The 115,343-nt window shown below is 34.1% G+C and carries 102 protein-coding genes, 1 tRNA gene, 1 rRNA gene and 2 other annotated features (1 of these 106 running past the window's edge); of the genes, 97 read left to right on the forward strand and 7 right to left on the reverse strand.

The window, feature by feature from the left end; translation table 11 throughout:
- The 11 genes from rrf to GVV10_RS02105 all read left to right on the forward strand — a co-directional run.
- Positions 1 to 89 (forward strand): 5S ribosomal RNA (gene rrf / locus GVV10_RS02055); the annotation flags it as partial.
- A gap of 206 nt (positions 90 to 295) precedes the next feature.
- The gene (locus GVV10_RS02060) at positions 296 to 1,804 is read left to right on the forward strand and encodes a BCCT family transporter (protein ID WP_159519088.1); all 1,509 of its coding nucleotides are present in this window, start codon (positions 296 to 298) and stop codon (positions 1,802 to 1,804) included.
- Positions 1,805 to 1,902: 98 nt separating this feature from the next.
- The gene (gene tsaE, locus GVV10_RS02065; RefSeq protein WP_159519090.1) at positions 1,903 to 2,322 is read left to right on the forward strand and encodes a tRNA (adenosine(37)-N6)-threonylcarbamoyltransferase complex ATPase subunit type 1 TsaE; all 420 of its coding nucleotides are present in this window, start codon (positions 1,903 to 1,905) and stop codon (positions 2,320 to 2,322) included.
- On the forward strand, positions 2,316 to 2,879 hold the full coding sequence (gene tsaB, locus GVV10_RS02070) for a tRNA (adenosine(37)-N6)-threonylcarbamoyltransferase complex dimerization subunit type 1 TsaB (RefSeq protein WP_159519092.1): 564 nt from the start codon (positions 2,316 to 2,318) through the stop codon (positions 2,877 to 2,879). Before tsaE ends, tsaB begins: the two co-directional genes overlap by 7 nt.
- Positions 2,876 to 3,325, forward strand: coding sequence for a ribosomal protein S18-alanine N-acetyltransferase (gene rimI / locus GVV10_RS02075; protein WP_159519094.1), 450 nt, complete (start codon positions 2,876 to 2,878; stop codon positions 3,323 to 3,325). Before tsaB ends, rimI begins: the two co-directional genes overlap by 4 nt.
- Entirely contained in the window at positions 3,306 to 4,307 is a 1,002-nt protein-coding gene (gene tsaD / locus GVV10_RS02080) for a tRNA (adenosine(37)-N6)-threonylcarbamoyltransferase complex transferase subunit TsaD (protein WP_159519096.1), read from the forward strand. The genes rimI and tsaD overlap by 20 nt, the downstream gene beginning before the upstream one ends.
- Positions 4,308 to 4,369: 62 nt before the next feature.
- Positions 4,370 to 4,990, forward strand: coding sequence for a redox-sensing transcriptional repressor Rex (locus GVV10_RS02085; RefSeq protein WP_159519098.1), 621 nt, complete (start codon positions 4,370 to 4,372; stop codon positions 4,988 to 4,990).
- A gap of 14 nt (positions 4,991 to 5,004) precedes the next feature.
- Entirely contained in the window at positions 5,005 to 6,387 is a 1,383-nt protein-coding gene (gene asnS, locus GVV10_RS02090; RefSeq protein ID WP_159519100.1) for an asparagine--tRNA ligase, read from the forward strand.
- A gap of 10 nt (positions 6,388 to 6,397) precedes the next feature.
- Positions 6,398 to 7,669 (forward strand): N-acetylmuramoyl-L-alanine amidase family protein, encoded by a 1,272-nt coding sequence (locus GVV10_RS02095; RefSeq protein WP_159519102.1) that lies wholly within the window; start codon positions 6,398 to 6,400, stop codon positions 7,667 to 7,669.
- A gap of 10 nt (positions 7,670 to 7,679) precedes the next feature.
- On the forward strand, positions 7,680 to 9,527 hold the full coding sequence (locus GVV10_RS02100) for an ABC-F family ATP-binding cassette domain-containing protein (RefSeq protein ID WP_159519104.1): 1,848 nt from the start codon (positions 7,680 to 7,682) through the stop codon (positions 9,525 to 9,527).
- Between the two features lie 63 nt (positions 9,528 to 9,590).
- Positions 9,591 to 10,805, forward strand: coding sequence for a diphosphate--fructose-6-phosphate 1-phosphotransferase (locus GVV10_RS02105; RefSeq protein WP_159519106.1), 1,215 nt, complete (start codon positions 9,591 to 9,593; stop codon positions 10,803 to 10,805).
- Positions 10,806 to 10,846: 41 nt separating this feature from the next.
- Here GVV10_RS02105 and GVV10_RS02110 read toward each other — a convergent pair whose 3' ends face one another.
- Together GVV10_RS02110 and GVV10_RS02115 are read right to left on the reverse strand one after the other, a co-directional pair.
- Positions 10,847 to 12,226, reverse strand: a complete 1,380-nt coding sequence (locus tag GVV10_RS02110; protein ID WP_159519108.1) for a helix-turn-helix domain-containing protein — start codon at positions 12,224 to 12,226, stop codon at positions 10,847 to 10,849.
- A 101-nt stretch (positions 12,227 to 12,327) separates the two neighbouring features.
- A tRNA-Ser gene (locus GVV10_RS02115) sits at positions 12,328 to 12,416 on the reverse strand.
- A gap of 112 nt (positions 12,417 to 12,528) precedes the next feature.
- On the opposite strand from GVV10_RS02115, the gene ptsP reads away from it, so the two are divergent.
- Both ptsP and GVV10_RS02125 read left to right on the forward strand, forming a co-directional pair.
- Positions 12,529 to 14,232 carry a phosphoenolpyruvate--protein phosphotransferase gene (gene ptsP, locus GVV10_RS02120; protein WP_159519110.1) on the forward strand — a complete coding sequence of 568 codons (1,704 nt, stop codon included), beginning with the start codon at positions 12,529 to 12,531 and terminating at the stop codon, positions 14,230 to 14,232.
- Positions 14,219 to 14,860, forward strand: coding sequence for an HD domain-containing protein (locus tag GVV10_RS02125; RefSeq protein WP_159519112.1), 642 nt, complete (start codon positions 14,219 to 14,221; stop codon positions 14,858 to 14,860). Before ptsP ends, GVV10_RS02125 begins: the two co-directional genes overlap by 14 nt.
- 37 nt (positions 14,861 to 14,897) lie before the next feature.
- Here the strand turns inward: GVV10_RS02125 and GVV10_RS02130 are convergent, their stop codons facing one another.
- The gene (locus GVV10_RS02130) at positions 14,898 to 15,590 is read right to left on the reverse strand and encodes a hypothetical protein (protein ID WP_159519114.1); all 693 of its coding nucleotides are present in this window, start codon (positions 15,588 to 15,590) and stop codon (positions 14,898 to 14,900) included.
- A gap of 210 nt (positions 15,591 to 15,800) precedes the next feature.
- Between GVV10_RS02130 and GVV10_RS02135 the strand changes: the two genes are divergently transcribed.
- From GVV10_RS02135 to GVV10_RS02175, 9 genes are all read left to right on the forward strand, one after another.
- The gene (locus GVV10_RS02135; protein ID WP_159519116.1) at positions 15,801 to 16,979 is read left to right on the forward strand and encodes a DNA recombination protein RmuC; all 1,179 of its coding nucleotides are present in this window, start codon (positions 15,801 to 15,803) and stop codon (positions 16,977 to 16,979) included.
- A gap of 128 nt (positions 16,980 to 17,107) precedes the next feature.
- Complete coding sequence (locus tag GVV10_RS02140; protein WP_268892245.1) at positions 17,108 to 18,526, forward strand: DUF1538 domain-containing protein; 1,419 nt, start codon at positions 17,108 to 17,110, stop codon at positions 18,524 to 18,526.
- Complete coding sequence (locus GVV10_RS02145) at positions 18,527 to 19,183, forward strand: P-II family nitrogen regulator (RefSeq protein ID WP_159519118.1); 657 nt, start codon at positions 18,527 to 18,529, stop codon at positions 19,181 to 19,183. It begins immediately after the preceding gene.
- Between the two features lie 247 nt (positions 19,184 to 19,430).
- Positions 19,431 to 22,595: a hypothetical protein gene (locus GVV10_RS02150; protein WP_159519120.1), complete on the forward strand. Its 3,165-nt coding sequence runs from the start codon at positions 19,431 to 19,433 to the stop codon at positions 22,593 to 22,595.
- A 235-nt stretch (positions 22,596 to 22,830) separates the two neighbouring features.
- The gene (locus tag GVV10_RS02155; RefSeq protein WP_159519122.1) at positions 22,831 to 23,565 is read left to right on the forward strand and encodes a metal ABC transporter ATP-binding protein; all 735 of its coding nucleotides are present in this window, start codon (positions 22,831 to 22,833) and stop codon (positions 23,563 to 23,565) included.
- Positions 23,562 to 24,416, forward strand: coding sequence for a metal ABC transporter permease (locus tag GVV10_RS02160; RefSeq protein WP_159519124.1), 855 nt, complete (start codon positions 23,562 to 23,564; stop codon positions 24,414 to 24,416). The genes GVV10_RS02155 and GVV10_RS02160 overlap by 4 nt, the downstream gene beginning before the upstream one ends.
- A 17-nt stretch (positions 24,417 to 24,433) precedes the next feature.
- Entirely contained in the window at positions 24,434 to 25,363 is a 930-nt protein-coding gene (locus tag GVV10_RS02165) for a metal ABC transporter substrate-binding protein (protein ID WP_159519126.1), read from the forward strand.
- 108 nt (positions 25,364 to 25,471) lie between these two features.
- Positions 25,472 to 26,614: a VanZ family protein gene (locus GVV10_RS02170; protein WP_159519128.1), complete on the forward strand. Its 1,143-nt coding sequence runs from the start codon at positions 25,472 to 25,474 to the stop codon at positions 26,612 to 26,614.
- Between the two features lie 86 nt (positions 26,615 to 26,700).
- Positions 26,701 to 28,161: an LCP family protein gene (locus GVV10_RS02175; RefSeq protein ID WP_159519130.1), complete on the forward strand. Its 1,461-nt coding sequence runs from the start codon at positions 26,701 to 26,703 to the stop codon at positions 28,159 to 28,161.
- Positions 28,162 to 28,219: 58 nt separating this feature from the next.
- On the opposite strand, the gene GVV10_RS02180 is transcribed toward GVV10_RS02175, so the two are convergent.
- Positions 28,220 to 28,435: a hypothetical protein gene (locus GVV10_RS02180; RefSeq protein WP_159519133.1), complete on the reverse strand. Its 216-nt coding sequence runs from the start codon at positions 28,433 to 28,435 to the stop codon at positions 28,220 to 28,222.
- 164 nt (positions 28,436 to 28,599) lie between these two features.
- Here GVV10_RS02180 and GVV10_RS02185 point away from each other — a divergent pair, with 164 nt between their 5' ends.
- The gene (locus GVV10_RS02185; protein ID WP_159519135.1) at positions 28,600 to 29,196 is read left to right on the forward strand and encodes a Rossmann-fold NAD(P)-binding domain-containing protein; all 597 of its coding nucleotides are present in this window, start codon (positions 28,600 to 28,602) and stop codon (positions 29,194 to 29,196) included.
- Positions 29,197 to 29,260: 64 nt separating this feature from the next.
- On the opposite strand, the gene GVV10_RS02190 is transcribed toward GVV10_RS02185, so the two are convergent.
- Together GVV10_RS02190 and GVV10_RS02195 are read right to left on the reverse strand one after the other, a co-directional pair.
- Positions 29,261 to 30,046: a TraX family protein gene (locus GVV10_RS02190; RefSeq protein ID WP_159519137.1), complete on the reverse strand. Its 786-nt coding sequence runs from the start codon at positions 30,044 to 30,046 to the stop codon at positions 29,261 to 29,263.
- A gap of 96 nt (positions 30,047 to 30,142) precedes the next feature.
- Entirely contained in the window at positions 30,143 to 31,531 is a 1,389-nt protein-coding gene (locus GVV10_RS02195; protein ID WP_159519139.1) for a helix-turn-helix domain-containing protein, read from the reverse strand.
- A 173-nt stretch (positions 31,532 to 31,704) separates the two neighbouring features.
- Between GVV10_RS02195 and GVV10_RS02200 the strand changes: the two genes are divergently transcribed.
- The 38 genes from GVV10_RS02200 to GVV10_RS02385 all read left to right on the forward strand — a co-directional run bounded on the left by GVV10_RS02200 (position 31,705) and on the right by GVV10_RS02385 (position 73,010).
- Entirely contained in the window at positions 31,705 to 31,881 is a 177-nt protein-coding gene (locus GVV10_RS02200) for a hypothetical protein (protein WP_159519141.1), read from the forward strand.
- A gap of 139 nt (positions 31,882 to 32,020) precedes the next feature.
- Positions 32,021 to 33,337, forward strand: coding sequence for an AAA family ATPase (locus GVV10_RS02205; protein ID WP_159519143.1), 1,317 nt, complete (start codon positions 32,021 to 32,023; stop codon positions 33,335 to 33,337).
- Positions 33,338 to 33,511: 174 nt separating this feature from the next.
- The gene (murJ, locus tag GVV10_RS02210; protein ID WP_159519146.1) at positions 33,512 to 35,035 is read left to right on the forward strand and encodes a murein biosynthesis integral membrane protein MurJ; all 1,524 of its coding nucleotides are present in this window, start codon (positions 33,512 to 33,514) and stop codon (positions 35,033 to 35,035) included.
- A gap of 200 nt (positions 35,036 to 35,235) precedes the next feature.
- Positions 35,236 to 35,931, forward strand: a complete 696-nt coding sequence (locus GVV10_RS02215) for a YveK family protein (protein ID WP_159519148.1) — start codon at positions 35,236 to 35,238, stop codon at positions 35,929 to 35,931.
- A gap of 1 nt (position 35,932) precedes the next feature.
- Complete coding sequence (locus GVV10_RS02220; protein ID WP_159519150.1) at positions 35,933 to 36,658, forward strand: CpsD/CapB family tyrosine-protein kinase; 726 nt, start codon at positions 35,933 to 35,935, stop codon at positions 36,656 to 36,658.
- Positions 36,648 to 37,388 carry a CpsB/CapC family capsule biosynthesis tyrosine phosphatase gene (locus GVV10_RS02225; RefSeq protein WP_159519152.1) on the forward strand — a complete coding sequence of 247 codons (741 nt, stop codon included), beginning with the start codon at positions 36,648 to 36,650 and terminating at the stop codon, positions 37,386 to 37,388. The genes GVV10_RS02220 and GVV10_RS02225 overlap by 11 nt, the downstream gene beginning before the upstream one ends.
- Before the next feature lie 49 nt (positions 37,389 to 37,437).
- On the forward strand, positions 37,438 to 39,309 hold the full coding sequence (locus GVV10_RS02230) for a polysaccharide biosynthesis protein (protein ID WP_159519154.1): 1,872 nt from the start codon (positions 37,438 to 37,440) through the stop codon (positions 39,307 to 39,309).
- A gap of 2 nt (positions 39,310 to 39,311) precedes the next feature.
- Positions 39,312 to 39,905: a sugar transferase gene (locus GVV10_RS02235; RefSeq protein WP_159519156.1), complete on the forward strand. Its 594-nt coding sequence runs from the start codon at positions 39,312 to 39,314 to the stop codon at positions 39,903 to 39,905.
- Position 39,906: 1 nt separating this feature from the next.
- Complete coding sequence (locus GVV10_RS02240) at positions 39,907 to 41,016, forward strand: glycosyltransferase family 4 protein (protein WP_159519158.1); 1,110 nt, start codon at positions 39,907 to 39,909, stop codon at positions 41,014 to 41,016.
- A complete protein-coding gene (locus tag GVV10_RS02245; protein WP_236261850.1) occupies positions 41,009 to 42,286 on the forward strand; it encodes a nucleotide sugar dehydrogenase in 1,278 nt (425 codons plus the stop codon). Before GVV10_RS02240 ends, GVV10_RS02245 begins: the two co-directional genes overlap by 8 nt.
- Positions 42,287 to 42,295: 9 nt before the next feature.
- A complete protein-coding gene (locus tag GVV10_RS02250) occupies positions 42,296 to 43,267 on the forward strand; it encodes an SDR family oxidoreductase (protein WP_159519163.1) in 972 nt (323 codons plus the stop codon).
- A 4-nt stretch (positions 43,268 to 43,271) separates the two neighbouring features.
- Positions 43,272 to 43,841 (forward strand): acyltransferase, encoded by a 570-nt coding sequence (locus tag GVV10_RS02255; RefSeq protein ID WP_159519166.1) that lies wholly within the window; start codon positions 43,272 to 43,274, stop codon positions 43,839 to 43,841.
- 4 nt (positions 43,842 to 43,845) lie between these two features.
- Positions 43,846 to 44,718: a glycosyltransferase family 2 protein gene (locus tag GVV10_RS02260; protein WP_159519168.1), complete on the forward strand. Its 873-nt coding sequence runs from the start codon at positions 43,846 to 43,848 to the stop codon at positions 44,716 to 44,718.
- 18 nt (positions 44,719 to 44,736) lie between these two features.
- Positions 44,737 to 46,014, forward strand: coding sequence for an O-antigen polymerase (locus GVV10_RS02265; protein ID WP_159519170.1), 1,278 nt, complete (start codon positions 44,737 to 44,739; stop codon positions 46,012 to 46,014).
- Between the two features lie 156 nt (positions 46,015 to 46,170).
- A complete protein-coding gene (gene murJ, locus GVV10_RS02270) occupies positions 46,171 to 47,700 on the forward strand; it encodes a murein biosynthesis integral membrane protein MurJ (protein ID WP_159519172.1) in 1,530 nt (509 codons plus the stop codon).
- A gap of 90 nt (positions 47,701 to 47,790) precedes the next feature.
- Entirely contained in the window at positions 47,791 to 49,134 is a 1,344-nt protein-coding gene (locus tag GVV10_RS02275; RefSeq protein ID WP_159519175.1) for a sugar transferase, read from the forward strand.
- Complete coding sequence (locus GVV10_RS02280) at positions 49,134 to 50,327, forward strand: glycosyltransferase family 4 protein (RefSeq protein ID WP_159519177.1); 1,194 nt, start codon at positions 49,134 to 49,136, stop codon at positions 50,325 to 50,327. Before GVV10_RS02275 ends, GVV10_RS02280 begins: the two co-directional genes overlap by 1 nt.
- Before the next feature lie 2 nt (positions 50,328 to 50,329).
- Positions 50,330 to 51,343: a polysaccharide biosynthesis protein gene (locus tag GVV10_RS02285; protein ID WP_159519179.1), complete on the forward strand. Its 1,014-nt coding sequence runs from the start codon at positions 50,330 to 50,332 to the stop codon at positions 51,341 to 51,343.
- A 19-nt stretch (positions 51,344 to 51,362) separates the two neighbouring features.
- Complete coding sequence (locus GVV10_RS02290) at positions 51,363 to 52,481, forward strand: polysaccharide biosynthesis C-terminal domain-containing protein (RefSeq protein ID WP_159519181.1); 1,119 nt, start codon at positions 51,363 to 51,365, stop codon at positions 52,479 to 52,481.
- Positions 52,478 to 52,864, forward strand: a complete 387-nt coding sequence (gene tagD / locus GVV10_RS02295) for a glycerol-3-phosphate cytidylyltransferase (protein ID WP_159519183.1) — start codon at positions 52,478 to 52,480, stop codon at positions 52,862 to 52,864. The genes GVV10_RS02290 and tagD overlap by 4 nt, the downstream gene beginning before the upstream one ends.
- Positions 52,865 to 52,876: 12 nt before the next feature.
- A complete protein-coding gene (gene wecB / locus GVV10_RS02300; protein WP_159519186.1) occupies positions 52,877 to 54,001 on the forward strand; it encodes a non-hydrolyzing UDP-N-acetylglucosamine 2-epimerase in 1,125 nt (374 codons plus the stop codon).
- A gap of 12 nt (positions 54,002 to 54,013) precedes the next feature.
- Positions 54,014 to 55,405, forward strand: coding sequence for an O-antigen ligase family protein (locus tag GVV10_RS02305; protein WP_159519188.1), 1,392 nt, complete (start codon positions 54,014 to 54,016; stop codon positions 55,403 to 55,405).
- Positions 55,406 to 55,417: 12 nt separating this feature from the next.
- On the forward strand, positions 55,418 to 56,650 hold the full coding sequence (locus GVV10_RS02310; RefSeq protein WP_159519190.1) for a glycosyltransferase: 1,233 nt from the start codon (positions 55,418 to 55,420) through the stop codon (positions 56,648 to 56,650).
- A complete protein-coding gene (locus GVV10_RS02315) occupies positions 56,651 to 57,646 on the forward strand; it encodes a stealth family protein (protein ID WP_159519729.1) in 996 nt (331 codons plus the stop codon). It begins immediately after the preceding gene.
- 10 nt (positions 57,647 to 57,656) lie between these two features.
- Entirely contained in the window at positions 57,657 to 58,478 is an 822-nt protein-coding gene (locus GVV10_RS02320) for a LicD family protein (protein ID WP_159519192.1), read from the forward strand.
- A gap of 2 nt (positions 58,479 to 58,480) precedes the next feature.
- On the forward strand, positions 58,481 to 60,340 hold the full coding sequence (locus tag GVV10_RS02325) for an LTA synthase family protein (RefSeq protein WP_159519194.1): 1,860 nt from the start codon (positions 58,481 to 58,483) through the stop codon (positions 60,338 to 60,340).
- Complete coding sequence (locus GVV10_RS02330; protein ID WP_159519197.1) at positions 60,337 to 61,218, forward strand: diacylglycerol/lipid kinase family protein; 882 nt, start codon at positions 60,337 to 60,339, stop codon at positions 61,216 to 61,218. The genes GVV10_RS02325 and GVV10_RS02330 overlap by 4 nt, the downstream gene beginning before the upstream one ends.
- Positions 61,219 to 61,292: 74 nt before the next feature.
- Positions 61,293 to 61,967, forward strand: a complete 675-nt coding sequence (gene yidC, locus GVV10_RS02335; protein WP_159519199.1) for a membrane protein insertase YidC — start codon at positions 61,293 to 61,295, stop codon at positions 61,965 to 61,967.
- Positions 61,964 to 65,020, forward strand: coding sequence for a CDP-glycerol glycerophosphotransferase family protein (locus tag GVV10_RS02340; RefSeq protein WP_159519201.1), 3,057 nt, complete (start codon positions 61,964 to 61,966; stop codon positions 65,018 to 65,020). The genes yidC and GVV10_RS02340 overlap by 4 nt, the downstream gene beginning before the upstream one ends.
- A 216-nt stretch (positions 65,021 to 65,236) precedes the next feature.
- On the forward strand, positions 65,237 to 66,217 hold the full coding sequence (locus tag GVV10_RS02345) for an extracellular solute-binding protein (protein WP_159519203.1): 981 nt from the start codon (positions 65,237 to 65,239) through the stop codon (positions 66,215 to 66,217).
- Positions 66,205 to 66,987 carry an ABC transporter ATP-binding protein gene (locus GVV10_RS02350; RefSeq protein ID WP_159519205.1) on the forward strand — a complete coding sequence of 261 codons (783 nt, stop codon included), beginning with the start codon at positions 66,205 to 66,207 and terminating at the stop codon, positions 66,985 to 66,987. Before GVV10_RS02345 ends, GVV10_RS02350 begins: the two co-directional genes overlap by 13 nt.
- Entirely contained in the window at positions 66,971 to 68,554 is a 1,584-nt protein-coding gene (locus GVV10_RS02355) for an ABC transporter permease subunit (protein ID WP_159519208.1), read from the forward strand. Before GVV10_RS02350 ends, GVV10_RS02355 begins: the two co-directional genes overlap by 17 nt.
- Positions 68,547 to 69,452, forward strand: coding sequence for a MarR family transcriptional regulator (locus tag GVV10_RS02360; protein ID WP_159519210.1), 906 nt, complete (start codon positions 68,547 to 68,549; stop codon positions 69,450 to 69,452). The genes GVV10_RS02355 and GVV10_RS02360 overlap by 8 nt, the downstream gene beginning before the upstream one ends.
- 276 nt (positions 69,453 to 69,728) lie before the next feature.
- Positions 69,729 to 70,013, forward strand: coding sequence for an ACT domain-containing protein (locus GVV10_RS02365; protein WP_159519212.1), 285 nt, complete (start codon positions 69,729 to 69,731; stop codon positions 70,011 to 70,013).
- Positions 70,010 to 71,368: a PFL family protein gene (locus tag GVV10_RS02370; protein WP_159519214.1), complete on the forward strand. Its 1,359-nt coding sequence runs from the start codon at positions 70,010 to 70,012 to the stop codon at positions 71,366 to 71,368. The genes GVV10_RS02365 and GVV10_RS02370 overlap by 4 nt, the downstream gene beginning before the upstream one ends.
- A 14-nt stretch (positions 71,369 to 71,382) precedes the next feature.
- On the forward strand, positions 71,383 to 71,733 hold the full coding sequence (locus tag GVV10_RS02375; RefSeq protein WP_159519216.1) for a PaaI family thioesterase: 351 nt from the start codon (positions 71,383 to 71,385) through the stop codon (positions 71,731 to 71,733).
- 65 nt (positions 71,734 to 71,798) lie between these two features.
- Positions 71,799 to 72,119 (forward strand): DsrE family protein, encoded by a 321-nt coding sequence (locus GVV10_RS02380; protein ID WP_159519218.1) that lies wholly within the window; start codon positions 71,799 to 71,801, stop codon positions 72,117 to 72,119.
- Between the two features lie 33 nt (positions 72,120 to 72,152).
- Positions 72,153 to 73,010 carry a CAP domain-containing protein gene (locus tag GVV10_RS02385; protein ID WP_159519220.1) on the forward strand — a complete coding sequence of 286 codons (858 nt, stop codon included), beginning with the start codon at positions 72,153 to 72,155 and terminating at the stop codon, positions 73,008 to 73,010.
- Between the two features lie 41 nt (positions 73,011 to 73,051).
- Here the strand turns inward: GVV10_RS02385 and GVV10_RS02390 are convergent, their stop codons facing one another.
- On the reverse strand, positions 73,052 to 74,398 hold the full coding sequence (locus tag GVV10_RS02390; RefSeq protein WP_159519222.1) for an FAD-dependent oxidoreductase: 1,347 nt from the start codon (positions 74,396 to 74,398) through the stop codon (positions 73,052 to 73,054).
- A gap of 201 nt (positions 74,399 to 74,599) precedes the next feature.
- Here GVV10_RS02390 and GVV10_RS02395 point away from each other — a divergent pair, with 201 nt between their 5' ends.
- The 36 genes from GVV10_RS02395 to GVV10_RS02565 all read left to right on the forward strand — a co-directional run.
- Positions 74,600 to 75,457, forward strand: coding sequence for a metal ABC transporter substrate-binding protein (locus GVV10_RS02395; RefSeq protein ID WP_159519224.1), 858 nt, complete (start codon positions 74,600 to 74,602; stop codon positions 75,455 to 75,457).
- A gap of 1 nt (position 75,458) precedes the next feature.
- The gene (locus tag GVV10_RS02400; RefSeq protein WP_159519226.1) at positions 75,459 to 76,091 is read left to right on the forward strand and encodes a metal ABC transporter ATP-binding protein; all 633 of its coding nucleotides are present in this window, start codon (positions 75,459 to 75,461) and stop codon (positions 76,089 to 76,091) included.
- A gap of 6 nt (positions 76,092 to 76,097) precedes the next feature.
- Positions 76,098 to 76,886, forward strand: a complete 789-nt coding sequence (locus GVV10_RS02405) for a metal ABC transporter permease (RefSeq protein ID WP_159519228.1) — start codon at positions 76,098 to 76,100, stop codon at positions 76,884 to 76,886.
- Between the two features lie 55 nt (positions 76,887 to 76,941).
- Positions 76,942 to 78,291, forward strand: coding sequence for a phospholipase D-like domain-containing protein (locus GVV10_RS02410; protein WP_159519230.1), 1,350 nt, complete (start codon positions 76,942 to 76,944; stop codon positions 78,289 to 78,291).
- A 231-nt stretch (positions 78,292 to 78,522) separates the two neighbouring features.
- Positions 78,523 to 79,800: a dicarboxylate/amino acid:cation symporter gene (locus GVV10_RS02415; protein ID WP_159519232.1), complete on the forward strand. Its 1,278-nt coding sequence runs from the start codon at positions 78,523 to 78,525 to the stop codon at positions 79,798 to 79,800.
- Between the two features lie 38 nt (positions 79,801 to 79,838).
- Positions 79,839 to 80,077 (forward strand) — a binding site (T-box leader).
- A 44-nt stretch (positions 80,078 to 80,121) separates the two neighbouring features.
- Positions 80,122 to 80,913, forward strand: a complete 792-nt coding sequence (locus tag GVV10_RS02420) for a MetQ/NlpA family ABC transporter substrate-binding protein (RefSeq protein WP_159519234.1) — start codon at positions 80,122 to 80,124, stop codon at positions 80,911 to 80,913.
- Positions 80,914 to 80,958: 45 nt separating this feature from the next.
- A complete protein-coding gene (locus tag GVV10_RS09535) occupies positions 80,959 to 81,081 on the forward strand; it encodes a hypothetical protein (protein ID WP_268892246.1) in 123 nt (40 codons plus the stop codon).
- The gene (radC, locus tag GVV10_RS02425) at positions 81,081 to 81,770 is read left to right on the forward strand and encodes a RadC family protein (RefSeq protein WP_159519236.1); all 690 of its coding nucleotides are present in this window, start codon (positions 81,081 to 81,083) and stop codon (positions 81,768 to 81,770) included. Before GVV10_RS09535 ends, radC begins: the two co-directional genes overlap by 1 nt.
- A gap of 149 nt (positions 81,771 to 81,919) precedes the next feature.
- The gene (mreC, locus tag GVV10_RS02430) at positions 81,920 to 82,759 is read left to right on the forward strand and encodes a rod shape-determining protein MreC (protein WP_159519238.1); all 840 of its coding nucleotides are present in this window, start codon (positions 81,920 to 81,922) and stop codon (positions 82,757 to 82,759) included.
- Positions 82,756 to 83,286, forward strand: a complete 531-nt coding sequence (locus GVV10_RS02435; protein WP_159519240.1) for a hypothetical protein — start codon at positions 82,756 to 82,758, stop codon at positions 83,284 to 83,286. Before mreC ends, GVV10_RS02435 begins: the two co-directional genes overlap by 4 nt.
- A 36-nt stretch (positions 83,287 to 83,322) precedes the next feature.
- A complete protein-coding gene (locus tag GVV10_RS02440) occupies positions 83,323 to 84,429 on the forward strand; it encodes an AI-2E family transporter (protein WP_159519242.1) in 1,107 nt (368 codons plus the stop codon).
- Complete coding sequence (locus GVV10_RS02445; protein ID WP_159519244.1) at positions 84,426 to 85,394, forward strand: metal ABC transporter substrate-binding protein; 969 nt, start codon at positions 84,426 to 84,428, stop codon at positions 85,392 to 85,394. Before GVV10_RS02440 ends, GVV10_RS02445 begins: the two co-directional genes overlap by 4 nt.
- Positions 85,395 to 85,430: 36 nt before the next feature.
- Positions 85,431 to 87,944: a DNA polymerase I gene (gene polA / locus GVV10_RS02450; protein WP_159519246.1), complete on the forward strand. Its 2,514-nt coding sequence runs from the start codon at positions 85,431 to 85,433 to the stop codon at positions 87,942 to 87,944.
- Complete coding sequence (mutM, locus tag GVV10_RS02455; protein WP_159519248.1) at positions 87,937 to 88,749, forward strand: bifunctional DNA-formamidopyrimidine glycosylase/DNA-(apurinic or apyrimidinic site) lyase; 813 nt, start codon at positions 87,937 to 87,939, stop codon at positions 88,747 to 88,749. The genes polA and mutM overlap by 8 nt, the downstream gene beginning before the upstream one ends.
- Positions 88,746 to 89,348, forward strand: a complete 603-nt coding sequence (coaE, locus tag GVV10_RS02460) for a dephospho-CoA kinase (protein WP_159519251.1) — start codon at positions 88,746 to 88,748, stop codon at positions 89,346 to 89,348. Before mutM ends, coaE begins: the two co-directional genes overlap by 4 nt.
- Entirely contained in the window at positions 89,330 to 90,472 is a 1,143-nt protein-coding gene (locus tag GVV10_RS02465) for a DnaD domain protein (protein WP_159519253.1), read from the forward strand. Before coaE ends, GVV10_RS02465 begins: the two co-directional genes overlap by 19 nt.
- 5 nt (positions 90,473 to 90,477) lie before the next feature.
- The gene (gene zapE, locus GVV10_RS02470) at positions 90,478 to 91,404 is read left to right on the forward strand and encodes an AFG1/ZapE family ATPase (protein WP_159519255.1); all 927 of its coding nucleotides are present in this window, start codon (positions 90,478 to 90,480) and stop codon (positions 91,402 to 91,404) included.
- A gap of 63 nt (positions 91,405 to 91,467) precedes the next feature.
- Positions 91,468 to 92,427: a 6-phosphofructokinase gene (gene pfkA, locus GVV10_RS02475; protein ID WP_159519257.1), complete on the forward strand. Its 960-nt coding sequence runs from the start codon at positions 91,468 to 91,470 to the stop codon at positions 92,425 to 92,427.
- Between the two features lie 17 nt (positions 92,428 to 92,444).
- Complete coding sequence (gene pyk, locus GVV10_RS02480) at positions 92,445 to 93,872, forward strand: pyruvate kinase (RefSeq protein WP_159519259.1); 1,428 nt, start codon at positions 92,445 to 92,447, stop codon at positions 93,870 to 93,872.
- A 19-nt stretch (positions 93,873 to 93,891) separates the two neighbouring features.
- Positions 93,892 to 94,806: an ROK family protein gene (locus GVV10_RS02485; RefSeq protein ID WP_159519262.1), complete on the forward strand. Its 915-nt coding sequence runs from the start codon at positions 93,892 to 93,894 to the stop codon at positions 94,804 to 94,806.
- A 1-nt stretch (position 94,807) separates the two neighbouring features.
- Positions 94,808 to 96,034: an aminopeptidase gene (locus GVV10_RS02490; RefSeq protein ID WP_159519264.1), complete on the forward strand. Its 1,227-nt coding sequence runs from the start codon at positions 94,808 to 94,810 to the stop codon at positions 96,032 to 96,034.
- A 36-nt stretch (positions 96,035 to 96,070) separates the two neighbouring features.
- Positions 96,071 to 96,266, forward strand: a binding site (T-box leader).
- Between the two features lie 42 nt (positions 96,267 to 96,308).
- Positions 96,309 to 98,069, forward strand: coding sequence for a threonine--tRNA ligase (gene thrS / locus GVV10_RS02495; protein ID WP_159519266.1), 1,761 nt, complete (start codon positions 96,309 to 96,311; stop codon positions 98,067 to 98,069).
- A 141-nt stretch (positions 98,070 to 98,210) separates the two neighbouring features.
- On the forward strand, positions 98,211 to 98,759 hold the full coding sequence (locus GVV10_RS02500; RefSeq protein ID WP_159519268.1) for a hypothetical protein: 549 nt from the start codon (positions 98,211 to 98,213) through the stop codon (positions 98,757 to 98,759).
- Positions 98,760 to 98,807: 48 nt separating this feature from the next.
- Positions 98,808 to 99,596 (forward strand): DUF624 domain-containing protein, encoded by a 789-nt coding sequence (locus GVV10_RS02505; protein ID WP_201289969.1) that lies wholly within the window; start codon positions 98,808 to 98,810, stop codon positions 99,594 to 99,596.
- Positions 99,589 to 100,194 carry an SGNH/GDSL hydrolase family protein gene (locus tag GVV10_RS02510; protein ID WP_159519272.1) on the forward strand — a complete coding sequence of 202 codons (606 nt, stop codon included), beginning with the start codon at positions 99,589 to 99,591 and terminating at the stop codon, positions 100,192 to 100,194. The genes GVV10_RS02505 and GVV10_RS02510 overlap by 8 nt, the downstream gene beginning before the upstream one ends.
- Entirely contained in the window at positions 100,191 to 102,062 is a 1,872-nt protein-coding gene (locus GVV10_RS02515) for a hypothetical protein (protein ID WP_159519274.1), read from the forward strand. Before GVV10_RS02510 ends, GVV10_RS02515 begins: the two co-directional genes overlap by 4 nt.
- Positions 102,059 to 103,624 carry an FAD-dependent oxidoreductase gene (locus GVV10_RS02520; RefSeq protein WP_159519276.1) on the forward strand — a complete coding sequence of 522 codons (1,566 nt, stop codon included), beginning with the start codon at positions 102,059 to 102,061 and terminating at the stop codon, positions 103,622 to 103,624. The genes GVV10_RS02515 and GVV10_RS02520 overlap by 4 nt, the downstream gene beginning before the upstream one ends.
- Positions 103,625 to 105,487, forward strand: a complete 1,863-nt coding sequence (locus tag GVV10_RS02525; RefSeq protein ID WP_159519278.1) for a beta-N-acetylhexosaminidase — start codon at positions 103,625 to 103,627, stop codon at positions 105,485 to 105,487. It abuts the gene before it with no gap.
- Positions 105,488 to 105,650: 163 nt separating this feature from the next.
- Positions 105,651 to 106,553 carry a carbohydrate ABC transporter permease gene (locus tag GVV10_RS02530; protein WP_201289970.1) on the forward strand — a complete coding sequence of 301 codons (903 nt, stop codon included), beginning with the start codon at positions 105,651 to 105,653 and terminating at the stop codon, positions 106,551 to 106,553.
- A gap of 11 nt (positions 106,554 to 106,564) precedes the next feature.
- Entirely contained in the window at positions 106,565 to 108,028 is a 1,464-nt protein-coding gene (locus GVV10_RS02535; protein WP_159519282.1) for an extracellular solute-binding protein, read from the forward strand.
- Between the two features lie 48 nt (positions 108,029 to 108,076).
- A complete protein-coding gene (locus GVV10_RS02540) occupies positions 108,077 to 109,021 on the forward strand; it encodes an ABC transporter permease (RefSeq protein ID WP_159519284.1) in 945 nt (314 codons plus the stop codon).
- Positions 109,022 to 109,084: 63 nt separating this feature from the next.
- Positions 109,085 to 110,296, forward strand: a complete 1,212-nt coding sequence (locus GVV10_RS02545; RefSeq protein WP_159519286.1) for a response regulator transcription factor — start codon at positions 109,085 to 109,087, stop codon at positions 110,294 to 110,296.
- A gap of 2 nt (positions 110,297 to 110,298) precedes the next feature.
- Positions 110,299 to 112,092: a sensor histidine kinase gene (locus GVV10_RS02550; RefSeq protein WP_159519288.1), complete on the forward strand. Its 1,794-nt coding sequence runs from the start codon at positions 110,299 to 110,301 to the stop codon at positions 112,090 to 112,092.
- Between the two features lie 112 nt (positions 112,093 to 112,204).
- Positions 112,205 to 113,290: a BMP family lipoprotein gene (locus tag GVV10_RS02555; RefSeq protein ID WP_159519290.1), complete on the forward strand. Its 1,086-nt coding sequence runs from the start codon at positions 112,205 to 112,207 to the stop codon at positions 113,288 to 113,290.
- A 73-nt stretch (positions 113,291 to 113,363) separates the two neighbouring features.
- The gene (locus GVV10_RS02560) at positions 113,364 to 114,893 is read left to right on the forward strand and encodes an ABC transporter ATP-binding protein (RefSeq protein ID WP_159519292.1); all 1,530 of its coding nucleotides are present in this window, start codon (positions 113,364 to 113,366) and stop codon (positions 114,891 to 114,893) included.
- Positions 114,886 to 115,343, forward strand: partial view of an ABC transporter permease gene (locus GVV10_RS02565; protein ID WP_201289971.1) — the start only. 637 nt of this gene lie beyond the right edge of the window; the window shows 458 of its 1,095 coding nt (coding positions 1-458); the start codon lies at positions 114,886 to 114,888; its stop codon lies beyond the right edge, outside the window. Before GVV10_RS02560 ends, GVV10_RS02565 begins: the two co-directional genes overlap by 8 nt.

Genomic DNA, 115,343 nt, shown 5'->3' on the forward strand with positions numbered 1-115,343 from the left:
CACCTGTTCCCATCCCGAACACAGAAGTTAAGCACTTTAGCGGCGAGTATAGCTATGCTAGCCATAGTGAAATTAGCTCATTGCCAGGTAAACTTAGGATAATCATTCACTTGATTATCCTTTTTTTATGTTGTTTGGTGTCATGACGCTTGTTAGTTGACTAACTTATTTGATAATAACTTCTTCATTTGTTATGGTATTAAAGTGACTATTTTTTTATATAGTATTGAAACAGTGCTTTATTTAATTTTTAGTGATGCGAGGATGAAAGGAAGATTTTATTTTTTATAAGGGAATGAAACGTTTTAAAAAGCTTACAGTTGTAAGTAAAATATCATTAGTGTTTATCTTGTTATTTGTAATGTGGGGGGCATTTGGGTCTTATTTACCTCATCAATATCGTTTGGGTCTTGTGGCTGAACAGTTGAATGCTTCACTCACTCGAAATTTTGATTGGCTTTATACATTAATTATGTTTTTAATTTTTGTATTAGCGGTCTATTTAATTGTATCAAAACATGGTACAAAGCGAATTGGTGGTGATGATGCTACACCTGATTACTCAACCTTTGCTTGGCTGTCGATGTTGTTTAGCGCTGGTATGGGGATTGGATTAGTCTTCTGGGGTGTTTCTGAGCCATTGTCTCATTATGAGACGTTCTTGGCGCTTGATGAATCTGTTAGGCCTAGTGTGGGTTCTACACTTGTTCAGTCGTATGTGCACTGGGGAGTCTTACCGTGGGCATTGTATGGAATTATGGCTTTGATCATTGCATACTTTACATTTAACAAAAATAGAAAATCACTTGTAAGTGCTTCGGTTGAAGATTTATTTGGGCAACGCTTTAAAACACCACTCATTATCATTGTGGATTCACTTGTCGTTGTTTCCACTGTGTTTGGGGTTGCGACGTCTTTGGGTCTTGGAGCGAAACAAATTGGTGGTGGGATTGAATTTATTAATCCAGCCATCGTGAATGATTTTAATTTACAATTGTTGATTATACTTGTTGTAACGGTCTTGTTTATTTTTTCAGCGATTTCCGGACTACAAAAAGGGGTTAAAATGCTGTCGACCAGTGCAATTGCTATTTCGATTTTTCTTTTACTCACTGTTCTCTTGCTTGGACCAAGTATTCAAATATTGAGTTTACTGGTCACAACATTTGGTAGTTATGTTAATAATTTTGTTGAACTGAGCCTTGAGTTGTCGCCTTTGAATGCACCCAAACAAGCTTGGCTTGATGCTTGGAAAATATTTTATTGGGCATGGTGGTTATCATGGTCACCTTATGTTGCATCATTCATTGCCAGAATTTCGAAAGGACGTTCATTTAGAGAGTTTTTACTCGGTGTTATTGCTGTTCCTTCTGTTTTCGCGATTATTTGGTTTAGTGTGTTTGGTGGATTAGCGATTCTTGAAACACACAATGGTAATATGACACTTCTTAATGTCATGAATCAACATGGTCCTGAATCTGCAATCTATGCTTTGTTTGAGTTATTTGGCATGATTGCGCCTGTTCTAATTGTGATTGGGATTGTATTGATAGGAATTTATTTTATAACATCTGCTGATTCCGCAACGTTTGTGCTTGCTATGTTTTCAGATGATGGTAATTTAGTACCATCGAAGGGATTACGAATATTTTGGGGCTTAGCTCAGTCAGCCGTTGCGATTATTCTCTTGATGTCTGGAAATTTAAAAACAATTCAGTCAGTAGCGGTGCTTGCTTCGTTTCCAGTCATATTCATCTTAATCCTGATGATTATTAATTTTATAAAGTCGATCAAACTTGATTAAGAATAATTGAAGGGTAGTCTTAAAAAACTACTCTTTTTTGTAGTTTAAATCAGTATAAATTAGGATGAACTATGCTATAATTAACAAATGGTGATAGAATGAATAGACAAAAATATAAAACAAAAAATGTTCAAGAAACAATTGAATTAGGAAAAAACTTTGCCCAAAGCTTAGAGCGAGGCGTTGTAATATTTTTACAAGGTGATTTAGGCGCTGGTAAAACTGCTTTTACTAAAGGGATTGCGAAAGGTTTAGAGATTGAGGATGTTGTGAATAGTCCGACATTTACCATCTTAAAAGAATACGATGGTCGTTTGAATTTAAAGCATATCGACGCTTATCGCTTAGAAGGGGTCGATTCTGATTCATTAGGTTTGTATGATTTAATGGATGATGAAAATGTTGTGGTTATTGAATGGGGAGAGTTCCTTAATGATTTAGACATTAGCTTTGATTATCATATTAAAATAGCTATTAATGACGAAGATGAAAGAGAAATTGAGGTTATAACATGTTAACATTAATCATAGACACATCACATAAATTTTTGGCTGTAGGCTTGGTTGATGGTGAAAAGATTAACGCAAATAAACAAGCGGTTGTTAGGAAACAACAATCGGAATTTTTGATTCCTTTTATTAATGATATTTTGACTCAAACCCAAACGTCAAAAAAATCGATTAAAAGCATTGTTGTGACCAATGGACCTGGCAGTTATACGGGAATGAGAATTGCACTAACATTTGTGAAAACACTCTGGTTAACACAGCCTGATTTGGAGGTTTTTACAGTGAATACATTATTAAGTTTAAGTGGATCTAAATCAGGGTTTTCAATGATTGATGCTCGTTCTAAGCGTGTCTTTGGAGCGTTTGTTTCTGAAGGACAGGTAATGGATGAGAAAATATATCAATTGGAAGACGTCAAAGAAATAGAGGGTAATATTTTTGGTGATATTGCGCTTCTTGATCTTGAGGAATCCAAAATAGATGTCGTTCAAAATATCCTTGATGTCAAGTCAAGTTGGCAACCGGTCGAAGTTGTGGATACATTGGTGCCACGTTATCTCAAATGATTCGTGAAATTGATGTTAATGAGCTTGATCAAGTGTTAAAGATTGATCGATTGGTCTTGGGAACAAATTGGGAAGATCATCATTATCATACAGAAATTTTCAATGAAGATTCTATTTTTTTAATTGATGTTTGTTCCAATGTTGTGAGAGGCTTTATCTTGATTTTGGTCTTAGGGCTGGATGCAGAAATTCTTCAAATTGCAACCCATCCTGATTATCAAAAAAAAGGGCTTGCGAGTCGATTGTTTGGAACAAGTGTAGAAATTCTACAAGACGTTGGCGTAGAATATTTATTTTTAGAGGTTAGGGAATCGAATTCCTGTGCAATTGAATTTTATCGAAAAAAAGGATTTATACAAACCGGTGTTCGTAAGAATTATTATGGTTTAAATAGACATGCAAATTTAATGAGAAAGAGGTTGAGTTATGATTGTATTAGCGATTGAGTCGAGTTGTGATGAGACATCATGTGCTATTGTGAAAGATGGGCACGAAGTATTGTCGAATGTTGTTTCCTCACAAATTGAAGTGCATAAAGAGTATGGCGGGGTATTTCCAGAAGTTGCCTCACGACTGCATATTCAAAACATTAATTTTGTGATCAAGGAAGCACTTGATAAAGCTGACATGACTTTCTCTGAAATTGAAGCCGTAGCAGTGACACAAGGTCCAGGGCTTGTTGGGTCGCTTCATGTTGGTGTCATGGCTGCGAAAACATTGGCTTGGTCATTGGATGTGCCTTTGATTCCCGTTCATCATATCGCAGGGCACATTTATGCTAATAAGTTATCGGGAGATTTAGCGTTTCCATTGCTTGCTTTAGTTGTTTCGGGAGGTCATACGGAATTGATTTTGATGGAGAAAGATTATTCATTCGAAATTCTAGGGAAGACCCAAGATGATGCAGTTGGTGAGGCGTTTGATAAAGTGGCTCGTCAAGCGGGTTTGTCCTATCCTGGAGGACCTATCATTGATAAATTAGCCCAACAAGGAAAAAAGAATTATCAATTACCGAAAGTTAAGACAGAGAATCCACTTGATTTTTCATTTAGTGGATTGAAATCAGCCGTTCGACAACTTATGTTACGAGAAGAAAGAAATGGTCGAGACATTATTATTGAAGATTTAGCGTTTGCGTTTCAAATGGCTGCCGTTGATGAATTGATGAAACGTCTTGAATTGGCGCTAACGAAGGTCGATGTTAAAACGGTTGTTTTAGCCGGTGGTGTTGCTGCGAATTCACAAGTTCGTGAACGTTCAGCGTCAATTAAGAAAAACAATCCTGAATTATCGGTCCTAATTCCACCGCTTTGGGCCTGTATGGATCAAGCGGCAATGATTGGATTAGCGGCTGAACATGCATATCAAGCAGGTTTTGTGGCAGATTGTGAAATATCGGCAAAATCTAACATAAAACTACCGCATTAATAAAAGATTCACATACAATCGCCGTTAACTTTGTGATATAGTTTATTAGTAGGTGGTGTATCATGAAAAAAATATCAAATGTGCCTAAAGCAACGATGCAACGGTATCCTGTTTATTTAAAGGCTTTAAGAAAATTATATGGTATGGGAGTTGAGCGTATTTTATCACGAGAACTCGCATTGTTTGTTGACATTGAACCAACAACAATTCGACGTGATTTTTCATTCATTGGTTCCCTTGGAAAACAGGGGTATGGTTATGATGTGAAAACTTTAATTGAAACATTCGATGATTTACTGGGTGTTTCCTTTGAGGAAAAACTGATTTTAGTCGGGGCAGGTAACTTAGGACGTGCAATTTTAAATTATAATCGTTGGAATCATGTTGTGGGAGAAATCTCATGTGCTTTTGATATTGATCCAAATCGTTTGGGACAAGTGTCAGATATTCCAATTTATCATATGAGTGAATTAGAAGAACACATTCCTGAAGGCTGTCGTATTGCGATTGTAACTGTTTCTAAAAATGTACAGGAAACAATCGATCGATTAGTGGATTTAGGAGTTGTTGGAATTGTTGACTTTTCAAGTGAACACATTCAAGTTCCCCAAAATGTTGTTGTGAAAACAGTCGATGTTGTATCGACAATTCAAGAGTTAATATTTGAAACAAATAATATATAAGTAGAGGTGTGAAGATGATTTCATATTTAACAGTAAGAGAATGTTATGATTTGTGTGCGTTAGCAAGTGATATGGAACAAGACTCAATGGAGTATGTTCAATTACAAGGCTGGATTCGTACGAATAGAAAAAGTAAAAATGTTGGTTTCATTGAATTAAATGATGGAACATATTTTAGAAGTGCGCAATTGGTTTATTCAAAAGACTTGGAAGATTTTGAAGAAATCGGTAAGTATGGAACAGGGACGGCAATTACAGTTACAGGTAAGTTTAAAGTGACTCCTGATGGGCGTCAACCATTTGAACTTGATGTTACTGAAGTTGTATTGGAAGGTGCATGTGATAGTGAATATCCTTTACAAAAGAAACGTCATAGTTATGAATATTTAAGAGAAATTTCTCATTTACGTGTCCGTACGAATTCATTTATGGCAGTTTTTAGAGTTCGTTCAGTCTTGTCGATGGCGATTCATGAGTTTTTCCAAAATCAAGGCTTTGTGTATGTTCATTCACCAATTATTACGGGGAATGATGCGGAAGGTGCAGGAGAGGCGTTTGTTGTCACAACACGTGAGGATGGACAATACGAAAAAGATTTCTTTGGTAAAAAAGCGAGTTTAACCGTATCAGGTCAACTCCATGCCGAAGCGTTTGCTTTAGCGTTTAGAGATGTTTACACATTTGGTCCAACATTTAGGGCTGAGAAGAGTAATACTCCACGTCATGCGTCCGAATTTTGGATGGTTGAACCTGAAATTGCATTTGCTGATTTAGACGATAATATGAATTTAATTGAGGATTTGGTTAAATATTCAATTGATTATGTCTTGCAAAATGCTCCAGAAGAAATGAAGTTCTTTAATGAGCGAATTGATAAAGGCTTAATGGATCGTTTGGAGTTAATTCTTAAGAGTGAGTTCAAACGTATGCCTTATACTCAGGCAGTTGAGTTGCTTCAAAAATCAGGAAAAGAATTTGAATTTGATGTTGAATGGGGTCATGATTTACAAACAGAACATGAGCGTTATTTAAGTGAAGAAGTTGTGGGTGGTCCTGTATTTATTACGGATTATCCTAAAGACATTAAATCGTTTTATATGCGTATGAATGAAGATGGAAAGACTGTGGCAGCTTGCGACTTGTTGGTTCCTTATGTTGGTGAACTTGTTGGTGGATCACAACGTGAAGAGCGTTTAGATTACCTTGAAAGTCGTATGGATGAATTAAACATTCCTCATGAAGGCTTAGAATGGTATGCAGATTTACGTCGCTATGGTGGCGTAAAACATGCAGGATTTGGAATCGGCTTTGAGCGTTTCCTAATGTACATTACTGGTATGACAAATATTCGTGATGTTATTCCATTCCCAAGAACTCCACGTCATTTAGATTACTAGGAGATGTGTTATGGAATTTAAACCAAATTATATTCCTAAAAACAAACGAAAAGTGAACTACAAAATTGTAGTTCCTTTTGTTGTTTTAGCGGCGGTATTATTCTATTTTGGAATTCAAAAGTTCATGCCCAAGCTTGATGAAGATCGTTCCTATGCCATTTGTAATTTGAATTCAAATGATTCTCGTAATTTGATAAAATCGCGTGAATACAGTGCTGATATTCTTATGAAGGATTATGGTGTTTATGGTGAATCGTTGGGCTTATATCATGAAGAAGTTAAAGCGGGTGTGAGTGATGAGTTTTCTGGAAAGACATTCTTTTTAAATAATTTATGTCATGAAGATGAACGGGCCTACATGATGGATGTGTCATTAGATCGTAAATTACCCATTGCTGAATTGGATGATGGTTTCTATGAATTAGAAGTTCTAGATGGTCTTGATCGTTTCTTTTTAATGAGTGAAGAAAAAGTTGATGAGACATTTTATGGTATTAATCGTAATGGCTTTAGAAAGCAAGTTAATGTAATTGCTGATAAATCGATATTTTATGAAAATGATGAAAGCATCCATGATAAAAACTATGTTTATTTAGAAGTTAAAACCGTTGAAAATAAAGAGATGGTTGATGTGGTCATTGATCCTGCTCGTCTGAATGAACTTTGGGAAGGTTACATTGACTATGGTTCAAGTAGAGATGGCGTGAGTGAATCGGAAATCACGTATCGTATAGCTGAAAAATTACAGAAGGAACTCGAAGCGACTGGATTAAGAACTGAAGTTTTAAGAGAAAAAGATGAGCCACGAGATTTTTTAGGTACGAATGGTCGTGCTCAAGAAGCTTATGATTTAAAAGCTAAGTATTATATTAACCTTGCATTTCCAAGTAGTGGAGCGACTCATGATCAAGGTGTTACGGTTATTTATTCTTCGTATAGTTCTAACAAGCTTGCTTCGGATGTGATGAACCATTTGCGAAAAGGAAGTAGTGTTGTTCCTTCGACTTGGACTGGAAGTAATGATATCGATGGAGTTTATCCAACGTATCGTGATGGCCACTATGATCGTAAATTAGAAATCAGAGAAGTGGGTGGAAAATTTACGCTGGCGGGTCAACTTGAGGAAAATAAGAGTGGTAAAGAAAATCGGAATGGCATGCAAGGGATAACGATTGAGCTTGGCTACATGTCAGATGAAAAAGATTATAAAACGGTTGTGAATGAAGAAGATAAGATTGTGGCAGCAATCGTAGAGGCAATGAAAAAGTACCTTAGAATATGAAGGTGATTGAATGATAGTACAATTAAGAAATATTGAAAAATCATTTGGACATAAAGAGTTATTTAAAGATTTAAATTTAGAGATTAAAAAAAATGATAAACTTGCGATTGTTGGGCCGAATGGTGTTGGTAAAACGACCTTGTTTAATATCCTTAGGGATGAAGAACCGTATGATGCTGGACAAATGTTTTGGAAGCGTAATATTCGTAAAGGGTTTTTAGAGCAAATTCATGTGAGTCAAGAAGATTTGCGTTTGGATGATTATTTTTCCAGTGCTTATCACGACTTGATTCAGATGGAACAAGATATGAAAGAACTTGAAGAAACGATGAAGCATGATCACAGTGATAAAATACTGAAGAGTTATGATTCGTTGCAAGAAGAGTTTCTAAGGCGTGGTGGTTACACAATTCAGTCCGAATTAATGACGTTATTAACGAAGTTTGGTTTTAATGAGCATGATTTGAAAAAAAATATCAAAGAGTTTTCAGGTGGGCAGGTGACGCGTTTGGCGTTTGTCCGATTGCTTTTACAAAAACCGGATGTTCTCTTTTTAGATGAACCAACAAACCATCTGGATATTGAAACAATTGAATGGCTTGAGAGCTATTTGATGTCTTATGATGGTACGGTTGTCCTCATTTCCCATGACCGTTTATTTTTAGACAGAATATGCAGCAGTATTGTTGATATAGATGATTATCAAGCGTATCGTTATGAAGGAAATTATACTTCTTTTGTTAAATTAAAAGAACAAGATATTCAACGGAAAGAAAAACAGTATATTCAACAACAAAAGGAAATTGTTCGACTTGAAACATTAATTGATAAGTTTAGAGCGAAGAGTTCAAAAGCAGCGTTTGCGAAATCTAAACAAAAATACTTAGATCGTATGGATAGAGTTGAGCGTCATGTTGATAAAAATTATGAGTTTAAAGCACAGTTTAAGTCAAGGCTTCGCGGTGGTGGTGATGTTTTAATCACTGATTCTTTGGAAGTAGGCTATGATAAACCTTTGTTTTCAATTGATTTAGATTTAAAACATGGAAGACGCTACGCTGTCTTAGGTGATAATGGAACTGGGAAGTCGACATTATTAAAAACAGTTGCGGGTCGTTTAGAACCTTTATCTGGTGAAATGATGTTGGGACATCAAATTGAATTAGGTTATTTTGATCAACAACTTCTTGATTTTTCTGACAAAGAAACAGTTTTGGAGGAAGTTTGGGATGATTTTCCTGAGCTTGATCACACAGAGGTTCGTCAAGCGTTGGCTCAATTTTTATTTAAAGCTGATGATGTATTTAAAGCTGTTTCCGTTTTGTCGGGTGGTGAGCGGGTTCGTTTATCATTGGTTAAGTTAATGTTGAAGCAAGCTAATTTTCTTGTTTTGGATGAACCGACCAATCACTTAGATATTTATGGAAAAGAGGCTTTGGAGAAATCTTTGAATAATTACGATGGAAGCATGTTGTTTGTTTCTCATGATCGATACTTTATAGAAAAAGTTGCGACCGATATTCTACTGATTAAAGATGGAAAAATATACCACAGTGAGAAGGAAATTTCGCAAGTTCTTCAAGATGAAGCGGATCAGGTTAATGAAGAGAAGGTTGAACGTAAATTAGAGTATAAGGACTTTAAACGATTACAAACACGTCAAAGAAATTTGGAACTTGAACTAGAAGATTTACATAAAGATTTAGACGTGCATCGTGAGTTTAGATTTGATCCGGATTATTATCATGATTATGAAAAAATGGCTGAACTTAATGATGTTATTGATGCAATTCATAATGATATAAAAAAACGTGAGATTGAGTGGGAAGAAGTATCTTTGCAATTAGAAGATAAATGATTTGGTAAAAGAGTAAATTTTGTGTATAATAAGAGTTGTAAAAAAAGGAGTAGATATAAGACTATGGCAAATTGTTTAGTGGCTCAATCAGGTGGGCCAACATCAGTTATTAACGCAACTGTTGCGGGTATCGTAAAAGCGAATCAATTGAATCCTATTTATGATACAGTTTACGGAGGATTACACGGAGTTGAAGGAATCTTAAGTGAAATGTTTGTTGATCTAACAGACATGAGTGACTTTGAGAACAAAGTATTACGTCAAACACCTTCAAGTGCTCTTGGATCATGCCGTTATAAATTGTTAAGAGAAAATGAAGAAGACTTCAAACGTTTATTTGAAATCTTTGCAAAATACGATATTCGTACTGTTTTCTATACAGGTGGTAATGACTCAATGGATACAGTCTATGCATTGACTCAATACGCAGAAAAAAATAACCTTGAAGGATTCCAATTTGTTGGTTGTCCTAAAACTGTTGATAATGACTTGATGGTCATGGATCATAGCCCAGGTTATGCTTCAGCTGCAAAATTCATTGCAACAACAGCTTACCAAACATGGTTAGATTCAACAGTCTATACACGTCAAGACGTGTTCATTTTAGAAGCTATGGGACGTGATGCTGGATGGTTAGCAGCAAGTGCATGTGCTTCAGGTATTGTTGATGTGCTTGTTTTACCAGAACAACCATTTGATAAAGAAAACTTCTTAAAAGTTGTTAAAAAACATGTTGATGAGAAAAATAAATGCTACATCGTTGTTAGTGAAGGTGTTCGCTACGAAGATGGAACATACTTGTCAGCACAAGAATCAAAAAATGATACATTTGGTCACGCAGTCTTGGGTGGATCAGGTGCAGCATTAAGAGATATGATTTTAGATGCAGGTATCTCAGAGCGTGCTAAAGTTCAAGACTTAAGCAATGCGCAAAGATCACATGCAACAGAACAATCAAAAGTTGATGTTGAAGAGTCATTTAACTTAGGAATGTCAGCACATATGCGTTCTGTGGATCCTTCATTCACAGGTAAGACAGTTATCTTAAATCGTGTTGAAGGTGATGATTATGATGTTGTGTATTCAGCAACTGATTCATCAAATATCGCTAACCATGTTAAACATTTCCCAACAGAATGGATTCTTCCAGACTATGCGGGAATTACAGATGAAGCATTAGCTTACATCGAACCATTGTTAGTCGGTATTCCAGAAATCATTTATGATGAAAAAGGATTACCAGTTCACGTAACACCATATTACATGCGTAATAAATAAATAAGTAAATAAAAACTAGAATCCTTAGGGTTCTAGTTTTTTTAATAGTTGATTGCTCGATAAATTTCAAGTAAGTCTGTTTCGTTTGGATAATCATTAATATGAACTGTAGTCCCTTGATGCAAAATGTCTAGGTATGTTGTAGAAATGATTATATCATACTGATTGGTTTCGATTTCGTTTTTAAGGTCAGGACTAATACCATTGAGAATTCCTTTGCTACAGATTGTATGTTGTGTAAAATGGTTTCTAACAAAGAGTTGTAAGTCATAGGCGTGATTATCACCAAAATCACTCAAAACTAGAATTTTTTTTGAAACAGGGATAATAAAATCAGGTATTTCCATTGATACCCAGAATATTATTTCATCGATATTGCGAGCAATGGTTTCTGTGAATTCGTATTGAGAATCAAAAACAGCTTGTCCAATTTTATCGGAGAGTAATTTGTTTTGCAGTCTGAATTTTTCTCCATACATTTTACTACGTCTTAAAAATGCTTTTGGGTGACCGTTGTAGTGTTTTTTAAGAATTAATAATTGATAGATTGATTCTGTTATGACTTTTTCGTTGTAGATATCTGTGTTAAATTTTTGTTCTGTTAAAAATATTTGTACTTCGTTTAAGATTTCATTTTTTAGTGCTTTGTTGTCAAGGTATGATTGACCAATGATTTTGATGGCTTCTAGACCTGCTTGGATTTGAGATTCTGTGAGGACATTACTGTGGATTGGAACTTTTCCAAAGAGCGTTTTTGAATTGAGTTCAAATCCTTGAGATTCTCTTAGAATACTGACATAGAAAAAGAGATTGAGATGGTTTAGATGGAGTTCATCTAAAAATAAATCGTACTGACTGATTTCGGTTTTGAGTCGTTGTAAAAGTTCTACCATTGTTTTTTGATCGGGAAATGACTGACGTAAGGAACGTACATCGACTAAAAAGTCTGTGAGTAAGAAGCGTAATGTTAATTCTGATTTAGCATTAATGTAATAATATCCTTTGTGTTTTGATAATGATGCAGAGTGTTCGTTTAGAAAAGCTTGGATATTACTGAGTGATCGTTGTGCGTGAGAGGCACTGATGTGTGCATTTTCTGCATGAAAATCAATGGATTGGTAAGGATTGAAAAAAATGGATAAAAGAATATTGACATGATTGGATTGGTTGAGGATTTGTTGATACACAAAACGAAGGTTTCCGATGCTTCGATGTTTTAACGAAACAGTGTCTCCGATGGTGTTAAATTCAAGTTTTGGGTCGTGAAAAGTCTCGATAAACTTTAAGTCGTTGAGGACAGTTCTGTCACTGCATTGATTCATTTCTTGAATTTCTTTAAGTGTCATAAAGTAACGATAAATTGTGAGTTCTTTAAGAATATTAATAATTCTATTTTCTTGGTAATTTAACAGTTGTTTCATATGAGTGCCCCTTTGATACTAAATATATCACAAAGTTTTCATGGTAGAGTTAAATATGCTCATAAAAAAAATACCGATTGACGGTATGTTATGTTTTTATATGGCGGAGAAGGAGGGATTTGAACCCTCGCAAGCTTTCACTCCTATCGGTTTTCGAGACCGACCCCTTCAGCCTCTTGGGTACTTCTCCAGGCTTTTAAAATTATAACATAAAAGCTGTATCAATTAAATAATTATTTTGATTATATTATAGAATAATGTTAAAATTAGCATTGTAGGATAAGGAAAAGGAGAATTAGTTTATGATTAAAGGGATTGCTGCTTCGGCAGGTGTTGCGGTATCGAAAGTCTTTAAGTTATCACATCCTGTTTTAGAGATTGAACAGAGAAGTGCTAATGCAGATGAGGAAATTACAAAGTTACATAATGCTGTAACTGAAGCTCAAAAAGATATTGAGCTAATTAAGCAAAATGCAGTGGGTCGTTTGGCTGATGAAGAACTTGCGATTTTTGATGCTCATTTGATGGTTACTCAAGATCCAGAATTTATTGGTCAAGTAGAAGCGAAGATTAACGATGAGTCTGTTAATGCTGAATTTGCTGTTAAAGAAATTTCTGATATGTTTATTGGAATGTTTGAATCGATGGATGATCCATATTTCCGTGAGCGTGCAGCAGACATTAAAGATGTTACATATCGTATTCAGTGTCATGTTATGGGTGTTCAGACAGCTGATTTATCAAGTATTTCAGAAGAGGTTGTTATTGTAGCTGAGGATTTAACACCATCAGATACGGCTCAATTAGATCGTCGTTATGTTCGTGGGTTTGCGACTGAAATTGGTGGTCGTACATCTCATTCAGCCATTATGGCACGTAGTTTAGAAATTCCAGCTGTTGTAGGAGCAGGGGCATTACTAGACAAGTGTGAGCATGGTGAAGCAATGATTCTTGATGCAATTGATGGAACGATTATATTTAGTCCTGATGCTGATCAAAAGAAAGAGTATTCTGCTAAAGCAGATAAGTTTGCAGCGCATAAAGAATCTCTTAAAGTCTTGAAAGATGCAGAAAGTGTTACAAAAGATGGTCGTGTGGTTGAGTTAGCTGGAAATATTGGAACACCTAACGATGTTGAGTCCGTCTTAACAAATGGTGGTGAAGCAGTGGGGCTTTACCGTACTGAATTCTTATATATGGATAACAGTGAGCTTCCTTCAGAAGAAGTTCAATATGAAGCGTATAAAAAAGTATTGGAAGCAATGGCACCTGGTCGTGTTGTTGTTCGTACATTAGACATTGGTGGCGATAAGGAACTTCCTTATTTACCATTGCCAGAAGAAATGAATCCATTCTTGGGGTATCGTGCAATTCGTCTTTGTCTTGATCAACCTGAAATCTTCCGTCCACAAATTCGTGCGTTATTAAGAGCAAGTGTTTTTGGAAAGTTAAGCATCATGTTCCCAATGATTGCAACGGTTCAAGAATTCAGAGATGCGAAAGCGATTGTTGAAGATGAGAAGAAAAATCTATCAAAAGAAGGAATTGCTTTCTCTGATGATATTGAACTAGGTATGATGGTTGAGATCCCAGCAGCGGCAATCCTTGCTGATCAATTTGCTAAAGAAGCGGATTTCTTTAGTATTGGAACAAATGACTTAATTCAATATTCAATGGCAGCAGACCGTATGAATGAACAAGTATCATACTTATACCAACCTTATAGTCCATCGATTTTACGTCTTGTTAAAATGACGATTGATGGTGCTCATAAAGAAGGAAAATGGTGTGGTATGTGTGGTGAGATGGCTGGAGATGAACGTGCAATTCCATTGCTCTTAGGACTTGGTCTTGATGAGTTTTCAATGTCAGCTTCATCAATCTTAGAAGCACGTCGTATTATCCGTGATCTAAGTTATGCAGAAATGCAAGAATTAACAGACAAAGCACTTAATTGTTCTACGACTGAAGAAGTTCTTGAGTTGTTGGATAATGTTAACGTCTAAAGAAAATAAATGTATCCAAATTGTTCGTCATTACGTTGAGTCAGTGTTTATTGATGATGAAACGGGTCATGATTATGAACATATAAAGCGTGTTGTTACTTTAACAACGCGCTTTATTACAAATGAGGATGCGTTTGTAGCAATCATGATCGCCTATATGCATGACTTATTTGATGATAAACTAAATAAAGTTGATTCCATTGAAGAGGCTTTTGCGTCAATGGTAAAAAAAGAAGGTTTAGACCTTCTTGGTAAGGATAAAGAAATTCTTAAGGGCATCATGTCAATTGGCTTTAGGGGTGGATTTAACACCGTTAAACAAAGTCCAGAAGCAGTTTTGGTGAGTGATGCTGATTATCTTGATGCAATGGGAGCAATTGGGATTGCACGGTGCTTTTATTATGCAGGCACGAAAGGGCATCCAATTTATGATGCACAGTTAGATTCTGTTGTCATAGACAATGAACAAGCGTATCGCAATGAAAAAAGAAATGCTATACGCCATTTTGATGAAAAATTGTTGAAGTTGAAAGACCGTATTCAAACACCCTCTGCTCAAGAGATGGCAAACGATCGTCATCAATTTTTATTAGAGTATTATCAAAGGTTTTGGGATGAAGTTTTATAATAAAAAAAGCGTACTTTTGAATGTTAAGTACGCTTTTCTATTGGAAATAGATTGTAAGATTTAAGCTAAAAGGGTCAACATATTCACGGATGTTTTTATCGATGCTGGGTTTAATTCTATAATTACCGCCACTTAATGTTGCCTTAATATTTTTTATCTGTTTGTATTGGCGATTAACATCATCAACATACATTTGGGGAACATAGCCTACATGAATCATTGAATTATGACGCATCCCAATTTTAACTTTAATAATACTCTTATTTTTATGGTCTTTGGAAAAAGAAACAAGTGGAATTGGATGGAATTGATATTTGTAATGTTCAATACCAACTAATCCAGATTCGATCAGTTTTTCATCGCTAAATCGATACTCTAATGATTCTAAAAACATATTTTCATCAATAGTATCTTTTATATAAAGCATTATTTTGTCATTGAAGCCATCATGAATTGGTAAAACAAAGTTTAATTGATCGATGAAATCGTCATGGGACTCAGTTTCATTTTGTATAGAAGACTCATCAACTTCAAAGGTTGTTTCAAGTTCGTTCTCATTTTCCTTGTCTTTTCTTGAGAATAAAAGAACGAGCATCATACTGAACAGTGCTAAGACAATCAGTGGAATTGCCAGAATATACTCCTTTTGAATGATAAGAAATAACGATATCAGTAAGATAATCAGAGATAATAAACTGATGGATCGATATAGAAATTTAGATTTATTCATTAAATTCACTCCTTGGTGACTATTATACGCTAAAAAATAAAAAAGTCTTATAAATAAGGCGTATTCCTTCATAGAATCTTTTGAATTTATTATAATACATAAATAAGGGGTGATTGTTATGTTACCAGAACTTTGTAATCCGTCATTTGGAATTTATATTGGAATTGTTCTTTTGTCTTTGGGAATGATATTGTATGTCAAAAATAGTTAATGAGCTATGATACAATGTTAAAAAAGGATGTGGTTATCATGTTTGAACAGATGGTATTGTTGGTGGTTTTATTTTTTCAAATACTTATTCTAATTAAATTAGTATTAACAAGTAAAAGATCCGATGATAAGTTAATGGATCGTGTGGTAGAACAGCTTGAAAAGTCGTATGAAAAACAAGATGTTAAATTAAGCATGTTGAATGAACAGACTGTTCGTTTAGAGCGTGAGAGAAGTCAATCTCTTTATGAATTTCAAGGAAAAATCGATGAGAAATTAATGGCTCTTTTTCGTCAACAAGAAGAAAGCATTGAACGTAAATTATTGTTGATTGATCATAAAGTTAATGAAAGTTTAGAACAAGGATTTGAGAAAACAAATCAAACATTCACAAATATAGTATCACGGCTAACTAAAATTGATGAAGCGCAGAAAAAGATTGATACCCTTTCAAATGAAATTGTTTCTTTACAAGATGTCTTAACGGATAAAAAAACACGAGGTGTTTTTGGTGAAGTGCAATTAAATCAAATTTTGACATCGGTATTTGGAGAAAAAAATGATGCGGTTTATCAACTGCAACATCAATTTAAGACTGGGACCCGATCAGATGCGGTACTCTTTGCACCTGATCCTTTAGGGACGGTTGCAATTGATTCTAAATTTCCACTTGAAAACTATCGTAAGATGACAGATACATCATTAGAAGCTGGCCTTAGAGAAGGGTATAGTAAAGCTTTTACAAATGATTGCATCAAGCATATTGATGATATTGCCAATCGATACATTATTCCCAATGAAACAGGGCACCAAGCGTTTATGTTTGTTCCAGCTGAGGCTGTGTTTGCAACCATCAATGCGTATTATCCTAAAATCATAGAATATTCACATCATAAAAACGTTTGGATTGTTTCACCGACAACATTAATGAGTACACTAACGACTGTCCAAGCAATTTTAATTAATATGCAACGTGATAAGTATGCTCAACAGATTCATGAGCACCTCAATCTTTTAGCAATTGAATTTGATCGATATAAAGTTCGATGGGATAAACTAAGTCGTAACATTGATTCTGTGAGTACAAGTGTGAAAGATATTCATATCACAACTGATAAAATAAGCAAAAAATTTGACGATATTTCACTTGCAGATAGTGGTTTGATTGATCAAGATTAATTTGTTAATTATTAACGTTAAATTAATGTATAATAATATGTATACTAAAAATTTAGAAAGGGGTATTTATTATTAATGTATTAGTAAAAAAGTTTAAGGAAGTTTCTTTTTCTGTCTTACCAATTACATTGCTTGTCATCATATTACATTTTACTTTAGTGCCGTTGGAGGGAGATGTCTTACTTCGTTTTATCATTGGAGCCATCTTTATCATCATTGGTCTTGGAATTTTCTTGCTAGGAGCTGATTTGGGTGTTGTTCCGATTGGTCATCAAATGGGTCGTTCCATTGCAAAGAGTAATAAGGTTTGGATTGTTGGGGTTCTTGGGTTTATTCTAGGCTTTCTCATAACTGTTGCTGAACCCGATTTACAAATTTTAGCTAAACAGGTTGAAACAGTTTCGAATGGTGCATTGTCGAGCTGGTTGATTGTCATCGTTGTTTCAATTGGTGTTGGAATAATGGTTGCTTTTGGATTATTAAGAATTCTATTCTCTAAAAAACTCAATCATTTTTTCTTAATTGCTTATTTATTTATATTCGTTTTAGCGTTTGGTGTTTCAGAGAGCTTTTTAGCCATCTCAGTTGATGCATCGGGTGCAACGACAGGAGCAATGACCACACCTTTCATTCTTGCGTTGGGTTATGGTGTTTCTCAATTAAAAGGGGGAGCACAATCGGAAGAAGATAGTTTTGGAATGGTTGGACTTGCCTCAGCAGGCCCTATTTTTATGGTTATGTTACTCAGTCGATTTGCACCAAATGCAGGGCAAGGTGGTGTGGAAATGGTATTTGAAACAGCGACAGGTATTTTAACGCCGTTCTTAGAAAATATTCCTCACATCATGAAAGAGTCGTTATGGTCACTTTTACCACTAACTCTTTTATTTCTCTTATTTAATCGCTTTGTCTTTAAGTTAAAAAAACGTAAAACAGCTCGTATCCTCAAAGGATTAGTCTATACCTATTTTGGTTTAAGTTTATTTCTAATTGGTGTTAATGCTGGGTTTATGGATGCAGGTCGTGTAATTGGTCAAGCACTTGCTTCGATGGAAAAAACCTGGATATTGCCGCTTGTTGGATTTTTATTAGGGATGGTTGTGGTCTTAGCAGAGCCAGCAGTTTATGTCTTAACAGAGCAAGTTGAAGAAGTGACATCGGGTCATATTAAAAAGAATATGATTTTAATTACACTATCTATTGGTATTGCCCTTGCAGTATTATTGTCAATGCTTCGAATTATGACACCATCACTTAAATTATGGCATATGTTATTACCAGGGTTTGCCTTGGCGATCTTCTTGTCCTTTAAAGTACCACCCTTGTTTGTAGGGATTGCGTTTGATTCAGGGGGTGTTGCATCAGGACCGATGACAGCAACCTTCGTGATGGCATTTGCTCAAGGAGCAGCCTTAGCGATACCAACTGCGGATGTTATGATTGATGGCTTTGGTGTTATTGCTATGATTGCAATGATGCCAATTGTTTCGATTCAAATTTTAGGGTATTTTTATCAAAGAAAACAAAATCGTTTGGAGGGAGAATAAGTGGAAGAAAATCATCAGTTTATACTGGTTTGTTCGATTGTTGAAGAGGACTATGGAAGTTCTGTTTTAAAAGTTGCAAGAGAGACAGGGATTAGTGGAGGAACGATTATAAAAGGAAAAGGAAGTGTCCGTTCATCGTTCTTAAATTTCTTAGGTTTATCTGATTCACGTAAAGAGATTTGCTTAAATATTTTAAGAGAAGATAAAGAAGAAACGTTCTATTCACAGTTAAATAATAAATTGAAAATAAATCAAGAAAATCATGGACTCGTATTCAGTGTACCGATTGAAGCGGTTTATGGCTTAAGATCACATAAAGAAATAACCATTAATAAAGGGAGGGATATCATGGGATTTGATGCGATTTTTACAATTACTGATATGGGTCAAGCAGAAGATGTTATTGCAAGTGCTAAAGAGGCAGGAGCAAGTGGTGGAACTGTTATGCACGCTCGTGGTAGTGGTATTCAAAAAAATGAAACATTATTTAACATTGAAATTGAACCTGAAAAAGATGTTGTCTTTATTTTAAGTTCAAAGGATAAAACAGAGGCAATCACCGAGAAACTTAATCAAGATTTTGAATTTGAAAATCCAGGACATGGCATTTTATTTGTCTTAGATGTAAGTAAGACAATGGGTCTTTATCAAAAATAATTCGATAAAGCATTTGTATTTTATAAATGATTAATAATACTAAGTTTTAGTTATCTAAGAACCTACCAATTAACTTTGGTAGGTTTTTATTTATAGAATTAAAAAAACGTGTAATTTAGATTATTAAGGTAGATTGAAGATTTATTTCACATATGAAGGATTATATTAATCAGATGATTTAGCTCATAGATACTATAAAAAAACTGTGCTACCATGAAGTAAAGCGCTTACACGAAAGGGGAGTTTTATGAAAAAATACCGCTTAATTTATACAGTTTTACTTTCGATATTTTTGATATTACCAAAGGGGAATACGTTGATTGAGGCTGAGAGTTCAAAAGAAGTAGATTTGGAAGTCTTAGTTGATGAAAAGGTTGATACACCTTTTTCTTCCGGGAAAGATGGTGGTCCTGTTACTATTTTTGATGTAAGTTTTGGAATAGAGAATAACCAACAGGTGGCATATACAGCATCAAAAGGTTCTGGTGACTACGGAGCTATTTTTAATGTCATCAACGTTGATACGGGTGAAAATTTGTTTAATGCAAAAATGGAGGGTGCAACTCAAGTTTGGTCTATTATAACTGTAGAAAAAGATGTATATATCGGAACTACGGGTAGACAAGCAGGACTGTGGAGATATAATTCAGTTACGAAAGAAGTAATGAATTTAGGTAATCCGCTTCCAGGACTTGTAACGTTATTCACATTAACAAGTGATGGAAAGAAAGTCTATGGTGGAGGTCATCCAACAGGTAAATTGTTTGCATATGATATTAAATCAAATAGTTTTGAAAATTTAGGCGTTGTAGATGTGGGAATAAGAGAAGAGGGAATTAGTAACCTTCCTCATCCAGAAGATTATGTTCGATCAAGTGCAATTTATAAAGATGAGTTATTTGTTGGGACGGGTTCACAAAATGGAAGGATTCTCAAGAAAAATATTTCAAATGATTCACAATGGGAATTGATTGAAATGCCTATTGCAAGAAATATAGAAGAATTCAAAAGTCTACAGTTTGCTTACGATTTAAAAATTGTTAGAAATTATTTATTTGCTTTTTTTAATGGAAACCGAACTGTATATATTTATGATTTGGAAAAGCAGGTATGGTTAGACACGAAGATTCCAAATATTAGAGGACAAGTGGGTGTTTCAAGTGAGTATAAGGAACACGTATATTTCTCATCGAATGATAAAAATATGTATCGTTTTAATTTAAATACGATGACGGTTGATGAAACACCTCTATTTGATTACGACGCCAATTTACGAAATAGTCAGATAATAACTAAAAACAATCGTGATGTTCTAATGAGTATTGAATTTGATGGTAAACTTCGTATTTTTGATTTTAATGATGGTTTTAAGAAAGATACGCTTCAAACAGACGTACATGGACAACCTCAAGCCATTCAATCAATGTTTTATGACAGAAATACGGATAATCTTTTTGCTTCAGCCTACCAAGGAGCGCAAGGCTATCGTAGAAAATTGTCTTCAGGTCATGTTGATAAATTTAAACTTGGACAAATTGAGAATATGGACGTTTTAGATGGAACGGTGTATTTTGGTGAATATCCTGCAGCACGAGTTTTTACCATGAAATCTGATGCACAAGATCTTCAAGTCAAAGAACAATTTAATTTAACTTCGGATAAGCAAGATCGACCGTTTAAGATGCATGCACACGATAAAAAAATGTATATTGGTACTATAGGAGATTATGGTGTTTTAGATGGAGCCTTAGGCATTTATGATCCATCAACGGATAACCTAAAGGTTCACAAAGGACTTATTCCAAATCAATCGATTGTTGGAATTGCTGTTAAAGATAACTTAGTTTATGGTTCTACATCGATCCATGGAGGATTAGGAATTGAACCCACTGAAACAACAGCTAAACTTTTTATTTTTGATACTATTACGGAAGAAATAGTTTTAGTTAGAGAAATTGAAGAACTTGCTCATCAAAAGGTTAGTATGATTAGTGGCTTAAGTTTTGATGAAACAGGAAAACTATGGGCAAGTGCGAATGGTAGTTTATTTGAACTTGATCCAGACGATTTGTCTGTTAAAAGAATGAAAACAATATACCCAAGCTTAGAGTCTTATGGTAAATGGCGTCCAATTGAGATAAATTTCATAGATGATAGAATTTATGCCAATGTGGGTGGAATTGTAAATCTATTTAATAGAGAAACATTAGAGAACGTTGAACTTGTTACAGCAGATAAATATATTGTTACAAATGATCACAAGGTCTACTACGCTGACCAGGTTGATATAAGATCAATGGAATTTAAATTACATGAAAAAGAATTTTTAAGCAAAGAATTATTTATCGAAAATCATTCATTCGAAAAACATCAAGATTTAATTCCAGTTGGATGGGAACCTTATTATTCGGTAGTAAAAGATAATACGAATTTTTCGATTAATACAGAGTATAAAACAGATGGAGAATCAAGCTTACATGTTTATGATCGTGATGGTTCGGGTTCTATGTTTGTTAGATCTAGTTTGGTTGAAGTAAAAGAAAATGCTGAATATAATGTTTCGGTAGATCATTATTTAATGAATGGTAAAGCTACAATGATGTTACGTTTCTATGATGATGATGGTGAACAAATCGGAAAAGACATTGGAAATAAATCAATTATTCATACATCAGGAGACTACAATAAATGGAATACGTATCAATTAAATGGAAATGCACCAAAGGGTGCGACGCATTTAAGGGTTTCCCTGGGAACTAATAATGCAGCTCAAACAGATGGAGCTTTATTTGACAATGTAAGAGTTTTTGAGAAAAGCGAGCAAATGAAAACAGAGTCTACAATCACAATTCGACATCAGTACTTGAATTTTGATGGGAAAGTTATTGATGAGGATGTCGAAACTATGACCCAAAACATTGGAGAAAAATTAGCTATAAGCTATAAAGAAAGAGAAAAATTTGCTTTTAATAAATCTAAGGAAGAAGACTTAAGTGATATTTATTTTGATGACAAAGACAAAGAAATTATTATTCAGTATAAACAGCAGTCGACGATTATTATCAATCACCATTATATAGATAAAAAAGATAAGATTGTCAAAACTGAATCTCAAGTTTATCACTCAGACAAACTTAATCTTCCTTTAAAACATAATTACACACCTGATGAAGGTTATGAAATAGCAAATTCGAATATAGATTTATCAACCATTACTTTCAAAGAAAAAGATCAGAGTTTCGAGTTATATTATAATGAAAAAGATCTAGAAAAGTCGGATAGTGACATTGATAAGGCAAAAGAAACATTACCCGAAACTGGAGTCGTTAATTTTATTCCTATCGCGATTCTATTTGTGGTGATTGGCGTAGGGATAAGAAAGGCTGAGTTTATAACAAGAAAAAAGAAATAGGTAGAGTTTTAAATCTATGAAGCCAATGGGGCTTTATCAAAAATAATTGAAACAATAATGAATGAATAAGTGTATAAAAAGACAAATCGACGATTTGTCTTTTTATTTTTTCATTAAATTAGTGTCTAAAGTGTTGACATCTTGTTAAGAGTTGGTATACTTAAGTTAGAAGTTAGGCACGCCTAATTCAATGAAGTGGCAAACCTAACGTCTTTAGAAACTGGAAGGTGATGGTATGATAAAGGTCGAGAATCTTCATGTATCTTATTATGGTAATGAGGTCGTGAAAGATGTAAGTTTTGAGTTTAATACAGGCTCGTTAATTGGGATCATTGGTCCTAACGGTGCAGGTAAGTCGACCATGATTAAGGCCATACTGGGTCTTATACCAAAAGATAAAGGAACAATTACAGTTGATCAACAATCAATTGATGAAGCAAGAAAGAAAATTGCTTATGTTCCACAACGAAATGATTTAGATTGGGATTTCCCAATTAATGTTTTTGATACCGTTCTGATGGGAACTTATCCAAAGTTAGGATTAATTAAAAGACCAAAAGAACGTGAAAAAGAATTAGCAAAAGAAAGTTTGAAACGTGTTGGCATGCTTGATTATGCAAATCAACAAATTGGTGAGTTGTCTGGTGGACAACAACAACGTGTATTCTTGGCAAGAGCTTTGGCACAGGAAGCGGATTTATTCTTCTTGGATGAGCCGTTTGTTGGAATCGATGTTGCATCAGAGAAAAAAATTGTGGATATTCTTAAAGAGTTAAAAGATGAAGGAAAAACGGTATTTGTAGTCCATCATGATCTTTCGAAGGTGGAGTCTTACTTTGATGAGTTAATCTTAATTAATAAAGAACTAGTTAAAGCGGGTAAAGTAAAAGATGTGTTCATTTATGAAACGATGAATAAAGCGTATGAATCAAGTTTCGCTTTTCCAAGAATAGAAGGTGCTAGAGCATGATTGTACATTTAACATTTCTAAATGATATCGTTCAATATGAATTTTTACAAAAAGCGTTATTCACAGCTGTTATGGTTGGAATTCTTGCAGGTGTCATGGGAAGTTTTATCATTCTTAGGGGCATGGCTTTAATGGGAGATGCAATTTCTCATGCGATTCTTCCTGGTGTTGCTCTTTCTTACATGTTAGGGATCAATTATTTTATTGGTGCTGTTGTTATGGGAGTCTTGAGCAGTGTTGGGATAGGATTTGTCAGTCAAAACAGTAAACTAAAGAATGATACAGCGATTGGAATTGTCTTCTCAGCCTTCTTTGCATTAGGGATATTACTCTTGATGAAGGCGCAAACTGCGGTTGACTTAACTCAAATTCTATTTGGGAATGTCTTAACTGTGCGTAGTTCTGATATGTGGTTGACCTTTGGTGTAGGTATCTTTGTTTTAGTCTGTATTTTTGTTTTTTACAAAGAATTTCTTATTACATCATTTGATGCAACGATGGCTAAATCATATGGGATGAACACCAATGCAATTCATTATTTTATGATGATTTTATTAACATTGGTAACAGTGGCTTCATTACAAACTGTTGGTGTTGTATTGGTGGTTGCGATGTTAATTACACCAGCCGCAACGGCTTATTTATTAACCAATAAAATGAGTAAAATGATTGGTTTATCAGCAATATTTGGAGCATTGTCAGCGGTCATCGGATTATATTTTAGTTTTAGATATAATCTGACATCAGGAGCAGTGATTGTTCTTGTCGCAACATCATTCTTTATTGTTGCATTTCTATTCGCTCCAAAACAAGGGGTTGTATGGAATAAATTGAAACAAAGTAAAGCTTAAATAAAAAGGAGAAAATTATGAAGAAATTATTATTAACAACAGTGTTAGCATTTACATTATTATTAACAGCTTGTGGTTCAAACACAGCTAAACCAGAGGATGATGGAAAGATCAAAGTTGTTTCATCATTCACAATTATTACAGATATGGCTCAACAAATTGGTGGTGATTTGGTTGATGTATACAATCTAGTTCCAACGGGAACAGATCCACACGAGTATGAACCAAAACCTGATGATATTAAAGCAGCAACGGATGCGGATGTTCTTTTCTTTAATGGGATGAATCTTGAAGGTGGAGAAACAGGCTGGTTTGCGAAAATGATTGATTCAGTGAATCAAAATAAAGATCATGTCTTTGACCTAAATGAAGGTGTAACACCTAAATATCTTGTCGGCGATACAGGCCGTGATGAAGAGGTAAACCCACATTCATTCTTAGATCCAAAAGTTGGGATTAAAATGGCAGAGAACTTAAAAGATGCTTTAATCAAAATTGATGGTGACAATAAAGAAGTGTATAAAAAAAATGCTGAAGCTTACCTAACACGTTTGAATGAAATTGATGCTAAGTATACAGATGTCATCAGCGCATTGCCAGAAGAACGTCGTATTCTAGTCACCAGTGAAAGAGCATTCCAATATATGACTGAAAGTTATGGATTGCGTGAAGCATATGTATGGGAAATTGATACAGAAGAACTTGGAACAACAGAACAAATCAAGACTTTAATTGATACATTGAAAAAAGAAAATCCTCCGGTCTTATTTATGGAATCGAATGTTGATCCTAAACCACTTGAAACAGTTTCGAATGAGTCAGGGATTAAAATCTTTGAAGAACATATTTATTCAGATGAAATTGGTAAAAAAGGTGATCAAGTGGATACCTATGTGAAATTACTTGAACATAACATTCGTATTATCGAAACAGGACTAAAATCATAAAACAATTGAAAACTTAATGACTCCTCTCATTAAGTTTTTTTATATGCGTACGTGATTAAAGTGATGACAGTATATGCTATAATAAACAAAGTAAAAGGGGTGTTATCAATGAGTGCATATCTTGAACCAATAAAAATTGCGTTGTTTTTATTTCCAGTTTTGTCTTTCTTTATTTCTTTACCCTATATGATCTATCAATATCATACGTATGGGTCGGTTAATCGTAAACGTACAGTTATTATCTATTCGTTTATCTTTTATTTGATGGTTGCTTACTTTCTTGTTATTTTACCGTTGCCTGATCGAGCGTCTGTTACGAGTAGCTATCAAGAGATGATGCAGCTTAGACCCTTTGCATTTGTACGTGATTTCTTTACGCATACCACGATTGTCATCAGTGATCCTAAAACCTATCTATCAGGTTTAACGCAAGGTGTTGTGACGCAGCCTGTTTTTAATGTCCTAATGACCATTCCATTTGGTATGATGCTTCGTTTTTATTTTAAAAAATCGTTGAAAGAAGTGTTTGTTTATTCTTTTCTCTTGTCTTTGTTTTTTGAATTAACACAATTAACAGGTTTATACGGAATTTATTCAGGCCCATATCGTTTATTTGATATTGATGATTTGATGTTAAATACAATGGGGGGCTCAATTGGTTATTTCTTATCACCCTTAATTGGTATCTTCTTTCCAAGTCGAGAAGCCATTGATGAGGAAAGTTATTTAAGTTCATCGTATGTATCATATGTCCGTCGGTTTGTTAGTTTTCTAGGTGATATGGTTTTTATCAAGATATTCATGCTTGGTTTTCAAATCATTCTGGCACTTTTTAAGGTTTACTTGGTTGAGGGTGAGTTTAGTACTAATTGTGTTGAATTTGTTTTGTTGATGCTTTATTTTGTGGTCTTTGTTTATAAAAATCAAGGTCAAACAGTCATGCAAAAATTCTTACACATCAAGCTTAGTTCTACGAAAGAAGAGCTTAAACTAAGTCAAATACTGAAGCGCTTTTTACTGATTTATGTATTTATGATTAAATTTTCTGAAATCTTTGCAATGATTCAATCGATTGTACTTGTTAATCAAGAGCCTAACATCATTGCTTTAATCATGTATTTAGGCGTTTTCTTTATCGTCCAGACTACGATTGTGTTTCATATTGTCTTTACAGCGATTAAAAAAACTCATGTTATGTTTTATGATCAATTAAGTGGTACTCGAATTATTAGTCAAGCAGTTAAAAAGTAAGATGAAAAATATGTGAGGTTTTGGGATAAACTATGAATGAGATAGCTAATAGTGTATTATATTAGAATGAATGGGATGGTAAAAAAATGAAAAAAAATAATAAAAAGACTTTTTTTCTGTTTAGAAATTCAGTCATTGTTGGAATATTTTTGGTAGCGAGTGCAGTCACTGCTTTTTCAATTATTAAATTAAACGTCTTGGTGACAAAGTATTTATTAATTGCCATGACTGTCTTGGCGTTGTTATTCTTAATCGTAAGTATGACTGTCTTTAAAACAGAAGAGGGCAGCAAAAAGAATTTATTTGCGAAGATTGTATCATTGCTGTTGAGTTTAGCGCTTCTATTTGGTACGTTCCATGTCTTTGGTATGGATGCTTTCTTATCAAAGGTAACGGGTGCTAAAAAGGATAGTTATGAGATGTCAGTGATTGTTCTTAAAGAAAAATCATATGAAAAAATTGAAGATGTGAAGGATTTGGAATTTGGTGTTAATAAGTTGATGGATAAAGAGAACATCGAAGAAACATTTACTTATATTAATAAAGAAAAATCATTCACGCCTCAAGCGAAAGAATATACAAACTATAAAGCACTTGTTGAGGACTTAGAAAATGGTGTGGTGGAAGTCATTGTCTTGAATGAAGGCCATCGTGATATTGTTTTAGAATATGACAAAAACTTCAATGATAAAACAAAAGTTATTCACACCGTTAACTTTGAAAAAGAAGTTCAATTAGCTGACTTAAATACAAAAGTTAAAGAAGATACATTTAGTATGTTTATTTCAGGAATCGATACTTATGGGCCTGTGTCCTCAGTTGCTCGATCAGATGTAAACCTTATTATGACCGTTAATCCTGTTGATAAACAAATTCTTTTAACCAGTATCCCGCGTGATTACCATGTCCCACTTGCAACATCAGGTCAACTTGATAAATTAACGCATTCTGGTATTTATGGTATTAATGAATCCGTTCAAACATTGGAAAACTTACTTGATATGGATATTGATTATTATGTTCGTGTTAACTTTACATCCGTTGAGAATATAGTTGATGCGATGGGTGGTGTTGAAGTTGAGTCTATGTATGACTTTAATGCTGGTGGATATAGTTATAATAAAGGTATGAATCATATGGATGGTAAAATGGCGTTAAGATTTGTTCGTGAGCGTTATACCTTACCAAATGGTGATATGGACCGTGGACGTCATCAACAAGCCCTAATGACAGGGATCATTAACAAGGCATTATCGCCATCGATTCTGATGAATTACAATTCAGTCTTAGCATCTGTTTCAGATAGCTTAGAAATGAGTATGCCCGAGTCTCACTTGAAAGATCTTGTGAAGATGCAACAAAAAGATAATGCAAGCTGGGATATCCAATCCTATCAATTACAAGGATATGGTGCTAAATCAACGACAACCTATTCAATGCCAGGCTGGAATTTATATGTCATGGAACCAGACAGAGATAGTGTTGAATACGGTAGTGAATTAATTAAACAAATGGAAAACCATGAAGTTATCCAAGTCAATCAATAATGAATTAAAAAACCCGAATGATTAATCACTCGGGTTTTATATTGGATGTTTTTTTAATTTATCCTGCAACAACTGAGAAGAATAGGGCAGTTGCATTAGGCATGTTTTTAATTTCTGTTTTTGCAATTTTAACTGCGGCTTCCAAGTCCTCACTCTCTGTTTCAAAATATAATCTTATTCCGTCCTTTTTAACAAATGTAAATGTTGGCGATTCGATGGCTTCGACCGCAGCTTTGATTTCATCTTGCATTAATGGACTATTTACAATAATCATAATAACCCCGCTTTCTATACCACCTAATGTTACCAAAAAGATAAACAATAAACAATGGTATATACCAATATAATTGCACAATTTTGTAATTGATAAAAGGAGTGAGGTGATTGCATTTACATTTGTGAAAATATACCCTACAATAATATAGAAAAGAGGTCATTATGTACAAAGAACTAAAGAATAATTTAATGAATCGAAATATTTCGTTTGTCAGTGATTTAGACGTCATGCTTGATTATGATGATATGATTAAAAACCTTGAAGGTGTTCAACGATTAGTTTTTGATGAAGTATCGATTGAGTATCGTGATTTAAATAAGCGGTTTGTTGATTGTGCTGTTGAAGTTGGTGTTGAGCACATTGTTGTTTTAGAAGCTTTCAATCAAGATGATGTTGAGTTGACTGAACTATCAGAACTTAAAAAATATCTAAAAATGTATCCTGATACTAAGCAAAGTTTTATTCGCTTACCTATGTTTATGGAAATGCTATACCAAACAATGATTGATGAATATGAATTATCAAAGAAAGATTTTACAGTCATGAGTAAAAAGAATGTTAATGAGGTCTTGACTGCATGGTTGAGTCAAGAAACACTAGCGTTAAATTTAGAATTAAAAGGAATAGCCTACGATTCGATTGAATCTTACTACCGTGTTTTTGATGGTCAAAAACCAAGTCATAAAAAATATCCTATTAAAAACTGTGATATTGAAATTATGACATGGCATGAATTTGTTCAATCAAAGAAAAATTAAATGTTAATTTAGGATGAAAAAAGAACTTTCCAATTGTCAGAGAAAGTTCTTTTTTCGTTCTAGGTTAAGCGATAATCAAGTAACGAAGAATCATAAGGATCCATAGATGAGCAGGATACACAATATAAAACAACCATTTTGAAAAACTGTCGTTACGACCTCTTTGATTCGAGTATAACAGTAATGGAACAACAACAAAGGCCATGGCCCATTCATTGTTAAATAATAGGGTATCGATCAGTGAAATACCTGAAGCACCGGTTGCGTATGTAATAATAGCTTTGATAAAAAACAAGAGGGACCAAGCGATGATGCCAGCTGATAAAGTTTGTTTATCGTTCATAAATGAATAACTCAAGAAAAGAATTGGATATAAATATAATCCTCCCTCACTAAAAGCAAGGGATACGAACGTGATTAGAATAAATGCCACAGCATAGATTAAACGATGTGCAGCATTAACACGTTTAAATCGTTCGATACAGCCTAAGAGAAGCAAGTGTAGTGATAAGGTAAAAAAGATATTGTTTCCCTGAAGTAAGGAATAAAGTGTCATTTGATTTGTCATTGGATCCACATTTTTAAAATAATAATTGATTGAGATATTGCCAATAAACATTAGGGTGGCAAAGATAGCTACGCGAGTAAAATATTTACGCCGATCTGAGGTGTAGTGAAAACCTTCGACGAGGAAGTAAACGAACAAGGGAGCAACAAAACGTGGCAAGAGTGCAATCCATGTTGGTCCAATTCCAAGATAGGTATGACAATGATCGAGAATCATAAAAAATAATGCGCCAATTTTTAATTGATAAGCAGTAAAACCTTTATTGTGTATAATTTGTTTCATAAAAAAACTCCTTCTATATGTGACCTATGTCATTATAGCAAGGAGTTTATTAAGATGTTTTGAGGACTTCTTAAGAATTGATTAAGAATCACTCACTTATTCAATACAACCACTGGTTACAGATTTTTGAATGAAATTATAGATATTTAATAAATCCTCTTTTAAGGGATAGTCTCGAATTATAATCGATGGAATGAGTGGATTGTCGATGTGAAAGTTTGAAATAATAAAATCAGGATCATCTTCAACATCATTTTCTAAAATAACAATATTTTCAAACATCTTTTGAATGACGCTCTCATAAAATAGTTTATGATCATGACCAATATCGGAATAGATTTTAGTGGTCACTGTTTTTTCAATTTGGTAGAGGTCAGGGCTAATTAAATGAAACCAAAAGAGTAATTGGTCAACCAAAGGATCTAAATCTAATTCAAGAATGTTTTTTGTGTTGTAGACTGTTTCGACAAAGCGATAATAATATCGTGGTCTTCGTCTTTTTAATTGATCAGTAAATATTTCTATCCGATCAAAAACAAGCGTATAGACATTGGGGTAGGTATTAAAACTAGCGTATATTACAATGCTAGAGAACATTAAGCGGTTATATGTATCAAGGTCATAATTGATTTTATTGAGATCAAACACTTCTTTAATCATGACATCAATCGACTCGATAATATCATATTTCTCTTGCTCATTGGACCATGGAATCAACTGATAATAAAGAGATTGACGGATTCTCAGTAAATGATTATGTTCAAGTTCTGGGAAAAATGGTTTAAGTTGGTCCATTTCTTTGTAAACGATATCAGTGGTATCATCGTTTAAATTAAACCCTTGGGTTTCTCTGAATAAAGAAATATAGGTAAAATAAGTATAATAAGAAAACTGAAGTTCAAATTTAAACGGTAAGTGCTCAAGTGTCATGGTATAGAGAATCGTATAAAGTGTCATAAAAGGCAAGTCAATAAATATTTCTTCAGGTGGCATTGATTCAGATATAATCGAGACCATGAACCGTCTTAATTGCAGTTCTTCTTTGGCTTCTATAAAATAGCCATGGTTTTTATGGACGATTTTAAAATCATACATTTGTAAAACATTATTGATTTCTGTGACCGTTCGATAAAAACTGGCTTCACTAATGCCCAATGATTCGCAGTAAAAAAGTCGGTTCTCAAAGGGGTTAAAGAAAAATAACGTTAAGGATTGAATGTTTGTTGAGTGTTTAAGTAAATCTTGAAGCACCATTTGCAAGATTGCTGGACTTTTCTTCGTAAACTCTAATGTATATCCTGTTTTTTTTATGTTAAATACATCACTGTAATCTTCAACTACACACATGATATCGTTGCGAGCAGTAGCAATTGAGGTATTATTTAGGTTTGCTACGTCAGTGTCATTCATTGTTTTCTCAGTTAATACCAGTGCTTTAATTATATTCATCTCGCGTCTAATCGGATTTTCGATTAAATTTTGCACAAAATCTCCTCCATCTTCTACATGGTATTCTTGGTATCTCTTATTATAGCGTGAAAACGCTTTAAATTATGAAAATAATCATATTTTTTGTAAAAAGAAAAAAAATGATGATGCATTATACTAAAAAGTCTATATAATTACTAGGGTATGAGTTAGGGAATGAGGATAAAAAAATGAAAAAGTTTAAAATCTTAATCATTGTCAATTTACTTGTTTTAGGTGTGTTGGCTTTTTCTTTATTAAGTGTTAATTCAAGAAAAAAAGATAATGAAACACCTTGGACAGCGTCTTCTGTTTCAAAGGATCCAGTGATGACTGCGAAAACGCAAGGTTCTTCGCGCACACCATAACAATATGATATCGTGTTTAATAGAAATAATCTTCGGTTTGAAGATTTTTTTATTTGTTTATGACAAAAACATGGTCTTTCGAACCGAATCATCCTAAAACATGTCGAATTGACTACAATAAGATTAGGTGGTGATAATCATGATAAAACGGTTACATTTAAAAAACTTTTCTTGTTTTGAGGATCAAGAAGTTGTTTTTACAGATGGACGAGGAACAATTAAACAAAAAGTATTTGTCGTTGGAGAAAACGGATCAGGTAAAACAGCGTTGTTAGAGTCGTTTGCTTTCATTAAGAAATTGACAATGGGTTTATTAATTAATGATCATCTTAATCATTATAATTTTAAACATGCTCATTCAATTGAAGCCTTCAATTTGGTTGAAGAAGTTAATGGTTTCAAGACGATAGGCTTTAATCATTCGATGTCTTTAGAATACGAATTTTTAATTAATGGTGATAGTTTGGTTTATAATTTAAAGTTTGATGATAATGGTGGCTTACTTCACGAGAGCCTTTATAAACGAACAAGTCGTAAAAAATTGATGTTTTATGAATATAATAAAAAAACACTTGAATTTGGTTATGGTATTATTCTGAATAAAAAAGAGGCTTGGGTGCGTAGTCTTATTGAAAAACATGATCATGAATACACACTCTTAGGGATTCTATCATTTGCTGTGTTGAAGAATAATATTCATGTTAAAGAAGATCTAAAGAATTTAATAAATTTTATTGCTGATTCATTTGTGAGTGTACCTGGTTATTTTTACGGTTTAGATTATTATAATTTCTTTTTAGATATAAAGTTAGATGGACCCAGTGGTATTGTTGATGAGTATACAAAGACAAGGTTGAAGACAGCGTTACCACTTTTAAATGGTTTGATTAATTATTTTTATCCTCATATTGAAGAAATAGAAATTGATACTTTTAAAGTAGATGAGGATCAATTTAAAATGGAAATTTGTCTGAAGAAGAAGTTTAGAAATGAAATTGTGAAAATCTGCTCTGATAATTTTTCGAATGGTTTTAAAAATATGATTTATCTTTCCTATGCATTGTTAAGTATGTATGAAGGTAAGTTTGTGATGGTTGATGATTTTACAGAAAATGTTCAATATAAAACATTGGAACACTTGATAAATTCAGTCATGATTGAATTTGAGCAACAAGTAATTGTTAGCCTTAATGGTCTTGATGCTCTGGAAATTGTTGATCCGAACTCTATTTACATCGTTCATTATCGAAATGGTAGTCACTACATTGATTCATTAAGTGATATAGCATCCATTAGAGCGAATCATAATATTAGAAAACGATACATTGAAGGTGTCTATACTGAAGTTCCCCAATATGGTAAATTACCATTTAGAGAGATTACGAACTACAGAAATGACATGGATAACCTTGATATCCACAATTTCACACAAAATAAATACGGTATAAAAGAGTAGTTTATATTTTTAAGAAACATTAAAAGAGCCTTTAACCAAGGCTTTTTTAATGTAAGATGTGGAAGTCTTGATGGAATATTTTAACGCCAGTATTTATAATTTCATTTAGATTTCATGTTTTATAATGATTAAGTGGTACTATTAAACGTAGCGTGAATCATCAAGGAGGAAGTTATGAGAAAGAATACGATACTGTTAACGATTTTTATGATGGTTTCAAAAGTCTTAGGGATTCTAAGAGAATCAGTTTTATCATATTTTTATGGGGCGGGAATTTATACTGATGCATACAATACAGCCAACTTAATTCCAACAGTAGCCTTTGGAATTGTTGCGACGGGACTAGTTTCTACCTTTATCCCAATCTATAGTCGCATCTATTTAGATGATGGTGAAAAAAGAGCAGATGAATATCTGAATAATATCATGAATATTATTTTTGTCTTAACCATAATTCTAACAGGTCTTGGTTTAATGTTTACTGAGGAGTTAGTGTGGATTTTTGCGAAGGGGTTTACAGGTAAGTCTTTAGAAGTTACGGTCATGTTTACTAGAGTTTCGCTCTTTGCTATCTTATTTACAGGGATATTTAATATTATGAATGGCTATCACCAGTATCATAATCGATTCTTAGTTTCGCCAATTTCAGGGTTCATTATGAACTTTGTAATTATTACTTCAATTATTATTAGTGGTAAAACATCACCATTGGCGCTTGCATACGGAATTACAATTGCGGCAGCGGCTCAAGCGTTGTTCTCATACCTTGTTGCTCGTAACAAAGCAGGCTATAAGTTTAAACTACAGTTTGATTTAAAGGATCCTTATCTAAAGCCGATGTTAGTCATGGCTGTACCGATAATCTTAGGTTCTTCCATTAATCATATCAATACGATCATTGATCGACGCATTGCATCAGATCTTATGACAGGTGCCATATCGATCTTAAACTATGGTTCAAAAATTAGTGATTCAATCTATGGTTTGTTTGTAACCACGATTACGACGGTCATGTATCCAACATTAACAAAACAAGCAGCATCGAATGATTTAGACTCCATGAAGAAAACAGTGATTAAAATTATGACCATGGTGTTTATTATCATTATTCCACTGGTCATTGGATTGATGACGTTAGCAGATCCGGTAACCAATCTATTTTATGGTCGAGGGGAATTTAAGAAAAACCCTGCTGCTTTAGTTTTAACGTCTCAAACCTTATTCTTCTATGCCATTGGAACCGTTGGTTATAGTTTACGAGATGTTTTAACTCGAACCTTCTATGCAATGCATGATTCATTTACCCCTGTTATCAGTGGTATTATTGCTGTTGCAGTTAATCTAGGGCTTAACTTATATTTCGCCCCACGTTATGGTGTTCCAGGTCTTGCTCTAGCGACAAGTCTTTCAGCCTTAGTATCTGTGGCCTTGCTTTATGTGAGTCTACATCGTAAATTACCAGGTATTGGTCTTAAACAATTTACAATTTCTGCGATGAAGACCTTATTTTCAGGACTCCTCATGGCGTTGCTTGTTTATCTTGTTTACTACAAAGCAGGATCAATTATCTCAAGTTCAACCATTCGTCTCTTTGTTTCAGTAGCTGTTGGTGCTGTAACATACATTGGTACGATGTACTTTATGAAAATACCGGAATTTGATGAAACACTGGATATTATCTTAAGTAAAATCAAATAATTTTCAAAAAGCATTCGATAATAAATTGAATGCTTTTTATTTTTTTTTACATATTTTAAACAAATTGAATTTATTATCTATATCGTTCGTATTGAAAGGCTTGATATTTGTCACTAATTGTCTATTAAATAAAAATATTTATGCTATAATTTTATGAGTGACAGAAGGGATGTTTAATTTTTATGACTAATATTAATGAAATGAAAAGCGTAGAAGAAGAGATAAACCTAGTTGAAATTTTCAATGTTTTAAAGCAAAAAGTACTTGTTATTCTTGGAGTAACTGCGGTATTTGTTGTGTTTGGTTTTTTGTACACAAAACTGATGGTGAAACCACTTTATACGAGTGAGGCAACTGTAATTGTTAATAATAAACGTGAAGAAGGAGCATACGTATCAGCTGATGAAATGAACTCAGCTCGTAATTTAGCCAATGTTTATTCAATTATTATTAAATCTGATAACGTTACAGGCCAAGTAATTGAAAATTTATCATTGAATATGAAATCTGAAGAACTTAGTAAAAAAATAACTGTTTCTCCTGTAGATAACAGTCAAGTTATTAAACTTGTTACAAAAGATACTTCTGCTGAACGAGCCTATAAAATAACTGGAGAGTTAGTTAAAGTATCCCCAAAAATAATTGAAGAGAAAGTTGAAGCAGGATCAGTAAAAGTAATTTCTGATGCTAAAATGAATTCAAACAAAGTTTCTCCAAGTTTGAGTAAAAATTTGATGCTTTCCGCAATCTTAGGGCTTGTATTATCAAGTGGATATTTTATTGTTTCTTATTTGTTGGATAATACTTTTAAGTCAGAAACAGAAATCGAGAAAATATTAGGACTTCCAACGATTGGAATTGTTCCTAATGTGGATTCAGTAAGAGGGGTACGTTAAGATGATTAAACGATTTAGAAAACCGAAAGAAAGCAATCGAAAAACAACTCAAGTTATTAATGAACGCTCTCCGTTTCCATTTGTAGAAGCGTTTAACTCATTAAGAACAAGTTTGAAATATGTATCGGGATCAACTGATTCCAAAGTATTTTTGATTACCTCTGCAATCCCATCTGAAGGCAAGTCTACAACTGCGATTAACCTTGCCATTACCTTAGCGAAAGATGATAATAAAGTCTTGTTGATTGATGCAGACTTAAGAAAACCTTCATTACAGCGGTATTTAAAGGTTCGACCTGGAACAATGCCTGGTTTAAGTGAAGTGGTCACAAAACAAGCAACGATCGCGGATGCAATTGGTAATTATGAGATTTTAAATATTGACTTAATGATGTCTGGGAAACGACCACCTAATCCGGCAGAACTCTTAGCATCGCCAAACATGCCAGATATGATTAACAATTTAAGAAGTGATTATGATTATATTATTATTGATACACCACCTGCAGGGGTGGTAACAGATGCATCAATTATGAGTGAATTTGTTGATGGCGTTATCTTAGTTGTCCGTCAAGCCTATTCAACTCAACAACAAGTACTTCATGCAAAGCATAATTTAGAACAAGTTAAAGCAAATATCCTTGGTGTTGTCTTGAATAATTATGATCTTTCGAAAAACGCAAAGGCAGGAAGTGCCACGCAGCACTACTACTATTATGGAGACTAATTTAGTAGATATACATTCACACATACTCTTTGGGATCGATGATGGGGCAAAGGACCTTAGCGAATCCTTAGAAATGGCGCGAGTGTATTTACAGCAAGGAGTAGGAACCGTTGTGGCTACTCCTCATTTTGACATAGTCAAGGATAATCTAGAAAATTTTCTTGGTGTTAGGGATAAGCATATTGAACTATTAAGAAACTCGTTAAGTAATGTTGATGTTAATTTGCAAGTTCTGCAATCTGCTGAGTTGTATTTCCGACATGAACTTTTAGAAATCGATCTAAGCCCATTTATTATTGAAGGGACTGACTATCTTCTAATCGAGTTACCTACACGAACTGTTCCTAATGGTATCTTGCCATTCTTTGAGGAATTAATTTATCAAGGGTACAATCCAATCTTAGCTCACATGGAACGGTATGCTATCTTAAGAGATGACACACAGTTGCTTCATGATTTAGCTGAAATTGGTGTTTTATTCCAAGTGAATAATGAAACGATCATCAATGGATTAGACTCGTTTATGAAAGCATGTTTTAAAAAGGGATATATCAGCTTTGTGGGTAGTGATGCACATGGGCTTGGTAAGCGTAAAATTAACTATCAAGATCTTGAAACTGATTTTAATATCACAAAGTATAATCAACACGCTCAGACACTAATTCATAATCAATGGGTTGAGCCAGGAACTAGAAAAAGAATTAATAAGATTTTAGGAAAATATATTTAAATTAATAAAAAAGTTTTTTATAAGTAATAGGGGAAGAAATGGGGATTTTATGAGAAGTTTTATATTATTAATCGTGGATGTTTTAATTGTTATTGTGTCGTATTTTTTCGCGACCGCCATCCGATTTGATTTGCAGGAAAGTTTTATCGAGTATTTCCAAACAATCAAGTCTTTTTTACCATATATTGCACTAATCCACGGCATATTATACAAAGTTTTTAAGACAGATAAAACAGTTTGGTCAAGAATTAGTGTTGATGAAGCGTTGAGTGTCATTGTAGCAAACTTTATTTCAATGATCATCATCATTGTTTTTAGATTGGCAAGACTTTTTCCAGGTATTTCAATAGGAATAATTTTAATTTCATTTGGTATTATGACACTCCTTCAAGAAATTATGCGGTTTTCATATCGAGTTTATCGAAGGAAGTCTCTGCGTAACAAACGAATACTAAATAAAAATGAACGAATAATTATTTATGGGGCAGGAAGTGCAGGTCATTTAATAGCTCGAGAATTTATTGAAAATCCTAATTTAACTGAATATATTGTTGGATTTATTGATGATAATCCAGAAATGAAAGGTAAAACAATCCTTGGTCTCACTGTTTTTGGTAATCGCAAAATTTTACCTAAAGTTATTCAGGAACAATCTGCTACTGAAGTTATTGTGGCTATGCCAAGCGCCGATTATAAGAAACGAAAACAGATTATGCAACACACATTAAATCTTGGTATAAAAGTTCGAACTGTTGGTTCCGTTCAAAACTTAATGAAAGATAACGGTGTTGAAAACTCACTGCGTAGTTTAGAAATATCTGATTTACTGGAGCGTCCTGAAATCCAAGTCGATTGTTCAGAAATCAATACAATTATTACGGATAAAACAATTTTAGTGACAGGTGCTGGAGGATCAATCGGAAGTGAATTAGTTCGTCAAATTGCAAGTTATGGACCCAAGGCTCTTGTATTAGTTGATATCTCTGAAACAGCACTTTATGATATTCAACAGGAACTTGAAATGAAATTTAGAAGTGGTGATCTTGACCGTTTTGACTGTGTTGCTCGAATTGCGTCGATACGAGAAGAAGATACCTTAGAACGTATTTTTTCAAAATATAGTTTTGATATGGTCTTTCATGCAGCAGCTCATAAACATGTTCCGTTAATGGAATATGCTCCCAAAGAAGCAATCAAAAATAATATCTTAGGTACTCGTAATCTTTTAAAATTATCGGATAAATATAATGTAAAACAATTTGTGAATGTTTCAACAGACAAAGCGGTTAACCCAACGAATGTCATGGGTGCTACGAAACGATTCAATGAAATGATGCTTCAATCAATTAATCAAACATCACAAACAAATTTTGTTGCTGTGAGGTTTGGAAATGTTTTGGGATCTAATGGATCTGTGGTTCCTTTATTTCAAAAACAAATTAAACAAGGTGGTCCAGTAACGGTGACACATCCTGATATTATTCGCTACTTTATGACAATTCCCGAAGCAGTCAGCTTAATTCTACAAGCTGCAACTTACGCGGATGGTGGAGAGATATTTGTTCTTGATATGGGGGAACCAGTCAAAATATTACAATTAGCAGAAAACGTCATAAAACTATCGGGTTATGAACCCTACGTTGATATCGAAATAGAATTTACTGGTTTAAGACCGGGTGAAAAACTATTTGAGGAATTATTAATGGCAGAAGAAGGATTACAAAAAACAGAAAATGATTTAATTTATATTGCGAATCCAATATATTTTAGCGAAGAAGAAATTAAAAAAAGCATAAAAACACTAGAGAAATCACTAACTGTTGGCCCAGATGCAGCGATTCAAGCACTTAAAAATGTTGTCCCAACATTTGTGGATGCCAATGTGGTTAATCAACCTAAGACTGAAAAGGAGGAACAATAATTATGTATTTAAAGATAGTGAAACCTTTCATTGATACTATTTTGTCCTTAATAGGTCTCATTGTATTATCACCAGTTTTTTTAGTATTAATTATCCTAATTAAGTTTGATTCGAGAGGTCCTGTCTTTTTCAAACAGAAAAGAATTGGAATTAATAAAACACATTTTAATATTCTAAAATTCAGAACAATGAGAATTGACACACCACAAAATATGCCGACGCATATGCTAGAAGACCCTGATTATTGGATTACGAAGGTCGGAAAATTTTTAAGAAAAACTAGTCTTGATGAACTACCTCAAATAATCAATATATTAAAAGGGGAAATGAGCATCATTGGTCCTCGACCAGCATTATGGAATCAATACGATTTAATTGATGCAAGAGACCTGTATAAAGCTAATGATATAAAGCCTGGTTTAACGGGTCTAGCGCAAATTAAAGGGCGAGATGAACTACCTATTGATGTGAAAGCAGCTTATGATGGTGAATATGTTGAAAATCTAGGATTTATTCTCGATGTGAAATGTTTTTTTGGAACAATTACCTCAGTTTTAAAATCAGATGGTGTAGTAGAGGGGAAAAAGGTTGAGTAATATGAAAAAAATCTTGATAATTACAAATGATGCTCGCTCAACTTATAACTTCAGAAAAGAAATTGTACACAGTTTACTTGAAGCAGGGTTTGCTTTAACAATGACGTGTCCACTTGATGACAATGTGGATTATTTTAAAAATATTGGTGTAGAATTTTTTCACAGTAATTTGGAGAGACATGGTATGAATCCATTGAATGAACTAAAACTATTGTCAGAATATAAGAAGATAATTGAACAAACAACTCCTGATTTGATATTGACGTTTACAGTAAAACCCAATACATATGGTGCTATTGCAGCATCAAAATTTGATATTCCAGTCATTGCTAATATCACAGGACTTGGGAATGGATTTCAAAAAGAGGATTTAAAAAGTAAGTTAATTACTAGTCTATATAAATATTCATTTCGAAATGTAAATCTTGTATTCTTTCAAAATACATCGAATTTTAATTATCTTAATTCTAGAATTAAGATTGAAGAGAAAAGTATTGTTCTACCAGGTTCTGGCGTTAATCTGAATAGTTTTAAACCCTTAAATTATCCCGATAATTCACCCAAAAAGATTTTATATTTTGGTAGATTGATGGAAAGCAAAGGAATCTATGAATATTTGGACGCAATTGAAATTGTTAATCAAGAGTCGTCAGAACTTGAATATCATTTCGTAGGGTATTTTGACGATGAGAATGTTGAACATAAGTTTAAGAAGATGTTACAGCAACATAAGAATATTATTTATCATGGATATTCAAAAGAAATTGAAACATTCATTGAAAAAAGTGATGCAGTAATTCTACCGTCTCATCATGAAGGTATGTCTAACTCACTTTTAGAAGCTGCGGCTTCTGCACGACCTTTACTTGCAAGTAATATCCCAGGATGCAAAGAAATAGTTGAACATGAAAAGAATGGATTTTTATTTGAAGCAAAGAACTCTACTGACATTGCGCAACAAATAACAAGCTTTTCGAAACTAGATTTCTTAACTCGAAAGAAAATGGGAGAGTACGGAAGAACTAAGGTCGAAAGTGAATTTGATCGAAAAATTGTAGTTAATCAATATATGGAAGAAATAAATAAAATAATTGGAGGGAATTATGAATAATTTAAAAATTAGTTTAGTTGGTTTAGGATATGTCGGGATGCCTATCGCCGTTGCCTTTGCAAAGAAAACAGATGTAATAGGGTTTGACATCAACTCTGAAAAAGTTAATCAATACATAAATGGATACGATCCAACAAAAGAAGTCGGTAATGATGTTATTAAGAATACCACAGTAAAATTCACATCAGATAAAAACGAGTTGAAAAATGCTAATTTTCATATTGTAGCTGTTCCTACACCATTGGACGCAAATAAATCTCCCAATCTTAAACCGTTAATTGGTGCAAGTAATACTGTAGGGAGTGTACTAAAAAAAGGTGATTATGTCGTTTATGAATCGACAGTTTATCCTGGTGTAACAGAAGACATTTGTGTTCCGATTTTAGAAGAACAGTCAGGTCTAAAATATGGTAAAGATTTTAAAGTTGGATACTCTCCAGAGAGAATAAATCCAGGCGACAAAGTCCATACTTTAGAAAATATTGTTAAAGTGGTTTCGGGATGTGATCAGGAATCATTAGATTATATTGCAAAGGTTTACGAACTCGTTGTTGAGGCTGGTGTCCATAAAGCCTCGAGTATAAAGGTTGCTGAAGCAGCTAAAGTCATTGAGAACTCTCAAAGGGATATTAACATTGCATTTATGAATGAATTAAGTAAAATATTTGATTTACTTGATATTGATACTAATGAAGTTTTGAATGCTGCACAAACTAAATGGAACTTCTTACCTTTCTCACCTGGTTTAGTAGGTGGCCATTGTATCGGTATAGACCCTTATTATTTAACTCATAAAGCACAAGAAGTTGGCTATCATCCGGAAATTATTTTATCTGGTCGAAAAATAAATGATAGTATGGGACGATATGTTGTTGAAACAGCTGTTAAAAAAATGGTTAAATCGCATATCGATATGAAAAATCCAAGAGTCGCTGTCCTAGGTTTAACATTTAAGGAAGATACTCCAGATATAAGAAATACTCGGGTTATAGATATCGTGAATGAATTCAAAGAATATGATATTGATGTTTTTGTATGTGACCCTCAAGCAGACCCGCTTGAAGTTAAAGAGGAGTATGGTTTCGAATTAACCGCTGTGGAAGATTTAAGTGATATTGATGTCGTTATCGCTGCTGTTTCACATCAAGAATATAAATCATTAAGTACTCAAAATTTATTGAAATTATACCGAAATAATACAAAAATATTGTTGGATGTAAAAGGTATGTATAGTGATATGAGAGCAGAGTTTGATTATTGGAGTTTATAGGAGGACAAAATGAAGTATACAGATTTAGAGTTTGAAAAAGATAGTATTTTCTTAGTTACTGGTGGTGCAGGTTTTATTGGATCACATCTTTGTGAAACTATATTAAAAATGGGATATAAGGTCCGCTGCTTAGATGATTTAAGTAATGGTTTTCTACATAATATTGAACCGTTTATGACTAATAATAATTTTGAATTTATAAAACAAGATATCATGGATTTAGATGGTTGTATAGCGGCCGCAAAAGATGTTGATTACATATTACACCAAGCCGCATGGGGAAGTGTACCTAGAAGTATTGAAATGCCTGTCTTTTATGAGCAAGTAAATATTGGTGGAACACTAAATATGCTTGAAGCTGCACGAAGAAACAATGTTAAAAAATTTGTTTACGCATCAAGTTCTTCAGTTTACGGTGATGAACCTAATCTTCCGAAAGTTGAAGGTAGAGAAGGAAATGTTTTATCTCCTTATGCACTAACAAAAAAAGTTAACGAACAATATGCAAAACTTTATTCAGAATTATATAATTTAGATACCTATGGATTAAGATATTTCAATGTTTTTGGACCTAGACAAAATCCTAACGGAGCTTATGCTGCCGTTATTCCTAAGTTTATTAATCAATTAAAAAATGACGAGCAACCTACAATTAATGGTGATGGTCAACAATCAAGAGATTTTACTTACATAGAAAATGTCATTGATGCTAATTTAAAGGCATGTAAAGCTGATTCAAAATATTCGGGTGAAGCATTTAATATTGCTAGTGGTGGTAGAGAGTATTTAATTGATGTTTATGATACGATAGCTAAGGAACTCAATAAAGAACATATTAAACCAATAATGGGGTCAGACAGAGTAGGTGACATTAAGCATAGTAATGCTGATGTTTCAAAAGCAGAAGAATATTTAAATTATGTTGTCTCAGTTTCGTTTAAAGAAGGTTTAAAATCAATGTTAACAAAAGAGAATAGGTAATGATATGAGTGGAAGAGATCAATTTCAACGGTTGAAAAAAATAATTAATTTCTTATCGATACTTATGAACATTTTCCCTAAAAAATTTCAAGTTTTTATGTTTAACCGATTTAGAAATATTAGAGGAAAAAAGGGTATGCTTTTAAGATACATTCTTCTAAAAAATATATCAAAAACATGCGGTGATAATGTATTGATTAATGAAGGTGTTATCATAAAAAACATTCAAAACATTTCGTTTGGCAATAATGTAAGTATACAAGAAAACTCATATTTCGAAGGGAAGGGTGGGATTGTGTTAGGTGATGACATTTCAATTGCTCATTCCTGCTCTGTTTTGTCAACAACACACACCTATAGTGATTTTAACACCCCGATCAAATATCAAGAAATTGAAGAAAAAATGGTAACAATCAATAACAATGTATGGATTGGTTGTAAAGTAACAATTTTATGCGGAGTTGAAATTAATACAGGTTCAATTATTGGAGCAAACTCTTTGGTAAATAAAAATGTAGATGAAAATGTAATTGTTGGCGGTGTCCCGATTAGATTCTTAAAGAAAAGAGGTTGAACAGATGAAGGTATGTGTAATCACTCCTACGTATAATAGGGCTGTACTTTTACAAAGGCTGTACGCTAGTTTACAGAAACAAACTAGACAAGATTTCACGTGGTTGATAGTGGATGATGGTAGTACTGACGAGACTGAAGATTTCATAAATAGTATTAAAGAAGAAGAGTTCAAAATTGAGTATATTAAACAAGTTAATGCTGGGAAATCTAAAGCATTGAATTTTGGTTTTGATTACGCTGAAGAAATGTTTGATTTCTTTTTAATAATTGATAGTGATGACTTTCTAAAAAGCGACGGCATTGAAAAGGTAATTAAGAGTACTGAGAAAATGAGCCTGTTAAAAAATGTGGGAGCGATATTTTTTCAGTATGATTTTCTTGAAAAGTCAAAACTTGTTGAAAAATCACCTACATATAAAAAAGAATTTGAAGTCCTAAGTCGTGTAGAGCATGATAAAATATATGGAAAGTATGATGGCGCAATTGGTTACTTTAGTCATGTCATAAAAAAATATCGTTTTCCAGAATTCGAAAACGAGAAGTATGTGGGACCTACTGTCTTACAAATGAAAATTGATCCGGAATATATGATTGCTTTTACAAATACATTAATAGGCACAGCAGAATATCAAGATAATGGATTAACAAAAAGCGGAAGAAAATTAAGATTTTCAAATCCACTTGGTATGATTGTATATTGTGGTTTGAGTCAAAATATTAGCTTTCCAAAATATATTCAATATTCAATTTTTGCTCAAATGTATCGATTTTTTTCTTCCAAATCCAAGAAGGATTTAGAAAGTCTAGGTTTGAAAAACGAACTGAAAATGTGGGCAACTATCCCAGGTTATTTACTATATTTATATTACAAATAATTAGAGAGGATGATATTTATGAATGATGTTTTTAAAAAAATATCATCTATATATTTAATAATCATAATTGGAATCTTAACATATTTGACATCAAGTCCCGTATTTCATGTGGTTTTGATTTTAGGGTTTCTCTTATACATTATGGTTATCTATGATTTTGAGATTACACATCCGTTAGTATGGTTTTCAGGTTTTTATATTATGTATTCATATGGCTATACAATGATTCATATTCTTGAACAAGATAGTTTGTATGGTTACACCAATGAAAACTCACTATATTCTTTAGCTGGTTTATTAGCTTATTTTTTATTTATTTCATATAAATCAGAAAAAAAGAGTTATTTAGCTGTAGATGACGATTCATATGGTGAAAATACAATTAAACAAAAATTATTAAAAATTATAATTATAATTGCTTCGTTGTTTATTATCATGGGTTCTCTATATGTATCTCGTTTTGACTTTAATCGTAAAGCAGAACTGGTTGGTGAAGCTAATCTTATTTTCCGTCTAACAACATATTTAACGAGATACGTCGCTTTATTTATTACATTATATATTTTGAAAGACAAAGAAAAAATGCATTTACCCTTGGTTCTTTTTTCAGGGTTTTCAGTGATATTGTTTTCATTTGTAACCGCAGAAAGAGATGCAATATTTAGGTTCGTTCTTTTAATTTTTATTGCATATTTTGTTTCTGGAAGACTAAATAAGAAAATGCTTCTTTTTTATTTTCTAATTGGCTTTTTGTTTATAATATTTATGTCAAACATGAAATATTTCTTTATAAGTGGTGAAATAAGTCAACATAGTGAAAAGTCTTTTTTAGTTAGATTATTATACGGAGACTTTTATGCACCTGGGGAAAATATGCAACTGCTAATAAATAATAGTTGGACTAAGTCATCTGTAGGTTATAGTCATATATTTCTAGAAGTAATTACGCCATTTATTATGATGAAAAATATGAATTTGTCACTTTGGTTTCACGATACGTTTTATGCGGGAAGTCACTGGTCAAGAGCCTTTACACTGATAGGGCAAGGTTATGTAGTGGGTGGCTATTTTGGTGTTATACTAATCTTCTCTATAGTTGGTGCTCTCGTTAATTATTTGTTTAAAAAAAGTAAGAAATCTTTATATTGGCTAGTTATTTATCTTTATAGCATTGCAAATATATCCTCATCATTTAGAGGAACACTCTACGGAATTATTGATAATACAATTAAAGTTCCACTAATTGGTATTGGTGCATTGATATTAATAGATCGCTTAAGTAGAAGAAGACTTTAAATAGTTTTCTTCTTGTTTTATGTTAAAATAGAAAAAGATACCTTTGTTTCAAAATTAGAATATTAAATTTTGATCATTTTTTTAAAAAAGTAACTAAAACCCCAAAAATATGGTACTATAAATTATGAAAATAAATTAAGAGAAAAGGGAATAATTATGAGAAAAAACGCAATTTTATTAACGGTTTTTATGATGATTTCGAAAGTGTTTGGAATTATAAGAGAGTCAGTTCTAGCATATTTTTATGGGCGAACGGCGTATGCTGACATTTACTTTACAGCAAGTTTAGTTCCAACCGTTTTGTTTGGTTTAGTCGCTGCAGGCTTGGTTTCTACATTCATCCCGATTTACAGTAGGGTGCTTCATAATGATGGAGAGAAAAAAGCAAATGAATTTTTAGATAATGTTCTTAGCATTGTTTTTGTCTTAACACTTTTATTTACTGCTGTTGGGTTAATATTCACAGAAGAACTTGTGTTTGTTTTTGCAAAAGGATTTAAAGGAGACGTTTTCACAACGACAGTTGCTTTTGTAAGGGTGTCGCTGTTCGCTATTTTATTCAATGGTGTCTTCAGTATTTTTAATGGTTATCAGCAGTATCATAATCGCTTTTTGGTTGCACCTGTTGCTGGATTTATACTAAACTTTTTTGTCATTACATCAATTATTATAAGTGCACATACGAATCCAATTGTTATGGCATATGGTCTTGTTTTTGCTGCCGCGGGTCAAGCGATTTTTACATACTGGATTGCACGTTCGAAAAGCGGGTATAAATTTAATCCTGGAATTAATCTACAGGATGAGTACTTGAAACCAATGTTGATTATGGCAGTGCCAATTATCCTGGGGTCATCCATTAATCAAGTCAATACGTTGATTGATCGAAACATTGCTTCTGGCTTAATGACGGGGGCTATTGCTACTTTGAATTATGCGTCGAAAATTAGTGATTCAATTTATGGATTGTTTGTGACGACGATCACAACAGTCATGTATCCTACCTTGACGAAGCAGTCAGCGAAGGGTGATTTTACCGCAATGAAGGAAACTGTAAATCGTATTATGAATACGGTTGTGATTATTGTGATGCCTTCGATGATTGGTTTAATGGTCTTAGCGGTTCCTGTGGTTGATTTATTTTATGGTCGTGGTGAGTTTGCGAAAGATCCGATGGCTTTATCGATTACATCGGCGACGATGTTCTTCTATGCGATTGGTATCATTGGCTATGGCTTGCGGGATGTGCTCACACGAACCTTCTATGCATTGCATGATTCAATGACACCGGTCATTAGTGGTTTTATCGCTGTTGTCATTAATTTAATATTAAACTTAATTTTAGCCCCTAGAATGGGTGTTCCAGGGCTTGCTTTAGCGACCAGTATTTCTGCGATTACCGCGGTGATTATTCTTTATATTAGTTTGTATCGAAAAATACCGGGTATCGGCTTACGTAAGTTTTTATGGTCTGCGATAAAAATTACATTTGCAGCAGTTGTAATGGGTGTTGTGGTTCATTTTGTTTATAAGTTACTTCTAACAACTGGCATTAACAGTAAAATTATTCTCTTTGCTTCAGCGGGCTTGGGTGCAATTGTTTATGCAGTTATTATGATGTTTATGAATGTACCTGAGTACGATGATACATTGTTGTTAATTAAGAAGAAATTGAAACTTGCTTAAGCGTTAATATTCTATGGTAAACTTCACATTTTTGTGAAGTTTTTCTATGTTTATAGTATAATGGGTAAAGGTTAGTAGGAGAGTGTATGTATGACTAAGAATATTAAGGAATTTATAGTGCTATTGGTGAAGGTAGCATTATACAGTTTGCTCTTTACAGTCTTTTTTGTCGTGTTTGCGACAAAGAACATTGGCTTAGCTCATTTATCAAGAACAATGGTCATTACGATGATGACGTTTGTTATTGTAGGGGTCTTGATGTTAATTGTTTATGGGAATTTTAGAATTGGGGAAGAAAAGTCTAAACCGATTATTTATTCAACAATGTTAGCTGTGTTGATTACGGATGTTATTACCTATCTGCAGTTGATGATTATGAATACAAATCCAAGTAATAATGTTTATTTTCAAATTGAACATGTTGATTTGTTTTTAATTGTTTTTATGATTCAGTTTGCCTTAATTGTTGTCTTTGCTTATTTAGGGAACCATATTTATTTTAAATTATTTAAACCAATGAAGACGGTTATTATTTATGATGAAGATGAAGAATCATTGCATAAAGTTAAGCATATGATTTCAAGGTATAAATTACAGTACGAATTAATTGGTGTCGTGGATTCATATGATGATTTGGCGTTTGAGATTATTCAAGATTGTGACTTTGTTGTCTTGCTTGATATGGATGCAAATCGTCGTGATTTGTTTGCGGAATTTTGCTATGAGTTTAACATTGACTTTACGTTTGAGTCCTCAATGGCAAGTATCATTGCTATGAGTGGTCATCATGTTGTGATTGACGATAAACCAATGGTGGATGTTTCTTTGAATGGTTTATCGATTGAACAGAAAATATTTAAGCGATTAATGGACCTTGTTGTTTCAGTTGTTGGTCTTGTTGTCTTGTCGCCATTCTTATTGATTACCGCAATTCTTATCAAAGCAGATGATGGTGGTCGTATTTTCTTTCTTCAAGAACGATACACCCAAAACGGACGAATTTTTAAAGTGATTAAATTTAGAACGATGAAAGAAAATGTTGCGAATTACTCAGCAACAGCAGATGATGATCGGATTACGAAGGCGGGTGCCTTTTTACGTAAAACTAGAATTGATGAATTGCCTCAGTTAATCAACGTTTTATTAGGGGATATGAGTCTTGTTGGACCACGTCCTGAAATGTTGGAAAACGTCCATAAATATGAAGGTGAACTACCTGAGTTTAGATATCGTTTAAAAGTTAAAGCAGGAGTAACCGGTGTTGCTCAAATCGAAGGTAAGTATAATACATCACCCATGGACAAATTGTTATTGGATATGGTGTATATTGAAAACTTTAGTGTTTGGAATGATATGAGATTAATTTTAAGAACATTGATTGTTGTTTTTAAGAAAGACAGCACTGAAGGTTTTGATGAGAAGGAGGGGAAATAATGGCTCGAATTAAAGTATTTACGAATCATTATTATCCTGAGAATTTTAGAATTAATGAGCTTGTTGAAGGAATGACAGATGACGATGTTGATGTTATCTGTCAGATTCCTAATTATCCTAAAGGACAATTTTTTGATGGCTATAGTTTGACGAAACGACGCAAAGACAAAGTGGGTCATGCCAATGTTAAACGTTTAGCGGTAATACCTCGTGGAAATAATTCAATCATGTTAATTTTAAATTATCTATCCTATATTGTGTCGTCTTTTTTTTATGGGGTTTTTACCAAAGATAAAGCAGATTATGTTCTTGTGTATATAACATCGCCAATTTTTGTGGCTTGGTCTGGTTTGCGTTTTGCCGAGCGGAACAAAGCGCGTAGCACGTTGTATCTTTTAGATTTATGGCCCGATTCACTGGAAACAATGCTGGGTATAAAGAATCAATTCATCATTAAAAGACTAGAAGCAATGTGTCTTCGAATTTATGATCGCTTTGATACCATTGCAGTTTCATCAATGGGTTTTATTAAAGCGTTAGAGGACTATGGTGTTGATTCTAATAAAATTGTTTACTTGCCGCAACATGCTGATAAAAACGATGAAAAATTAAGGTTTGATTTTAAATCGGAAGTGTTAAAAATCGTTTTTACAGGGAATATTGGTGAAGCACAAGGACTTGATGTTTTAGTTGATGCAGCATCAGCTCTGTCGAAACAAAATAATGAGTCCGTTCTCTTTGAAATTGTGGGCGATGGGCGTTATCGTAAAACCTTGGAACAAAAAATTAGTGATCAAGGTTTAAGTCATTACTTTAAGTTTAAAGGTCAAGTTGATAAAAAAGAAATACCGTCGATTTTATCAAACAATCATTTTGGGTTTGTGTCACTGGCGGATGAAGAGATATTTAGTAAAACGTTGCCAGCAAAAGTTCAATCGTATATGACCTATGGTATTCCTATTTTAGCGAGTGCCAATGGTGAGATACCTTATATCTTGGATAAAGCTAAATGTGGGTTTGCAAGTCCTGCTCAAGATGGTCTTGCTTTAGCAAACCTTATTACTGAACTACAAGGATTATCCGTGGAAAAACTAGAAGAATTGAGTCAAAACGGGTATAATTACAGTGTTGAGCATTTTAATCAAGATAAGTTAACGAAACAATTATTACAGATAATGAAAGAAGGAAAATAGATATGTTTAAAGATAAAGTATTATTGGTGACAGGTGGAACAGGTTCATTTGGTCATGCACTTGTGCGACGTTTTATTAAATCAGATATCAAAGAAATCCGTATTTTATCACGTGATGAAAAGAAACAAGATGATATGCGTAAAGAATTCAACGATGATCGTTTGAAATTCTATATTGGTGATGTAAGAGACCGTTCGACTTTAGTTCATGCTGTAAAGGGCAGTGACTATATTTTCCATGCTGCTGCTTTAAAACAAGTGCCGACGTGTGAATTTTTTCCAATTGAAGCGGTTAAGACAAATGTGATTGGAACAGATAATGTTTTAGAAGAAGCGATTAGTGCAGGTGTGAAACGCGTTGTTTGTTTATCGACGGACAAAGCAGCATACCCAATTAATGCAATGGGGATTTCTAAAGCAATGATGGAAAAAACATTTATTGCGAAAGCTCGCTTAGCGAAAGATAGCGGTACGGTTATTTGTGGAACACGATATGGTAACGTCATGGCTTCCCGTGGTTCTGTAATTCCTCTTTTCTTTAACCAAGTAAAAGAAGGAAAAGACTTAACAGTCACAAATCCTCATATGACACGCTTTTTAATGAGTTTGGATGAAGCGGTTGATTTAGTCTTGTTTGCCTTTAAAGAAGGACAGGCGGGAGATTTGTTTGTTCAAAAATCACCAGCAAGTACAATTGAAGATTTAGCACAAGCCATTGTGGAAATTACTAAGACAGATACCAAAACACGTGTCATTGGTACACGTCATGCAGAAAAACTGTATGAAACATTGCTGACAAAAGAGGAATATGTTCAATCTGAAGACTTGGGCGATTATTACCGAGTACCAATGGATGAACGTGATCTAAACTATGACAAATATTTCGTGGAGGGTGAGGAAGAAACATCTGAAGAAGAATATAACTCACACAATACGTATCAATTGAATGTTGAAGAAATTAAAGAAAAACTCTTTGGTTTATATGAAATTCAAGATGAATTAAAGAAATATATTTAGAGATTGAAAGAGGGATAATATGAAAGTATTAGTAACCGGATCATCGGGATTTGTGGGTAAGAACCTTGTCAGTACACTTGAAAACACAGATGGGTTTGAAGTCTTGACATTTGATCGTGAGAATAGTTTGGAAGATCTAGAGAACTATACGAAAGTGTGTGATTTTGTTGTCCATTTAGCAGGCATTAATCGTCCTGAAAATCCAGAAGACTTTTATAAGGGAAATGCTGGCTTAACCGAAAGCTTATGCGAATTATTGGAAGAAGCAAAGAATCATGTTCCAATTCTAATATCAAGCAGTATTCAAGCAGAACTTGATAATGATTATGGTCAAAGTAAAAAAGAAGGTGAAAATCATCTTTTAGCTTATGGCAACCGAACGGGTGCCCAAGTGATGATTTATCGCTTCCCAAATTTATTTGGAAAATGGACTCGACCATTTTACAACTCAGTTGTTGCCACATGGTCATATCAAATTGCTAGAGATGAAGAAATCCAAATTAATGATCCAAGTTATGAACTCAATCTTGTTTATATTGATGATTTAATTCTCGAGATTTTACGAGCAATGGAAGGTAAAGGTCATAAAGTTCATGATGTTTACTATTCAGTACCAGTATCTTATTTTATCTCCTTAGGTCAGCTTGCTGACACCTTAAAATCATTTAGAGACAGTCGAAATAATCGCTATATCGCAAACATGTCTGATGATTTAACACGGAAATTATACAGTACGTATTTAAACTATTTACCAACCGATGCTTTTTCGTATCCACTTGTGATGCATCAAGATGATCGTGGTAGCTTTACGGAGTTTGTGAAATCAGATTATGCAGGACAAGTCAGTGTGAATGTATCAAAACCTGGTGTGACAAAAGGCGAGCATTGGCATCATTCTAAAAATGAGAAGTTTTTAGTGGTTAAAGGAAAAGGTGTTATTAAGTTCAGGGATATCTACAGTGATGAAATTATAGAATATTTTGTTTCTGATGAAAGCCTTGAGGTGGTTGATATTCCAACGGGCTACACTCATAACATTATTAATTTAGGTGATAATGATATGGTTACAATCATGTGGGTCAATGAACCCTTTGATCCCAATACACCAGACACATTCTTTATGGAGGTGGAAAAGTGAAAAAAGTAATTACATACGGTACCTTTGACTTACTTCACAAAGGACATATTAATATTCTTAAACGTGCAGCAGACTACGGTGATTATTTAGTTGTTGCTGTATCAAGTGATGAATTTAATGCAATTAAAGGAAAAAAAGCATTTCATAGCTTTGAAGATCGAAAATATATTTTAGAAGCCATAAAATATGTTGATGAAGTCATTCGAGAAGATGATTGGGATCAAAAACGTGATGATGTAAAAAATCACGATATCGATGTCTTTGTAATGGGTGATGATTGGGAAGGGGAATTTGATTTCCTAACCGATCAATGTGAGGTTGTTTATTTGGAAAGAACCCCTGATATTTCAACAACACAAATTAAAGAAAAGTTAAAACAATAGAAAGGGAAAACGATGAAAAAATTTAAAGTAATGACAGTTGTGGGGACACGACCAGAAATAATTCGCTTATCTTCAGTGATTGAACGCTTGGAGGAAAGTGATGCAATTGAACATATATTAGTGCACACAGGTCAAAATTATGATTATGAATTAAATGAAGTCTTTTTTCAAGATTTCAACATGCGTAAACCTGACTATTTTTTAAACGCAGCTCATGGTGGACCCATTGGAACCATTGGTCAAATTCTTATAAGTATTGAACCAGTTCTAGAAGAGGTCAATCCTGATGCATTTCTAGTTTTAGGTGACACCAATTCATGTTTATGTTCAATCGCGGCTAAACGAAAGAAAATTCCAATTTTCCATATGGAAGCTGGAAATCGTTGTTTTGATCAAAGAGTTCCTGAAGAAACAAATCGTAAGATTGTTGATCACACTGCAGATATCAACTTGACCTATAGTGATATTGCTCGGGAATATTTACTTCGCGAAGGCTTACCAGCAGATCGTGTTATTAAAACAGGAAGTCCTATGTATGAAGTTTTGATGGCTCGTAAAGATAATATCGAAGCATCAAATATTCTAAAGGATTTAAACTTAAACGAAGGTGAATACTTTGTTGTTTCAGCTCATCGTGATGAAAACATTAGCAATGAAATCAATTTTATGAATCTTGTTGAGAGTTTAAATGAAATTGCGAAACAATATCAATTACCAATCATCATGAGTACGCACCCTCGAACACGCAATATGCTTGAAGCAAAAGGGGTTGAATTAGATCCATTGATTCAAACACTCAAACCACTTGGATTTAATGATTATGTTCATTTACAAAAATATTCAAAAGCAACCTTGAGTGATAGTGGTACAATCAGTGAAGAATCCTCAATTCTAGGATTTAAAGCACTAAACTTAAGAGAAGCACACGAAAGACCAGAAGCCATGGAAGAAGCTTCTGTGATGATGGTAGGACTTCATAAAGAACGTATTTTACAAGGCCTTAAAGTTTTAGAAACTCAAGAAAAAGATACACTTCGCCTTGTAGCAGATTACTCAATGCCTAATGTCTCTGATAAAGTTGTTCGTATCATTTTATCTTATACAGATTATGTTAATAGAACAGTTTGGCACAAGTAGAATTGAGGGAATATGAAAATTAACAGTAAAAAATTATACAATACACTCTTTAATCCTAGTTATATTCAGCTATTTTTTATAGTCTTTCCACTAGTATTAGAAACACCAATGCTTCTACCCTTACTAAATTCATACTTAAAAATTGGTTTAGTATGGGGAGCGGCATATTTAGCGTTTGATCTATTTCATGAAAGAAGGTTTTTAGAAGATAAACATAGGCGTTTACTCCTTCTTTTCGTTGGTTTTTATACAATAACTATGATTATTAATATAAAAAATCCTAACTCAAGAATGAATTTAATCGGATATTTCTACATTGTTGTCCAAATGTTGATTATTACTATACAAGACACTGACCGTCAAGTTGCTTTAAGAAAATTAAAGTTTATCTCTAAAACAATTATCACAGTAACATTAGTTTATTCAATTATTGGTCTTATATTGTTTATAATTCAGTACCATGATATTTTAATATATTCTAATAAACGCTATGTTCTTGGGTTTTATAGTAATCGCCTAGTCGGTATCTATCGAGGAATCACTTCCGCTACGATATCTATAGGAGTAATGTCAGCGTTCACTTACATGAATATAGTTTATCGTGAAGATAGAAAAGTTTCAAAATATGCATTGGTGACTTTGTTAGTAAATTTTGTTCACTTAAGCTTGTCTAGTTCGCGAGGAATTCTCTATAGTCTTCTTGCTTATGTTTTAGTATTGTTTTTTCTATATGCAATATATTTCTTTAAGGAAATCACAATTAAAGGAATCGTTAAATCACTTGTTGTCTCAGCAGTGATTGCTGGGTTACTATCAGGTGCTATATCCGGAACTAAAAAAGCCATGTCTTATCTACCATCATGGTATGCTCATAACTACGTTTATGTGAGTCAACTGGATGAGGAGACTGGAGAAGCACCCGATATAGATGAAGGTCCTATTGATTTACATCGTGAAATACCTGAAAAATACGGTGCGTTAACAGGACGGCCAGTAATTTGGAAACAAGGTTTCGAAGCAATTAAGAAGAAACCAATATTTGGGTATGGAGCTTATAGTCATGCGAATATGATAACGTTAGGATTCAGTAGTGAAGTGTTTTCTCATTACCATAGTTTTTACATTCATAGTATGTTTAGTGCAGGAATATTAGGATCATTACCACTTTTCGCATTTATTGTAATAGCTGCAATTAAAGTATTAAAGTATTTATTTGATAAAAACAACTTAACTGATAAAGATTATCTAATTATTGCCACATTGGCTGCTAGCTATGTATTCTTTGTTGTAGTAGGTTTTTCTGACACTACCAACATGTTTATTAACCGTTTTGAAGAATACTACTTCTGGACAATTCTAACAATCGGTTTATCCTTTTTGAAAATTAAAAAGTTAAAGAATTAAAGGAGGTCAAGTATGAGTAAAATTATGTTTATCAATTCTGTGGTTGATTTTGGGAGTACTGGTCGAATTGTCCGAACTTTGGCGGAAACTGCAAAAGGACAAGGTGATGAAGTTTGTATTGTTTATGGTAGAAAAGATTCAATTAAAATGGATGACACTTTTTATATGGGTAATACAATAAGTACTTTAAATCATGTTTTTATGACGCGACTATTTGGTAATCATGGTTTACACTCTAACAACGCTACAAAAAAATTAATTGATAAAATCAAATCATTCAATCCTGATATCATTCATTTACATAATCTGCATGGGTATTACTTAAACGTACCCATGCTTCTTAAATATTTAAATGGGACAGATATAAAAATTGTTTGGACACTTCACGATGCTTGGATTATATCTTCAAGTTCAGCAAGTTTTCTCTACAATGGATGTAAGGAGTGGGATGAAGGCTGTGTTAAATGTAATAATACAAAAGATTATCCTGAAGTTATCTTATTTCCTAATGAGAAACGTAATTTCAAATGGAAGAAAGATCTAATTTCTAAAAATAGAAATTTAACGATTGTAACGCCTTCAGAATGGTTGAATAAACTTGTGAGTGATAGTTTCTTAAAAAACAAATCAATTATTACTATAAACAATGGTATTGATACAGAGGTATTTACTCCGAACGCATTCAACAAACTAAATACTGAACTATCACAAAAAATTGGAAATCGCAAGGTTTTACTAGGGGTTGCCAGCGATTGGGAATTTAGAAAAGGATTAAGTTTTTTGGAAGAGTTAAGTCAAAAAGTAAGTGATAAATATGTTGTAGTAGTTGTTGGAGTTTCACAACAACAAAAAAATCATTTGCCAGATAACATGATTGGAGTATTACGAACTAATAACACTGAAGAATTAGCCGCTTTGTATGCCAATGCTTTTGCTTACATAAACCCAACGTTGGATGATAACTTTCCAACTACAAATCTAGAAGCACTTTCATGTGGAACACCTGTTATTACATTCGATACGGGTGGCAGTGGTGAGTCAGTATCACCGACGACTGGTATCGTCGTTCAAGAGCGCTGTACTGAAGCAATTCAACAAGCGATTCTTTTCTTAGAGACGAATAAAGAAGTTATTAACTACAAAGAAGAATGTAGAAATAGAGCAATCAATAAGTATGATCATAAGCGTTTTGTTAAGGAACAAATTAAACTTTATAATGACATTTTAAAGAAGGGATTGGTTTAAATGAATAAAATTGATTTTGTAATTCCATGGGTTAATGGAAATGATATTGAATGGCAAAAGGAAAAAGAACAGTATTCACCAAATAAAGGAACAGATGTTGGTGCGGTAAGATACCGTGATATGGATAATCTTGTTTACTTTTTTAGGGGTGTTGATAAATTTACACCGTGGGTCAATAAAATCTATTTTGTCACATGGGGTCATATTCCAGATTTTTTAGATATAAACCATCCAAAACTAGAAATTATTAACCATAAAGATTATATACCTGAAGAATACTTACCAACGTTTTCTTCTCATCCGATCGAATTAAACTTTCATAGGATTCCTAATTTAAGCGAACAATTTGTCTATTTTAATGATGACATGTTTATTTTTGATAAAATGGAACCAACTGATTTTTTTGAAAATGGTTTACCAAAAGATCAACTTGAATTAGATTACATTACATCAGATAAAGGAACTATTTTCCCTCATATTCTTCTTAATAATATAGATTTATTAAATCAAAATTATAATAAAAAGCAAGTTATGAAGACCCATAGAAAAAAATGGTATTCATCAAAATACGATTTGAAAACAAGAATCAAAAATTACTATTTTGGAAAATTAGGAAATTTCTCAGGTATTAAATGGCATCATTTACCTGCGCCATACTTAAAAACTACATTAGAACATGTATGGGAAAAAAATTATGAAGTATTACATAAAACATGCCTTAACAAATTCAGAAGTGCTAGTGATGTTAACCAATACGTGTTTAGAAATGAGCAATTTGTAACTGGTCAATTTGAGCCAACTAATTTGAATAAATTAGGGAAATTTTATAATATGCCACATTTGAAAGAACAATTAAGAATTGATTTAAAAAATAACAAATACAAAATGTATTGTGTGAATGATTCTGCAGAAATCGAAGATTTCGACCCATTGAAAGATGAAGTAAATTCATATTTAAATGAAGTCTTACCTGATAAATCTTCATTCGAATTATAGGAGGGTTTTTATGACCGAATTAGACAAACTACATACTGTTCATTTAGAGCTAGCTGATGAACTTCATCGGATTTGCCTGGAAAACAATATAGAATATTTTCTAATTGCTGGCACGCTTCTCGGCGCTGTTCGACATAAGGGCTTCATTCCTTGGGATGATGATTTTGATATAGGGTTGAAACGAACAGAATATAATCGTTTGCTTGAGGTTCTTAAATTCGATCTAAATTCAAAATATTATACGATGACAATGTCGAATAACGAAAGATTCTCGTTGCCGTTTCTTAAATTAATGAAAAAAGATACACTTCTAGGGGAAGCAAATCTTCCTGATGATATTGACGATTATGGGATTTTCATTGATGTTTTTCCTTTTGATGTAGTTCCTGAAAACGAAAAAGACTATAAAAAACATAAACGAAAGACAGAATTTTATAAAAAAATGTTGCTGATAAAAAATAATTATAAATTGAATTTACATTCTATGAGTCGTAAAATAATTTATTATATACTAAAAACTTTTTCGTTATTCTTGAGCAATGCTAATTTAAAGAAAAAGTTAGAAATCCAATGTACTTTATATGAATCACCGACATCCAATAAGAGAACCAATCTTGGGGGGGCGTATGGTTATGATCATGAAACAATTTCAACAAACTATTTCAATGAGTTAGAGTTGTATGACTTTGAGGGACGTAAGTATTACTCGTTCAAAGATTATGATGGGTATCTTACACAATTTTACGGAGACTATATGCAACTGCCTCCAAAAGAAGAACGTGGCGACCGTCATAATTACAAGTATATTGTTTTTGATAAAAAGGAAGTGTAATTTTGGAGAAAAAAGATTTCAAAACTATTGCTCTTAAAGTAGTTTTTATAGGCGTTTTCGCAATTTTTGGTTTTATCATTTTGGAGCTAGGCCTTAGAGAATTTAAAATATTATCTGTTTTTAGATTTGTTAGGAATCACAAAAAAATAATGGTTCTATCAGTGTTCACCATTGCAATGCTACTTACATTTATGAGTGTGATTTTTAATAATTTATGGACTTCAGCAATTTTATTGGTTTATGGTACACTTATTTTATCGGTATCAACCTATTTAAAAATTGAACTGAGAATCGAACCAGTATTCCCAAGTGACTTACTGTTTGTGACGAGCCTAAATGATTTAATTGGAATGGTAGATTTTAAGTACCTTATCATATTAATAGTTTTGACTTTATTTGTGATACTACTTATTAAGTCATTGACAAAAATAAAACCTTTCTTTCTTTTTGAATCTCGTAAAGACTCATGGCGTTGCTCAAGTATCTTATTGATCGTCACAATTTTGTTCTTTGGCTTATCAAAAAATGTTCATGCCCAAAATAGTCGGTTTAGTAAAGTAATGAGTAAAACAGGGTTTCATGAAACAGGATGGAATCCATTAAGAACGTATCATGAAAATGGATTTGTTCTTGGATTTATCAACAACTTTTCAGGAGAGGCTATTCCGAAACCTCATGAATATTCCAAAGAAAAAGTATTTGAAGTTCTTAGTGAATACCAAGAAAATGCAGACATTCGTAACAGAGATAGAGAAAATCAAAATTTTGAAGATATTTCTATTGTGTATATTTTAAGTGAATCTTTAGCAGACCCTGAGAATTTTAATGGCGTAAGTTTGGAAAAATCGCCAATCGAATACATCCAGGACCCTAGTGATAAGTATATGACTGGGAAACTTATTGTTCCTGCATATGGTGGAGGAACTTCTAATACGGAGTATGAAGTTTTAACTGGATTTTCGATTCAAGATTTAGAACAAAACATGGCAATGCCATTTCAACGTTTCTTATCAAACCACGACATGTTTCCTTCTATTGTTAGAGAGTATAAGCAAAGTAATAATCAAGAAGCTATTTCTATTCATAGTTTTCATTCGAAGTTGTACAAAAGAAGAACTGTTTATAAAAAACTTGGTTTTGATTATAGTTTGTTTGAAGACGATATGAAGTATAAAGAAGTTGTTGATAACGGAAACTTTATATCAGATGCTTCCTCTTACCAAGAGACTTTGGATTACTTAAAGGCTGACGATAAAAGCAAGTTAATACATTTAGTAACCATGCAAAATCATACTCCTTATACAGATGTATATAATAAATATGACTTTGAACCTAAAGTTGAAAATGGAAGTGAAAATGCATTAAATCAAATTAAGTATTATACTCAAGGTATTCACATTACAGATAAAGAAACAGAAAAATTCATTGCGGAGATAGATAAAATGGACAAAAAAATTGTAGTACTATTATTTGGTGATCATCATCCAGGACTATATAATGATGTTAGATCCTTAAATAATCCATTCAATTATGCAATGACAGATTTCTTTGTTTATAGTAATTTCACTGACAAAAAAGCTAAATTAGAAGGACCAGTTTCATCGACAGCACTTACAAATTTTGTTTATGATGCAGCTGATGTCAAAGTTAATGCAATTCATCAGCTAATATATGAATTAAGAATGAGTGTGGCAGCCAATAAAGGGACAGACTATTTGCTTAAAAGTGGATCAATTGTTGATGAGAATGATTTAGATACTCAACAACGTAAACTTCTTAATGATTATAAGTTGATTCAGTATGATTATATTGAGGGAAAAAAATTCAGTGATGAGTTCATAAAGAATGAGGTTATAGAATGAAATTATTAGTTATTTATAACCCGGCTGCTGGATTAAAACGTCGTGATGAATTACAGATAATTATAAAGTATCTTACAGAAAATAATTTCGATTATGAAGTCCATAAAACTCAGGTGGATTTTGGTCCGGATGAAATTTTAGCGTCTTCTGAACATAAAGTTGATGTGATAATTGTGGCAGGTGGGGATGGAACAGTTAGTCAAAGTATAAATGCTGTTCATAAGTATGGATGGGCATGTCCCATTTTGTTACTTCCTCTAGGTACCACAAATGAAATTAGTCAAAACTTAGGACAAAACACTAGTAACCTTATTTCACAACTAGAAAAATTAAAAACTATGAATACCATTTCGTTAGATTATGGTCTAGTAAACAATTCAAAGACTTTCACATATGCGTTAACCTTTGGAAATTTTACAGAAGTTACTTATAAAACTCCACAAAAGATGAAAAATTGGTTGGGTTATCGAGCTTACATATTGTATGGGTTTTTGACTTTCAGGAAAATAAAGAAATACCGAGTACACATTAATTCTGATGAAGCATCACTGGGTGGTAATTATGTTTTTGGAGCAGTAAGTAATTCGTCTTCTATGGGTAACATTTTCCACTATAATGATGACAAAATATCTTTAACTGATGGGCTATTTGAAGTATTGTTAATATCTAAACCAAATAGCGTAAAAGAATTACGACTTATATTAACTGGAATGATGCAGAATGACTACAGCAATGAAATGTTCACAACATTTAAATCCAGAGATTTAATTATAAAAACAAAACAAGATATTGACTGGAATATTGACGGCGAGTATGGTGGTTCTTATAAAAAACTAGAAATAGAAAATAAAAGACAATCAATTCAATTAATAATTTGAATATTTAGCTTCCTTAACGTATAATTATATCGTTTAGAGAAGCTTTTTCTTACGTAAAATAATAGGGGGAAATAATGACAGATTTAATAGTAGGTCCATTTTCAAAGTTTATAGAAATTGTTTTTAATGCGATACTAAATTTCACAGATAATTATGGAGTGGCCTTAGTTATTTTAAGTATGGTTGTTAATATTATATTACTACCATTTTATAGTTTTGCCGAAAAAATTGAGAAAAAAGAAAAAAACATTCAACAGAAAATGAAACCAAAACTTGATGAGTTTAAGAGTGTTTATAAGGGTTACGAACTTTATTTGTATACTAATAATGTATATAGATTGAACAATTATCGCCCAGCATATGCACTGCGAGGTTTAGTAAGTTTATTGATACAAGTTCCTTTTTTTATGGGGGCATATGCATTCTTATCCAATTATACGCCTTTTCAAGGCAGTTCATTTTTGATTTTGAAAGATTTAGGAAATCCAGATGGGTTACTTGTAATAGGGGCTCTTACGGTTAATTTATTGCCTTTTGTAATGACCATTGTGAACTTAGCGTCAGGGTATATCTATGCAAAAGAATCAGGACTTAACGAAAAGATTACTATCGTTGTTATTGCTCTTTTCTTTTTAGTAATTCTTTATAGTTCACCATCTAGTTTATTATTATATTGGACGTGCAATAACATATTCAGTCTATTCAAAAATATGATAACTCATAGAAAAATTGAGGGTGAAGTGATATGAGAATAATATACATTGATCCAGGAACAGGAAGTATGTTGATATCTGCAACAATTGCGATGGCATCAGTTGCTTTCTTTATAGTCAAAGGATTCATATATCGTCGATTAGGTTTTTCAGGCAATAAAGGCGAAACCGTTAATCTTGAAACTGAATATGATATTGTTTTTTATTCTGAAGGAAAACAGTATTGGAATGTGTTTAAAGACTTAGTGATTGGCTCAGTAGAAGCTGGATTACCTGTTGTATATTTTACAAGTGACAAAGAGGATCCAGGGCTTCTACTTGAATTAGATGGTTTTCAAAGCTATTATATTGGTTCTGGCAGAGAGGCGTTCTATATTCTAAACAGGTTACGCTGTAACATCTTGATAATGACAACACCAGGTCTTGATGTTTTAGAAATTAAGCGAAGTCCTCATGTTAAACACTATTGTCATCTTAGTCATGCAACAAGTAGTGTTGCGGGTTATAAAGCATATGGGGTTGATTATTTCGATAGCGTTTTAATTGGGGGGATAGGAGATGTTGATGTCATCAGAGAGTTGGAATCTGTTCGTGGTCTTCCTGCTAAAGATATTAGGGTGATTGGACAGCCATATCTAGATGTTTTGAGAGAAAAATTGGATACTTTGAAAGAAGATACACATTACTTTAATAATTCTAAACCAACGGTATTAATTTCTCCAACATGGGGAAATCATGGACTATTAACAAAAGTAGGTGATAGTCTCCTCAATGAGTTTGATGAATCCGATGAATTTAATGTGATCATTCGTCCTCACCCTCAATCTTTTATTTCTGATAAGGAATTGATGACTAACTTAATGAATAAGTATCCTAACAATAAACAAAGAATTTGGGATAGAGATAGAGAAAATCTAAAATCAATGGCGCAAGCCGATCTCATGATTAGCGATTTTTCAGGGATTATTTTTGACTTTTTTGTTCTATTTAAAAAACCAATATTAACGATGCATGAACAGTATGAAAAACGAGGAAGAGATGCAAGTGACCTATTAGACGATCCATGGGACATTAAAATTTTAGAGAGCATTGGGCAAACTTTTAATGAGAGTGATATTGATAAGATAATTGAAATTACTCATAGCAATCTGGATTATATGTCTGTTGAAAGTTCGATTGATTCTTCCGTTTTAGACATTATTGATAAGTTTCCTCAAGAATCAAAAGAAAGAGGAATGGCTTTTATTCATGAAAAACATAAAGAAATAAGTCAAGAAGCAGTTTCAGTCAATGAACGTAACGACGTTGTTTTCGAAAACACGTTGAACTTCGATCTATTGAAAGATAGAAATATAAAAACTTTCATTCAGTCTTTTTTTAATTCTTCGTCGTTATTGCAGTATACAATGACCTCAATTTTATTACTGTTCATGATGTTATTAGGGTTGAAAGTATTGCCTTCCAATGGGCTCAACGAATCTTATATTAGATTTTTGCTTCCTTTTTTAATAATAATGTCGTCAGTGATAGCTGTCCTTACCTTATTAAGAATTAAAATCAATAAGAGTAAAGTATTTACTTATCAAAAGAAGAGCGAATCACCTGATGCTATTGCTGTTTTATTTATTACGTTACCCATGACACCTATTGTTCAATATATTATTTCAAATCAGGATATTTTAGGTTTTAGTGATAGTTTAAAAGTCATTGGGTTCTTTCTTCTATTTTGTTTATTATTTGTGAATGTTATTCCACATTTCTTGAGTTCAGTTCTTTCAAAATCATTAAGCCAAGCGTTGATGACATCAAGTTTATTCATTCTATTTAATATGGCAAGTTTTGGAAGATCGACTAGTTATCCTAAAATCAATATCATTTTCTTCGTATGCTTTATAATAATATTCCTGATTTCATACTTTAATCGAAAGAGAGTGTTATCGTTTATCTTTACATTAGTCTTAATTGTTAATTCGCTTTCTTCTTTAATCAACAAGCCAAATGAAGAAATAGTGATTGATGAAAATAGTGTTTCCGAAAGTGAATTGTTGGCAATGGTGAAGGATAAAAAAGTAATTAATAAACCGAGTGTCTATCTTTTGGTTTATGACTCTTATGAAAATCAGGAAACTTTGGAAAAATATGGCTTTAATAATAGTGAGCAAATGGATTATTTATTAAATGATGGCTTTGCAATCTATGATGGTACTTATAGCTTGGGGGCTAATTCACTTAATTCGATGTCGACTGTACTTCACGCAGGGGAAGTATTAGAAACCCCGGAAGAGACAAGAAGAATACTAGCAAAAGATGCTTCTTCTACTATTCTATTTTCGTCTTTAGATTATACTTCTCAATTTATTTTTGATTCTGATTACTTTGTAAAAGGCTATGAAACAATTCAAGATTTTATATATCCCGATGCAAAACTTTCTATTGAATCAAGTAAAATAATTATTTCAGCAATTCTAGAGGGTGAATTTAGGTTTGATGCAGATTTTTCTGCGGTCACTTATGAAGATTTTTTAAGAGTAAGAGCAACAAAGTTAAATGAAAAAAAATCTAATCCAGTTTATTTTTATGCACACGATAATTACCCAGGACATAGTCAAAACTCAGGGGTTCTCTTACCTAATGAAACTGAACTTCACCTAGAAAAATTGAAGTTTGCTAATCATCAAATGAAAGAGAATATTGAATCAATCCGTAAGAATGATGAAAATGCAGTCATTGTTGTATTCGGAGATCATGGTCCTTATCTCACTAAGAATGGGATTGGACTCCATGCTTATGATTCTAGCGAGATAAATCAACTTGATATTCAAGATAGATACGGAACATTTTTAGCTATTTCTTGGCCAGATAAATCTTACGTTTACAAGTATGACATTAAGACTATCCAAGACATAATACCAGCGATTGCCTCCTATATGTATGAGGATGATGCCATCTTTGATGCTACAAAGATGACTCCTTCAATTAATAAATCTAAAATAATAGGAGGACTTTCAATTGTAGATGGATTAATTGTCGGTGGACCAGATGATGGTAAACCTTTATTCGACAGAAGTGGTGTAAGATTTAGAGAGTAACTGAAAACATTAGCAATTAGTTGTTAAAGAAGGGGGTATTATTTCTATCCCCTTTTTTTTATTCTGTTTGCTTGATATCAAAAAAACATAAACAGGAGTTGATTTTCAATTTATGGTTTTCAATCACACTATTGTTATTAAATTGCAAATGTATTATAATAAATAAAGTGAAGTTTGAAACAAATAAGTACAAATTGAATGTTTTGGGGGATGAAAATGAAAAAAGAATTAATAATCTTAACAACTGTCATGTTAGTGTTGATTAGTTTGGTAGGTTTTAAGCAAAAAGATACAATAATTATCTATTCTAGCTTAGAACAATTTCGTGGTGAAGAGCTTCAAAAACAATTGGATGAAGAGTTTCCGGAGATAAAAACAAAACTGATGTATGTTCCAACTGGGAAAGTCGCTGCAAAAGTAGTTCTTGAAGGTGCTAGAACGGAAGCGGATATTATCGTTGGCTTGGAAACAAGCTACATGATTAAAATACAGGAACATCTTGCTGATATTGAGGGTTTATCACGAATTCCATATGAGGACCATTTTATGCCTGAGTTAAACGATAACAAATATGTTATTTGGGAGCGTCAAGCGGGTTCGTTTATTGTTAATAAAGATGTTTTAAAAAAATACAATATAAAAACGCCGAAGAACTATTCTGATTTACTGAAACCTGAATTAAAAAATCTTATTGCAATGTCTGATCCCAAATCGAGTGGAACAGGTTATTTCTTTATGAAAAATAGAATGAATGTACTGGGTGAACAAAACGGTTTTTCATATTTTGATAATCTATCTGAGAATGTAAAACAATTTACTGAATCAGGTTCTGGTCCGATTAAGTTATTGAATCAAGGAGAGGTTGCGGTTGGTTTGGGCTTAACATTTCAAGCAATGAATGAAATTAACAAAGGAAAACCATTTGAAATTATCTTTCCACCTGAAGGTTCACCGTATTCTTTAACAGGGACTGCCATGATAAAGGGGAGAGAGAATAATCAAAATGTTCAAAAGATTTTTGACTTTATCATCAATGACTTTATTATTTATGACAAAGAATATTTTTCTCCGGAAATGATTTTTGATGGGCAAGTTAATAGGATTAAAAATTATCCTGAAAATATTAATTATGCCGATATGGAAGGTATTCAAAGTATAGAAGACAAAGAGAGGTTATTGAAATTATGGAAGTATTAAAACCGAAATTAATGATTGAAAATTTAACAAAGGTTTATGATGGCAAAACAGTTTTAAATAATCTATCTTTTGATGTGAAGAAGGGTGAGTTTTTGAGTGTTTTGGGTCCGTCAGGTTGTGGTAAAACAACTCTTTTGAGGATTATAATTGGTTTAGAAGAACAGGATAGCGGGATGATTTATAACGAAACACACGAAATATCTAATCTTAAACCGGTTGAGCGAGGAATGGGCATTGTATTTCAAAGTTATGCATTATTTCCTAATATGACTGTCTTAGAAAATGTTTCATATGCTTTAAAATTTAAAATGGATGCTGCTGAAGCTAATCGTATTGCTAAAGAAACCTTAGTGATGATTGGTATGGAAGCGCATTTGCCAAAAAAACCAGGACAATTATCGGGGGGTCAACAACAAAGGGTTGCCATTGCTCGGACATTAGCAACTCAACCAGATGTCATCTTGCTAGATGAACCTATTTCAGCTCTTGATGTTGAAAATCGTGAAATCATGAAAACAGAATTAAAGGAAATTCAGAAAAACTTTAATGCTACAATGATTTTCATAACGCATGATCAAGAGGAAGCGTTTTATTTATCTGATCGGATTATGGTTATGAATAACGGGGTTATTGAGCAAATAGGCACTCCGCAAGAAATCTATAGTAAACCTAAGAATGATTATGTAAAACGGTTTGTTGTTAATCACATAGATCATAAATTAAGATCTATGCGTCGTTATGTGGGGGAAATTGATGAAGAAGAAAAATAAAAGCCGATTAATCTTAATTATATTTTTTTTGTTTGCTGTAATCTTACCACTTTTTAATTTATTTACATATGTAAGACGTGATGATATTAAGATTTTAATTTTCACAGATGGGTTTTCTGAATTGATGTTTAATAGTTTATCGACAACAATTTTGGCTACCTTTATATCTGTTAGCCTGGCTTTGTTTGTGTCAGGAGTTTTGAGGCGTTCCCAAATTAAATTTAAAAATATGTTTAATGTTGTTCTTACAGTACCGATGCTAATCCCATCAATATCTCATGCTATAGGACTAATTATACTTTTTGGACATAATGGAATTATCACACAATTTCTTGATTTACATTTTAATTTGTTTGGTTTTGTTGGAATTGTGATGGGGTCCATTTTATATTCTTTTCCAGTCGCTTTTTTATTAATTAGTGATGCTCTATCATATGAGGATTATACAAGTTATGAGGCATGTGAGATTTTAGGAATTCCTAAAGTAAAACAGTTTTTAAATATAACGCTTCCGAATATTGGTAAACCATTATTAGCTGCTTGTTTTGCTGTGTTTACAATGATTTTCACTGATTATGGTGTACCGCTCATGATTGGTGGTAAATTTCAAACATTATCCGCTTATATGTACAGAGAAATTATAGGACTGCTGAATTTTTCAAATGGAGCAATTATCGGTGTTGTTTTATTGATTCCAGCGTTCATAGCGTTTATAGTTGATCTAAAAATAGAGAAAGAACGCCATGATTCTACACTTGTCCGAAAGTTTGTAGTCAAAGAAAATAAAAAGAGAGACTTACTCGCAAATATAATTCTGATTTTGATTTCGGTTATATTTTTATTGCCTATTTTTGCATTTGTTCTCTTAAGTGTGGTTGAACAATTTCCTAAAAACATGTCTCTGAGTTTAAGACACTTTAAAGACGCATTACAATTAGACATTGTGGATTATTTGATTAATTCATTGACGATTGCATTATCGACGGCTCTTTTAGGAACCGTTGTTTCTTACTTAACCGCATATATAACAGCACGAAGTAATAAAACCCCAACTGTCTTGTTTCTTCATCTATTATCGATGTTTTCGCTTGCAATTCCAGGGGTAGTATTAGGTCTAAGTTATGTTTTGTTTTTTAACTCAACTTTTATTTACAATACAATATTTATTCTGATTTTAGTTAATATCGTACACTTCTTTTCTTCTCCTTATTTGATGGCGTATAATTCCTTGAGTGGTTATGGAAGTTCGTTTAATGATCTTGCAGAAGTGCATGGAATTTCTAAGTGGCGAATGTTAGTGGATGTTTTTATTCCCAATACTCAATTAACAATTTTTGAAATGTTCTCATTCTTTTTTACCAATTCAATGATAACAATATCGGCTGTATCATTTTTATCAAATGTTCGAAATCAACCGCTAGCACTCTTGATCCCTCAACTTGATGCGCAGTCACTGATAGAAGCGACTGCTTTGGTATCGTTGCTGATATTAATATGCAATATTATATTTAAGTCAGGAATGTATTTCTTTAAACAACATAAATTAAAAGGAGAAAATAATGAATAGAAGTCAATTTAGTGTTTTGGTTTATATTGAACGTATGGCTGGAAAGAGTTTTACACAAAAGGAAGTAGCACAAGTTTGTGGTATTTCTGTTGGTACTGTAAATTCTGCTGTTTCCTACCTTCAGGAGCAAAAATTTATTGAACTCAATGAAAATGGAGATTATGGAGTTAGTGAATTGGGTTATCAAAATTTAGAGCCTTACAAAGTTAAAAGGGCGCTATTTTTTGCGGCTGGATTTGGTTCTCGTCTTGTTCCTGTGTCCTATAATACACCTAAGCCTTTGATTCGTGTTAAGGGAGTTCGAATGATTGATACACTTTTAGATGCTGTTATTGAGGCTGGGATTGAAGATATCACAATTGTTCGAGGCTTTTTAAAAGAACAATTTGATACATTGTTAATCAAGTATCCTATGATTAAGTTTATTGACAATGATTACTACAATGAAGCAAATAATATTTCCAGTGCCTACATGGCTCGTCATTTATTTGAAAATACATTAGTATTAGAATCGGATTTGCTCTTATCAGATCCATTAATCATCAATAAATATGAGTATTCAAGCAGCTATAAAACTAAAAAAGTTGATGTGACGGATGATTGGTGTTTTGATACACGTGGCAGCCTTATCACAAAAGTTAAAATAGGTGGTGTGGATACCCATCAAATGGTTGGCATATCCTATTGGACTAAAGAAGATGGAATTAAGTTAGCTGAAGATATTGCAGCAGTTTATAAATCACCTGGTGGTAAAGAAAAGTATTGGGATGAAGTCGCTTTGAAAGATATGAAGGAAAAATATGCAGTGAATGTAGTTCCTGTTGGTCAAGATGCGATTATTGAAATTGATACGTTCGCTGAACTATGTGAAGTAGATCCTATCTATAAAGTTAAATAAGCTAGTTCAATCGTATTTTGTAATAGAAATTGCTTTGATTATGAAGAGTCTTGTCTATCAAGGCTCTTTTTTAACGGTTTAGAATTAATGTTTTGTCATTGTATTAAATTGCTTACAGTAAGAGGTTGGACTGAATTAAAATTGTTTAGAGATATGAAAATAAGATAAAATGAGCAGTTAAATAATAAAATAAATATTATACCCATAGAGGCATTTTATCCCCCTAATAAATAGAAAACATGTTAATATAAAAGAGGTGAAAAGGGGTTATTTAAAATGAAAACGATTGTAACAGTTGTAGGAAAAGATCAAGTTGGAATCATTGCAAGTGTGAGTCAAATGCTTGCCAATGAAAATATAAATATTCTAGATATCGATCAAAGTATTTTAGACGGTTATTTTAATATGTTTATGATTGTGGATATGACAAATTCCAAGCATGAATTTCAAAAAGTTGTTGGACTCTTTGATGATTTAGCGAAACAAATTGGTGTGTCAATACAATTACAACGTGCAGATTTATTTGAAGAAATGTATCGTATAACAGGAGGAAACCAATGATTCGTTTAAAAGAAGCCTTTGAAACAAAGCGAATGGTTGATGATTTTAATCTTGATGTGCGTACCTTAACCATGGGCATAAGTCTTTTAGATTGTGCAGATAAAGATGTCAATAAATTCAATGAAAATATTTACAATAAAATAACATATTATGCCAAGGATTTGGTTAAAGTTGCTGATGATCTAGAAAAAGAATATGGTATTCCAATTATCAATAAAAGAATTTCAATCACTCCGATTGCGATTGCGGCAGCAGCTTGCGAAACGGATTCGTATGTTTCAATTGCGAAGACCTTAGATGCGGTAGCAAAAGAAGTGAATGTTGATTTTATTGGTGGTTTTTCTGCATTGGTACAAAAAGGAACCTCTTCATCAGACCAAATATTATTTAATAGTTTACCCGAAAGCTTAGCGGTTACTGATCGTGTTTGTGCGAGTGTTAATTTAGGGTCAAGTCGTAATGGCTTGAATATGGATGCTGTAGCTGCAATGGGCCCCATGATTTTAGACATGGCTCATCGAACCAAAGACAAAGAAAGCATTGCATGTGCTAAATTTGTCGCCTTTTGTAATGCCGTTGATGATAATCCGTTTATGGCGGGTGCATATCATGGAGTCGGTGAAAAAGATGTTGTTTTAAGTGTTGGAGTGAGTGGGCCCGGTGTTGTGAAAGCGGCACTTGTTGCATCAAAGAAACAAAGTTTCAATGATCTATGCTCAACCATTCAAGAAACAGCTTTTAAAATAACTCGTGCTGGTCAATTAATTGGTCAAGAAGCAGCAAAGCGTTTAAATGTTCCGTTTGGTATTATCGATTTATCCTTAGCACCTACGCCAGCTGTTGGAGACAGTATCGGTGAAATATTTGAAGTAATGGGTCTAGAAGTTGCGGGTGCACCAGGCACAACATTAGCCCTAGCTTTGTTAAATGATTCCATAAAAAAAGGTGGCTTGATGGCTTCAACTCATGTCGGAGGATTAAGCGGTGCTTTTATACCAGTGAGTGAAGATAGAGCCATGATAAAAGCGGTTAAACAAGGGGCTTTGTCATTAGAAAAACTAGAAGCAATGACAGCCGTTTGCTCGGTTGGCCTTGATATGGTTGCAGTCCCTGGCGATACGCCTTGGCAAACATTATCGGGAATCATTGCAGATGAAGCAGCGATAGGCCTGATTAATAATAAAACAACCGCGGTTAGAATTATTCCGGTATATGGTAAAACTATTGGAGAAATGGTTGAATTTGGTGGTTTACTAGGCTATGCTCCAATTATGAAAGTGAACCAGTTTTGCAATAACGATTTTATTACACGAGGAGGCTTTGTTCCTGCTCCAATCCACAGTTTTAAGAATTGAAAGGTGATGTTAAAATGGATTATATGAAGCATTTAGGAATGAGTGTTGTTGAAGCAAAGGAAGGGTATGCTCATTTAGAAATGGAGATTACTCCAACTAGTCTAAATTACTTTGGTTATGTTCATGGTGGTGTATATTTTAGTCTATCTGATACAACAGCAGGTTATGCAACTCACGCATATGAAGGATCATACATTACTTTAAATTCTTCGATTAATTATTTAAAAGGTATTCAAGAAGGTGTTTTATCTGCAAAAGCGACTGTGTTAAATAAGACAAGAAAAACAGTTGTGATTGACGTGAAAACTTATTCAAATGAGATTCTATGCACCCAAGCAACTATTACGATGTACCGTGTGGCATAGGTGTATATGAGTTTTATTTTATTTAAATACTTGGTATGATAAAAAAAAGAGAAAGAGGTGGTAAAATGAATGTAATATTCCATTTAAATGAATTAAGACGATTTGATCATTGTTATGCAAATGTGAAGAATTTACTCAAAGAAGATGAAGTCAATGAAATCCATATCTTAATGAATGGGGAACCGGTTACACTTGCAATTGTAGATCAAGAACCAAGAATTGTTGAACTAATTGAATTAGGAATAGTTGTATCTGTTTGCCAAAACGCTCTTAATGCCAATGATATTTTAACCAGTGAGTTAGAGGACACTGTAAATGTTGTTCCAACTGGTGTTTTCGAATTGATGAAACGCCAGGAACAAGGGTATTCGTATATAAAGCCATAAAACCGCTTTATAAATCAACCTAGGAGGGCTAATATGAAAATTGTAATTCGAAGTATTGTCACGATTATGATGATGATTTCGCTCATATCGCCTGTTAATGCTAATAGTTCAATTAATGAACAAGTATTACAACATGTCAACCAAGAACGAGCGAATCTTGGAAGAAAAGCCCTTAGGATCGACGCGAAATTAAGTACAGCTGCTGCTAAGCGATCGCAAGAAATTGTACAAACATTTTCTCATACGCGACCCAACGGGAAAGAGTGGAGCACAATCTATGATGACTTTAATATTTTTCCATTGTATATCGGTGAAAACGTAGCGAAAAAAAGTTATAATAAAGTGCCAGATAATGCGGAACTCGCACAAGACTTTTATACTTTATGGAAAAACAGTCCAGGTCATTATCAAAACATGGTTAAACCTGAATACGATATGATTGGCTTATCGATTCATAAGGTAGGGAATGTATACTATATGACTCAACTTTTTAATTCAGATGGTGCTGAGAAACCTCAAACATCAAAACCACAACCCAAGCCTGAAAAGAAAAAAGAGCTTGTAATTAAAGAAGAAATTAAACCGACGCATATTCCGACCAAGGATAAGCGTGATGTACCCCTAGCTAAAGAAATACCTAAAAAAGATGTGAAAGAAGCAAAAGTTGATCAACAAGAAGAAGAATTAGCCAATAAGCAAAGAGACGAAATTAAAGCATTAAAATTAACGGAAAATCAACTGAAATTTGAACAAGAACAAGTAAAACTTCAACAGGAAGTTTTGTTTCAACAAGAAAAAACAATTAAAAAACAGAAAATCATTCTGATAGGTTTAATTGCTTCGATCGTTTCGTTGGTGATGATTATTATATATGTTTATATTAAAAAATAAAAATGCCTTACTCAAATTGAGTAAGGCATTTTGTTATTGGTTTAAAGACCTTCTTTTTCACAAGCTGCTTGAGCAAGAATGTTTAAATAGTTTAAAGGTCTATCGAAATGAGGTTGGAAGAAGAAGTCAACATAAGCTAAATCTTCAATCGTCATTTTATTTTGGACTGCAAGTGATAATGTGTTCGCTGATTGTGTGATGTCATATTTTGACATAACCTGTCCACCAACGATGACTTTCGTCTTCTTATCGTAAACAAGTTTCATGAGTACTTCTTCAGTTGTAGGCATGAACTCTGGGCGATACATATCTTTGACAACCACTGAATCAACCTCTAAACCAAAATGAGGTGCAGAGTTGACGTTGACGCCTGTTGAACCGATGTTGTAACCAAATAAGTAAAGTCCGGATGTTCCTTGTGTTCCGCGATATTTTACACGATGACCACCGATGTTTTTACCGATGAGTGTACCCATACGTACAGCATTCGTTGCAAGAGGGATATAAGCGTGATCACCTGTTGGATTATAGTGAACCGCAACATTGTCGCCACCTGCATAGATATCTGGATTGCTTGTTTGCATGTATTCATTGACTTTAACAGCACCATTTGGCAAGGTGTCAATTTTACCCATGACAAGTTCTGCATTCGGACGGAATCCAACACACATAATGACTAAGTCTGCTTCAAAATCTCCGTTTGGTGTGTGAACTGATTTAACATTTCCGTTTTCGTCTGATTCAAAACGTTCGACAGTTTGGTTCAAGGCTAATTTTACGCCGCGATTTCTTAGATCGTCTTCGAGAACATCTGTGAATTCAGGGTCAAGATATTTATTTAAGATACGATCTAAACCATCGATTAAGGTAACATCTTTTCCAGTTTCAGCAAATGCTTCGACTAATTCGATACCGATGTAGCCACCACCCACAATAACAACTTTTTCTGCGTCTTGTTTTCTTGCGAAAATTTCTTTGGCTTGATTATAGTTTTTACATAATAAGATATTCTCTGCATCAACACCAGGAATTGGCGGCTCAATTGGCCATGAACCTGTCGTTAAAACGAGTTTATCGTAAGATTCTGTGAATGTTTCATCGGTTAACATGTTTTGAACTTTGACTTGCTTTGCATCAACATCAATATCTAAAACATTATGTTCCATATGAACATCGGCGCCTAAATCACTAAGCTCTTGAGGGTTGGAGTAGAATAATTCTTCTGCCTTGTTAACGACTTCCCCAATATATAGAGCGATTCCGCACGATAGAAATGATACGTTATCATTTCTTTCAAATACCTGAACTTCTGCACCAGGATTTTCTTTTAAAATTGTTTTAACTGCTGCTGTTCCAGCGTGTGTACAACCTACAACTACTACTTTCATTTCATCATCCTCCTATGACTAAATTTAGTTTAGCAATCATTAATCCTATAATCTACTGATGTACACTGTTGAAGCGATATTCGTTGGGACAACTTTGTGCAAAACCCTATTTTTCTAACAAGCAGGGTTTTATTTCTTGACAATTCTGAATGCTTAACGTTATAATTGTATTTGCAAATGATTCGCAAGTGGAGGTTAAGTATGAAGAAAAGATTGTTAATAATTTTAGTTTTACTCTTATTTTTAAGTGCTTGTTCAAAAAAAGAAAATCATGATGTTGTGACAAGTTTCTTTCCAATTCAAAGTATGGTAGAGATGATAACGGGTGAACCTGTTAATGTTATATTAGATGGAACAGGCGATGCGCACGATTTTGAACCAACCGCAAAACAAAGAGCAATGATTTTAGAATCAAAGTTATTTATTTATAATGGTGGAGGTTTTGAATTTTGGTTTGAAGACGATATGGTCAGCAATGGGAAAGCACTCGCATTGAGTGAATCCTTAGAGTTGTTGGAGAGTAATCATGATCACGAGCATGACCACGACCATGGCGATCATGATCCTCATGTATGGCTTGATCCTCATCATGGAAAATCGATGTTTAACCAAATCTATGAAGCATTGATCGTCCTTCATCCAGATCAAAAAGAAGTGTATACAAAAAATTATGAAATGCATCGTCAACGTTTGGAAGAGATCATCGTAAATTATGAGGCATTATATGATGTTGAACACAAAGAATTTGTTGTTGATCATCATGCTTATGAGTATTTAGCCCATCGATATGGTTTACAGCAAGAAGCAATTATTGAAGGAATCAGTGATGGAGATGCCAGTTTCAAACAAACGGAACGAGCTATTAAAATGATCAACGAAAAAAATGTCAATGCAATTTTTGTCGATCCTTCCCATAAAAATGATGTCATTAAACTGGTTGAAAAAGAAACAGGTGCTCAAATTTTAGATTTGTATACCATTGAAAAAGCAGTAGAGGATAAAACATATTTTGATCTGTTAGAATACAATTTAGAGCAATTACTTGAAGGGTTGATGTAAGATGATTGAAATAAAAAATATGAGCTTTTCTTATCCAGATATGACTATTTTTTCTTCGGTTAATTTAAAAATTGAAGCGGGTGACTTTGTCGCGATTGTTGGTGCTAATGGTAGTGGCAAGTCGACCTTATTAAATTTAATGTTAGGATTTTTAAAAGCACAAGAAGGAACCATTAAACTTCTAGGACAACCAATCGAAGATTTTAATCAATATGCCAAGATTGGTACCGTATTTCAAGGTGGACTGACTAAAAGTCAAGGGTTTCCAGCAACAGCTCTAGAAGTGGTCATGTTAAAGGCTAAGTCCATGAACAAACAAGCGCGAAAGGATGCTTTAGCGTCTTTAGATCATGTCGGTTTGAAAGATATTGCGCATAAAAAAATTTCTAATTTATCAGGCGGGCAATTGCAACGGGTCTATATTGCTCGCGAACTTATGTATGAACCTGAAGTCTTATTTTTAGATGAACCAACAACAGGTTTAGATAAAACTTCGACTCAAGAACTCATGGAACTTTTAGCACATCTCAATGAAGTGCATAAAATGACCATCGTTATGGTAACTCATCAATCTTATGATGAATCATTAAAAGTGTTAGAAGTTGTTGATGCAGGAATTATAGAAAAAGGGTGAGTGTTAATGTTTCAATATGATTTTGTAAGAACGGCATTTATTGTGGGTGGGTTTTTGGCTCTAATTTTGCCTTTATTAGGTGTCACAGTGGTCTTAAAGCGTTTATCAATGATTGGGGACGCTTTATCACATGTTGCTCTGAGTGGTGTTTCACTGGGGTTGATTTTAGGGTTTAATCCTTTGGTAGGCGCCATCGTAATTTCCTTAGTCGCTGCCTTAAGTATCAACACGATTCAAAAACATCTCGGGTCTTATCAAGAACTCGCGATCGCCATTATTATGTCATTTGGCATTGGGTTGTCAGGGGTTTTATTAGGATTTGTTAATAATCCTAATAATTTTAATGCTTATTTATTTGGTTCAATTGTAAGCATCAACCAAAGTGATAACCTTGTCTCTATTGCTTTGTCCATTTTAGTTATTGGTATCGCAATTCGCTATTATCGAGAATTCTTTTTTATAGCGTTTGATGAGAAATCAGCGAAATTATCAGGAATATCAATTAATAAAATGAATTTCATCTTTCTTTTCTTAACGGCAATTACTGTTGCAATTGGATCTCGTGTAGTGGGTGCACTTGTGGTGTCCTCCTTGATGGTTTTACCCGTTGCTTTAGCGATGAGAGTGTCAAAAAGCTATAAAACAACCGTTCTTTATTCGATGATATTTTCCCTTATCTTTATGTGGTTAGGTTTAACGTTATCATATTATTTTGATTTAAGACCAGGCGGAACCATTGTGTTAACGGCAGTTGCAGGGTATCTGATCTCGTTTTTATTTGTTCGTAACAAATAAATGATAACTCAATCAATGACTATAATTATGCTATAGTTAAAGATGGTGATAGACAATGAAAAAAACTGGTTTCAAAATAACAGTGATCGCAATTCTCTTAGGGTTTTTACTGATGATTACCCCTTACATCCGTCCAAAGTCCTTAACCTTTGAACAAAAAGAAGTCATTGATAAAAAACTAAGTGATTTAGAGTATAAAGGTGAGCAGGTTTATTTAGTGAGTGATCCCAATGAAGCCTTTCAGGTTCGTTTAGCGATGATACAAAATGCGAAAGAACGAATTGTTCTATCAAGCTATATTATTCATGAAGGGGACACAACAACCGCAATTTACTCTGAATTAATTAAAGCAGCCGATCGTGGCGTCAAGGTGACACTTTTAACGGACTATAAATTAGGAGGAACACGAAACAAGACAGGTAAAGCACTTGCAAGTCATCCTAACATCAATAGTTACACCTACAACCCACTTTCTTTATTTAAGATAAGGTCTTGGCAATCAGTTCATCATGAGAAATACCTTGTGGTTGATGGGGACTACGCTTTAGTGGGGGGACGAAATATTGGTGATAAATACTTTACAAAGACAAAGGACCTTAAAACTGTTTCGGATTTGGATGTCTTAGTGATCTCTGAACATGGTTTTGCAAACGCACTTCATGACTATGCGAATAACTTCATCGGAAATTCTGAAATTAAACAGATCAATACGAAGCAAAAGCGCGCCTATGAAAAACAGAAAAATATTTGGCGCAAACAATTAAATTCAAGCTACAGTTTAGATAATTATATTTTAAAGGCAGGCACTGCGGACTTAACATTCCTTACAAATCCAATGATCCCCACGGAAACCCAAGGGTATATTGGCTATGCACTGACTCAGCTCGCAGCGAATACAAATGATAAAGTAGTTGTACAAACACCCTATGCAACAGCGCATAAAGATAGTCTAAGGATCCTTAAAGATTTAACAGATCAAGGTGTCAGTGTTCAATTTTTAACGAATTCAATCGCTTCGTCTGCTAATTATCCTGCTTTTTCAAATTATTATAAAAACAAAGAAAAGTTCTTAAAGACTAAGATTGATATTTATGAATACCAAAGCGATGGTGGGCATTCAATCCACACCAAAGCCTATCAATTCGATGATATTTTAGTTATTGGTTCATTTAATTTAGATGATCGTAGTTTTTTTGTTAACACTGAAATGGTGCTGATTGTTCGATCAGACGCACTCAATAAACAATATAATGATGTCATCCATGAGCAACTCGAACAATCCTTTGCTCTAAGTGGTGATAAAAGTATTGCGGGTAAGGACCAGGAAGTCCATGTATCGTGGTTCAAGCGATTTATGATGACGGTGAGTTCGGTCTTTTCTAGAATTTTCTCATTTTTAATTTAAAATTAAAACACTTTTCTTGACAACAGCGAGAAGGTTGATTATTATGAACGATGTAACATATATGTTAAATTTATTTGGAGGACCCATTATGAAAAAATCATGTTGTTGTAAAATCATAAACAATAAATATAACCTTACAGGTGATTTTTAGCCTGCAACTTTCGAATGTCAAAATTTAAACAATTGAGTGTCGAGAGACACTTTTTTTTATGCTCAAAATAGGAGGAAAGCATGAATTATTTACCCATTATCGCTTTATTATCGACTGTCTTAGTGTTTTATGGTTTGTATGGATTAAAAAAGAAATATCACTTGTCATTTGCGAAACGCACCTTTATCGCAATGGCGTTTGGATTACTAATTGGTATAATTTTTAAAGGGAATGTTGAGTATGTCAGTGTATTTGGACGGATTTATTCCCGATTAATTTCATCCGTTGTTGTTCCGTTATTGTTTTTCAGTATTATTGCAAGCATTGCATCAGTTAATAACCTCAATCGCCTCAAGTCTTTAGGTGTACGATCAGTTTTTTGGTTGCTTCTCAATGCCTTGTTAGCAGGAATTCTTACTGTTCTTGTCACCACACAAATAAAGTTTGGTTCAAGTTTTAACTTAGACTTACCCAGTGATTATGTGGCTCGTGAGGTTCCCACATTTATCGATACAATCATAAGTTTCTTTCCAAGTAATATCGTCTTGCATGCCGCAGAGAATCAAATCATCCCAATGATACTCTTTTCGGTGCTCATGGGTATTGCGTTGGTAAAGCTCAATACAGCGAATCAAGATAAAGCGATGCCTGTTTTACAGTTTTTTGAGTCAATGAACCATTTAATCAATGAGTTCGTCAAAATTATTATTAAATTGACCCCCTATGCAGTGGTTGCTTACATTGCATCAGTGCCAAGCCGATTTTCAGGAAATGAAATCAGTTCTTTATTTTTAGTCATCCTGGTTGGTTATGGTCTTAGCTTCTTTCAAGCATTTATCATACATGGTGTCTTAGTGAAATTGTTTGCTAAAATGAGTCCAGTGAAATTTTTTAAGGGGATTTATCCTGCACAACTTGTTGCTTTCACATCTCAAAGTAGTGTTGGTACAGTACCGGTTGTGATTGACCAGTTAAGCCAAGACCTTGAGGTTGATGGTGATATTGCCTCATTTGTTGCTGGTCTTGGAGCAAATGTTGGCATGCCAGCATGTACAGCAATTTGGCCCATTATGTTAGCGGTGTTTACAGTGTATTCGTTCAATATCCCATTTACAAGTTTACAATTTGCTATGTTAATTGTTTATGCTGTCATCGTCTCGTTTGGTACGGCCGGTGTACCAGGAACTGCTACAATTGCAGCCACTGCCGTTTTAACAGCAGCTGGATTACCATTAGAAATAATTTTCATTTTTGCTCCGATTTCAAGTTTGGTCGATATGGCCCGTACAATGGCTAATGTCACCGGATCAGCAACTGCAGCAGTGATTGTTAATTATAAAGAAACTAAATTTGATTAACTTAGTGTTGACAAATGAAAAGATATGCGTAATAATGTAAAAAAGCGATGAAAAGAAAAGTAAATCTATGAAAATTTTACAGAGAGTTCTGATTGGGTGAGACAGAATGAATGGAAGTAGATTGAAAATGGTCTTGGAGCTGTATAAGTGAGACAAGTGTTTAGCTTATATCGGGTACACCCGTTACAGTGTTAGAGTATGATTGTACTCGATAAGGTTATTTGTCGTGAGGCAGATAATAAATTAAGGTGGTAACATGAGCACGCTCATCCTTAGGGATAGCGTGCTTTTTATATTTCATGAAAGAAGGAGGAAAATGAAATGAAAAAAATACTATCGGTTTTCTTGGTTTTATTGATTGTAAGTGGATGTGGTGCAAAAAAAGGTGATGACGATAAAATTATTAAGGTCACCGCAACGGCATTACCCCATGCAGAAATTTTGAAACAGGTTGTTGAGCCTTTAAAAAATGAAGGTTACACACTCGAAATTAATGTGGTGGATGATTACAAAATTCCCAATACATTATTAGATGATGGAACAATTGATGCGAACTACTTCCAACATATTCCATACTTAAGTGATTTCAACAAACAGGCAAACAGTGATTTACAATGGGCTTTAAAAGTTCATTATGAACCCATCGCAATTTATGCAGGTAAAAAAGATACTTTGGATGCTGTGAAAGAAGGGGATACCGTCTTGGTTCCAGATGATCCAACAAACTTACCACGTGCACTAAGCTTACTTGAAGAACTGGGATGGATTGAATTAACAGGCGAAAAATTACGCTTAAAAGACATTGCTGTCAATCACTATAATTTAGATATTAAAGAAATTCAAGCAGACAATATTACACCTCTAATCGATGATGCAGACTATGCAATCATTAATGGAAACTATGCTTTAGCTGCAGATATTACTCAAAGAGGGTTGCAAGCAGAAAGTATTTCGCAAGAGAAAGTTGACGAAATCGTGAATGTGATTGCGGTGCGGAAAGATGATTTAGAATCCGATAAGACCAAGGCGTTAATCAAAGCGTTTAGCGATCCGAAAGTCAAAACATTTATTGAAGAAAAGTATGCACCATCTGTCATTAGTACTCTAGATTAGGATAATGTTTAAATCTCTTTAACTTAATGAGGAAGGAGGGATTTAATGAGTTCATCAGTTATTGGATATCTCGTTTTAGCCGCTGGTGTTGTAACCGTGTATCGCTTATTAACATCACGATCTGGACGAATTCAAGTCCGCGGCTTTAGAGCTTCTTGGTCACGTTAATGAAAATTCGTGAAATACCCAAAGCACTTCGACCCCGTGAAAAAGCATTGGCTTATGGCTTAACGTGCTTAAGTGACCATGAATTACTTGCGCTTTTAATTCGCACTGGTACCAAACGAAAGTCAGCCATTGATGTGGCGGCCGAAGTTTTGCTTAAAAGCAATGGACTGGGTGGTCTTCCGCAAATGAGTGCATTTGATTTGATGGGAATTGACGGAATAAAAGAGGCGAAGTCATTAGAGATTTGTGCGATTATGGAGATGAGTCGACGGATATTTCGCTACAAACATAAAGAAAACATTAGCTTGGAAAATCCTAAGTCATTGGTCAAGTGGTTAAATTCTGAAATCGGATTTGAAAACCAGGAACATTTTATCGCTGTATTTCTCAATCATCAACTTAAAATTTTGGGTCATAAACTTCTCTTTAAAGGAACGGTGGATAAAAGCCTTGTCCACCCTCGTGATTTATTTCGAGAGGCAGTCCGATTCAATGCGAGTTGCATGATTCTTGTGCATAATCATCCGGGTAAAACGATGCGAGCAAGTTCAGCAGATTTAGAAACCACTAAAGCTTTAGTTAGTGCAGCACAACTCTTAGATTTGCATATATTAGATCATATTATTGTTAGTTTTGGTGATTTTATTTCACTACGACAAATGCATCCTGAGATATTTAAAGAATCATAAACCACGATTGAGTGATTAATCGTGGTTTTTAAATGCCTAATATTCAAGCAATGTGAAAATTACGTTAAAGAGACCCAACAAACACGCCAAAGTCACTTGTTTTATTTGTATCTTAGAGCAATAATTCGTATAATATAGAAGGTGATTAAATGAAGCAAAAAAGTAGATTGCAAAAATTTCTAGCAACGGTCTTAATTGTACTAATTATTTCTGTTTTAGGTATGGGTGTTATTAAAAGGACGAGTTATTATGAAAGTGCTGACCGGAACTTTTTTAGTTTCATTTCAATGCTTCGTTATGGACTGGTTGATTATCCTGTTGAGACTCTTGGCAGTATTGCAAGTGACAGTGCAACGATGTGGGATGTTCGTTATGAAAATGATATGCTGCGTCGTGAACTTGAAGGTATTCATCATTGGAAAGCTCGAGTTCAAGAACTTGAAAATGAATTAGAAGAACTCAAAGAAATGAACGAACTTCAGTCCCTTTATTCAGATTATACCTTGATTAACGGACAAATTAGAGCTCGAAGCCTTGAACAATGGGATCAAGTCGTGAGCATTGATTTAGGCAGTAAACAAGGGGTTGAAGTTGGCGATGGTGTGGTCAGTAATCAAGGGTTAGTTGGACGAGTTATCAAAGTTCAACAAGACTCTTCATTAGTATCTTTGTTGACAGCCAATAATGAATACAGTGAAGTATCCGTTAAAATTCAAATTAATGATAAACAAACTGTACCTGGAATTTTGACGAGTTATGATACAAGTGAAAACTTATTCTCCATTAAACTCTTGGAATCAAGAAGTACGATAACTGAAGATATGGTCGTGACGACCTCGGGTCAAGGTGGGGTTTATCCAAGTGGCTTGTATGTTGGTAAAGTTAAGTCAATCAAAAAAGTTCCAGACAGTGTCGGTGTCATTGTTTATATGGAATCAGAGCAAAGTTTTCATAACTTAAGATACATATCGGTGGTGAAAAAACCATGAGATATATACGTTTTATGCACTTTGCCTTTATTGTTTGTCTATTAATGGTTGATACGGTCATTGCAGGTGTTGTGAATAGTTTAAATATTGGTAATATTACCTTTGTGAGTAACTTGGCTTTTTTAGGGTTAATCTTGTTAATTCAAACCGATACTTCCAAAGAGAGTGTGATAAAAGCTTCGCTTTTATCAATGTGGATGGATTTGAATCATATTAATTCATTTCCAATCTTTTTTGTTTCCTATGTGTTGACTGTTCTACTGATGAGAATATGGCAACGACAAATTGGTGGAAATATTGTTGAATTTGCAATTATCGCAATCGTAGCACTCTTTATAAAGGAATCATTAACCTTTATTCTCATTACGAATCTTAATAATATTCATATGACCTATCTTGATTTTATAGGACAAAGGATGTTTTGGGTCATTATTATTAATGCCTTGTTTGTTTACCCACTGCTTGAATTTTATAAAAAAATTCACAGTATTATTTTAAACAAGACACAGGATTTACGAACCTATTAATATGATATAATGAAAAGAAAGTAAAGAGGTGAATTGATGACGCCAGTTCAAAAACTTATTAAAAGATTTAAAGAAACATTCAGTTTAGATAATATTTTGCCTGTCATACTATTTATGGTCTTAATCGTACTATTGTCGATTACGTGGCCAATCTGGTCTGATTTATTTTCTAAAATAAAAATTATTCTTTTACCATTTGTTATCGGATTTATCCTTGCTTATATATTGCGTCCGATTGCAGTATTTTTCGAAAAGTATAAAATCCCACGAGCACTTTCTGTGTTTGTAACAATAATTGGTTTTTTAGCCTTAATTGTTCTTTTATTTTCCCTCATCTTACCCTCGATGTATGATGATATGATGCAGTTTGCTACAACCATTATCGATGGAATTCAAAAACTTTATGATTATTATAAAGGTGGGAATGCGGCCAGTACACCGTTGATGGATTCACTCTTTAAACAAGCACTTGATAGCATGGATAAAATCGTTGGATCAGTGTCTAATTTACCGGCCATGGCTTCAGTATTTATTGGGAAAATATTCTCAGCTTTAACCCTAGCGATGTTCTCGTTTGTCATTGGAATTTATTTTATTTTTGATTATGAAAAAATAAGTTCGTCTGTGATGAAAAAAGCACATTGGGTTTCTCCGAAGCTGTCTGCAAGCATTCGGGTGGTTGATCAATCAGTGAGTTCATATTTGCGAAGTTTCGCAATCATTATGCCAATTATTGCTATTGAATATTCATTGATGTATTTCTTGTTAGGTCATAATTATGCTCTGATTTTGGGTGTTCTTACAGCACTTTCGCTTTTGATACCTTATATTGGACCAATGATCGTTCATGCAATTGGTGTTTTAACGGCACTGAGTATGCCGACAAGTAAAATCGTCATCTTGATTGTGATGTTAATGGTCCTATCAAATATTGATGGCTATGTGACATCGCCCCTTATTTATTCAAAACGAAATAAAGTTGAACCATTATGGTCCTTGTTTGCTTTCTTTGCTGCAAGTACAATGTTTGGGTTTGTCGGTGTTTTAATCTCAATGCCTCTGTATTTATCAATTCGATCATTACTTGAACTAAAATCGATGAATTGGGATCTTGAAAAATATGAAGAAAGTAGGCTATCATGAAAAAGAAATTATTAAGCATTATGACGTTATTTGTATTACTAGGCTCCTTGAGTGCTTGTGTTCCAAAACCACTCAATATTGTTGTCAGTAACTATCCTTTAGAATTCTTATTTGAACGCATTGCCGGTGATACCGTTAATGTCACCAATATTTCTGAGGGTGGTATTGTACAAACTTCGCAAATCAGTAAAGACTATGAGAAGATATTTAAAGAAGCAAATGTCATGTTCTACATTAATGAACTTGACCCATATTTTCCATTATATCTAAAGGACTTTGATGAAAGTAAAATAAAGAAAATTGATTTATCTGAACGTTCATCATTGTATCCATTTAAACGATTTACCACGGTGGTTTCAGGTGATCAAGAAGCCTTAATTGAATCGGAGTATTATGATGGTGAAGAATTTAAATCTGTAGATAAATATGAGCAAGATCCAATCTTATGGATGGATCCGATTGCGATGACATCTATGGCACGAACGATCAAAGACTATTTAGTTAAAGAAAGACCCGATCACGCTAAATTATACAAGTCCAACTTTGAAGCTCTTGAAGTGGAATTAACGCGACTACAAGCAGATTTTCAAAAACTAAGAGATGAAGATTATGGCATCGCATTTGCGACAATGACCCCAAGTTTTGGAAACTGGCAACGAAGCTTCAATGTGGGTGTGTATCCTATAACATTGTCGAAGTATGGTGTTTTACCCAGTGATGAACAACTTGAGATTATTCGTAATCGAATCATGATGGATGATGTTAAGTACATTGCTTATGAAGACAATCTACCAGACGATTACATCAAGTTGTTTAATCAATTAAAAACTGAATTAGAATTGAAGCAAATTAATTTGAGTAATTTATTTAAATTAACTGAAGAAGACAAAAAAGATAAGTATGATTACATCGATAAAATGTATCAAAATTTAGAAACCCTTGAGGCTATGACAAAAGAGCAATAAGGGTTTTTGTCACGAGAAATAAGAAAGAAGGAAACTATGAAGAAAATATTATTGTTGGATGGTAATTCAATGTTGTTTAGAGCTTATTATGGAACGTTGTCACGCGGACACATGCGTTCTAAAGAGGGTCATGTAACCAATGCAGTCTATGGTTTTTCAACCATGCTCAATAAAGCCATTGAAATTATGGAACCCAGTCACATTGTTGTTGCATTTGATACGAAAGATAAGACATTTAGACATGATTTATTCGAAGACTACAAAGGAACCAGAAAAGAAGTTGATCCTGAACTTGTCTCCCAATTTGAATTAGTCCGAGAGTTTTTAGATGAGTACCCAGTTAAACGTATTGAGTTATCAGGCTATGAAGCGGATGATTTAATTGGGACCATTTCAAAAATGTTTCCAAACGATAAAATTGAAATTTTAACATCTGATCAAGATATGTTACAACTCATCGATGAACATGTTGATGTTGTTTTGATGAAAAAAGGATTAACAAATCTACAGGTTATGAATCCAACAACCATGCTAGAGGAAAAAGGTTATCGTCCTGATCAAGTGGTTGATATTAAAGCGTTGATGGGGGATGCGAGTGATAATATACCTGGAGTCCCTTCTATCGGTGAAAAAACAGCGTTGAAATTAATCAATCAATACGAAAGTTTTGAAGGTGTTTACAATCATGCAGACGAAGTTAAAGGAAAAATGGGGGAGAAACTTCGTGAATTTGAAGATCAAGCAAGACTTTCTTATCAACTAGCAAAAATAAATTGCGAGGTCCCCATTGAATTTGACATTGATGATTACCTCTATGAAAAACCATCTGAAACCTTGAATGCGTTTTATCGACGTTACGACATGAACTCATTGATTGTTGAAGATACAATCGTTGATAAAGATGAAAAAATTGAATTAATGGAGTCAACACTTGACAAAACATGGTTAAATCATCCGACATCCCTCATTATGGATGTCGATAAAAAAGGTGAATTGAACGGTGCTTATCTTGCAGCAAACAATAAAAGCTGTTATTTAAATTATCTAGAAATGACGTCGTCATCACTTTTCCATGAGATATTAGCAACAAATCCACTGATTACATTGCACTCCAAACATTTATATCGATTTGCTTTAGAATACCAGCTAAGCCTTAACTCAAGCATCGAAGATGTATTGCTTTTAGCGTTTATTATTGATCCATCCATCACAACCTTGGCTCGTCTTCAAGATGAGTACGAATTTTGGTTTCATGAATTTGAGGGTGATCAAAAAGGATTGGCGATGGTTACCCAACTTCAAGGTCTTTATGAAACGATGTCAATGAAAGCTAAAGAGGATGATTTAACATCTCTTTATGACGATATAGAAAAACCATTAACAAGTGTTTTGGCGTTATCTGAGCATTATGGAATTCATGTTGATTTAAATGTTCTTGATGAAATTGCAGATAAAACAGCGGCAAAAATTGCTGATTTAACCGATGAAATCTATCGATTAGCCGGCACAGAATTTAATGTAAATTCACCGAAGCAATTAGCAGAAATCCTCTTCGATACGCTTGAACTTCCAATGGTAAAAAAACGATCAACTGCCGTTGCTGTTTTAGAAGAATTAGAAGACAAGCATCCAATTATTACACCCATACTGGACTACCGTAAATATCAAAAGCTGTATTCAACTTATGCCCATGGCTTAAAGAAATATGTTCAAAGTGATGGTAAAATACATACAACCTTCAATCAACACGCGACCCAAACTGGTCGTTTATCGTCCTCGGATCCAAATTTACAAAATATTTCCGTTCGAGATGAAGAAACACGCCAAATTCGACGTGCTTTTGTTGCATCGGATGATTCTTATCTTGTTTCAATCGATTACTCTCAAATTGAGTTACGTGTTTTAGCGTTTCTGGCCCGTGAAGAAAAAATGATTGAAGCCTTTAATGCTGATCTTGACATCCATACAAAAACAGCGCAGGAAATTTTTATGGCTGAGTCTGTTGATTCAGAAATGCGACGTCAAGCAAAAAGTATTAATTTTGGGATTGTTTATGGCATGAGTCCTTATGGTTTGAGTAAACAGTTAGATATTCCAATCAAACAAGCATCAGAATTTATCAAAGCGTATAACGATGTTTATCCTGGAATTCAAGGCTATATGGATACGTTAGTTGAATCATGTAAAAAAGAAGGCTATGTCACAACTCATTTTGGACGTCGTCGTTATATCCCAGAAATATATAGCAGTAATCGTGCCAATGCTCAATTTGGAGAACGGGCAGCGATGAATGCACCCATCCAAGGAACCGCTGCCGATATTATTAAAATGGCAATGATTAAAACAGCTAAAATTATCGAAGATAAAGGCTTTAAATCACGAATGATTCTTCAGGTTCATGATGAGCTTGTCTTTGATGTTTTAGAATCAGAAAAAGATGAATTTATTGAATTAATGGTTGACGCGATGGAAACGATCGTTGATTGGGATGTTAAAATGAAAGTCTCAGTCAGTGTTGGTAAAAATTGGATGGAAGATCTTAATGCCTGAATTACCAGAAGTTGAAACCATTGTACGAACACTTGAACGATCTTTATTAAATGAAACAATTTTAGGTATTGAATTTTTATACCCTGATTTATTGGAACAAAATTCAAGCTATGATTTAAAGGTTTTACAAGGAAAAACCTTCACTAAATTTGACCGTCGTGGTAAATACTTGATTTTTGAATTCGATCATTCTCTTTACTGGGTTCTTCATTTAAGAATGGAAGGGAAATTTCACTTATATCAAGAAAATATTAAACCGACCAAACACACCCATCTCATCATCCAAACAACCCGTCATTGGATTCATTATTTAGATGTTAGAAAGTTTTCAAGAATGGCGGTTGTGGATGATTTAGATTCGTATATGAAGACAAAAAACTTAGGGTTAGAACCTTTTGATTCAAACTTAACACCAGACTACCTCAAAGAAAAAATGGGGAAGAGTGGACGCAGTCTCAAAACAATGCTGTTGGATCAAAGTATTGTGAGTGGCATTGGAAACATCTATGCTGATGAAATATTATTTGCTACAAAACTTCATCCTTTAAGAAAAGGCCCATCACTCAAAATGCGTGATTATCGTGCTCTCTGTGAAGAAATCCCCAAAATACTTGAAGCAGCAATTTTGCAAGGTGGAACAACGATTCGTTCGTACACCTCTGCATTAAATGTGAATGGACTCTTCCAAGTCTCTTTGAAAGCATATGGTCAAAAGGGTGAACCTTGTGTTGAATGTCAAACAACGATGGAAGCCATTAAAGTGAGCGGTAGAACGACTGTATTTTGTAAGAGGTGTCAGAAATGATTATAGGAATAACAGGAACAATGGCGGCAGGAAAAAGTTCTGTCAGTCAAATAATTAAAGATGCTGGGTTTACATTTTATGATACGGATAAAATGGTTCATGATTACTATAATCAAACAGGAAGTTTGTATCACGAAATCATCGATTTGCTAGGAAATGACATCGTCAATGAAAATGGTGATTTAAATCGAAAGAAAATCGCTGAAATTGTCTTCTCCAATCAAGACAAACTCAAACAATTAGAAGCTTTGGTTTTCCCACAAGTTATGCAGGATATTCAACGTCTATCAAAGAATCAATCCCTCATATTTTTTGAGGTTCCACTCTTATATGAAGCAGGATATTCCGATTTTTTCGATAAGGTGATTGTTGTCGATGCTGATGAATCACTCAGAATCAAACGTGCTGTTGCAAAAGGGATACCTGAAGATGAAGTCATAGCCAGAATGGCACGTCAAATGAGTGCTCAAGAAAAAAGGGAGCGTGGTGACTACTTGATTGAAAATAATCATAGTCTCACCGAACTAGAAGAAGAAGTTAGAGATGTCTTGGAGATTATTAAATTAGAAAGGAGCAAAGAATGGATTCAAATTTCATAAAAGTTCAATCTGGCTTTGATTTATCGTCAGAAGAATACGAGAGTTTGATTGTTTTATATCAACCCTTATTCGCTTACCCGGCCATGCCACTTTATCTGACACTTTTTCAGTTTTCGAAAATTTCTGATAAAGTTTGTGTTGATGAACTGAAACGTACTTTACAAATTTCTTTAGAGGAAAGTGTTCAATGGCGAAAAGAATTGGAACGCTTTGGTTTAATTCGAACATTCAAAGGCGATGTTGAAGAAATTATGCTTGTGAAGCCGCTTGCTCCGTTTGATTTCTTTCAACACTCAACCTATGCACGTTTATTCTCTATTGTCATGGGGTCCAAGAAATTTATTGATTTATCCCATCGTTACCGTAAAGAACCTTTGAAAAATAGAGAAGAAATTAGCGAGAGTTTTGATTTAAATCGATTAGCAATTTGGGATGAAACGTTGGAACAAAGCTTTAATAAACATGATACTGGTCAAACAACTGTGTCATATGATGTGGATGGATTTTTTAAGCGAATTTCCATACGCTTATTCCCAATGGAATTACGAACCGAAGCAACACGCGGTCTTATCAGTGAAATGGCAACCATGTATCAATTAAATTTTTCAGATTTACGTGCTGCACTTTTTTCTGCGACAAACTTTGAAACAAAAGTATTCAATGAGAAAAAGTTCCGCTATTCCATTGAGCGTCAATTTGGAACGATGAAACCTGATGATGTCGAAGATATTTATCAACTCGATCCAATCAGTTTCTTAAAACATATTCAAGGCTATGACTATGTCGGGACAGCAGACAAGAATTTAATTCAATCTCTTATCAAAAATTTTGGGTTTAAATCTGAAGTTATCAACGTCTTAATTGAGTATGTCCTTAAGAGCAATGATAATAACTTAGTAAGAGCTTATGTTGAAAAAATCGCTTCAGTTTGGAAACGAGACAAGATTAGCACGAAAGAAGAAGCTCTTGCACTGATAGAAAAACCTGTGTTTGAGAAGTCATCAGGAAAAAATAAAACGATAAAGCATCATACAGCCATGCCAAGCTATTCGGAGTATATTGAAATTGATGAAGATGTTGATGGACTCCAAAGTGAGTTTGAAGCATTTATTAAGAAAGGATAAATTCTATGAGCCTAAAACATATTAAATTTGAATTAAGTGAAGAACAACTAAAACGTCGCGATGAAGAAGCGGTGTTTTATGCAAAAGAACCAGAAATTAAACAATTTTTAATTGATACTGGTTGTCCTTATGAAACCTATGTTAATCATTTACCAAAATTCAAGCGGTGGTTAAAAGCAAAACGTGAAGCCTATGGATTAAGCAAAGAAGAGTTGGAAAAAGATGTTCGTAAAGGTGAGTACTTAGGGCTTGAGTATGATGAGAATTTAGATATGATCTTTGAGGTTGTGATGCGTGTTGAATTAGCCAAGGACATTGAAGAAGAACAATTGTTTTTAAAACGTTATCAAGTGTTTCCATTACCTGAATCCTTACGCAAAGCGACATTTCAATCCATTGACTTACAAAAAGAAAAACAAAATCCAGCATATATTAAAGTGTTGGTTGAATTAGCGAAGTTTGTTGAGGATGATGAATTAGGTTACTTTTTATATGGGAATTTAGGTGTTGGAAAAAGTTATTTGGCAGCGTGTGTCAGTAACCAGATGGCCAAAGAAGGAAAACGTGTTGCTTATGTCCATGTTCCAAGTTTATTTAATCACTTAAAGCAACAATTTGGAAATAATAAGCAGCAAGAACAAACCCTTGATACCTTAAGAAAAGCAAGTTTGTTAGTGCTTGATGATTTAGGGGCTGAGCCGATAACACCATGGGGTCGTGATGAGGTGCTTCTGTCGATTTTGAATGATCGTTTGGAGAATAAACGAAAGACAATTATTACATCAAACTATAAACCTGAAATGTTAAAGGACCTCTATCGAGTTGATACAAGAGGGGTTTCTGATGAAATTAGAGCGTCACGATTAGTGGATAGAATCCTCTCGCTCACAAAGTCTTATGAAATCGCAGGAAAGAACCGTCGACATCAATAAAAACAAGTAAAAATATAAGACAAAATAGCAATATAATGGTATGATAGTTCGTAGAGGTGAATTATGAAGAGAATTGGTATATTGACATCAGGTGGTGATGCACCTGGGATGAATGCCGCGATCCGTTCTGTGGTTCGTTCTGGTTTGTCTCAGGGGATTGAGGTTTTTGGTATTTATGATGGATACCAAGGATTAGTCGAGGATAAAATAAGACAGTTAGATCGTGGTGATGTGAGCGACATTATCATACAAGGGGGAACTGTTTTAGGAAGTGCTCGTTTGGAAGAATTTAAGTTGTTAGAAATTCGCCAAAAAGCAATTGAAAATCTGAAGAAACATGAGATTGAAGGCTTAGTCGTAATCGGTGGGGATGGAAGCTACCGTGGCGCCTTAGCGCTTCATGAAATGGGCGTGCCATGTATCGGTGTTCCAGCAACAATCGATAATGATATTGCATCAACAGAATATTCAATTGGGTTTGATACTGCTTTAAATACAGTGATTGACAATGTTGACAAATTAAGGGATACGTCAAGTTCTCATCATCGTTGTTCAGTCATTGAAGTAATGGGTAATCGTTGTGGTGATTTAGCGATTTATGCTGGGATTACAACGGGTGCTGAATTGATTATAACCAAGGAAACGGGTTATGATGAAATGGAAGTACTTGAACGTCTTCAACATATTGAAGAGTCAAAGAAAAAACGTCATGCAATGGTTATTATCAGTGAAAAGATAACAGACGTTGAATTGCTTGCAGAGAAAATTTCAAGACATACAAATTTCTCGGGTCGTTCAACTGTGCTTGGTCATATCCAACGAGGTGGATCACCGACAGCAAGAGATCGAATTCTTGCTACGCAGTTTGGAGATCGAGCTGTCCAGTTACTTTTAAATGATGTGAGTGGTCAATGTGTTGCTGTAAATCATGGTGAAATTGTTTCGATTGATTTACCAGAAGCCTTGAAGATACCGCGTCGTTCTAGAAAAGATTTATTTGAGTTACACGAACGTTTAGTTTAATTAGGAGGAAATCATTAATGCATGATATTAAAAAAACAAAAATAGTTTGTACAATAGGACCTGCTTCTGAAAGTCCAGAAATGATTGAAGCATTGGCTAAAGAAGGAATGAATATTGTCCGCTTTAACTTCTCACATGATGTTCAAGAAAATCATTTGAGAAGAATGAATACAGTTCGCGAAGTCAGTGATCGTATTGGCATCAACTTAGGAATCTTACTTGATACCAAAGGACCAGAAATTCGTACAGGATTAATTGAAAACAGTGGTGTTGAATTTGAAACAGGCGATATCGTTCGTATTGGATTTGATATGGACTTAGTTGGTAACAAGGAACGTTTCGCTATTTCTGTGCCAGAAGTTTATGATGATGTTGATGTCAATGACCATATCTTGGTTGATGATGGTTTAGTGACCTTAACAGTTATTGAAAAAGAAGAAAAAGAATTAGTGTGTCGTGTTGAAAACCCAGGACCAGTTAAAGACCGTAAAGGAATTAACATTCCAGGGGTTGTCTTATCGATGCCATTTATGTCAGAGAAAGATGCAAACGATATTCGTTTTGGCGCACAAAACGGAGCCGATTTCATTGCTGCATCATTTGTTCGTCGTGGAAGCGATATTGAAGAAATTCGTGCAATCTTAAAAGAAGAAGGCGCTGAAGAAACTCAAATTATTGCGAAAATTGAAAACCAAGAAGGATTCAATAATGTTGAAGAAATCTTGATGGTTGCGGATGGAATTATGGTTGCTCGTGGAGACTTAGGGGTTGAAGTTGCAACTCACTTAGTTCCAATTTACCAAAAGAAAATGATCGAAACAGCGAACCGTTTAGGAAAACCTGTTATCACAGCAACACATATGTTAGAATCAATGCAAAAAAATCCACGTCCTACACGTGCTGAAGCCAGTGATGTTGCGAACGCAATCTTAGATGGAACTGATGCAATTATGTTGTCAGGTGAATCAGCAGTTGGAGATTATCCAATTGAAGCAGTTCGTGTTATGAATGAAATTTCACGTGCAATGGAAGGAATTATTCCTTACCGTGAGCGTTTAGAACATTCAATTTCAAGTTCAAAACGTACAATCCAAGATTCAATTGGAATGTCAATTGCTGAAACAGCTCTAAACTTAGATGATGTTGAAGCCGTTGTTGCCTTTACACAAAGTGGTTCAACTGCACGTCGTATTTCAAAATACCGTCCAAATGTTCCAGTTATCGCTGTCACATTTGATCGCGCTGTTCAACGTCGTCTTGAAGCACATTGGGGCGTTATTCCTGTGTATTCAGACATTGTCAACGAAATGACAAACGATGATGATATCGCATCAACATTTGCGAAAACATTTGGAATTGAAAAAGGTAAAAAGATCATTATTGCAGCTGGTTACCCAAGTGGTATGGGTGCGACAAACTTAATGAAAATTATTGAAGTAAAATAAACAAATAAGGAGACATATCATGAAGTATTACTTAGCAATCGATTTGGGTGGGACAAATGTAAGGGTTGCAGTTGTCTCGCCTCAAGGTGATGTCGTTGAGGAAATTAAGCGTCCTTCACGTGCATCCGAAGGACCGACTATTGTTTTGGACAATATAATTGATATGGCACAATCGCTCAAGTTATTGAGCGATTGTCTTGCAATTGGGATGGGATTACCCGGACCAGTTGACACGAAAAAGGGCTGTATCACTCTCTCAACCAATCTTAACGGATTCACTGGTTTTCCAGTTGCCGCTTACTTAAAAGAACGTTTGAATTTACCGGTTTATATGGATAATGATGCGAATGTAGCGGGTCTTGCTGAAGCTGTCTTTGGTGCAGGAAAAGGTAATGATGTTGTTTATTACTTAACGCACTCAACAGGAATAGGTGGAGCGCTTGTTGTTAATGGTAAAGTTGTATCTGGACGTAAAGGGTATGCAGGAGAGATTGGGAATATTATTATTGATCGTGATCGCGCATCCTATGCTCACATCAACAATCTAAAAGTAGGGGCAGTTGAGAATGAAGCGAGTGGATCAGCAATGGTTCGAAAAGCAAAACAAGAACTGGATGATTCCATTGTTTCGGCTGGAGAAATTTTTAAACTTGCTGAAGAAGGCAATGACAAAGCTCAACATTTACTTGATGAGATGACCCTTGATATGGGAATGCTTCTTCAAGCAATTGCTCATGTATGTGATCCAGATATTTTTGTAATGGGTGGTGGGGTGACCAAATCAAAAGATAAGTATTGGCCACAAATGATTGCTCATTATAGCGATTTAGTCCATGACGATATGCGAGATACACCGTTTGTTCAAGCAGAACTTGCAGAGCCTGGAATTATTGGAGCTGCAGCACTATGCATGGCAATGGAAAAGGGGAATTAAGATGACAAAATTAGAAAAATATGCACAATTAGCTGTTCGTAAAGGCGTTAATGTGCAAAAAGGGCAAACACTTTTAATTAATGTTAAAGCTGAACATTACGAATTTGCTAGAATGTTAGCAAAAGAAGCGTATGAAGCGGGTGCTAAAAAAGTCGTTATCAAATTTAATGATGATATTATTGGCAAAATGCATGTTGATTATCAAGATATTGATACTTTAACAACCATGCCTCAATGGCTCATTGATGAATATGATGATTATCTTGAAGATGATTTATGTCGTTTATCAGTTTATGCTCCTTCACCTGGCTTAATGGCTGATACAGATGAAAACAAGTTGGCTGCACTCAATAAAGCTCAAGGTGAAGCACTTAAGCGTGTTCGTGAATATACAATGGCTAACCGTGGTCAATGGTCTCTTGTATCGTTACCAACAAAAGAATGGGCGGCCGTTGTATTCCCAGAAATGGCGATTGATTTAGCGTATGACAAATTATTGGATTCAATTCTCTATTCAGTTCGTATTGATGATGACAATGATCCAATTGAAGAATGGGATAAGCATAACAAACGCCTTGCTTACCAAAATAATCTTCTCAATGACTTAAATTTCAAATCACTTCATTTTAAAAACGATTTAGGTACTGATATTGTTGTTGGTTTAGTTAAAGATCATATTTGGGCAGGTGGAGAAGAAACATCGGAAAAAGGCTATACGTTTAATCCGAATATGCCAACCGAAGAATCATTCACAATGCCAGACAGAATGAATGTGAATGGCGTTGTATACAGTACAAAACCGCTTAATTATAATGGTAAACTTATTGATGAGTTCTGGTTAAAATTTGAAAATGGTCGTGTTGTTGATTTTGATGCTAAACAATCAAAAGAAACGTTACAATCACTTTTAGATACAGATGAAGGAAGTCGTCATATCGGAGAAATTGCTTTAATTTCTCATGATTCACCAATTTCAAACCTGAATATTTTATTCTTTAACACACTATTTGATGAGAATGCCTCATGCCACATGGCTTTGGGACGTGCTTATCCGATGAATATCAAAGGTGGGTTAGAGATGACTCAAGAAGAGTTGCTTGCTCATAATTCCAATGATTCAATCAATCATGAGGACTTTATGTTTGGTTCAAGTGATATGAAAATTGTTGGACTTAAACAAGATGGTGATGAAGTTATTGTCTTTGAAAACGGTAATTTTGTTATTTAACTTGTATTATTGTTTAAAATATTGTATAAAGTAATAGAAGAAGCGTTGAAAAGGATATGAAATCTAAAGTTTGAAAAGAGAGGGTAACGGCTGGTGAAAGTTACTTGTAAAACTTTTTATTTTACCACCTTGGAGCTTGGTCTAATCAACCACGTATGCTGGCGATAACAGCAATGAAGCGCATGATTTTTAATCATGAACTAAGGTGGTACCGCGTATAAACGTCCTTATTGTGATGTTTATGCGCTTTTTTTATAGATAAAGGAGAGATAGAATGGAAAATTCAAGTATAAATATTAAAGAGAACGAAGCTTTGAATGTTCTCAATCACTCAACAGCACACTTGCTTGCTCATGCAGTAAGTCGCTTATACCCTGATGCTAAATTTTGGGTTGGACCTGTGATTGAAGATGGTTTTTATTATGATATTGATTTAGGTGACAAAGTTTTAAAAGAGGAAGACTTGGAAAAAATCGAGTCGATGATGCGTAAAATATCTAAAGAAAACAAACGAATTAGTCGTGAGGAATTAACAAAAGAAGAAGCCTTAGACATGTTTTCAGATGATCCCTATAAGTTGGATATCATCAACCGCTTAGCAGATGATGAGACAATATCTGCTTACCGTCAAGCAGAGTGGGTTGATTTATGTCGTGGACCTCATGTTGCATCAACAAAAGTCATGAAGAACTTCAAACTTACAAAAGTTTCAGGTGCATATTGGAAAGGTGATGCAAACAATAAAATGTTGCAACGCGTTTATGGAATATCCTTTGAAAACAAAGAAGATCTTCAAAATTATTTAGATTGGTTAGAAGCAGCGAAACAACGAGATCACAAAAAGTTAGGTCGTGAACTTGAATTATTTATGATGAGTGAATATGGTCCAGGAATGCCTTTCTGGATGCCTAACGGTATGAAATTACGTCATGCACTGGATACCTATTATCATGCTGCTCATATCCGCCGTGGGTATGAATTTATTGAAACGCCAACCATGTTAAGTAAAGAGTTATGGGAAGTTTCAGGTCATTGGGATAACTATCGTGAAAACATGTATATTTCAAAGGTTGATGATCGTGAATTTGCGATTAAACCGATGAACTGTCCAGGTGGAATGCTTGTTTACAAAAATGGGCTTCATTCATACCGTGATTTACCAATGCGTCTTGCTGAGATGGGACATGTACACCGTCATGAAGCCAGTGGTGCCTTAAACGGTTTATTCAGAGTTCGCTCGTTCACACAAGATGATGCTCACTTATTTATGCGTGAAGATCAATTACAAGATGAAATTGTAGAAATATTAGATTTTATTGACGAAGTTTACTCAGTTTTTGGCTTATCATACACCATCGAATTGTCAACTCGACCTGAAGAAAAATACATCGGCGATATTGATGTATGGGATCGATCAGAAGAAGCCTTGCGTCAAGGATGTATTGCTGCAGGGAAAGAATTTAAGATTAATGAAGGTGATGGCGCATTCTATGGTCCAAAACTTGACTTTAAAGTTAGAGACTCCTTAAATCGAATCTGGCAATGTGGTACTGTCCAATTAGATATGAACTTACCTGAACGTTTTGACTTAAACTATGTTGATGCAAAGGGTGAAAAACAACGTCCAATTATGCTTCATCGAGCAATCTTTGGATCAATTGAGCGATTCATTGGTATTTTGATTGAACACTTTGGAGGGGCATTCCCATTATGGCTTGCACCAAAACAAGTTGAAATCATTCCTGTGAATGCTGAATATCATTTAGATTATGCTCATGAAATCTTGAATGAATTGAAAGCGATGGGAATTCGGGCAAGTGTTGATGGTCGTAATGAAAAATTAGGCTATCGCTTACGTGAAGCCCAAAAGAATAAAACACCAATGCAAGTAATTATTGGTGATCAAGAACTTGAAAATCGTTCAATTAACTTACGACGTTATGGTGAACGTAAACAAGTTTCAAGTTCACTTGAAGATTTCAAAGACTTGTTGAATCAAGAAATAAAAGATAAAACGATTCACACCATTGAATAAATAATTTTAATAACAATTGACAAGTAAAAGACAACAACGAAAAGATTGTTGTCTTTTTAAATCATTAGAGGGTGATTTAATGTCAATGTGACTGTGATTTATTGATATATATTGTATAATTTAAAATGAAAGGATGATTTTATGAAAAAATTTAAACAAGGAATCATACTTGTACTCATGATTAGTTTATTGAGTGCTTGTTCAAAAATACCACAACAAAAGAAAGAAGAAAATATCTCTACCGATAATAATGCGGTTTTAGAACGTGATAAGGATGTTTTAACACCAAAAGAAATTGCTGATGCATTCAAAAAAGAGACCAATAACGCATATAAAATCAAAAGCATTGAGTTTATCAATGCCTCAAAAACATATAAAATTGATGGCTATGGTAAAAACGATGAAATAGAAATGAAACTGGATGGAAAAACAGGGGGCGTCATTGTTCAAAACTTGGATGACCTTGACAAAAACAATCATGAAATTACTGATAAGCATTTGGAATCCATTGATAAAATAGTTGATCTTTCTTTAGCGGATGCGAAAGGAAGCTATAAACTTAAAGACTGGGAACTAGAATACGATGTCAAACGATTTGAGTTGTCTGTTGAACTTGTTGATAACAATCAAAATGACATCGATTACACCTATGACATTGAAACAGAAAAATTAATTGAAAAAGATATCTAATAAATAAAAAAAGTTTAGGGTTCCCTTGTCGGAATCCTAAACTTTTTTATGATTTTAATAAGAAAACAAAGACTATCTTATCTTAAACTGACTCAGCTCTTAACTATCAGAATTAAAGGGATTAAAATAGATTCAAGAGGTGAGCTTATTGTGGAACATGAATTAGGATTAAAGTTTTATAGTTTTAGTGTTGCACTATGGGATATCTTATTAAGCAATGCCATGTTTTTATTATTTAATATATTTATTCCATTTGCATTTATTAGCTTGAAAACGAAGAATATTCTGGTACTAATCATCCTGATGATAATTTTTAGTTTAAATCTTATTCCTTCATTTATTGCTATGCAATATGCCTTAAATAAAAAAATAAATCAAGATCAGTCAATCATAAAGTTATTTCTTGTAGGTTATAAAAATAGTTATAGAAATTGTTTGAAGGCTAATTTATTTTTTGTGATTTCGTTTTACTTGTTTTACTTAGATTATTTGTATTTTTCAAGCAGAAATTTGCAATCTGTTGCTCTTTTATTTGTAATCTTAATGATTGTGGAAGCGTATTTTGTCATGGCTTTTTGCACGATTCAGTCAAAATTTAATTTCTCATTTAAAGATACAATTCAACTAAGTATTATGTATATCATGAAATTAACTAAACCAATGATGTTGAGTTTAGGTTTTTTATTAGGGTTTTTACTGTTAGTGAAGAATGGGGCTTGGATGACACTCTTTTTTATGTTTGCACTTGTTGCAAGGATAAACAATAAACAAAGTGAACAAGTGTGTGATGAAATTTATAGATTTCATACCAAGGAGGGTCTATTAGTCAATGAGTAGAAAAAAGGTGTTGGCGATTGGTGATTCTTTAGTCTATGGTTATGGGTTAAAAGAAGAGAATCGATGGGTTAATGGTGTTAGTTCGCAATTAGATCTAGATTTGGTGAATTTATCTGTGAGTGGGAGTACTGTTCAAGATGTCATAAAACAGTATGAACGTATCAAACACGATCAGTTTGACTTCGTCTTAATGGGGTTTGGAATGAACGATGTTGCTCAAATGATGGATAAGCGTGGGGCCTTAGATTTTAATGTCCTTGAAGAAAGGTCAAACAATTTATTGATGTTACTTGATAATTTAGATATTCCGATTCTTTATGTATCGGTTCACCACGTTGTTGAAAAAACGTATTATCAAAGACATCCTCAAAAAATGTATAAAAAAATCAGTATCAATGAAAGTTTAGGCTTATTCAATGACTGGATACGCAAACGATTAGAATTGAATGATATATGGGTTGTTGATTTATTCAATGATGATACATTTAAAAAAAGACGAGAGACCTTACTAAGGCTCGATGATGGGTTACACTACTCTAAAGAAGGTTCAACGTTTGTTGCAAATAAAGTATTAGAAAAATTGGAGGAACAGTTATGATTGGTGTTATTTCACGAAATGAATCAGATATCACAAAAGTCTTAAAAAGTAATCATGTACCGTTTGAAATACTAGATGTTGATTTTAATAGTCTTGCTCAGTATGAACAATTGATGATTTTAGGGGGAACTGATGATCAACCTTTAACATTTAATCTAAGACAGTATAGAATAATCGAAGATTTTATAAAAACGGGTAAAAAAGTATTCGTCGAATACGTTGCTTCATTTGGCGCTTTTTTAACAGATGGTACGAAGCGAACGAGTTTTGAGAGAATTGCATTTGTTGAACAAGGTTGTGATACTTTATCCCACTTTGATTTAGTTGATACACAACAAGCACTACGGACGATTCCCTTTGATGAAGTCGAACTGGAGGCAAAGGTTAAAGCAGTCTTTACCCAAGAACATGCTCACTCAAGATTAAAAAAAGACCAGCTTAAATATTGTATTAAGGATTATGCCTTATTTGAGCTGAATGACAATGTCTTGATTTCTACAGTCCAATTAGCGAATTATCATCAGGGAGCCTATGCACCAATCCAAAAGGCAAACGGATTGATTGATTATGTTTTTGAGTGGTTGAATATAGGGACAGCCATTCAGCATTTTGAACCGCTTGTTAAGTTTTTTAACGAATCCGATAAAAATAAAGTTATTGATCATATTCTTACATGGTTCAAAGAGAATGACTTATTGATTAATAAAGGTCGTGATGGTGTATATGAGGGATTTGGTTCAGAAATTTATCCAAATGGTGAGAGACGGTTTGCCGATGTTATTCGAGGAGATTGTAGTGGTGAAGTCTCTTTGTTTTATTGTCTGGCGGGACTATATTTTGATGATTCATCTTACATAGAAACAGCAGAAAATCTTGTGGATGCGTGTTTAAATGACTTCACCATCCATGATGGAAAATGTCAAGGTTTTGTTCGTTGGTCTTCTGTTGCACTGGAAAGCACATACGGAGATGATGTTGCTCGGATGATTATACCCATTCTATTAAAGAATCTTTTGTATCAAGAAAATTTAGATGAATTGAAAACACTCGAAATGATTTGTGATTTTCATGTTAAGACGACTGGTTATGATGGTCAACGTCAAGCAAGATTTGAGCTAAGTAAATTAAATGAAACTGACTTTAAAGACTTGCAAGAAAAAGAGTGTCAATGTCCAAGTGCTCATTATAATGCCTATCTTAGTGCTTCGTTTCTTTTGGCTTACCTTCTGTTTGATAAAGAATCGTATTATCACTTAGGTTTACAAGGCCTTGATTCTTTAATGAAAATTTATCCAAACACTCGTCGTGAACAATCTCAAACTCAAGAACTCGCTCGTTTATTGATGCCATTAAGTATTGCATATTTAGTCAGTCAAGATCAACTCTACCTAAATTATATGAATCAAGTCTATCAAGACTTATTGAAGTACAAACATGAATCAGGGTGTTTCTTAGAATGGGATGAAGGGTATAAAGCAGTGATGCGCCATACAAAAGGGGACGGTGAATGTTCTCTTTTAGCAGAAAATGGCGATAGTGTGGTGGACCTTCTTTACACTAATAATTGGCTGCCGATGGCTTTCTCACTTGCGTATATTGCGAGTGATGATGAACGATACTTCAATGAAGCAAAGAGTATTGTCCATTTTCTAGAATCAATTCAAATGAAATCAGATGATCAACGATTGAATGGTGTATGGTGTCGTGCATTTGATCCAGAAATATTTGAGTATTATGGATCACCTGCTGATAAAGGGTGGGGACCGTATAGTATTGAAACAGGTTGGACTGTTGCTGAGATTGGAGCAGGTATTTTGTTCTTAGAAAATATAGATGAGTTCAAGAAAAAATTATGGAGGGCTAAATGATGGTTGATGTAGCAATTATTGGTGGTGGTTTGGGTGGTGTTGCCGCAGCACTCGCTGCTTTAAGAAATGGCAAGAAAGTGTTTATGAGCGAAGAGTCATCTTGCTTAGGAGGCCAAGTTACAAGTCAAGGCGTCCCACCTGATGAGCATGATTATATCGAAAAATATGGACGAACAGCAAGTTATCAAACATATCGTGAAAACATTCGTGACTATTACAAACGATTCTATCCCTTAACACAAAATGCGCAAGCGGATCTTACCTTAAATCCAGGAAATGGCTGGGTAAGTGCGCTGTGTCATGAGCCAGTTGTAAGTATGAAAGTATTGCACTCAATGCTTAATCCATATATTTTAAGTGGTCAATTAGACTTAAGATTTAATACAAACTGTATTTGGGCTAAAATGAATGACAATACCATCGAATCGGTCGGATTTAAACAAGGTCATCAAGAATTTAGCATCAGTGCTCAATTCTACCTTGATGCAAGTGAGATTGGTGATCTTTTACCACTGAGTCAAACTGACTATGTCACAGGAAGTGAATCTAAAGCAAAGACAGGGGAATATCATGCTAGCGATCATGAAGATCCTCTTGATATGCAGGCAATTACTTGGTGCTTCGCAGTTTCTTTAGAAGATGAGGGAGATTATACCATCGAAAAACCTGAACTTTATGATTTTTTCAAACAGCACCGATCTGATTTTTGGACCGGGAGTCAACTGAGTTGGACGTATGTTGAACCACACACACTTAAGCCTGTAGAAGGTTCAATGACCAAGGAAAAAGGTAAAGTTGATTTATTTGGCTATCGAAAAATTCTTGATCGTCATAATTTTAAAGATGGATTTCTAAGTGGTGATGTTACACTTGTGAACTGGCCACAAAATGATTACTGGTTAGGCCCCATCTATGAGATCGATGACCAATTAGCAACAATGCATTACCATCAAGCCAAAGAGTTATCACGTTCGTTTTTATACTGGTTACAAACAGAAGCGGATGGTCATGGCTACCCAAATCTTAAACCACGGGGGGATGTGATGGGGACTGATGATGGTTTTGCAATGCGTCCATATATTCGAGAATCACGGCGAATTGTGGGAGAGTTTACCGTCTTAGAATCCCATATTGGAGCTGAAATGCGAACAGATACTAGAGCTGAATTATTCGAAGACAGTGTTGGTGTAGGTCATTATCATTTAGATTTACATCCAAGCACTGGTGGGCGAACTTATATTGATATGGAAAGTTATCCATTTCAGATACCTATGGGCGCCTTGATACCCCAAAAAACAAGCAATCTTTTAGCCGCTGGAAAAACAATATCAACAACCCATATAACTAACGGAACTTATCGTCTTCATCCTGTTGAATGGAATATTGGCGAGTCAGCAGCTTTAATGGCTACGTATTGTCTCGATCATGAGATATCAATCAATACGTTATATCACCATCACATCAAAGAATTTCAAGAGTTTATTGTTAAACAAGGCGTTCAAATTGAATGGCCTGAAGAAGTTTTAAAAATTAGAGAAAACTATTTTTCAAAGGAGAACTAAATGAAATTAGAAATTTTACCCTTACCCAAATTTTATGAGTTTGCTGATGGGGTTTATGGTTTAAATCATAAAAGTAAGCTCATTGTTGATCCAAAGATTGACCATAAACTTATCGATACACTCGAATTTTTTCAAAAACGATACAATGAAACAACACATTTAACCATGGATACATATCGTGGAAAGAAGGGGCGTTTTGGTGGTGTATCTTTGACAAAGGAGTATCATCTTGAAGGCTATAAACTGATTGTAGATGAAAATGGCGTTGAGATTAAAGCAGGGTCTAATGTAGCGTTTCATTATGGTCTCATGACCTTGCTGCAACTTATAAAATCATACGGTCTTACTTTACCCTTTATCACGATTTCTGATGATGCTTATTTTAAACATCGTGGTGTGTATCATGACGTAACACGCGGTAAAGTCCCCAAATTAGAAACGCTTTATGATTTAATTGATCTTTTATCAGAATATAAAATTAACGAATTGCAACTTTATATTGAACATACGTATTTATGGGAAGGATTAAGTGAAGTTTTTCGTGACAAAGATGCCTACAGTGCTCAAGATATTCTTAAGCTTGATGCCTATGCCCAGAAAAGACATATTGAACTGATACCATCCATTGCAACTTTTGGTCATATGTATGAAATTTTAGAAAGTCATTCCTTTCGTCACTTGTCAGAAAAAGAAATTAAGGATGAAATCCCCTTTTCCTTTGTGAATCGCATGGCTCATCACACACTGGATGTGACCCAGAAAGAAAGTCTTGAATTAGTTCGGAGCTTGATTGAACAATTTATTCCTTTGTTTTCTTCAAAAAAGTTTAACATCTGTGGTGATGAGACCTTTGATTTAGGACGTTATAAGAATCAAGACTTAGCAAAAAGGCAGGGTGTCGGTCGTCTTTATGTTGACTTCTTAAAGAAAATCATCGAAATTGTTCAAGAAAACGATCGAGAAGTCTTGTTTTGGGGTGATATAATTCTTAATCATCCTGAATATCTAAACGAAATACCCAAGAATGTTATCTGTCTTAATTGGGGATACATGGCAAAGCAAAGTGACGAAGCAACCAAGCTAATTTCCGCATCGTCGATCCCCCAATATGTTTGTCCTTCAACAACGGGCTGGAATCGGATGATTAATTGGTTTGATAATAGTTCTGAAAATATCAGAACAATGGTTAAACATGCCGTTAAATATGATGCCTATGGAATTTTGAATACTGATTGGGGTGATCATGGGCATGTCAATCTCTTGTCGTCCTCATTGCCGATGTTGGTGTATGGAGCGGCTCTATCTTGGAATCCTCAATCCATGCGTGATGATACTCATGATGATCAGTTGATTTCAAAGTCGCTTTATGGTCCAAATAATTCAGGGCTGGTTGATTTATTGCGAAGAATTTCTAGAGAGCAAAATGCGAATTGGTCTTTTATTAATTTTCATTTAGAGAAAGACTATGCAAACAAAGAAGTTATTGATCCTTATAAAGAAATTATGAAACAGCTTGACAGCAAAAAAATATACCAGTCGAAAGAAAAACTAGAGATTTTACAAAATGAATTGTTAACATATTCAATGACACTAGGAACGAAGCACAGCCAAGATTTTAACGAATTTTTAGTGATGATTGATTTGATGTCGTTAACCCAAGAAGCATTTCTTTATTTAATGAAATATGAAATGTGTGTTGAAAACATTGAATTAACGCGTCCTGCCCTAGAAATTGCAGTGGATCTAGAATACACATGTCTTGATTATCAACGTGTTTGGAGGGAAAGAAACAGAGAAAGCGAACTAAGACGAGTTCTTGATACATTTTACAAGCTTGCTGATCGTCTTCGTTCATTTGCCTAAAATAAGAGCCAAGCGCTCTTTTTTTAATCTATAGGAACGCCATCTTAATTTTGTCCTTGTTATATGAAGTTTCCCATATTGAACTTGTCTTAATGTAAGCGTATTCTATAGTTAGAAGTCAAGAGTAACTTGTTTTTCACAGTTATTGGATAGGAGAATGTTTATGTCAAAACGACGAAAAAAGAGGCCAATGTCAACGGGGACCAAAATATTTACTGTATTAAATTATACTTTTTTTACTCTGTTGGGGATCACAACGCTCTTCCCATTTGTCAATCTATTGGCTAAATCTCTTTCAAGTGAAAGTGCATTGATTTCAGGAAAGGTTCATTTGTTTCCTGTAGAATTTCAAACAGGGACATACCAGTTTGTTTTAGGTAATCCGCAATTTATTAATGCGTTTAAGGTTTCTTTGTTTATCACGATTGTGGGGACGTTATTTGGATTGATCATGACAATTCTTATTTCATACCCACTATCAAAACAACGCTTAAGAGGTCGTGGAGGATTTCTATTGTATTTTGTCTTTGCCATGATCTTTAATGGGGGACTAATACCTACTTATTTGGTAATGCAGAAACTTGGATTAATTAACAATATATGGGTTTTGATCTTGCCTACGTTGGTCAATGTCTATAATATGTTAATCATGAAGAATTACTTTGAATCATTGCCAGACAGCATTGAAGAATCGGCTAAGGTTGATGGTGCATCAAACTTTAGAATCCTTTTTCAAATTATGTTACCCTTAGCCAAACCTGTTCTAGCGACCATTGCCTTGTTCTTTGCGGTTGCTCATTGGAATAGTTATTACAATGCGATGATCTACATAACTAAAGTTGATATGAAACCCTTACAGCTTTACCTAAAAGAATTGGTAAGTTCTACAAAGAATACCTTAGATCAAGCAGGATATGAACCTGATATCGATGGGATGTATAATTCATCACCAGAGGCAGTGCAAGCAGCATCGATTATTGCTGCGACAGTCCCAATATTAATTGTTTATCCCTTTTTACAAAAATACTTTGTAAAAGGGGTGCTTGTCGGATCTGTTAAAGGATAAAAGGAGGAAGTATGAAGAAAATTAGTAAATTTACAGGGGTTGTGATGTTGAGTCTAATGTTATTACTTGTTAGTGCTTGTCAAAAGAAAGAAGCAGTTGACAATGGTGACAAACCTGAATTAAGACAGCTTGGATTCCAGAGAAATTTTGATCCAAACGAAGACCCAGTTTCAAAAATGTTGGAAGAAGAAACGGGATATAAAGTTCAATATGAAATTTTACCGATGGAAAATTATGATGATAAATTAAATCTTATGATGGGGAACAAAGAAGAAATTGATATCGTTAAGATGTCAGCGCCACAATATCATAAGTTAGCTGCAGAGGGTGCTCTAGAACCACTTGGCGATCTGTTGAAAGAGTACGGGACGACATTGATGGATGTGAATGATGAAGAAAGTTGGGAAGCATCTAAAATTGATGGAGAAATTTATGGGATACCAGAACGTGCACCCCGACCATTTGTTGGTGATGCATTAGGAATACGTAAAGATATTCTCGATGAAGTTGGGAAAGAAGTTCCTAAAACACTCGATGAATTTTATGAATTACTGATTGCAATTCGTGATAAAACTGACTATATTCCAATGACTGGATTTCAGCCAATTGTCCAGCAGATCTCAGGAGCTTTTGGATTTAACGCTCAATGGGCAGATGTTAAAGGTGATATTGTGCCACGAATTGAACGTGAAGGAATGAAAGAATACATCGAGTTTATGCAAAAATTGTATGCAGAAGGACTCATTGATTCTGAATGGCCTGTGAATGATTATGAAAGTGCACGTGATAAATTTGCCAGTGGAAAAGCAGCGATTATGTCATCCTATGGATGGGGTGCATCAGGTATCTTAGTGCCAACGATTAAAGATGAATTCGATACAGAAATCGAATTAATTATGGGCATCACAGGACCCAATGGAGATCGTGGAGCGTGGGTTGAAGCGACGGGTGTTTCTTGGTATATCGGTATCCCTAAAGCATCTAAACATAAAGAACATGCAATGCAATATCTGAATATGAAAGTTCAACCGGAACTCTTTAAAAAGATGACCATTGGTGAAGAGGGGGTTCACTGGGAAAAAGAAGGTGACCGTATGGTTCCGATTTTACCAATCTTTAATGATGAACGCGGAAACTCTGATTGGTTTATGACATCAACAGACCAAAAAGTTTATGGTGATTACTGGATTTTAAGAACACGTAAAGACGAAAATATGGGAAACACATTTGAAAAAATGTTAGAACAAGTCGACTATGGTGAAACAGAAGCCATTCGCTTTGCTCCGCCTTTAGAAAGCAATGCTAAATACGGACAACGTCTCAATGAGATGGAATCGAATTATATTATTAATGCCATTGCTGATCCCAAATCTGCTGAAAACTATGAAGATTTCCTAACTAAATGGCGAAGTGAGGGTGGCGAACAAACAACAAACGATTTTAATGATTGGTATAAGACATACACAAAACAATAAAACAAGCAGGCAAAACGCCTGCTTTACAATCAATAAGGAGATGATAGGATGGAAGCAATACGTGACATTAAAATAAAAAAAGGAAAGTTTGCTCAGTTAAAAACGGATGTGATGAAAGATTGGGAACTTTACGTCATGTTAGTTCCAGGGATTTTATTCTTATTTATCTTTAATTATCTACCCATTAGTGGTATTGTTATTGCTTTTCAAGATTTTAATATCTTTAAAGGGATTTTAGGAAGTGAATGGGTGGGATTTAATAATTTTATTAGATTGTTTTCTTCAGCTGACTTTGCCTTAATTTTTAAGAATACAATCATAATTTCAATTCTCAAAATTCTGATTCTCTTTCCTCTTCCTATAATCCTTGCTATTTTGCTCAATGAAATTAAAAATCTACGATTCAAAAAGACGGTTCAGACAGTGGTGTACCTTCCTCATTTTATTTCATGGGTTATTGTGAGTGGCTTATTCATTAATTTACTATCAGTTCATGGTGGTTTTGTTAATGAACTGATTAAATCTTTTGGTGGAACTCCAATTCCGTTTTTCCTTTCAAAGCAACATTTCCGTGGCGTTTTAATTTTCACTGAAGGATGGAAAGAAGTTGGTTGGGGAACCATTGTCTATCTTGCAGCAATTACAGGCATTGATCAAGAACAGTTTGAAGTTGCTCGAATTGATGGTGCCAACAAACTACAAGAAATTATTCACATTACGATTCCAAGTATTGCTCCCACGATTATTCTTATGTTCATTTTACGTTTGGGTGGACTGTTAGAAGCGGGAACAGAACAGATATTGGTCATGTACAATCCTGTTGTGTATGAAGTTGCGGATGTGATTGGAACCTATGTCGTGCGTGTCGGACTGGGCACTTCAGATTATAGTTTCGCAACAGCTGTTGGTTTGTTTAATTCAGTCATCAGTTTTGTTTTAGTCATTGCGGGTAATAAACTTGCAAAACGCTGGTTTGATTCAAGTATTTGGTAGAAAAGAGAGCGATCTCTTTTTTAACTTGTAAGCGATATCATGTATAATGAAAGGGGTGATACTATGTTAAAGGTAATCGTCATTGATGATGAGAGTATAACACGAGAAGGGTTAGTGAATTTTGTTGATTGGGAAAAGTATGGGTTCAGAGTGTTTGGTGAAGCAAACGATGGACTACAAGGTTTAGAACTTGCTGAAAGAATTCAACCAGATCTCGCAATATGTGACATTAAAATGCCCCACATGAATGGCATTGAGATGGCAAGTAAAATGAAAGAAATTGCCCCTAATTGTAAACTTGTTTTTTTAAGTGGTTATAGCGATAAAGAATACTTAAAATCTGCTATTAAACTAAATGTTGTCGACTATTTAGAAAAACCAATTAATATGAAAGAGATGGAAGATCTTCTACGTCGTGTTCGAAACCATTACGATGAAGAGTCAAATCGTGTCAATCGAAACATTAAACTCAAAGCAAAAATGGATAAAAGTCATCAGTATTTATTAAATTCAATCATTGAGCGAATCTTAAATGGTCAAGATTACGAACAATCTACACTGGAAATTTTGATGGGCCACATGGGACTTCAATTTCCACTCCATGGAATTTATAAAGTGGTTGTTATTAAAGCACCCAACATTCACATTGAGTCATTAACGTCGCTTCTCAAGAAAAAGAAAACTGAAGAAGGCTTAACAATGTTAATTGCAGATAAAAATGAGATGTTGATTAGTGTTCATGCTTATGAGATAAAAATGCAAACACTAAGTGGTTTTTATCAAGATATTTTTAATATGCCTGAATTTAAAGATAGTCTTGAAGCTGGATTAGGAAAAAAAGTCTTGGCATTTGAAGATCTTAAAGAATCTTATCAAGATGCTTTAGATGCTATTACTTGGCAAGGGTATAAGAACAAAAACACGTTGATTTATTCAGATGGTTTCGATAATAACATTAGTGTTGTTAGAGAAGCAGAGCGATACATTAGTAAAAACTTCGATCAAAATCTAAGCATTCAGGATATTGCGGACGAGGTCTATTTGACGCCACAGTACTTATGCAAAGTATTTAAAACGGCAACAGGCACAACAATTAATGCTCATATTACAGAAATGAGAATGGAAAGGGCTTGCGACTTATTACTTGACAGAAATTTAAAACTATATGAAGTGGCAGCGCAAGTTGGGTATCGGGATGCGAACTATTTTGCCAGAGTTTTTAAACGATTCTATGGTTATAACCCTTCAGAATATCGTGAAAATCATAAGGTATAACGATGATTAAATTTTTAAAAACTAAAAACAAACAAATTAAACTTCGAGAACGGTTATTTTTGTCTTTAACATTGATAACTGTTTTTTCAGTGTTACTGATTTCGATTCTTTTTTATATTCGCTCATCAGCTATTTTGACACATAATACCAAAAGAATGACAGAACAAACGATGATGCAAACTAGTGATTATATTTCATTTCGTCTCACAACATCAAAAGATATTTCCAGTACGGCATATTTAGATGCGGAACTCAAAACCATGATTAATGCCTTTAAAAATGAAACGAATCAACAAGCAAAATTTGATCGGTATCGCCGTTTAACAGATATGGTGACAAATTTAGGTGTGGGTCGAGATGTTCATCATATTAGTCTATATGTTGATGATCCATCCATTGAAACATTAAGTCGTTCAACCATTAAAGCTGAAGCGTTAATAAAAAACGAATCATGGTATCAAGATGTTATTGATGAAAAAGGCGGGATTGTTTGGCTTCCAGAAGAAAAACAACAACCTTTTTATCCATACAAAAAAAGAAATGTGATCTCGATTGTTAGAACAATCCCTAATCAAAATGTCAATGATCCACATATTGCTGTACTTGTGGTCGATATTGCCATAACGACATTCAATGATATCATCAATCAAACACCCATCACAAAAGATGGAACTGTCTACTTAGTTGATCAAGATGGTTATGTCGTCACATCAACTGAACAAGAAGCAATTGCAACAAATTTAAACTTAGATGAATACATCAATATCGATCATAATTCTTATATCAAAGGAAATAGTGAACGTCATATTAACAATCAAAAATCCATTGTTTTTCATCAAAGAATAACGGACATGGATTGGCGTTTAATATCAATTGTTCCTCACAAAGAAATTAATGAAAGTGCAACGGATGTCCTACGCTTTATGGCAGGTGTTTTAGCCATTGTGTTGCTTATGATTTCTTATATTTCACATCGATTATCAAAAAATATAACCTATCGATTAGAAGATTTATCAAGTAAAATGGATATGGTAAAAGAAGGAGAATGGGATTTAAGCTTTGATAATATATATCAAGACGAGATCGGTGAACTTCAAGATAATTTTCTCTATATGACCTTACAAATTAATCAATTGATGGAAGATAAATACCAAGCAGCAATTAATCTACGTAAAGCGGAGCTTAGAACTTTACAAGCACAAATTAATCCTCATTTCCTCTACAATATACTGGACCTCATTAATTGGTTAGCAATCAAACATGGCGCGAGTGATATACAAGAGATTGTTGAAAAATTGGCTAAATTTTTCAGGCTCTCACTTAGCTCGGGGAAAGAGTTTGTTAAAATAAAAGATGAAATCGAGCATATAAAGTTGTATACAGAAATACAAAATAAACGATTCGACGATAACATTGCACTCATTTTAGATGTTGAAGAAGAAATATTAGATTATTATACAATTAATTTGATTTTACAGCCCTTGATTGAAAACTCAATCTTGCATGGTATTAATGAAAAAACAGACAAAAAAGGGACCATTAAGATTACAGCATATCAGGATATCGAATCCATTGTAATTGAAATAGAAGATGATGGGATAGGGATGAGTGAAGCAAAACTCAACTCGATTTTGAATAAAGAGAAGGTTGATGGATTTGGAGTTCACAATGTTAATGAACGCTTAACAATCCGTTTTGGTGAGACCTACGGTTTATTCTACGATTCAATTCATAGTGGTGGTACACGCGTAACCATGCGTATTCCCATCATTTCGACCCTTGATGAATTAGACTAGATATTAATTTTCAAAGAAGTGAAACATTATTTCACAAAGTGTTCACATTGCTATTTTGTTAAGAATTGGTTAAAATAGAATTACAAGGCAGACTTGTGATGGAGGAAGAAAAATGAAAAAGAAATTATCGCTTTTATTAGTTGTATTACTTGCATTTTCTTTGGTAGCATGTTCAGCCAACGAAAAAGGTGAAGAAGATAATAAACATGAAATTATCTTAATTACCGACGTTGGAACAATTGACGATGGTTCATTTAACCAAGGGTCATATGAAGGTGTTAAAAAATATGGGGATGAACACAAGGTCTCATATAATTATTATCGTCCTGCAGACAAAGACGATGAAGCGTATTATGAAGAAATTACGCGTGCTATAAACGAAGGTGGTGCTAAAGTAATTGTTACACCAGGTTTCTTGTTTGAGAAAGCAGTCCATAGAGCACAGAAGGATTACCCAGATGTTAAGTTTATCTTTATTGATGGAGCACCACGAGCAGGTCAAGGTGAACCAGACGATATTGCGGAAAATACTTATGCCTTAATTTATGAAGAACAACAAGCAGGTTTTTTAGCTGGGTATGCAGCAGTTAAAGAAGGTTTCACAAAGCTTGGTTTTATTGGTGGTATGAAAGTTCCTGCCGTTGAAAAATTTGGAATTGGTTATGTCGCAGGTGCGGATCATGCAGCAAAAGAAATGAATGTTGATGTTGAAATACGTTATAATTATGCAGATACGTTTGAACCTTCAGAAGCAGTTTCTTCATTAGCGGCAGGTTGGTACGCTGATGGTACTGAGGTTATATTCGCTTCAGCAGGAGGTGCTGGTTATTCAGTGTTCAGTGCTGCAGAACAAAGTGATAAATTTACAATTGGTGTTGACACAGATCAATACGATAAATCGACATCTATTATCACATCCGCTAAAAAAGAACTTGAACTATCTGTATATGAGGCGTTAACCGCTCTATATGATGATAAATTTCCAGGTGGAACACAAAAATCTTACGGAATTCAAGATGATGGAATCGGAATTTCAGATAAATTTGATCGTTTTAAAACATTTACAAAAGAAGAATATGATCAAATCTATAAGAAACTTCAAGATGATGTTGATGGATTAAACAGTAGTATCCCTAAAACTCACAAACCTGACTTTAGTGATCATACATTTGATAAAGTAAAAGTTATCGTTGTCTAAACCCATTGATATAAGTGTTTGAAGCCCTCTTTATTGAGGGCTTTTTTTAAGAAAGGTATAAGGGAGTGAGAAGATGAAAAACATCGTTGAAATGAATCACATTACGAAGACATTTCCTGGCATTATAGCAAATGATGATGTCACGATAAGTTTACGTGAAGGCGAAATTTTAGCTCTTTTAGGGGAAAATGGAGCAGGCAAGTCAACTTTGATGTCGATGCTATTTGGGATGTATCAACCCGATAGTGGAGAAATAATGCTTCATGGAAATAAAGTTGAAATCAAAGACCCTAAAGATGCTACAGACCATCGTATTGGAATGGTTCATCAACATTTCAAATTGGTCCATAACTTTACAGTAACTCAAAATATTGTTTTAGGAGTAGAAACTGTTCAAGGCGTTGTTGTGAAAATGGATAAGGCGCGCGAAGAAATTATTGCATTAAGTCAAAAATATAATTTAAATGTTGATCCGGATGCAAAGATAGAAGATATTTCTGTAGGAATGCAACAACGCGTTGAGATTCTTAAATTACTCTACAGACAAAACGAAGTTTTGATTTTTGATGAACCAACCGCTGTTTTAACGCCGCAAGAAATTGATGAATTATTGGAAATTATGATACAACTACAAAATGAAGGAAAATCAATTATCTTTATTACTCATAAATTAAACGAGATTAAAAAGATTGCTGATCGTGTTTCAGTGTTACGAAAGGGTGTTATGGTTGGAACCCATCATGTCGCGGATTTAACCATTGATGAAATGTCAGAATTAATGGTCGGTCGGAAAATTGATTTAAACATTCATAAAAAACCAGCTGAGTTAGGTGAAACTGTTCTTGATGTTGAAGGTTTAACGGTTGCATCAAATCATGGAAATAGCCACGCGGTGAAAGGTATTAATTTCAAAGTTCAACAAGGGGAAATTGTGAGTATTGCCGGAGTTGAGGGCAATGGACAACGTGAACTTATTCATGCTTTAGCGGGCATGATGCCAACTGTTTCAGGGACAATCAATCTCCTTGGTAACGATGTCAGTCATAAAAGCATTCGTTATCGAAATACCCATGGAATGTCGCATATCCCAGAAGACAGGCATCGTGATGGACTTGTACTAGATTACCGTTTAGATGACAATTTAGTTTTGAAAAAATACTTTGAAAAGGAATTTAACGAAAAAGGATTTATTAAATTCAATAAGGTCAACCAATACGGTGATTATTTAATTGAAAAATTTGATATTCGTAGTTCCGAAGGAATTAAAACCAAGGTTAGAAGTATGTCAGGAGGAAACCAGCAAAAGGCAATTCTAGCTCGAGAAATTGATTTAGGACAGGATCTACTTATGGCAGTTCAACCAACACGAGGACTCGATGTCGGTGCAATTTCCACAATTCATCATTTAATAGTCGAACAAAGAGATCAAGGGAAAGCGGTCCTTTTAGTTTCATATGAATTATCAGAGATTATGAACTTAAGTGATCGTATCTTGGTCATCCATGATGGCGAACTTGTCGGGGAATTTAAACCAGAAGAGATTACTCAACAAGAATTGGGTCTCTATATGGCAGGTGCGAAAAGAGGTGTTGTAAGTGAGTAAAATTAAACAATTAATTAGAAAAGAGTCGAGTCAAAATATTATTGCTTCATTATTGGCGATTGTTGTAGGTTTGCTATTTGGTCTGGTTGTTCTACTTCTAACGAAACCTAGTTTTGCGTTTGAAGGCTTTGCAATGATATTGAGTGGCGGTTTGAATCAAGGGCTTCGAGGTTTTGGTAATGTGCTTTTTCGAGCAATTCCGATTCTTTTTACTGGGTTATCTGTTGGTTTTGCATTCAAGACTGGTCTGTTTAACATTGGAGTAACGGGACAATTTACTGTAGGAGCATTCGCTGCGGTATTTGTTGGAGTCAATATGAGTCATCTTGGTGCGATGGGATGGGTTGTTGGTCTAATTGCCGCAACAATCGCCGGAATGCTGTGGGGTGGTTTTGTTGGTTTGCTTAAAGCCTATCGAAATGTTAATGAGGTTATATCATCGATTATGAT

This window comes from Erysipelothrix urinaevulpis, assembly GCF_009828835.1.
Classification (GTDB): domain Bacteria; phylum Bacillota_I; class Bacilli_A; order Erysipelotrichales; family Erysipelotrichaceae; genus Erysipelothrix; species Erysipelothrix urinaevulpis.

Excerpts from the sequence above, each read along its gene's own strand:
- GVV10_RS02060 (WP_159519088.1), top strand. The coding sequence starts at position 296 with ATGAAACGTTTTAAAAAGCTTACAGTTGTAAGTAAAATATCATTAGTG.
- tsaE (WP_159519090.1), top strand. The coding sequence starts at position 1,903 with ATGAATAGACAAAAATATAAAACAAAAAATGTTCAAGAAACAATTGAA.
- tsaB (WP_159519092.1), top strand. The coding sequence starts at position 2,316 with ATGTTAACATTAATCATAGACACATCACATAAATTTTTGGCTGTAGGC.
- rimI (WP_159519094.1), top strand. The coding sequence starts at position 2,876 with ATGATTCGTGAAATTGATGTTAATGAGCTTGATCAAGTGTTAAAGATT.
- tsaD (WP_159519096.1), top strand. The coding sequence starts at position 3,306 with ATGATTGTATTAGCGATTGAGTCGAGTTGTGATGAGACATCATGTGCT.
- GVV10_RS02085 (WP_159519098.1), top strand. The coding sequence starts at position 4,370 with ATGAAAAAAATATCAAATGTGCCTAAAGCAACGATGCAACGGTATCCT.
- asnS (WP_159519100.1), top strand. The coding sequence starts at position 5,005 with ATGATTTCATATTTAACAGTAAGAGAATGTTATGATTTGTGTGCGTTA.
- GVV10_RS02095 (WP_159519102.1), top strand. The coding sequence starts at position 6,398 with ATGGAATTTAAACCAAATTATATTCCTAAAAACAAACGAAAAGTGAAC.
- GVV10_RS02100 (WP_159519104.1), top strand. The coding sequence starts at position 7,680 with ATGATAGTACAATTAAGAAATATTGAAAAATCATTTGGACATAAAGAG.
- GVV10_RS02105 (WP_159519106.1), top strand. The coding sequence starts at position 9,591 with ATGGCAAATTGTTTAGTGGCTCAATCAGGTGGGCCAACATCAGTTATT.
- GVV10_RS02110 (WP_159519108.1), bottom strand. The coding sequence starts at position 12,226 with ATGAAACAACTGTTAAATTACCAAGAAAATAGAATTATTAATATTCTT.
- ptsP (WP_159519110.1), top strand. The coding sequence starts at position 12,529 with ATGATTAAAGGGATTGCTGCTTCGGCAGGTGTTGCGGTATCGAAAGTC.
- GVV10_RS02125 (WP_159519112.1), top strand. The coding sequence starts at position 14,219 with ATGTTAACGTCTAAAGAAAATAAATGTATCCAAATTGTTCGTCATTAC.
- GVV10_RS02130 (WP_159519114.1), bottom strand. The coding sequence starts at position 15,590 with ATGAATAAATCTAAATTTCTATATCGATCCATCAGTTTATTATCTCTG.
- GVV10_RS02135 (WP_159519116.1), top strand. The coding sequence starts at position 15,801 with ATGAGCTATGATACAATGTTAAAAAAGGATGTGGTTATCATGTTTGAA.
- GVV10_RS02150 (WP_159519120.1), top strand. The coding sequence starts at position 19,431 with ATGAAAAAATACCGCTTAATTTATACAGTTTTACTTTCGATATTTTTG.
- GVV10_RS02155 (WP_159519122.1), top strand. The coding sequence starts at position 22,831 with ATGATAAAGGTCGAGAATCTTCATGTATCTTATTATGGTAATGAGGTC.
- GVV10_RS02160 (WP_159519124.1), top strand. The coding sequence starts at position 23,562 with ATGATTGTACATTTAACATTTCTAAATGATATCGTTCAATATGAATTT.
- GVV10_RS02165 (WP_159519126.1), top strand. The coding sequence starts at position 24,434 with ATGAAGAAATTATTATTAACAACAGTGTTAGCATTTACATTATTATTA.
- GVV10_RS02170 (WP_159519128.1), top strand. The coding sequence starts at position 25,472 with ATGAGTGCATATCTTGAACCAATAAAAATTGCGTTGTTTTTATTTCCA.
- GVV10_RS02175 (WP_159519130.1), top strand. The coding sequence starts at position 26,701 with ATGAAAAAAAATAATAAAAAGACTTTTTTTCTGTTTAGAAATTCAGTC.
- GVV10_RS02180 (WP_159519133.1), bottom strand. The coding sequence starts at position 28,435 with ATGATTATTGTAAATAGTCCATTAATGCAAGATGAAATCAAAGCTGCG.
- GVV10_RS02185 (WP_159519135.1), top strand. The coding sequence starts at position 28,600 with ATGTACAAAGAACTAAAGAATAATTTAATGAATCGAAATATTTCGTTT.
- GVV10_RS02190 (WP_159519137.1), bottom strand. The coding sequence starts at position 30,046 with ATGAAACAAATTATACACAATAAAGGTTTTACTGCTTATCAATTAAAA.
- GVV10_RS02200 (WP_159519141.1), top strand. The coding sequence starts at position 31,705 with ATGAAAAAGTTTAAAATCTTAATCATTGTCAATTTACTTGTTTTAGGT.
- GVV10_RS02205 (WP_159519143.1), top strand. The coding sequence starts at position 32,021 with ATGATAAAACGGTTACATTTAAAAAACTTTTCTTGTTTTGAGGATCAA.
- murJ (WP_159519146.1), top strand. The coding sequence starts at position 33,512 with ATGAGAAAGAATACGATACTGTTAACGATTTTTATGATGGTTTCAAAA.
- GVV10_RS02215 (WP_159519148.1), top strand. The coding sequence starts at position 35,236 with ATGAAAAGCGTAGAAGAAGAGATAAACCTAGTTGAAATTTTCAATGTT.
- GVV10_RS02220 (WP_159519150.1), top strand. The coding sequence starts at position 35,933 with ATGATTAAACGATTTAGAAAACCGAAAGAAAGCAATCGAAAAACAACT.
- GVV10_RS02225 (WP_159519152.1), top strand. The coding sequence starts at position 36,648 with ATGGAGACTAATTTAGTAGATATACATTCACACATACTCTTTGGGATC.
- GVV10_RS02230 (WP_159519154.1), top strand. The coding sequence starts at position 37,438 with ATGAGAAGTTTTATATTATTAATCGTGGATGTTTTAATTGTTATTGTG.
- GVV10_RS02235 (WP_159519156.1), top strand. The coding sequence starts at position 39,312 with ATGTATTTAAAGATAGTGAAACCTTTCATTGATACTATTTTGTCCTTA.
- GVV10_RS02240 (WP_159519158.1), top strand. The coding sequence starts at position 39,907 with ATGAAAAAAATCTTGATAATTACAAATGATGCTCGCTCAACTTATAAC.
- GVV10_RS02245 (WP_236261850.1), top strand. The coding sequence starts at position 41,009 with ATGAATAATTTAAAAATTAGTTTAGTTGGTTTAGGATATGTCGGGATG.
- GVV10_RS02250 (WP_159519163.1), top strand. The coding sequence starts at position 42,296 with ATGAAGTATACAGATTTAGAGTTTGAAAAAGATAGTATTTTCTTAGTT.
- GVV10_RS02255 (WP_159519166.1), top strand. The coding sequence starts at position 43,272 with ATGAGTGGAAGAGATCAATTTCAACGGTTGAAAAAAATAATTAATTTC.
- GVV10_RS02260 (WP_159519168.1), top strand. The coding sequence starts at position 43,846 with ATGAAGGTATGTGTAATCACTCCTACGTATAATAGGGCTGTACTTTTA.
- GVV10_RS02265 (WP_159519170.1), top strand. The coding sequence starts at position 44,737 with ATGAATGATGTTTTTAAAAAAATATCATCTATATATTTAATAATCATA.
- murJ (WP_159519172.1), top strand. The coding sequence starts at position 46,171 with ATGAGAAAAAACGCAATTTTATTAACGGTTTTTATGATGATTTCGAAA.
- GVV10_RS02275 (WP_159519175.1), top strand. The coding sequence starts at position 47,791 with ATGACTAAGAATATTAAGGAATTTATAGTGCTATTGGTGAAGGTAGCA.
- GVV10_RS02280 (WP_159519177.1), top strand. The coding sequence starts at position 49,134 with ATGGCTCGAATTAAAGTATTTACGAATCATTATTATCCTGAGAATTTT.
- GVV10_RS02285 (WP_159519179.1), top strand. The coding sequence starts at position 50,330 with ATGTTTAAAGATAAAGTATTATTGGTGACAGGTGGAACAGGTTCATTT.
- GVV10_RS02290 (WP_159519181.1), top strand. The coding sequence starts at position 51,363 with ATGAAAGTATTAGTAACCGGATCATCGGGATTTGTGGGTAAGAACCTT.
- wecB (WP_159519186.1), top strand. The coding sequence starts at position 52,877 with ATGAAAAAATTTAAAGTAATGACAGTTGTGGGGACACGACCAGAAATA.
- GVV10_RS02305 (WP_159519188.1), top strand. The coding sequence starts at position 54,014 with ATGAAAATTAACAGTAAAAAATTATACAATACACTCTTTAATCCTAGT.
- GVV10_RS02310 (WP_159519190.1), top strand. The coding sequence starts at position 55,418 with ATGAGTAAAATTATGTTTATCAATTCTGTGGTTGATTTTGGGAGTACT.
- GVV10_RS02315 (WP_159519729.1), top strand. The coding sequence starts at position 56,651 with ATGAATAAAATTGATTTTGTAATTCCATGGGTTAATGGAAATGATATT.
- GVV10_RS02320 (WP_159519192.1), top strand. The coding sequence starts at position 57,657 with ATGACCGAATTAGACAAACTACATACTGTTCATTTAGAGCTAGCTGAT.
- GVV10_RS02330 (WP_159519197.1), top strand. The coding sequence starts at position 60,337 with ATGAAATTATTAGTTATTTATAACCCGGCTGCTGGATTAAAACGTCGT.
- yidC (WP_159519199.1), top strand. The coding sequence starts at position 61,293 with ATGACAGATTTAATAGTAGGTCCATTTTCAAAGTTTATAGAAATTGTT.
- GVV10_RS02340 (WP_159519201.1), top strand. The coding sequence starts at position 61,964 with ATGAGAATAATATACATTGATCCAGGAACAGGAAGTATGTTGATATCT.
- GVV10_RS02345 (WP_159519203.1), top strand. The coding sequence starts at position 65,237 with ATGAAAAAAGAATTAATAATCTTAACAACTGTCATGTTAGTGTTGATT.
- GVV10_RS02350 (WP_159519205.1), top strand. The coding sequence starts at position 66,205 with ATGGAAGTATTAAAACCGAAATTAATGATTGAAAATTTAACAAAGGTT.
- GVV10_RS02355 (WP_159519208.1), top strand. The coding sequence starts at position 66,971 with ATGAAGAAGAAAAATAAAAGCCGATTAATCTTAATTATATTTTTTTTG.
- GVV10_RS02360 (WP_159519210.1), top strand. The coding sequence starts at position 68,547 with ATGAATAGAAGTCAATTTAGTGTTTTGGTTTATATTGAACGTATGGCT.
- GVV10_RS02365 (WP_159519212.1), top strand. The coding sequence starts at position 69,729 with ATGAAAACGATTGTAACAGTTGTAGGAAAAGATCAAGTTGGAATCATT.
- GVV10_RS02370 (WP_159519214.1), top strand. The coding sequence starts at position 70,010 with ATGATTCGTTTAAAAGAAGCCTTTGAAACAAAGCGAATGGTTGATGAT.
- GVV10_RS02375 (WP_159519216.1), top strand. The coding sequence starts at position 71,383 with ATGGATTATATGAAGCATTTAGGAATGAGTGTTGTTGAAGCAAAGGAA.
- GVV10_RS02380 (WP_159519218.1), top strand. The coding sequence starts at position 71,799 with ATGAATGTAATATTCCATTTAAATGAATTAAGACGATTTGATCATTGT.
- GVV10_RS02385 (WP_159519220.1), top strand. The coding sequence starts at position 72,153 with ATGAAAATTGTAATTCGAAGTATTGTCACGATTATGATGATGATTTCG.
- GVV10_RS02390 (WP_159519222.1), bottom strand. The coding sequence starts at position 74,398 with ATGAAAGTAGTAGTTGTAGGTTGTACACACGCTGGAACAGCAGCAGTT.
- GVV10_RS02395 (WP_159519224.1), top strand. The coding sequence starts at position 74,600 with ATGAAGAAAAGATTGTTAATAATTTTAGTTTTACTCTTATTTTTAAGT.
- GVV10_RS02400 (WP_159519226.1), top strand. The coding sequence starts at position 75,459 with ATGATTGAAATAAAAAATATGAGCTTTTCTTATCCAGATATGACTATT.
- GVV10_RS02405 (WP_159519228.1), top strand. The coding sequence starts at position 76,098 with ATGTTTCAATATGATTTTGTAAGAACGGCATTTATTGTGGGTGGGTTT.
- GVV10_RS02410 (WP_159519230.1), top strand. The coding sequence starts at position 76,942 with ATGAAAAAAACTGGTTTCAAAATAACAGTGATCGCAATTCTCTTAGGG.
- GVV10_RS02415 (WP_159519232.1), top strand. The coding sequence starts at position 78,523 with ATGAATTATTTACCCATTATCGCTTTATTATCGACTGTCTTAGTGTTT.
- GVV10_RS02420 (WP_159519234.1), top strand. The coding sequence starts at position 80,122 with ATGAAAAAAATACTATCGGTTTTCTTGGTTTTATTGATTGTAAGTGGA.
- GVV10_RS09535 (WP_268892246.1), top strand. The coding sequence starts at position 80,959 with ATGAGTTCATCAGTTATTGGATATCTCGTTTTAGCCGCTGGTGTTGTA.
- radC (WP_159519236.1), top strand. The coding sequence starts at position 81,081 with ATGAAAATTCGTGAAATACCCAAAGCACTTCGACCCCGTGAAAAAGCA.
- mreC (WP_159519238.1), top strand. The coding sequence starts at position 81,920 with ATGAAGCAAAAAAGTAGATTGCAAAAATTTCTAGCAACGGTCTTAATT.
- GVV10_RS02435 (WP_159519240.1), top strand. The coding sequence starts at position 82,756 with ATGAGATATATACGTTTTATGCACTTTGCCTTTATTGTTTGTCTATTA.
- GVV10_RS02440 (WP_159519242.1), top strand. The coding sequence starts at position 83,323 with ATGACGCCAGTTCAAAAACTTATTAAAAGATTTAAAGAAACATTCAGT.
- GVV10_RS02445 (WP_159519244.1), top strand. The coding sequence starts at position 84,426 with ATGAAAAAGAAATTATTAAGCATTATGACGTTATTTGTATTACTAGGC.
- polA (WP_159519246.1), top strand. The coding sequence starts at position 85,431 with ATGAAGAAAATATTATTGTTGGATGGTAATTCAATGTTGTTTAGAGCT.
- mutM (WP_159519248.1), top strand. The coding sequence starts at position 87,937 with ATGCCTGAATTACCAGAAGTTGAAACCATTGTACGAACACTTGAACGA.
- coaE (WP_159519251.1), top strand. The coding sequence starts at position 88,746 with ATGATTATAGGAATAACAGGAACAATGGCGGCAGGAAAAAGTTCTGTC.
- GVV10_RS02465 (WP_159519253.1), top strand. The coding sequence starts at position 89,330 with ATGGATTCAAATTTCATAAAAGTTCAATCTGGCTTTGATTTATCGTCA.
- zapE (WP_159519255.1), top strand. The coding sequence starts at position 90,478 with ATGAGCCTAAAACATATTAAATTTGAATTAAGTGAAGAACAACTAAAA.
- pfkA (WP_159519257.1), top strand. The coding sequence starts at position 91,468 with ATGAAGAGAATTGGTATATTGACATCAGGTGGTGATGCACCTGGGATG.
- pyk (WP_159519259.1), top strand. The coding sequence starts at position 92,445 with ATGCATGATATTAAAAAAACAAAAATAGTTTGTACAATAGGACCTGCT.
- GVV10_RS02485 (WP_159519262.1), top strand. The coding sequence starts at position 93,892 with ATGAAGTATTACTTAGCAATCGATTTGGGTGGGACAAATGTAAGGGTT.
- GVV10_RS02490 (WP_159519264.1), top strand. The coding sequence starts at position 94,808 with ATGACAAAATTAGAAAAATATGCACAATTAGCTGTTCGTAAAGGCGTT.
- thrS (WP_159519266.1), top strand. The coding sequence starts at position 96,309 with ATGGAAAATTCAAGTATAAATATTAAAGAGAACGAAGCTTTGAATGTT.
- GVV10_RS02500 (WP_159519268.1), top strand. The coding sequence starts at position 98,211 with ATGAAAAAATTTAAACAAGGAATCATACTTGTACTCATGATTAGTTTA.
- GVV10_RS02505 (WP_201289969.1), top strand. The coding sequence starts at position 98,808 with ATGATTTTAATAAGAAAACAAAGACTATCTTATCTTAAACTGACTCAG.
- GVV10_RS02510 (WP_159519272.1), top strand. The coding sequence starts at position 99,589 with ATGAGTAGAAAAAAGGTGTTGGCGATTGGTGATTCTTTAGTCTATGGT.
- GVV10_RS02515 (WP_159519274.1), top strand. The coding sequence starts at position 100,191 with ATGATTGGTGTTATTTCACGAAATGAATCAGATATCACAAAAGTCTTA.
- GVV10_RS02520 (WP_159519276.1), top strand. The coding sequence starts at position 102,059 with ATGATGGTTGATGTAGCAATTATTGGTGGTGGTTTGGGTGGTGTTGCC.
- GVV10_RS02525 (WP_159519278.1), top strand. The coding sequence starts at position 103,625 with ATGAAATTAGAAATTTTACCCTTACCCAAATTTTATGAGTTTGCTGAT.
- GVV10_RS02530 (WP_201289970.1), top strand. The coding sequence starts at position 105,651 with ATGTCAAAACGACGAAAAAAGAGGCCAATGTCAACGGGGACCAAAATA.
- GVV10_RS02535 (WP_159519282.1), top strand. The coding sequence starts at position 106,565 with ATGAAGAAAATTAGTAAATTTACAGGGGTTGTGATGTTGAGTCTAATG.
- GVV10_RS02540 (WP_159519284.1), top strand. The coding sequence starts at position 108,077 with ATGGAAGCAATACGTGACATTAAAATAAAAAAAGGAAAGTTTGCTCAG.
- GVV10_RS02545 (WP_159519286.1), top strand. The coding sequence starts at position 109,085 with ATGTTAAAGGTAATCGTCATTGATGATGAGAGTATAACACGAGAAGGG.
- GVV10_RS02550 (WP_159519288.1), top strand. The coding sequence starts at position 110,299 with ATGATTAAATTTTTAAAAACTAAAAACAAACAAATTAAACTTCGAGAA.
- GVV10_RS02555 (WP_159519290.1), top strand. The coding sequence starts at position 112,205 with ATGAAAAAGAAATTATCGCTTTTATTAGTTGTATTACTTGCATTTTCT.
- GVV10_RS02560 (WP_159519292.1), top strand. The coding sequence starts at position 113,364 with ATGAAAAACATCGTTGAAATGAATCACATTACGAAGACATTTCCTGGC.